Origin of the sequence: Synechococcus sp. WH 5701 (genome assembly GCF_000153045.1) — a bacterium.
Classification (GTDB): Bacteria; Cyanobacteriota; Cyanobacteriia; order PCC-6307; family Cyanobiaceae; genus Regnicoccus_A; species Regnicoccus_A antarcticus.
Genome location: NZ_CH724159.1, coordinates 1,227,556 through 1,334,477, shown reverse-complemented (window position 1 = coordinate 1,334,477; position 106,922 = coordinate 1,227,556). Strand labels below are relative to the sequence as shown.

Below are 106,922 nucleotides of genomic sequence, written 5' to 3'. Positions count from 1 at the left end.
ACCAACGGGGCCAGGGATCTCCTGTTCATCGGCTCCGAGCCCAGTCGTCACTGGGTGATGGGCATCTGGCTGGGCAACGACGACAACAGCCCCACCCGCAGCAGCAGCGCCCTGGCCGCCGGTCTCTGGGGCGACATCATGCGTCAGGCCACCCCGAGCCGTGGCGCCCCCGCGGCGAAGCCCTGATGCCTCGCCTGCGGCTCTGGATCTGGGCGGCGGCGGCGGTGGCTGTGATCGTGGCGCTGTCGCTGCTGCTGCAGGCCTTCAACAACCTGGTGTGGCAGCTCAGCTACCTGCTGCCACCGGCCCTGGTGGGCCCGCTGCTGCTGCTGGTGCTGGGCGGCGGCGCTGTGCTTCTCCTGCGCCTGGCCTGGCCCTGGCTGCGGGCCTGGCGCAATCCCAGGAATGTCCCTGGCCCCGGCACCCAACCCCTCCCCGCCCCCAGCAGCCGCCAGGAGGCGGCCGGTCAGCAGCTGCGTGCCATTGATCCGGTGCTGGAGCGGGTACGCGATGCGGTGGCCCGCGAAGCCCTGCGCCAGGAGCGCGACCGGGTGGAGGCGGAACTCTCCCGCGGCGATCTGGTGCTGGTGGTGTTCGGCAGTGGCTCCGCCGGCAAGACCTCTCTGATCCGCGCCCTGCTCCAGCAGGTGGTGGGGGAGGTGGGGGCCGCGATGGGCTCCACCACCACCTGCCACACCTACCGGTTACGCCTGAAGGGCTTGCAGCGGGGGCTGCAACTGGTGGATACACCGGGCATTCTCGAATCGGGTCGCGACGGCCAGGAGCGGGAGCGGGAGGCCCGCGCGCAGGCGGCCCGGGCCGATCTGCTGGTGCTCGTGGTGGATGGCGATCTGCGCGCCGCGGAGTTCCAGGTGTTCGAGGCCTTAGCCAGTCTGGGCAAGCGCCTGGTGCTGGTGCTGAACAAGTGCGACCTGCGTGGCGAGGAGGAGGAGCGGCGGCTTCTGGCCCTGCTGCGCCAGCGCTGTGCCGGCAGAATCGCCACCGAGGACGTGATCCCCGCCGCAGCGGCGCCCCAGTCGATCCCCAGGCCTGGTGGTCGACCGCTTCAGCCTGGTCCGGAAGTTGAGGCCCTGCTGCGCCGTCTCTCGGAGGTGCTCCACCAGGACGGCGAAGAGCTGATCGCGGACAACATCCTGCTGCAGAGCCAGCGCCTCAGTGACGCCAGCCGTGCCCTGCTCTCGCGCCAGCGGCGCCAGGACGGGGAGGTCATTGTGGATCGCTACATGTGGATCGGTGCCGGGGTGCTGGTGGTGAACCCCCTGCCGGTGGTGGATCTGCTCGGTACGGCGGCGGTGAACGCCCAGATGGTGGTGGAGCTGGGCCGTGTCTACGGGGTGATGCTGACGCGGGAGGCGGGACAGGACCTGGCGCTCTCCGTGGGCCGCACCCTGGCGGGCCTTGGGGTGATCAAGGGGGGGCTGGGGCTGATCACGGCGGCCCTGAGCCTGAACGTGCCGGCGCTGCTGGTCAGCAAGGCGGTGCAGGGGGTGAGTGCCGCGTGGTTGACGCGGATTGCCGGCCTCAGCTTCCTCACCTACTTCGAGCAGGGCCAGGACTGGGGCGATGGCGGACTGCAGGAGGTGGTGCGCCGTCAGTACGACCTCAACCGGCGGGAGGGGGCGTTGAGCGGTTTTCTGGAGGTGGCCCTGCGCCGGGTGGTGGAGCCGCTGCAGCGCCGGCGGGACCGGCAGCTGCCACCACGCCCAGGGCCTCGGGGGGAGGGGGCTGGAGGGGGCCCCGGGCGTCGAGCACCGTGATCAGGCCGAGATAGAGAACCCCGATCAAAATCGAAAGGGCGCCGGTGATGATCGCCACCCAGCGTCCGCGGAGGTTGCTCTTGGGCTGCTCCTGGCTCATGGCCGCAGATCGCTCATGGCTGTTGTGGGTTCACGATGGCTTGTCACCCCTGAAGGCTGCTTACTCCGGCTGGCATCCTGCCGGTTGGCCGCGGCTCGCGTTTCAGATCAGCTCCCCGGGCCGCAGCGACTGGAGGACCACCGCGGCGAGCCGCTGCAGATGCTCCCCCTGGGTGTGGGGATTGCCCAGCACCGCCTTGAGGTGATGTTTCCCCTGGTAACGGGGCCGGGAGAGCATCAGGTCGTGCTCCAGCAGCCGCTGGCGGCAGTGCTGTGACCACTGCTCGCAGCCAGCCGCATCCAGCTGACTGGGACGGAAGGCCAGCAGGTGCAGGGGGCCGCTGAGCAGGGTGAGCTCGCAGGCGTCTTGGGCCCCATGCAACAGGTGCTGCAGGCTCCGCCGCCGCTGAATCGCCTTTTCGATCACGGCCTCGATGCCATTGAGGCCCAGCTGGCGCAAGCCAAGCCACAGCTTCAGAATCTCGGCGCTGCGGCTGCCCTGCAGGCCACACTCGCCTCCATGGCCCCCTTCGCGGCTGAGCTCCATGTAGGGCAGACCCGTGGCGAAGCTTCGCTCGAGGGCGGAGGGATCAGCCAGCAGCAGGAGTGAGGAGGTCTTGGTGATCCCCAGCAGTTTCTGGGGGTTGATCGTGATCGAATCCGCCTGCCCCAGGCCGTCGACCCGCTGGCGGTGGCGCTCAGACAGGCCGAGCACCCCACCGATCGCCGCATCGATGTGCAGCCAGACCCCGTGGCGGCGGCAGAGGGACGCGAGTTCCACCAGGGGATCCACGGCCCCGCGCACGGTGGTGCCGGCGGTGGCCACCAGGGCGATCACCGGGACGCCAGCGGCGCTGAGGGACTCCAGGTACTCAGCCACCAGCGCCGGCTCGAGGCGGCCGTCGCCATCGAGGGGCAGGCGGTGCAGGGCTGCGGCCGGAAGACCCATCACCATCGCGGCCTTCTCCAGCGAGGTGTGGCTGTCGAGGCCGCAGAGCACCACGGCCTCGGGGACGCCGCGCAGCCCGCGACTCTCCCGGGCCGCGACCAGGGCCATCAGATTGCTGAGGCTGCCGCCGCTGGCGGGCACCCCGCCGGAGCGCTCCCCAAGGCCCAGCCGCCGGGCCAGCCAGCCGCACAGGCTCCGCTCCAGTCGGCTGAGCGAGGGGGAGAGCTCCTCGGCCAGCAGGTTGTTGTTCAACCCCGCACAGATCAGGTCCCCCACCAGCGAGGCGCTCAGGGGCGGGGGATCGAGGTGGGCCAGGGCGCCTGGATGGTTCGGGTTGTAGGCCCCCTCCATCACCAGGTGCAGATCCGCGAGCAGCCTCTCGGCGCCCAGCCCAGAGGTTTCCGGCTCCACGGCTGGCAGCAGGCTCAGGCCCGGCAGGGGGGGACGGCTCACGGCCGAGCCCAGCCATCGGCAGAGCTGATGGCTGGCGTCCGCAAGAAAGGCCTCCAGATCCGCGTCGAAGACGCCCGGTGAGGCGAAGGGCAGGGGATCGAGCGCCCGCTCCTGGTGTGGCGTGACGGCCAAGGGCAAGGCGGTCGGGGCAACCATTGTCCCTTGTAACGGGAGCAGTCCGGGCTGTCAGTCTCGGGTTCTGAGCGCCGCTGCCCTCACTGCCAACGCCAACGCCTACGCCCATGCGCCCTCCTGCCCCTCTGCCGCTCAGCAGCCAGCAGTTCTGGATGGAGCGGTTGCTGCGGATGGCCCAGCGGGCGGGCGAGGCCGGAGAGATCCCTGTGGCGGCCATCGTTCTCGATGGAGCTGGCCGTGCCCTGGGCTGGGGAACGAACCGTCGTCAGACTCATCAGGATCCCCTGGGCCATGCCGAACTGGTGGCGCTCAGCCAGGCCGCACGCCTCATTCACGACTGGCGCTTCAACGCCTGCAGCCTGCTGGTGACCCTGGAGCCCTGTCCGATGTGTGCTGGTGCCCTGATCCAGGCCCGCATGGGCCGGGTGGTGTTCGCCGCCGGAGATGCCAAGCGTGGTGCCCTGGGCGGCTGCCTCAACCTGGCGGCGGACCCCAGCTCCCACCACCACATGGAGGTGATGGGCGGTGTGCGGGAGCTGGAGGCCAGAGAGCTGCTGGAGAGCTGGTTCAGACGCCGGCGCAGAGCTCAGGCGACCGCGGCAACGGGCGGCGACTGACGGAAGGCGGGAAGTTCCGTCTCCAGCAGGTTGAGCAGCAGATCGACGTTCTCCGGCTGGCTGTTGTAGCCCATCAGGCCGATCCGCCAGACCTTGCCGGCGAGGGCGCCGAGGCCACCGCCCACTTCGATGCCGTGGGTGTTGAGCAGGTGAAGCGAGAAGGCTTTGCCATCGATGCCCTCGGGAATGCGCACCGTGGTGAGGGTGGGCAGGCGCAGATGCTCCGGCACGTGCAGCTCGAGGCCAAGGCGCTCCAGGCCCGTCCAGAGGCGCTCGGCATTGCTGCGGTGTCGGCTCCAGGCGTTCTCCAGGCCCTCTTCGGCAAGCAGCCGCAGGGCTTCGCGCATGCCGAAGTTCATGTTCACCGGGGCAGTGTGGTGATAAACACGGTTGCTGCCCCAGTACTGGTTGAGCAGTGAGACATCCAGATACCAGTTGGGTACCTTGCTGCTGCGGGCTGCCAACTTGGCCTCAGCCCGCTCCCCCATGGTGAAGGGGCCGAGGCCCGGAGGACAGCTCAAGCCTTTCTGGCTGCAGCTGTAGGCCAGGTCGACACCCCAGGCGTCGAGGTGCAGGGGCACGGCCCCGAGGGACGTGACCGTGTCGAGCAGCAGCAGGCAGTCGTAGCGGCGGCAAAGCTCGCCGATTCCTTCCATCGGCTGGCAGACACCGGTGGAGGTTTCCGCGTGAACCATCGCCAGGATCGCTGGACGGTGACTGGCCAGGGCCTGCTCGATCTCTTCGAGGGTGAAGGCCTCTCCCCAGGGCCGCTCGATCGTGGCCACCTCAGCCCGGTAGCGCCCGGCCATGTCGACGAGGCGCAGGCCGAAGTAGCCCTTCACCGCCACCAGCACCTTGTCGCCAGGCTCGACGGTGTTGGCCAGGGTCGCCTCCATGGCGGCACTGCCGGTGCCGCTCATGGGAATGGTGAGACGGTTCTCGGTCTGCCAGGCGTAGCGCAGCAGATCCTGCACCTCTCCCATCAGCTCGATGTAGAGCGGATCGAGGTGGCCGATCGGGGTGCGGCTGAGGGCCTTCAGGACCGTGGGGTGGGCGTTCGACGGGCCTGGACCGAGCAGCAGCCGGTCCGGGGTGGCGATCGGCCCCAGCCGGAGGCGATGACGATCGCTCACGGTGCCCGCCGCGGCGGTGGAGGGGGAGGAAGACAGGGTGACCAAGGCCTGCAGCGCAACTAAGGATCGATGAACGTCAGCCTAAGCAGTGAGCCAAAAGGCCTCAGCGTGCCCTGACATTGGTGTCGCCCAGACCGCGGGCCATGTGCTCGAACGGAGCGCTGATCAGAGTCCCAGGCTCCAGCCCCGCTTCCGAAAGCCGCTCCGCCAGCACTTCTCCCAACAGCACGATGCTGCGCACTGTGGGACCGGTGGGGACCCCCAGGCTCTTGTAGGTGTCGTCGAGGCCGTTGAGAACGCGCTCGTTGAGGATGGTGGGGTCGTCCGCCACCAGCGCATAACTGGCGTAGCGCAGGAAATAATCCATGTCCCGCAGGCAGGCGGCCAGCCGTCGGGTGGTGTAGGCATTACCGCCGGGGAGGAGAAGTTCCGGATCCTGCTCGAACAGCCGACGGCTGGCATCCCGGACGATCTCTGCCGCTTCCCGGTTGATCAGTTCCACCGCTGCCAGCCGTACTTCAGTCTGGGAGTGGTAGGTGGCGATCCGATCGATCGCGTCCCGATCGAGATAGCGCCCCAGCTGGTCATACCGGCCGATCAGACCGGTGATGGCATCGCGCATGACGTTGAGATCGTCTCACCTGGTGCGGAAGCTAGCACCCAAGATTGGCAAGATCCCTGTCCAGCCATGGGATCTGGCCATTCTGACAGAAACGGTTACGCAGGCCTGGCCAGCGGCACCCCCATGGCCCGGCCCTGGGCGAGGGTTACAACGGGCACCAAAGGCCAGCGGGACCTCTCCAAGCATCGATCCCGCGGCTGCCTGCGGCTGCCACCGGCCTTCCTTCCTCCCTTCCGCCTTTCTCTTCCCCCATGGCCAACCCAGCCCAGGACCTTCTTCGTCGGATCAGGGACGAGGGCATTGAGCTGATTGACCTCAAATTCGCCGATCTCCATGGCCAATGGCAGCACCTCACCGTCTGCACGGACCTGCTGAATGAGGAGTCGTTTCAGAGCGGCCTGGCCTTTGATGGCTCCTCGATCAGGGGCTGGAAGGCGATCAATGAATCGGACATGGTGATGGTGCCCGATCCGGCCACCGCCTGGATTGATCCCTTTCTTCGCCACAAGACCCTCAGCCTGATCTGCTCGATTCAGGAGCCCCGCAGCGGCGAGGCCTATGGGCGTTGCCCCCGGTCGCTGGCCCAGCGGGCCCTGGCTCATCTGGCCGGCACGGGCCTGGCCGACACGGCCTACTTCGGACCTGAGCTGGAGTTCTTCCTGTTCGAAGACGTGCGCTACGGCTCCAGCGAGGGAGGCAGTTTCTACAGCGTCGATTCGATAGAAGCCCCCTGGAACAGCGGCCGACTGGAGGAGGGCGGCAATCTGGCCTACAAGATGAACGCGAAGGAGGGCTATTCCCCCGTCCCCCCAAGCGACACCTTCCAGGACATCCGCAGCGAGATGTTGCTGACCATGGGTCAGCTGGGGGTGCCGATCGAGAAGCATCACCACGAAGTGGCGGCCTCTGGCCAGCAGGAGCTGGGCATCAGGTTCGCCGAGCTGATCAGCGCGGCCGACAACGTGATGATCTACAAGTACGTGGTGCGCAATGTGGCCCGCAAGTACGGGCGCTCAGCCACCTTCATGCCCAAGCCGGTGTTCGCCGACAACGGCAGCGGCATGCACGTGCACCAGAGCCTCTGGAGGGACGGTCAACCGCTGTTCTTCGGACTGGGCACCTACGCGGATCTCTCCCAGACGGCCCGCTGGTACATCGGGGGACTGCTGCGGCATGCCCCCAGCTTCCTGGCCTTCACCAATCCCACCACCAACAGCTACAAACGCCTGGTGCCGGGCTTCGAGGCACCAGTGAATCTGGTCTATTCCCAGGGCAACCGCTCCGCTGCCGTGCGCATTCCCCTCAGCGGTGAAAACCCCCGTGCCAAGCGCCTGGAGTTCCGCAGCGGCGATGCCATGGCCAATCCCTATCTGGCGTTCTCCGCCATGCTCCTGGCTGGGCTGGATGGCATCCGTCAGCAGATCGACCCGGGCGACGGGATGGACCTTGACCTGTTCGAGTTGCCCCCTGAAGATCTGGAGCAGATCGCCACGTTGCCCTCCTCCCTCGAGGGCGTGCTGGCCGCCCTCGAGGCCGACCACGAGTATCTGCTGGCCGGGGAGGTGTTCAGCGAAGACTTCATCAGCAACTGGATCGCCCTTAAATCCGAGGAGTTGCAGCAGCTGCGGCAACGGCCCCATCCCTACGAGTTCAGCCTCTATTACGACGGCTGAGCCTCGCGGCTGCCAGGCGGATCAGCTGAAATGGAGGGCCTTGCGCGCCGCCTCTCCACCGGCACCCCATGCCCGACACCGTCAGCAAGTTCGCCTACCAGGCCCTGCAGCAGGGCAAGACGATCATGGGTCTGGCCCACAAGGAGCTGGGCGGACGGCTGATGCGCCTGGTCGATCCCCAGGGCGCTCCCCAGACGGTGCCGGTGCCCGCGCAGATGAGCCTGGCCCTCAAGGCCTCCATGGACCGGTTGCTGGAGACCGACTGGCAGGACGCTGAGAGCGGCCTTTATCCCCCCTCCCTCCTTTTCGATGCCCCCTGGCTCGACTGGGCGGCCCGCTATCCCCTGGTCTGGCTGGACACCCCCCGTCAGTGGAACCGCCGCACCCAGCGCAAGGTGAGGGATCTGCCCCGGGATGTGCGCCCCGAGGACTACCCCTCCTATTACCTGCAGAATTTCCATCACCAGACCGATGGCTATCTGAGCGACCATTCCGCGGCGCTCTACGACCTTCAGGTCGAAATCCTCTTCAACGGCAGCGCCGATGCGATGCGCCGTCGCCTGATCGCCCCCCTCAGGCGGGGGCTGCGGGCCTTCGCCCAGCGCTCCCCCGGCCAGCTGCGCCTTCTGGATGTGGCCACCGGTACCGGCCGCACTCTGCGTCAACTGCGCGGTGGCCTTGGGGAGATCCAGCTGGTGGGCCTTGACCTCTCGGCGTCGTACCTGCGTGAAGCCAACCGTTGCCTCAGCCAGTTGCCGGGGGAGCTGCCCCAGCTGGTGCAGGGAAATGCCGAGTCGCTGCCCTTCGCTGATGCCACCTTCCAGGCGGTGAGCTGTGTGTTCCTCTTCCATGAGCTCCCCGCCGAAGCCCGCCAGAACGTTCTGCAGGAGTGCTTCCGGGTGATCGAGCCAGGCGGTGTGCTGGTGCTGGCCGATTCAATCCAGCTGGCTGATTCCCCCGAGTTCTCCGCGGTACTGGAGAACTTCCGCCGGGCCTTCCACGAGCCCTATTACCGCGATTACATCGCCGATGACATCGAAGCGCGCCTGGTTCAGGCCGGCTTCGCTGGGATCAGCGCCCAGTCCCATTTCATGACCCGGGTCTGGTCCGCCACCAAGCCTTTGGCCTGAGGGCGTCAGCGCAGCAGCACATCGATCGCCAGATCCCAGCAGGTTTTGCCGAATGTGAATAGGTTTTCGTTGTTCTTGGGTGTTTCGCCTGATGTCCAATCCCTTTCATCTGCGCTGGTTACAAGGCTGGTCCTTTCAGACGGTTCTGATGGAAGGACATGTCCAGATCGAAGCCCACGGTTTTGGCATTCGCCTGCGCACCCCCCTGCTGGCGGGTGAGAGTCCGCGTTCGGGTGCCGACAGGCTCGTGCTCCAGGAAGACCGCCGCCGCCGCTCGTTGTACCACTCCTGGCGGAGCAGCCAGTTGCAGCACCCGCTGCCGGCTCCCACCAAGGAAGTCCTCTTCGCCAGTGGTGGCCTTTTCGCCGAGGGCAGTCCCTATCTGGTCGACGTGATCGAGGAGGTCTCCGAGCTGGTGCTGGCCGCCTAGCGCAGCAGCCACCAGGCCAGGATCAGCCCGGCCCCGCCCCAGCGCAGGGCCTGCCAGAGCACCTGGTCCTGCCAACGGCCGCCCCGCAAGGGAGCCGGCAGGGGATCCAGCAGTCGCTGACCCAGCTCGAGTCGCTGGCTCAACCGCCTCCCTGAGCTGGAGAGTTCCGCAGGGCTGGAGCGCTCCTGGGCCGCCAGCCTCTCTCCCTGGCTCGCCACGGTGAGCAGGGTTGATAGTCCATGCAGCCAACCGGAGCCCCGGCTGGGCGGCCGGTTGAGCGAACGGGAGGATCGGCGCCGCGGTCGACGCCGCGAAGGGTTGGCCATCGCGTCAGGATGGATCCCCACGATGTCTCCCGTCCAGTGCCGCTTTCCTCAGCGCCCGCTGCCGCCACGCGGAGTGGATCTCCCCAGACCTGGCCGGCCACCAGCCGTGAGCTGGCGGAGGAGCTGCAGCGGCTCCTGGCCATCGATGGACGCGACTGGCATGCCCAGAAAGGTCACAAACCCAGGCGCGCGGCCGAGCAGGTGGCGGCGGCCCTGGTCCATCTGCTTGCGGAGGACAGCCCCCCCCAGCGCCTCGAGGGTGACGCCCAGGAGCGGGCGATCGAACTGCTGGAGCACGGTCTGGCCTGGTTGAAAGGCGATCTGCGCGATCCCGGCTGCCCCAGCCACGGCCACTGAACCAGTCTTCAATCCTCGGAGGCCAGGCCAGCCGGCTCAGGCCCGGTGCCGTTGGGCCGCCAGCTGAAGGCGGTTGCCCCGCTCGCTCCAGCGCACGTCATCGAAGCAGTGGTGAATCAGGAAGAAGCCCCGGCCGCAGCAGGCATCGCTGCGCTCGGGCAGGACGCTGGAGCGAGCACAGACCGGTACCCCGCAGCCCTCGTCCTGGATCTGCCAGATCACCCAGTTGGGGGTGAGGATGCGGCGGATGCGCAGGCATTTGCGTGGGTCGCCGCCGTTGCCGTGCCGCACCGCATTCACCAAGGCCTCCTGCAGGCCGAGCTGCAACTCCGCCAGGTTGGCCGCCGTGGCCATCGGCTCCAGCAGCAGTTCCAGCAGGGGGGCTAACTGAAGCGTGGAGGGAGTGATGAAGTCGGTCCACCTCAGCGGACTGATCAGGCGCCGAAGCATCCACACCATTCACGGCTCAATTTGACCCTAACGCTCCGGGCCTCCCCAGGCTCAGCCGGTGCTGATTCGTTGTTGCACAGCCGGGTGATTGAGCAAGGCATCCATCAGGCGCACCCCGCGCAACTGGTTGATCAGCGGCATGTGTCCCTCCGGTGCCTCCAGGTTCCACTGGAACGCACTGGGGTAACGGGTCCAGGTGCCCTCGCTCTTCCAGCCCAACCTGGGCCAGAGCTGGTCCCAGCGGCCGTTGCAGGCTCTCAGCAGCCGCCCCTGGACGGAAAACCCGAAGCGGCCACGGGAGTAGGAGACCCAGAGCCGATCGAGGCTGGTGAGATCGAGGCTGGGCATGGGAGCCACCTCGCTGTAATAGACGTAGCCGCGCCGGACCGCTTCAGCTCCGGCCAGTTGTCGGAGCACCTCGCTGGTGATGCGATCCGCCAGCTCGAACGAGCCCTCGGCCAGGGCCTCCTGCAGGGGGGCGTAGGCGATGCCATCGGCACTGGCAACGTTCAGCCATCCTCCTGGATGGCCCTCGAGCAAGGCCTCCCTGAGGCTGTCGTTCTCGGCCAGAAGCATCTGAACCCAGAGGCCGGCGATCCAGTCGTCGCTGTCGGGATCGTGGCGGCTGAGGGCATCGAGCAACAAAGGACGCAGCTCCTGGGAGCGGGCCTCGATCTGGGGGAGCAGGCTCCGCCGCTGGCGCGGGGAGCTGGAGCTGAAACGCTCGAGCAGCTGTTCGGCGCTGGCCGTGGCGGAAGCGGGTGGACCGGAAAGCATGAAGTTCGGCGGGCCTGAGCCGGGCCGGCGTGGGCCCACTATGTCAGGCAAGGTCCGTGGAGGTGGGGCGCGATGGCGTCGTGGCTGGCGATCGACGCCTTCCTGGCGGGCGAAGGAGCACTGCTGGATGTGCGCAGCCCGGCGGAGTTCGCCCAGGGGCACATTCCCGGAGCTCTCAACCTGCCCCTGTTCAGCGACCTTGAGCGGGCCGAGGTGGGACTGACCTACAAGCAGCGGGGCTCCCAGCAGGCGGTTCAAACGGGGCTGGCGCTGGTGGGCCCGAAGCTGGCGGCCCTCGGCGATGGTCTGCTCGCGCACCATCAAACCGCCGGCGGTGGGCCCCTGCGCATCCATTGCTGGCGTGGCGGCATGCGCTCCGCCAGCATCGGCTGGCTGGCCGAAACCCTGGGGCTGCCGGTGCAGCTGCTGGAGGGGGGGTACAAGGCTTACCGCCGCTGGGTGCTGGCCAGCTTCGAGCGCCCCTGGCCCCTGAGGCTGCTGGGCGGGCGCACCGGCACCGGCAAGACCGACCTGCTGCTGGAGCTGGCCCGCCGCGGGGTGGCGGTGGTCGATCTCGAGGGACTGGCCCACCACCGCGGCAGCAGCTTCGGTGGCCTCGGGCTGCCGCCTCAGCCCAGCAACGAGCACTACGAGAACCGCCTGGCGGCGGCCCTTGCCGCCTGCGCTGGGGCCGGTGCGATCTGGCTTGAGGCTGAAAGTGCCCAGGTGGGGCGATGCCGCATCCCGGCAGGGCTCTGGCGGCAGATGCAGGGTGCTCCGGTGCTGGAGATCCGCAGGCCCCTGGGTGAACGGCTGCGCCGGCTGGTGGCGGTCTATGGGGTTCAGGAGCCCGATGACCTGGCGGAGGCCACCCGGAGGATCGCGCGGCGGCTGGGACCGGTCCGCACCCAGGAGGCACTGGCGGCGATCGAGCGACGCGACTGGAGCGAGGCCTGCCGCAGGATGCTCGACTACTACGACCGCTGTTACGACCACGAGCTGGAGCGTCAGCGCAAGCGACCGGAGCCCGGCTCCGCCCATCGCTCCCTCGACCTCCATGACTGGGACGAGGGGCGCTCCGCCACTTTGCTCCTGAGCCGTGGAGGATCAAGCTCATGTGAACTGTGAAGGCGCGATCAGAGGGTCTGCTTAGGATCGAACTTTGCCCCTCCCCGATGACGGCCATTCAGTTCTTCCGCGGGGTGGACGAGCCCGTGATTCCCGATATCCGTCTGACCCGCTCCCGCGATGGACGAACTGGCCAGGCCCTCTTTGTGTTCGAGCAACCCCAGGCGCTCGCTCCTGAAGCCATGGGCGACATCACCGGGATGTTCCTGCTCGACGAAGAGGGTGAATTGGTGACCCGGGAGGTGAAGGCCAGATTCGTGAACGGCAAACCCAGCGCCCTCGAGGCCACGTACACCTGGAAGACGGAAGCGGATTTCGACCGGTTCATGCGTTTCGCCGAGCGCTACGCCGCCGGCCATGGCCTCGGTTTCGCAGAAAAGGATGGGGACTCCGAGGCCGATGGAGCCAGCCCCGACCCGGCCGCTGAGGGCGAGCCCGAAGGCGCTTGAAATTCGGCCAATGGCTTGGCCTGGCGGCGATCATCGCCGCCGTTGCCCTTCTCTGGAGCCTGCGGGGATTACTGCTGCAGCTCTTCGCTGCCGTGGTGCTGGCCATGGCGATCTGCACCCTGGTGGGGGTGGTGCGCGGGCGGCTGGGCTGCTCCAGGCCCCTCGCCCTGACCATCAGCCTGGGGGCCGTGGCCCTGGTGGTGGTGGTGGGCGGTGTGGTTCTGATCCCTCCCTTCGTGGAGCAGTTCGCCGAGCTGCTGGCCAAGCTGCCCGATGCGGCGGATGTGCTGATCGCTCTGGCCCGCCGGGTGCTGGCCAACGTGAGCCGGGTGCTCTATGGCCGCCATGACGGATCGCTGGAGTGGCTTCAGCAGCTCTGGCCGGCCAGTGGTCCCAGCCCGGATGTGCTGGCCGGTGGCCTGGGGGGCGGCGCCCTGCGGCTGCTGGGTCTGGCGAGCAACCTGGGCAGCGGCACCCTGCAACTGGTGTTCGTCCTGGCGGTGAGTCTGATGCTGGCCGTGCAGCCCACCGCCTACCGCGATGTGCTGGTGCTGCTGGCCCCCTCCTTCTACCGCCGGCGCCTGCGCCAGGTGCTCGACCTCTGCGGAGCGGCCCTGAGCGACTGGATGGTGGGAGTGGCGATCAGCTCGGTGTGCGTGGCCCTGTTGGCGGGCGTGGGCCTGTCGTTGCTGGGGGTGAAGCTGGTGGTGGCCAACGCCCTGCTGGCAGGCCTGCTCAACGTGATTCCCAATGTGGGTCCCACCCTGAGCACCATCTTTCCGATGTCGGTGGCTCTGCTCGACGCCCCCTGGAAAGCCCTGGCTGTTCTGGGGCTCTACGTGGTGGTGCAGCATCTGGAGAGCTACGTGATCACCCCGTCGGTGATGCACGCCAAGCTTCGGCTGCTGCCCGGTCTCACCCTCACCGCCCAGTTCCTGTTCACCGTGATTTTCGGTCCGCTGGGCCTTTTGCTGGCCCTGCCGATGGCGGTTTGCGTCCAGGTGATCGTGCGTGAGGTGCTCATCCACGACATCCTTGATCCCTGGAAGCGCCAGCGATTGTCTCCATGAACGGCCGCGCCCTGCTGGGGACCCTCTCCCTTGTGCTGCTGGCCCTGCTGGTGTGGGAACTGCGCTGGGTGCTGCTGGTGCTCTTCGGGGCCGTGGTTCTGGCCGTGGCGCTGGATGTGCCGGTGAGTCTGCTGCGCCGACGGCTGCCCCTGAACCGGCCCAGCGCCGTGGCCCTGGTGATCGTGGCCCTGGTGCTGGTGGGCTGGAAGGTGTCGGTGCTGTTGCTGCCAGAGGTGTTGCAGCAGGCCAATCAATTCACCCAGCTGTTGCCGGTGCTGTTGCAACGGCTCGGCGATCTGGCCGGCGGCTCGATGGCTTTTCGCAGCTTCGAGGAGCGGTTGCTGGAGCTGGCCACCTGGGACAAGCTTCAGCCCCTGGGAACCCAGCTGCTGGGGGTGGCGGGGGGCGCCGCCAGTTCCACCATTCAGATCCTGCTGATGGTGCTGCTGGCGATCCTGCTGGCCCTGGATCCAAGGCCTCACCAGCGGCTGGTGCTGGCGGCCACCCCCCAGTTCTGGCGCCCGTCGATGCAGTCGCTGTTGCGGGAGGCACGCGAGGCTCTCGGCGGCTGGCTGGCGGGGATGACCATTTCGGCGGTGACGGTGTTCCTGCTCACCTGGGCGGGCCTGGCGCTGCTGAAGGTGCCTCTGGCCCTGCTGAGTGGACTGGTCTGCGGTCTGCTCACCTTCGTACCCACGATCGGCCCGACGGTGGCCACGGCCCTGCCTCTGGCGGTGGCCCTGCTGATCTCCCCGGCCAAGGTGGCGCAGGTGCTGGTGCTGCGCCTGATGCTGCAGAACGCCGAAGCTTTCGTGCTCACCCCGCTTCTGCTCAGCCGCACGGTCAACCTGCTGCCCACCGTGGCCCTGATGGCCCAGCTGAGCCTCGGTGCCCTGCTGGGGCTGCCGGGGGTGCTGCTCGCCCTGCCGCTGGTGGTGGTGTTGCAGGTGGTCTTCCAGCGGGTGCTGGTGGAACAGGTGATGGACCGTTGGACCTGACTCCTGATCAGCGGTAGTGCTTGATCAGGCTGGGGGTGAGCAGCAGCACCACCACGGCCAGGGGGTGCTGCTGGGTGGCCGAAACCAGTGACGACCAGGTGAAGTGGTCGGCCAGCAGCCGCAGTTCCGTCATCAGATCCCCCAGCGCCAACAGAGCCAGCAGTACCGGGATGAACGGCGGGAAGCGCCGCATCAAGCCACGCCGGCAGGGGCCGACCCATCCTCTTGAGGTGATTCCACGAAGCCCTTGCCGCTGAGCAGAGGCAGCAGGGTGGGGGCCACGCCGATGCTCGACCAGCTGCCGACACTGATGCCGGCGGTGAGCGCCACGGAGAACCAGAACAGACTGCTGCCGCCGAAGAACAGGATCCCCAGCAGGGGCAGCAGCGTGGTGAGTGAGGTGTAGAGAGAGCGGGTCAGGGTGGCATCGACGGCCACATCCACCTGATCACTGAAGGGGAAGGCCCCCAGGCTTGTTTTCTGTTCGCGGATCCGGTCGAACACCACCACGGTGTCGTTGACGGAATACCCGGCCACGGTGATGAGCGCCACGGCGAAGAGGGAATCCACTTCAATCCCCAGCAGCAGCCCGAGCCAGGCGAACAGCCCGGTGGTGATCAGCACGTCGTGGGCCAGACAGAGGATCGCCAGGAAGGCGAAGACCCTGTCGTAGCGAAGGGTGATGTAGAGGGCGATGGCTGCGAAGCTCACCAGCAGGGACAGGAGGCTGCTGCGCAGCAGCTGGGCGCCGAGGGTGGGGCCGATGGTGTCCACCGAGGTTCCGCCGTCCTTGAACGGCCCCAGGCTGCCGGCCAGCTGGCTGATCACAGCGTTGCCCTGCTCGGCGCTGAGGCTCGGCAGGCGCAGCTCGATCGAGCGCCCCTGATCCAGCACCTGCACCGGTGCGCCCCGCAGGCCTGGCGCAGCCGCACCACCCTCATCGGGCAGCTTCAGGCCGTCGAGTTGCTCGGCCACCTGGGGCACGGTGATCGCTGAGCAGTTGGGGTCGCAGGCCCGCTCCAACTGGATGCGGGTGCCACCGGTGAAGTCGAGGCCGGGCTTGAGCGGGGCGCCGATGGCGGGGTTGAGCCAGCACAGGGCGATGCCGATCAGGCTGATCAGACAGGCCACAGCCGAGCCCCACCAGGCGATATGCCTGTGGCGGGTGATGCGGAAGTACTGAATCGGCGGCAACGCTGCCGATTCAGATGGGGAGGGGGTCATGGGTTGCTCAGGCGGCTGGCGAGGGCAGCTGACGGCTGGGCAGGAAGTAACCGGGGCGCCGCAGGGTCGGGTAGCTCATCATCAGGCGCAGGAGTACGCGGGTGCAGGACAGGGCGGTGAACAGGCTGAGCAGCAGGCCGATGCCGAGGGTCACGGCAAAGCCCTTGACCAGGCCCGTTCCGAGGGCAAAAAGGGCGATGCAGCTGATCAGCCCGGTGACGTGGCCATCCAGGATCGAGGAGAAGGCCAGGGAAAAGCCACTGTCGATCGAGCGGATCAGGGTGTTGCCCGAGCGCAGCTCCTCCTTCACCCGCTCGAAGATCAGCACGTTGGCGTCCACCGCCATGCCGATCGAGAGGATGAAGCCGGCAATCCCCGGCAGGGTGAGGGTGACGGGAATCAGGGCATAGGTGGCCAGGTTGAAGAGGGCATACAGACTCAGAGCCACCACGGCCACCGCTCCGGGCAGCCGATAGATCACCACCATGAACACCGCCACCAGGGCCAGGCCCGCGAGGGCGGCCACCAGACTGGTGCGGATGTTCTCGGCTCCGAGCAGCGGGCCGACGGTGCGCACCTCAATGATCTTCACGGGCAGGGGCAGGGAGCCGCCCCTCAGCTGCACCTCAAGATCGCGGGCCTCTTCGGCGCTGAAGTTGCCGGTGATGCTGGCGGCGCCTCCGGTGATTCCGGCCGCGGCGAACTCCTGGCTCACGGAGGCTTCGCTGATCGAGCGGCCATCCAGCACGATGCCCAGCAGCCGGTTGCTGCCGGCGATCGACTGGGTGAGCTTGGCGAAGGCCTCACCTCCCTGGCGGTTGAAGTTGAGGGTCACATCCCAGCCGGTGCCGGTCTGTTGCTGCTGGCGGCCAGCCGTGACGAGGTCTTTGCCGGTGAGGGCCGCCGGTTCATAGAGGGCCACCACCCGCTTGTTCACTTCATCAAGCAGGGCCTCAATCTGTTCGGTTTCACCAGCTCCTGCCGGCACAGACACCCCGAGCTCGCGCAGGGCCTGGGCTAGGTCCTCGGCTGGAAAGCTCGGAGTCTGGGCAGGGGGTTCTCCTGGCGCTGAAGGCTGAGCCGGATCCGCAGGGGTACGCCGCCGGCTGAGGTCAAGAACCGACTGGGCCTGGCGCTTGAGCCGCAGAAGCCCCTGCATCTCCCGCTCGGTGCCGGGCTTCTGGGCACGGAATTCCAGCAGGGCGGTGGTGCCGAACACCTTGGCAGCCCGGGTGGGGTCCTGCTCGCCAGGCAGCTGCAGAACCAGTTGGTCGTCACCGATGGTCTGGAGGGTGGATTCGGCCACGCCCAGGCCGTTGACTCGGCGGTCGAGCACCTCTTTGACGGCTTCGAGCTGCTCCCGCTTCACTGTTTTGATGGCACCGGCCGGCAGCACCTGAAGGGTGAGCTGGCTGCCGCCCCGCAGATCGAGCCCTAGCTGCAGGGGGAAACTGAAGAGAACGGCTCCGGCGGCGATCGCCAGGGCCAGGATCAGGGCGAATAGCCCCTGCTGGCGTGCCATCTCAGATCGTGCCCGCCTTGAGCTGGCGGGCGGCCTCGACGATCTGCCGGGGCTGAATGATGGTCAGATTTTCAAGGGCGCCGTTGTAGGGGGTGGGGATGTCCTGGCTGGAGAGGCGAACGGGCCTGGCGTCGAGATCGTCGAAGCAGTGCTCGGTGATCAGGGCCAGAAGTTCGGCGCCGATGCCGCCGGTCTTCATGCATTCCTCCACCACCATCACTTTGTGGGTCTTGCGGATCGAGCGGGTGATGGTCTCCAGGTCGAAGGGCTTGAGGCTGATCAGATCAATCAGCTCGACACTCACCCCATCGGCTTCGAGCTGCTCCACCGCCTTGAGGCAGTGGTAGCGCATGCGCGAGTAAGTGAGGATTGTGATGTCCTTGCCCTCGCGCACCACTTCAGCCTGATCGAGGGAGCAGATGTAATCCCCCTCGGGAATCTCCTCGCTGAGGTTGTAAAGCAACACGTGCTCGAAAAACAGCACGGGGTTGTTGTCGCGGATGGCGGCCTTCATCAGACCCTTGGCATTGGTGGGAGTGCTCACCGCCACGATTTTGATGCCGGGCACGGCGTGGAAATAGGCCTCCAGGCGCTGGCTGTGCTCAGCCCCCAGCTGCCGCCCTACGCCTCCGGGGCCGCGCACCACCGTTGGAATGGTGTAGTTGCCGCCGCTGGTGTAGCGCAGCATCCCCATGTTGTTGGAGATCTGGTTGAAGGCCAGCAGCAGGAAGCCCATGTTCATGCCCTCCACGATCGGGCGCAGGCCAGTCATCGCGGCACCGACGGCCATGCCGGTGAAACTGTTCTCGGCGATCGGGGTGTCCAGCACCCGCAGTTCACCGTACTTCTCGTAAAGGTCTTTGGTGACTTTGTAGGACCCGCCGTACTGGCCGACGTCCTCCCCGAACACACACACGTAAGGATCGCGGGCCATCTCCTCGTCGATGGCGTCGCGCAGGGCGTTGAAGAGAAGGGTCTCGGCCACGGACGGTGTGCGAACCCGGCGAGTGCCGGTGGAGCGGCCAACTTATCTCAGCCGCCAGCGGCGAAGGTGGCCAGCAGCAGCACCGAGAGCAGCATGCCCGGGGAGAGCAGCAGGGCCAGCAGGCCGAGATCGTGGGGAGTCATGGCGTTGACGCGCGCACTTACAGCTTAGGAAGCCTCGCTCTCGCCGACTGGCAGCAGGCTGCGAATGAAGACAAGGAACAGCCCCAGAGCAACGAAGCCAAAGGTGAAGGTGGCCAGGAAGCTCATGCCCACCACCAGGGTCTTCATGGCGGTGCCGATGCTCTGGGCAAAGGCCTTGCTGTAGTGGGGCGGATGCAGGCTGTACCAACCCACCACCCGCTGGCTCAGCCCCAGACAGACCCAGGCCAGTAGTGCACTGGTGAGGGCGCCGGAGAGAAAACTGAGCGGACCCTTGCGCGGGGGGCTCGGTTGGGGTTCGGTGGGCTCCGGAGTGCTCATGGGGCCTGGCCTGGTTCGATGATCCTGGCCCCTCGGCTGCTGCAGCGGCAGCACCAGGCCTCGAAACCACCGTCGGCCAGGGCGTCCCGCAGCTGTTCCCGGGCCGCCTCGGCCCGCTCCAGCCCGGCGAAGAGGGCAAACAGGCTGGGCCCTGACCCGCTCATCGCCACCGCCAGGGGCTCGATCGTCTGGCGCAGCAGTCTCAGCCCCGCCCGCACGCTCTCCTGCTCCGGCTCCACCACCACCTGCAGGTCGTTGCGCAGGGGCGGCAGGGCTCGCTCTCCATGCAGAGCCGTCAGCAGCGCTCCCTCGCGCAGACTCTGCCGCCGTTGTTCGAAGTCGCTCTCGCGTTCGAGATAGAAATCGCCCCGCAGCTCACGGCAACGGCCATAGGCCCAGGGGGTGGAGACACTGGCGGCCGGGTCCTTGATCAGCAGCACCGCCAGCTCCTCGGGGCCCTGGGGCCCCAGGACGCGGGGACCTTCTTCGGGCAGTGGCACCGGCTCGAGGATCTCCCCGCGGCCGAAGCAGAGCTGGGTGCCGCCGCAGAGAGTGAACGGCACATCCGAGCCCAGCTCCGCCGCCAGTTGCTGCAGGCTGCCGTTGTCGAGCTGGAGCCCCCAGAGCTGGTTGAGGCCCAGCAGGGCCGCCGCCCCGTCGCTGGAGCCGCCGGCCAGGCCGGCGCCGATGGGAATGCGCTTCTCCAGCTGCATCGTGGCCCCCAGCTCCGGCCTGCCGGCGTGCTCCCTCAGGCGCTCGGCAGCCCGCACCACCAGGTTGCCGCCGTCGCTGGGGAGCGTGCTGCCTGGGCAGTGCAGCACGATCGCCCCATCGTCTCGGGGCTGGATCGCCAGGCGATCGGCCAGATCGACGCTTTGCATCACCATCGCCAGCTCATGGAAGCCATCGGCCCGCAGTCCGAGCACTTCCAGATGCAGGTTGATCTTGGCGGGGGCCTCAACCAGCAGGGGGGCCGAGCGGGTGTTCGCTGAGAACGGATCAACCATGGGCGGTTTTCTCGGGGATGGGTGAGCTCGACTCGCGCGGGAACTGTGGTCTGGGGCACAGCTGGCGGGTCAGCTCCACCCAGCGCTGGGGGGAGAGTTCCTGGGGCCGCTGCCTGAGGGAGACCCCCGCCCGCTCGGCCCGTTCGCTCAGCTCGTCCTCGGGCCAGAGCCCGGCCAGCGAATTGCGCAGCATCTTGCGGCGGGCCGCGAAGCAGCGCTTGAGCAGGCCCTCGAGCCGCCCGGCCAGCTCCGGCTCCAGCCTCTCCGATGGCGGCAGGGGATCGATCACGATCACCTCCGACATCACCTTCGGTGACGGCTGGAAGCAGCGCGGCGGCACGGCGCAGACCGAGCGGCAGTGCGCCAGCAGTTGCAGGCGCACGCTCAGGGCGCTGAAGGCGCTGCTGCCGGCCACCGCCCGGATGCGCTCGCCCACCTCCTGCTGCACGAGCAGCACCAGGCGCCGGTAGGGGCTGGCCAGGGGGCGGTCGAGCCGGCCCACCAGCCGCTCCAGCAGTGGGCCGGTGATGTTGTAGGGGATGTTGGCGACCACCTTGTCGGCCGGAGGAAGATTCAGGCGCAACACGTCGCCCTCCAGCAGCTGGAAGCGTTCATCGCCAGCGAAGTGCTGGCGCAGGCCGGCCACCAGGTCACGGTCGAGTTCGATGGCATGCAGCTCCCCCAGCGCTGTGGCCAGGAGCCGTTCCGTGAGGGCTCCGCGGCCCGGGCCCACTTCCAGCACCCGCTCCCCCGGCTGCAGCTCCGCCGCCGCCACGATCCGCTCCAGCACGGCGGCATCGGTCAGCCAGTGCTGGCCGAAGCGCTTGCGGGTGTGGTGGCCCCCGAATGACATGGGTGTGACTGGGCGGGCCTTCCAGATTGCCCGGCCGGGCGGCTGTTCCCTGGCTATCTCTGGTTCAGAGACCTGCCAGGTCGCAATGGCCCCCATCCTCATCAGCCCTTCGATCCGCACCCTTTCGATCCGATCCGTCCGCTGCCTGAGGCCTTCTCTGGCCCCGTGGCTGCTCTGCGTGGCAGTTGCTCTGCCTTGCCTGGCCTGGGTGGCGCCGGCCCGCTCGGGCAGCGTCAGCGCCGACTCCGTCTGGGACAGGGGCAATGCGCTGCAGCGGGCCCGGCAACTGGTGCCGCGTGGTGCCATCCCGGGCCGGCACCGCTGCCAGGAGATGACGGTGGGCATGGGCAACTACCGCTACCGCTGCACCGTGGAGTTCAGCCAGCCGGCGTCTCCGCTGCCGGGACCAGCGGGAGCTCAGTCGTCCCCCTGAGCCGCCGCGAGTGACTCAAGGCGAAGCCAGCGCACAGCACCGCCCGTCGGCGGCAGGGGCACCAGGGCACAGACCACCTCCAGGGGATGCTGGGCCTGCTCGGGATGCTCGGCCAGCCAGCAGTTCAGGGCCCTGGCCAGCCGCCGGCGCTTGACGACTCCCAGGGCGGCCACGCCCCAGCCATCGGCGCCGCAGCGACGGCGGCCCTTCACCTCCACCACCAGCAGCCGGCCCGGTTTGGCCACCACCAGGTCCAGCTCACCCCAGCGGCAACGCCAGCGGCTGGAGAGGAGCCGCCAGCCCCGCTGGTGCAGCAGCCGCCAGGCGCGCTGCTCGGCCCAGGCCCCGGGCAGGGCGCTACGGCTTCGGGCGCGTTGCGTTCTGCTCTGGGTCAAGGGTCTGATCACCGGCTTTTCCTAGGGTTCCCTTGCTGTCCCTTCCCTGCCATGGCTGCCCCGCTGCGTTCGCTGGTCTCGGGCCTGGTGGCCTGGCTGGGTTGTGGCCTGCTGGCGCTGCTGTTGTTGCTGCCTGCCGCTCCGGCCACAGCTGCGATGGACTACGCCAAACAGGTGCTGATCGGCGCTGATTTCCACGACGCCGACCTGCGCGGTGTCACGTTCAATCTCACCAACCTGCGCGACGCCAATCTCTCCGGCGCCGACATGCGCAACGCCAGCCTGTTCGGCGCCAAGCTCCAGGACGCCGACATGCACGGCGTCGACCTGCGCGAGGCAACCCTGGACTCGGCGGTGCTCGAGGGTACCGACCTGCGGGAGGCCGTGCTTGAAGATGCCTTCGCGTTCAACACCAAGTTCGTGGACGTGGCGATCGAGGGGGCTGACTTCACCAATGTGCCCCTGCGCGGGGATGTGCTCACTTCCCTGTGCGCCATCGCCAGCGGCACCAACCCCGTCACGGGCCGTGTCACCCGCGACACCCTCGGCTGTTCCTGACCCCAACGCTCCTGCTGCCATGAGCTTCGACGCCCACAGCCTCGAGCGCCTTCGCCAGCTCGGCCGTCAGCTGCCCCAGCCCCTGCCAGCACCGACGCCGCCCGTCAGCGCCAAGCCCAGGGCCAGCGAGCAACGTCACCAGGTGGAGCTGGAGCGTGACCCTGAGCAGCTCTTTCGCGAGCTGATGCAGGTGAGCCCCGACGGCACTGTTCCGCCCCACCTGATGGAGCGTCTGCGCGGCCTCGAGGCGAACCGCTCCGCCCAGGAGGCCAGCGAGCGCCGTGCTCCGGCCGGCCAGTCAGCAGCCCCAGCCACCCAGTCCCAGCCCGGCCGGCGATCAGGGCCTGGTCGCAGCACCCCACCCCGGGCCGACCCTCGCCTGGCGGCCGAGCACGCCGATCTCTACACAGCTTTCCATTCCCTTCTTCTGGAAGGCGAGGAAGACGATTGAGCGGCTGCGGAGGACCCCCCGTCGCTTCGGGGCAGGGGGCGGTCTGAGATGCCGATCATCCAGGCCCGCGGGCTCGGCAAGAGCTTCCGGGTGGCCGACAAGCAGCCTGGTCTGGGCGGAACCCTGCGCCATTTCTTCGCCCGCCGGCTCAAGGACATTCCGGCGGTGCGGGACGTCAGCTTCAGCATCGAGCCTGGCGAAGTGGTGGGCTTCCTGGGGGCCAATGGCGCCGGCAAGACCACCACACTCAAGATGCTCACCGGCCTGATCGAGCCCAGTGCCGGGGACGTGGAGGTGGCGGGCTTCAGGCCCTTTCGCCGCCAGGCGGCCTTCCTGCGCACGATCACCCTGGTGATGGGGCAGAAGCAGCAGCTGATCTGGGACCTGCCCCCGCTCGATTCCCTGCGGGTCAATGCGGCGGTCTACGGCATCGGCGAGGCCGAAGCCCGTCGCCGCATCGACGAGCTGGCCGAGATGCTGGAGCTGGGGGAGGAGCTGCGTCGGCCGGTGCGCAAGCTCTCCCTTGGCCAGCGCATGAAGGCCGAGTTGCTGGCGGCTCTGCTGCATCGCCCCTCCGTGCTCTTCCTCGATGAACCCACCCTCGGGCTGGATGTGAATGCCCAGGCGCGGGTGCGGGAGTTCCTCGCCGACTACAACCGACGCACCGGCGCCACCGTGCTGCTCACCAGCCACTACATGGGCGACATCACCGCCCTCTGCCAGCGGGTGCTGCTGATCCACCAGGGCCAGCTCTTCTACGACGGCAGCCTGCAGGAGCTGACCCAGCAGCTCGCCCCTTACCGGGAGGTCTGCTGCGACCTGGGGGAGATCTACCCGCCCGAGGCCTTCCGTGGCTACGGCGAGCTCGAGTATCTGGCCGGCCACCGGGTGCGCCTGCTGGTGTCACGGGATCAGCTCACGGCCACCGTCTCCCGGCTGCTTTCCACCTTTCCCGTGCTCGATCTGGAGGTGAACGATCCGCCGGTGGAGGAGATCATCGGCCGCCTCTTCCGTGAGGGCGCGGTGGGATGAAACGCACGCTGCGGCTGGCGCGGGTGCTGCTCTCGGTCCAGTACGCCTACATGCTCGAGTACCGCGCCGAGATCGCGCTCTGGGCCCTCTCCGGCCTCCTGCCGCTGATCATGCTGGCGCTCTGGAGCGGTGCCGGAGCAGCCGCTGATCTCAGCCTCAGCCCGGCGGCTCTGAACCGCTACTTCCTAGCGGCCTTCGTCGTGCGTCAGTTCACGGTGGTGTGGGTGATCCATGTCTTCGAGGAGGACTCTCTGCAGGGGCGCCTCTCCCCCTACCTGCTGCAACCGCTGCACCCCTTCTGGCGCTACCTGGCCGCCCACATCGCCGAGCAGGCCACGCGGGTGCCCTTCGTGCTGGCGATCGTGCTGGCGGTCTGGCTGCTGGGGGCGGGGGCAAGCGGCTGGCCGCCGCCCTCCACCTGGCTGCTGGGCCTGCTGGTGATCCACCTGGCCTTTCTGCTGCGCTTCCTGCTGCAGTCGGTGATCACCATGGCCTGCTTCTGGAGTGAGCGGGCGGCGGCCCTGGAGCGCCTGCTGCTGATCCCTTACCTGTTCCTCTCCGGGCTGGTGGCGCCTCTGGAGGCCTTTCCCCCCGGGCTGCGCCGCCTGGCGCAGGCCACCCCCTTCCCTTCGATGGTCGACTTTCCGGCCCGGCTGCTCTCCGGCGGCGACGTGGACCTGCTCGGAGGGCTGGCGACGATGGCCGCCTGGATGGCCCTGCTGTTGCCCCTCTTTCTGCTGCTCTGGCGCGCCGGACTGCGGCGTTATGCGGCGATGGGGGCCTGATGGGGCGCTATGCGCGCACCCTGAGAGCGTTCTGGGCGTCGGCTCTGGCGATGGAGCTGGAATATCCGGCCAACGCGTTGATCGAACTGCTCTCGGTGCTGGGCAACCTGGCCGGCAGCGTGGTGGTGCTGGCGTTGTTCTACGGCCGCGGCCATGGCCTAGGCGGCTGGAGCTGGGATGAGGCCCTGGTGGTGCTGGGGATCTACACCCTGCTCGACGGCTTCGCCAGCACCCTGCTTCAGCCCAACCTGGGGGCGATCGTGGACCATGTGCGCACCGGCAGCCTCGATTTCGTGCTGCTCAAGCCGATCGACAGTCAGTTCTGGCTCTCGGCCCGCAGCTTCTCCCCCTGGGGCCTGCCAGGCGTGCTGGCCGGACTGGTCCTGATCGTGCTGGCGGCGGGACGGGCGGGGGCCACTCCATCGCTTCTCACCCTGCTGGGCACCACCCTGCTGCTGCTCTGCAGCGGCCTGATTCTCTACAGCCTCTGGTTCGTGCTGGCAGCCGCCAGCATCTGGTTCGTGAAGGTCTGGAACGCCACCGAGGTGTTGCGCAGCACCCTGGTGGCCGGCCGCTTTCCTGTCAGCGCCTATCCCCCAGCTCTGCGCACCCTGTTCACCCTGGTGCTGCCCGTGGCCTTCCTCACCACCGTGCCGGCCGAAGCCATCCTGGGCCGCGCCACCCTGCCCTGGGTGCTGGCCAGCCTTGGGATGGCTGTGCTGTCCCTGGCCCTCAGCCGTGGCTTGTGGCGCCATGCCCTGCGCTACTACACCTCGGCGTCCAGTTGACAGCGATGGCACAGCAGCGAGACGGTTGGCACCACGGTCACTGGATGCGCCATCAGGAGCAGCACCGCACGTCCCGGGTGGGCTGGCTGCGGGCTGCGGTGCTGGGGGCCAATGACGGCATTGTCTCCACCGCCAGCCTGCTGGTGGGGGTGGCGGCGGCTGAGGCCGACCACGGCGCGATCATGTTGGCCGGAGCGGCCGGCCTGGTGGCCGGAGCGATGTCGATGGCGGCCGGTGAATACGTTTCGGTCAGCTCCCAGGCCGACACCGAGCAGGCCGACCTGGCCCGGGAGCGCCAGGAGCTTGCCGATGACGCGGCGGCGGAACTGGCCGAGCTCACCGGCATCTACGTGCATCGGGGCCTTGAGCCCGCCCTGGCCCATGAGGTGGCGCTGCAGCTCACCCGCCACGATGCCCTGGGCGCCCATGCCCGTGATGAGCTGGGCATCACCGATGCCCTGGCAGCTCGGCCGGTTCAGGCGGCCCTCACCTCGGCGGTGATGTTCTCGATCGGGGCAGCGCTTCCCCTGGGCACAGCCGCTCTCCTGCCCGCCTCCCGCATCACGGTGGTGGTCTCGCTCACCTCGCTGCTGTTCCTGGGGGTGCTGGGTGGAATCTCCGCCAGGGCCGGTGGCGCCAGGCTGAGCACCGGCATCCTGCGAGTCACCATCTGGGGGGCGCTGGCGATGGGGGCCACGGCCCTGATCGGCTCCCTGCTGGGGGTCTCCCCCTGAGCGACTCAGATCGGCGCGGACACCGATAACGTCCTGCCTGCGACCAGCCCCAGGATCCCTTCATGACAGCGTCCCACCGTCGTTGGTCTCTGCTCGCTCTGGTGGGTCTGCCGCTGCTGGTGATGAGCGCAGCAGCGGCCTTCGGACCGAGGCAGCCTGGTCTTCTCCTGTCGGCGGTGGAAGCACCGTCTCCGCCAGCTCCAACTCCAGCTCCAGAGCCGCCCACGGCTCCAGTCACGGTGCTGCTGCCCTCGGAGCCGAGCCTGCCCCTGGCGGCCGATGGCCGCCACTATCCGGTCGTTCCCAGCGATCCCCAGGCCGTGGCTGAGCTGCTGGTGTCTCTCGAGGAAGCCCTGCGCTCGCCCGATACCCCGGCGGAGTCGTTGCCGGCTCTGGGCCACCAGCACCAGGTGATCCTGCGGGTGCTGGCGGTTCGAGAGGGCCAGGCCCAGGAGGTGCGGCGCCGCCTTCCTGGCCGCTGGCAACCCGTGCTGGACCATCACCTGGGCGCCCGCCGTGCCTTCCTCTCCATGCGGCGCCGCGGCCCGGGCAGTGCCACCCTGCCGGCCTGGAGGATCGTGGCACCGGAGCCGGCGGAGAATCTGCTGCGCTACTACCGCAGCGCCGCGGCGGCCACCGGCATCGACTGGGAAGTGCTGGCAGCCGTCAACCTGGTGGAAACGGGAATGGGCCGCATCGATGGGGTTTCCGTTGCTGACGCCCGCGGGCCGATGCAGTTCCTGCCCACCACCTGGGCCCAGCCCGGTGTCGGCAAGGGGGATATCCGCGATCCCCACGATGCCATCCACGCCGCCGCTCGCTACCTGGTGCGCCGGGGCGGGTTGAAGGACATTCGCAAGGGGCTCTGGGGGTACAACAACAGCGACTACTACGGCAAGGCCGTCCTCCACTACGCCGCTCTGCTGCGCGAGGATCCTGCCGCTTACACGGGCCTCTATCACTGGGAAATCCACTTTGCCTCCAATGCCGGGGACCTCTGGCTGCCCGTGGGCTACGCCCAGACCAAACCCATCCCGGTGGCCCTTTACCTCCAGCGTTTCCCCGCCAGCGCCCCGCCGGCCGCCAACCGTGGCGGCTGAGGCAGCCATGATCCGAACGAGTGAAGGAGCTTGTCGACTTGATCCCCGGCCGGGGCTTCTCGATCAGGGTGGGCTTCGGGAGCGCAGGCATTCCAATGGCAGTGGTGGTGAAGTCCTCGGCGGCGAGCGAGGTCGAGTCCCTGGCGGTGTCGTTGAGCAGCCTCACGGCGTTGGTTGTCTGCTTCCTGGTGCTGGCCCTCGGGGTGGGTCAGATCAGCGCGGTGATGCCGAGCCTGGCGGGGGCATCCGCGTCCGCGCCCGATGCCGGCCGCCCTTGAAGATCGGCTCAAGCTGTAGCCGCCTTTGCTGTGGCGGGCTGGTCGGATGAGCGCTCGTTTGGTGCTCGGCCCCGTGCACGTCTGTCCACAGGTGCGGGAATGGCTGGATCTGGAAACGCTGCAGCGCCTGGTGGCCCGTCACCGCCGCGGCGACTGGGGCGAGGTCGATGCTCGTGATGCCAGGGCCAACACCCTGGCGGCCTACCACCAATGCGGCCGGCTGCGCAGCGTTTACAACCTGGGGCAGGGGCTGTGCATCTGGGTGATCACCGACCACCTCGGCACCGACAGCCTGCAGACCACCGTGCTGATTCCCGCCGATGAGTGATCCGGCGCATCCCATGATCGACGCCAGCGGCGCACTCACGGCGATCGCGGAGCGCTTCGACCTCGGCGGCCCGGTCAGCGGCATCGAACCCCTGGGACATGGCAATGTCAACGACACCTATCTGGTGCGGCTGGGGGAACTGGCCCGGCCAGCCGCTGTGCTGCAACGGGTGAACACCAAGGTGTTCACCAGCCCCGAACTGGTGATGGGCAACCTGGTGGCCTTCAGCAATCATGTGGCCAGACGGCTGCTCGAGCCCCCCAGGGAGCTGGCGGGGCGTCGCTGGGAGGTGCCTCGGGTGTACCAGGCCCGCGCCGATGGCTGCCCCTGGGTGTGGGAAGGCTCCAGCTTCTGGCGAGCTCTGGGCTATGTGGAGCGGGCTCAATCGCTGGAGCGGATCGGCCACAGCGGCCATGCCCGTGAAATCGGCTTCGGCCTGGGCATGTTCCACCGGCTGATCAGTGATCTGCCGGTGGAGAGCCTGGCCGACACCCTGGAGGGGTTCCACATCACCCCCAGCTATCTGCGTCAATTCGATCAGGTGCTCGCCAGGCTCGGATCCTCCACAGACCCAGAGCTCAGCGACTGCCTGGCCTTCGTGGAGCAGCGCCGCTCCCTGGTGCCGGTGCTCGAGCAGGCCAAGGCGGCCGGGATCCTGCACCAGCGACCGATCCACGGCGATCCGAAGATCAACAACGTCATGCTCGACCTGGAGGGCGATCATGCCGTCGCCCTCGTCGATCTCGACACCGTCAAACCAGGTCTGGTGCACTACGACATTGGCGACTGCCTGCGCTCGGCCTGCAATCCCCTGGGCGAGGACGCCGCCGACTGGAGGGCTGTTCACTTCGATGTGAGGCTCTGTGAGGCGTTGCTTGGGGGATACGGCAGCGTGGCCAGCTCCTTTCTCACCCCCGCCGACTACGACCACATCGTTGTGGCGATTCGCCTGATCAGCTTCGAGTTGGGGTTGCGCTTCCTCACGGATCATCTCGCCGGGGATGTCTACTTCAAGACCCGCTACAGAGGTCATAACCTGCTGCGGGCCAGGGTTCAGTTCCAGCTCACCGAGAGCATCGAGCGGCAGGAGGCCGCCATTGAGGCCGTTGTGGCGGCGATCCGGTGAAGGCACCCAGCTCAGAGCAGCCTGAGACGGCCTGGCAGTCGTTTGTCCTGCAACCCTTTCAATCCGCAGATGTGCCGCCTGGCCCGATCACTCCCGGTCCTGCCGTTCCCGGAACTGGCCTGGAGCTGACCGGGCAGATCCGCCGCAGGGGCGGGACCCTGGAGCTGCGCTTGCGCCTCGGCGGCGATCCTGAGTCGGTGGTGCTGGCTGAGCCCTCACCCTGGCCCGAGCGCCGCGATGATCTCTGGCTCAGCACCTGTTTCGAGCTCTTCCTGGCCGCGGAGGCGCAGCCGGTTTACTGGGAAGTGAACCTTTCACCGGCTGGCCACTGGAACGTTTACCGCTTCAGCAGCTACCGCCAGGGGATGGAGAACGAGCCCTCCCTGCAGGCGTTGCCCTTCGAGTTCAAGCCAGTGCCCGGCTCGATCGAGCTGGAGCTGGCCTGGGCGCTGCCGGATGACCTTCGCTCCGCCCCTTCAGCCCTTGAGGCTGGGGTCTGTGCGGTGATCGAGCAACGCCAGGGGCAGCTCAGCTACTGGGCCGTGGCCCACCCAGGCAATGAAGCCGACTTTCACCGGCGCGATGGGCTGGTGCTGCGCCTTTGAGTCGCCGGATTGTGTTGGTGGGTGGAAGAGCCCAGAGTGAACCACCACCCCAGGCTCCTGCCCGAAGGCATCGTCATCGTGACATGCCGATCCAGGGACATCTTCGCACATGGGTTGACCATAACATCTTGATTCAACATTCCATCTAGACTGATGATCAATTCCGATTCAATAATTTGTCAGAATTGATACCGTTTTAGTAATCAAAAGTGACCTTCAGTTGTATTCGCCGGGCATATCCTGCTTGGTGATCGTCACCTTGCCGATGCGTTTGCCGGAGGCCCGCAGCAGTTCGTCTCCGGAGACATCGAAGCCCAGGGATGTGGCGATCCTGGCCACGTCATCGGCGGTGGAGGACCCCAGCACCTGGCGCCTGAGCTCCCCATCGTCCTGAACCCTGGCGAGGAAGGCCCTGAGTTGCTCCTGGGACATGGCGGGCGGGCCGAGCGCGATGGCTCCCCAGCATGGCTCCCCCTGGGGAGCAGGGCTCACTCCCCCCACTGACGCAGCAGGTTGGTGTAGCTGCGGCTGATCAGATCGAAGACCTCGTCCTTGCCGTCGCGCTTGAAGATCGCCCGCCGGGCTGTGTCGAGCTCGAACAGCAGCTCCCGCTGATCGGCCCGGCGCACCCGGCTCTGGATCCATCCCACCGCCACCAGGCGCTGCCCATCCCGCACCGGCTCCACCCGGTGCAACTGGGTGCTGGGGTACACCAGGGCATGGCCTGCCGGGCAGCGCAGCGCTTCCTCGTCCGCCGGGCCCTCGAGCACCAGCTCGCCGCCGCTGTAGGTGTCTGGATCACTGAGGAACAGGGTGAAGGAGAGGTCGGAGCGGCCGCCGGCCATGTAGGCATTGTCGACATGGCTTCCGTAGCCCTCGCCCCTGGTGCTGCGGCTGAACAGCACGCCGTGAATACTCACCGGCAGCGCGGCGGCCAGCAGCAGGGGGTGGGCCAGCAGAGCGCTCTGCAGCTGCTCCGCCAGCTGGGCGTGCAACGGGCTGCCGCGCTCCAGCTGGTGGTTGCGCTTGACGGAGCGGGCATGCCAGCCCGCCGTTTCAGCCCCAGGGCGCCAGCTGGCGTGCTCGCTGCTCAGGGCCAAGCACCAGTCCTCCACCTGGTGGGGCTGGAGAAGAGGTTCGAGAACGAAGCGCATGGTGGATGGTGAACAATGGCCGGATTGCAACGTCACGGCCCATGAACCGCTCCAGCCTCGCTCTGTTCCTGGCCACGGCTGGTCTGGCCGCCGGTGTGGCCGGTTGCGGCCAGAGCCAGACCCCCAAGCCCAGCTCTCCGGCGATGGAGAAGCCGGCGATGGAAAAGCCGGCGATGAGCAGCCCCGGCGCTGAGTCCTCCAGCACGGAGGAGAAGTCGGGCTCCCACGACGGCATGAACCATGACGGCATGAAGCCCGAGGACGGTGGAGAGGGGGGCGAGGGTGGAGAAGGGGGCGAAGGCTGAAGCCGGGGCCCACCTGCTCAGCCCGGCTCGCCGCCACGTGTGCTGAGCAGCTCAAGGATCTGATCAGCCCCCACGTCGTTGCGGATCTGCACCTCGCCGATGGCGTTGGGCAGCACGAAGCGCACCAGGCCGCTCCTCACTTTTTTGTCGCTCTGAAGGGTGAGCAGCACCGCCTCTGGATCAAGGGGTGGCAGCTGCAATGGCAGGCCGGCCTTGGCGATCAGGGCGCACTGCCGTTGCTGCTCGGCCGGGCTCCAGAGGCCCATGGCCACCGCAAGCTCACCAGCTGCCACCATCCCCAGCGCCACTGCCTCTCCATGCAGGTAGGTGCCGTAGCCGCAGAGGGTCTCCACCACGTGGCCGAGGGTGTGGCCGTAGTTGAGGATGGCGCGCAAGCCCCCTTCCCGTTCATCGGCGGCCACCACGCGGGCCTTGGCCGCCGCGGAGCGCTCCAGCAGCCGTTGCAGCAGGCTGTCGCCCACCGCCTCCAGGCTGGAGAGGTCGGCGGCGGCCTCCAGCTCGCTGAACAACTCGGGATCACCGATCACGCCGTACTTGATCACCTCGGCCATCCCCGCCCGGAATTCCCGCTCCGGCAGCGTGACCAGGGTGCTTGGGTCGATCAGCACCAGCCTGGGCTGGTGGAAGGCCCCGATCAGGTTCTTGCCGCCGGGGTGGTTCACCCCGGTTTTGCCGCCGATGGAGGCATCCACCATCGCCAGCAGGGTGGTGGGCACCTGCACCACCGCGATCCCGCGCAACCAGGTGGCGGCGGCGAAGCCCGCCATGTCGCCCACCACCCCTCCGCCTAAGGCCACGATCAGAGAGCTCCGCTCCAGCCGCCGGGCCTGGGCCGCGTCATGGATCAGAGCCACGCTGGCGGGTGTTTTCTGATCCTCCCCCGCGTCCAGCACCAGCAGGCTGGGCTCCAGCTCCGCACAGCGCAGGCTCGCGAGGGCCCTGGGGCCATAGAAGCCCTCCACCACCGGGTTGGTCACCACCAGCACCTTGGTGGCGGCCGCCACTCCGCTGGAGCGGATCAGCGGGCCGAGCTGATCGAGGCTGCCCTTGCCGATCAGCACCGAGTACGGCTGGCTGCTGAGGGCCACCTCGATCGAAAGGGGCGGGATCATCTTCGGCCGGTGCGGCAGGCAGGCTGGTCAGGCTAGGTCTGGGCTTGCCAGCCCTCGATCACCGCCAGCACCGCCTCGCCGTAGCGGTCCAGCTTGGCGGCGCCGATGCCGCTCACCTGCCCCAGGTCGGCCAGGCGCACCGGACGCCGCGCCGCCAGCTCCGCCAGGGTGCGGTCGTGGAACACCACGTAGGGGGGCACCCCCTGCTCACGGGCCTGGGCCCGGCGCCAGTCCTTGAGCGCCGTCATCAGACTGGCATCGGCTTCAGGTTCAGCGGCGGCGGCGGCTGCTGCAGCCCGCCTGCGCTCCTGGCGAGGTGGGGCAGCGGGCAGCTCCAGCTTCAGGTCTCCCCGCAGCAGGCTCCTGACCCGCGCCTCCTCCCCCCAGCGCAACCCGCCGCGGCCCTCGGGCACCGGCTCCAGCCAGCCCTGGCTGGTGAGCTGACGCAGCAGGGTGCGCCACTGCTCGCGGTTCAGCTCCTTGCCGATGCCGTACACACTCAGGCTGTGGTGGCCGAGGGATCGCACCCGGGCGGTGTCAGCACCCAGCAGCACATCAGTGAGGTGGGCGGCGCCGAAGCGCTGGCCCGTGCGCCACACCGCCGAGAGTGCCTTCTGGGCCGCCACCGTCCGGTCCTCCAGAACCTGGGGCTCGAGGCAGCGGTCGCAGTTGCCGCAGGGCTCAGCCAGCGTTTCGCCCAGATGGGCCAGCAGCACCTGGCGGCGGCAGCCCGGTGCCTCGGTGAAGCCCACCAGGGCGTCGAGCTTGCCGTGCTCGATCCGCTTCTGGGCGGCGTCGGCCTCGGAGTCTTCGATGAAGCGCCGCAGCTGGGGCACATCCCCCGGCCCGTGCACCATCCAGGCAGTGGCCGGAAGGCCGTCGCGTCCCGCCCGGCCAGTTTCCTGGTAGTAGGCCTCCAGGCTCTTGGGCAGATCCAGATGGGCGACGAAACGCACATCCGGTTTGTCGATGCCCATGCCGAAGGCGATCGTGGCCACCACCACCACGCCACTGTCGTTGCGGAAGCGGCTGAGGGCGCTGGAGCGCTGGCTCGCGTCCATGCCAGCGTGATAGCCCACCGCCCCATGGCCGGCGGCCTGCAGCAGGGCGGCGAAGCTGTCCACCCGGCTGCGGGAGCGGGCGTAGACGATGCCGGCTTCGCCCCGGAACTCCTCCAGGAAGGCCAGCAGCTGCTCCTTGGCCTCCTGCTTGGGCCGCAGCAGGTAACGGATGTTGGGCCGATCGAAGCTGGCCAGAAACACCCGCCCCTGCTCGAGAGCCAGGCGTTCGATGATCTCGCCCCGGGTGCGTGGATCGGCTGTGGCGGTGAGGGCCAGCCGGGGAACCTGCGGGAAGCGCTGGGCCAGGGCCTCCAGCTGCAGATACTCGGGGCGGAAGTCGTGGCCCCACTGGGAGACGCAGTGGGCCTCATCGATCGCGAACAGGGCCAGGGGCCTCTCCTGCAGCCGCTCGAGCAGATCTCCGCCCAGCAGCCGCTCCGGTGAGACGTAGAGCAGATCCAGCTCGCCCCGCAGCAGGCTGCGCCAGAGGACGCTGACGGCTTCGCTCGAGAGGCCGGAGTGCAGGGCCGCCGCCCTCACCCCCGCCTGGCGCAGGGCCAGCACCTGATCGTCCATCAGAGCGATCAGGGGCGAGACCACCACCGCCAGGCCCTCCCGGCACAGGGCGGGCACCTGATAGCAGAGCGATTTGCCGCCACCGGTGGGCATCAGCACCAGACCGGAGCCGCCGGCGATCACGTGCCGCACGATCTCCTCCTGGGGACCACGGAACCGGTCGTAGCCGAACACCTCCCGCAGCACCCGCAGCGGGTCGCTGCCGCCAAAGCTGCTCTGCACGACCCTGGCTCTCGTCATGGTGCGTCCCACAATGGCCCCATGGATGGTTCCCCCGCTGCCTCACCGTCGCCCCGTCGCCGCTTGGCCTGGTGGGGGCGCAGCGCCACGGCCTGGGGCTTTCTGACGCCGGCGCTGCTGCTGCTGAGTGTTTCGGTGCTGGTTCCGGCCGCGATGGCCCTGGTGATCAGCTTCACCGCCACCGGTCTTGATGTGAGCGAACCGCTGCGCTTCATCGGCCTGGCCAACATCCGGCGGCTGCTGGCCGATCCGGTGTTCCTGCAGGTGCTGGGCACCACCTTCCTCTATCTGATCGGAGTGGTGCCGCCGATCGTCCTGGGATCCCTCGCCCTGGCCGTCCTGGTGAACCGCCAGCTGCCCGGCATCCACCTCTTCCGTGCCGCCTTCTACACCCCGGTGCTGGTCTCGATCGTGGTGGCGGCCATCGCCTTCCGTTGGCTGTATGCCGAAAATGGCCTGATCAACGGCTGGCTGGCGGCCTGGCTTGGAGAGGCCTTCACGCCGATCGGTTTCCTCACCACCCCCTGGCTGGCGCTGCCGGCGGTGATGCTCGTGACCCTCTGGAAGGGCCTGGGCTACTACATGGTGATCTTTCTCTCGGGCCTCCAGGGCATCTCGCCGGAGCTCTACGAAGCCGCCGCTCTCGATGGCAGCGAGGGCTGGCGGCGCCATCTCGACATCACCCTGCCGTTGCTTCGGCCCTACATCACCCTGGTGGGGGTGATCTCCGCCATCGCCGCCACCAAGGTGTTCGAGGAGGTGTATCTGATGACCCAGGGGGGGCCGGCCGATTCCACCCGCACCCTCGTCTATTACGTCTACGACCAGGCCTTCTCTGAGCTGGAGATCAGCTACGCCTGCACGGTGGGTCTGGCCCTGTTTCTGATCGTGCTGATCTTCAGCCTGCTGCGCTTCCTGGCGGTGGGCGAGAAGGGCTTCAGCTGAGGCGGCCCAAGGGGGGGGTGGGCGAGGGAATGGCAAGCTTCTGAATTGGCGCGTGGCCCTGGCGCCGCGTGGTCGGGGAGGTCAGCGATGGGCGGCAGTATCGGCGTGGTGGGGGGCGGCCAACTGGCCTGGATGCTTGCCGCGGCCGCCAGGAAGCAGGGTGTGGAGCTGCATGTTCAGACTCCGGAGCTCTCCGATCCCGCCGCACGGCTGGCCACCAGCGTGGTGCGGGCGCCGTTGGCCGATCTGGCGGCCTCCCGTCGTCTGGCCGAGAGGGCGTCGGCGATCAGTTTCGAGAACGAATGGCTTGACCTTGCGGCCCTTGCGGCGCTGGAGCAGGAGGGCGTGGTCTTCATCCCCCGGCTGGAGTCCCTGGCGGATCTGGTCTGCAAGCGCCGTCAGCGCCAGCTGCTGGAGCGGTTGCACCTCCCCTCGCCGCGCTGGTTCCCGTTGGAGCAGCTGCTGACTCCGCCGGCGGCGGCCGAGCTGGAGGATGCGCCGTTGGCCGGGGCCGAGGAGCCTGCCGGCGAAGCGGCTGAGCCAGAGCTGCCCCTGCCGCCCCAGCTTCCGCAGGGGTTTGACTTCCCGTTGATGGCCAAGGCGGTACGGGGGGGGTACGACGGCCGCGGCACCCGGGTGATCCGCAGCCAGGCGGAACTGGAGGCCCTGATCGAGGCGGTGGATCCCAGCCTGTGGCTGCTGGAGGAGTTCGTGGCTTTCGAGCAGGAGCTGGCGCTGGTGGCCTGCCGCGATCACCTCGGGGCGGTTCAGTGCTACCCCCTGGTGGAGACGCACCAGCATGATCAGGTCTGCGACTGGGTGCTTGCACCAGCTGCCGCCAGCCAGGCGGTGGAGGCCCGCGCCCGCAACGTGGCGGCCTCGCTGCTGGCAGCCCTCGATTACGTCGGTGTGCTCTCGATCGAGTTTTTCTACGGACGCACGGGCCTCCTGATCAACGAGCTCGCCCCGCGCACGCACAACTCCGGCCACTACACGATCGAAGCGTGTCGCACCAGCCAGTTCGCCCAGCAGGTGCGCATCGTCTCGGGACAGCCCCTCGGGGACAACTCCATGACGCTGAGCGGCGCGTTGATGGTGAACCTGCTGGGTTTCGAGACCTCCACGGCGGCCTACGCCAGGCAACGCCAGGCCCTGGAGACCCTTCCAGCCGCCCACCTGCACTGGTATGGCAAACGTCTGGCCCGGCCCGGGCGCAAGCTGGGTCACATCACCCTGGAGCTCAAGGCCTCAGGTGCGGCTGAGCGGGCCAGGGAGGCAGCCCTGAGGCTGGCTGAGGTCCGGGCAATCTGGCCACTGCCACCAGCCCGTACCCCTTAGAGTTTCCTCGGACTGCTGTGTTGGTGACTGCCTTTCACAGTTTCTGATCTGACTCCCTCTTCGACGTGGGTGGTCTGTCGCGACGGTGACGTACACCGGCCTCGTTGCCGGAAACGAAGCCCCGCTTTGACTGCTCCTCTGGTACTACCAGGTCGAACACTGGGGCAAGACGGCACAGCGGTTCACCCTCTTAACCCTCGAGACAGAGCAGCTCCAGGCGTTCCTGGAGCTGCTCCCTTGACCAGGTGGTCAGCACGAACACCTCCTGGGCCGAGCTGCCGCGACGGGCCAGCAGCTTGTAGCCCCCGTTGATCGGAACCGACACCCGCAGGCGCAGGCGTGGGCTGTGTCCCTTGACACGACTGATCACGGCCGGGGTGATCGTGTCGATGCCCTCGTCCCGGGCCAGGACCTTGAGCACCGGGATCAGGCCTTCCACGTAGGTGCTGTGGGTGATCACCACCCGGCCCATGGGTATTTCTCTCCGTTGGCCAACCCTAGGCAGGCCCGCTAGGACGATGAAGCCCTACGCCGACTCACGGTGGTCCTCACACGCGCATCGCTCAGTCTTGAGCTCAGCCGCCAGCTTGGCGAAGCCGTTGAGGTACTCACCCTGGCTCAGCCCCTGCGGCGCCAGGTGCGTGGCCTGGCGGTCTGCTCTGGACGGGTGTTCAGCTATGTGTTCGATGGGGGTGCCCTGACACTGCAGGTGCGCAACCTGCTCGAGCTCAGCGTCTGTCCTCAGGACAATGCCCTCATGGGCCTGGCCTGAACCCTCTTGTTAAGCGGCGCTTGTGTCTCCACTGTCCCGTGGGGATCACTCCCGCTCCAGAGGTGCCATCGTCAGGCCCTCCTGGCTGAGTTGCTGGTGGTAAAGCTCGGCCTGCTCCTGCGGCCCGCTCCAGACCACGGCAGAACCCTGGGAGTCGATCTGATGGGCCAGTTCCCAGGCCCGGTCGGGTCCCATGCCCGGCAAATAGCGCACCAGGCAATTCACCACGTGCTGGAAGGTGTTGACGTCGTCGTCGAGCACAACGACCCGGAGATGGGGATAGCGCTGGCGTTGCCGGATCCCCGCCGGGATCGTCTGGACTCCCGGAGCTGCCATCGATGGACTGCGTTTGAGGCCGCCTCATCTTAGGTAAAGTCAGGATCACCGTTGCTTGGGCGATCTCATGCTCATCACCTTCGCCTGGGCTTCCCTGGCTGCCCTGTTCAGCTTCTCGATTGCCATGGTGGTCTGGGGCCGCAACGGCGACGGCACGATCAATTTCTGATCGCCCCAGGGCCCACTCCACACCCGGATGCCTCACTTTTTCCTCTCCAGCACCAATGTCCTGGCACTGACCGCCTCGGTGTTGCTGGTTTTCGTCACGGTCGGGGTGATCTACCTTTCCGCGGTCGAATGGCGTGACCGACGCCGGGCCAAGCGGCCCTCACGGCTGCCCTCGGGTCGCCTGTCCTCCGGGCGACGGTGACCTCAGCACGTCCAGAACCCCTGGCCGCCTCGACCCAGGACTGGCCCCGACCGGGTCGTCCATCTGCTCACCCTGGTGGAGCCGCAACGGTCCTGGGACAGAAACCAGCTCGACCGCAGCGAGATGCTGGTGCTCACGGCTCAATCTCGGCTGGTTGAAACTGGGCCTCGATGGCGCCAGCAAAGCCCTGCGCTGGGAATGCAACGACCTGGGCGGCCCGGTAAGGCGACGCACCACGCTGTACGCCATGACCTCACCCCAACCATGACCCTCTCCCTGCCGCGCTGGAAGGGTCTGCCGCCTGCCCCCCGTCTGGGGCCCCTGCCGATCACCTCGACGGTGATCGCTCTGCTGGTGTTGGCTCCGGCCAGCCAGCTCCACCGCTTTCCCCGCTCCAACGCCGAGGGGCTGGAGCGGGTGGTGGGCGTGGCCACCCTGGTTCAGAGCTTCCAGTCGGGTGATGCCAGGCCGGTGCCGCTGCTCTGGCAGGAGCGTCTGGGCCCAGAGCCGGCTGCCCGGCTCTGGGCACGCCAGCGCGGGACCTGGTGGCAGTTCTGGGGGCGGGAAGGGTCGGCCCACCTGGTGGTGCCGGGCCGGCTGTTCGGCCCCCAGGCCAGCGCTGCTCTGCCGGCCCGTGCCGTGCGGGTGGACGATCTGGTGGTGATCGCTCCCGATCCCCTGTCTCACCAGACGCTGCAGCAGCAACTGCGCCGCACCTCCCGGCCGCCCCGGGGCCTGGAGCAACGCTGCGTCAACCTGTTGCGCAGCCGCCAGGCGGTGGTCTGGACCAAGCTCGCCCTGGCTCAGATCTCCGGTGATCTCGCCCCGCTGCTGCAGCGCTTCCAGCAGGGCTGTCTCACGGTGAGTGCGGAGGCCGACGGCCTCAGCTGGCAGGGGGAGGCCAGCGCCAAGCCCGATTCGGTGGCTCCTGCCCCATCGCTGCCGCCGGAGCCCGCCCCAAGCCGCGGCGAGCCCCTGCCTGCCGATCTGCTTCTGGAGGTCACCGGGGCCCGGCTGGATCAGCTCCTCGACGCTCTGCTCAGCAATGCTGTGATCCGGCAACCGCTGATGGACCGCTACGGCCTCGACCAGGCCGCCCTGGAGCGCCTGCAGAGCACCCCGTTCCTTCTGCGCCTCAGACCCCAGCCCAAGGGCCCATTCCTGGCGTCGCTGGAGTTGCAACTGGCGGTGGGTCAGGAGCGTTCCGGCTGGACCCGCTGGTTGTCGGCCCTGAGCCAGGCCCTGGAGCGCCAGGGCCTGAGCGACCAGCGCTCCCCTTCGAGCGCCGGGCCGGCAACGTCGGCCACCGCTGTACAGGTCAAATTGCCCAGCAGTCTCTGGCTGCGCGATGACGGAACCCCCCTGGGAGGCTGGCGCTGGGTGGTGCCGGCCTCCGGTGGCGCCCCGGAGTTGTTGTTCGTGCTTGGCGCAGCTCTGCCCGGCGCTGAGCGCTTCGCGGCGGCCACGCCTCCGGCGGGCGGTGGGCTCAGCCTGCGGGCCAGACCAGATGCCCTCGCCGCCCTTGGGCTGCTGCCCCCTGACCTGCCGGCGGTGGCCCGGCGCTCCACCCAGCTGGAAATCCTGTCGGCTCCTGCGGCAGCCCCCAAGCCAGGTGCCTCTCCTGGTGGCGATGCGGGGTTGTCGTGGCTGTGGGGCTCTCTGATGCTGGAGGCTCCCACTCCGCCACCTGCGGCCACGGCCCAACCTGCCCAAGCCCCTCAAGCAGCCTCAGAGGCCCACTCTGGATCTGACAAGCCTGTCGGGCGTTAACGACTGGCCGTTGACTGGTCAGCCCCCCTGGGGCGCGGCTGGAGGGTTCGGTTCCGGCGCCACGGTGGCTTCGGTTTCTCCAGCGTTGCTGGTGACAGTGCTGCTGTCAGGGGTGACCTTGCTCTCCCGGGCCTGCCGTTCGCGCCGGCGACGTTCGGCCGCCAGGGTCTCCTCCATCAGCTCGACGGCCTGGGCCATCTTCTCAAGGGTGCTGGCGTAAAGGGTCAGGTCCTTGTCGACCCGCTCCTTCATCAGACCCATGGATTCGCCGATCTCATGGGCGGCCTGCCGGAGAGCCTGGGGCTCCACGGCTTCGGCGCCGCGGGCATGCTGCAGCAAGCTGAGCAGCCCTACGGCGAACAGGCGCGAGTAGTGGAAGTCAGCCCTGTCGATGCCGGCAAGTACCCCGGCGATCGGTTCAGGCGCACCCTGGCCCCGCTGGGCCAGCCACTGCTTCACCTCATCGAGGCTGTGCTCCCCCACCGCCTTCACGGCGGCGGCGTGCTGCGCGCGAATCTGCTGGGCATCGAAGCCCGACGAGGCGCAGAGGGCGGCGAAGAGGGGCTCACTCTGCTGCTGGGGCCGGTAGCCCTTGGCAAAGCCATCAAAAACCTGGGTGAGGCCCACGGCAAACAGGCCGTCGCTGTGAAATCCGCTCTGCCGGCTGAGCAGATGCAACTCGACGAGCAGCTCATCGACCATGCGCCGGTACAGAGGACCGATCACGTAGGGAAAGGCTGCGTGGAAGGCACGCTTGCTGTCAGCAACGGTGAGGCAGGCGCTCACACTCATCCGCTCGAATGAATGGACCTTAGCGCTGCACCCCCCCGAGCCGATCGGGCGGCGGGCGCGCCGTCCTCGGTAGGATCGACCGAGTTGCTTTGCCGTTGCCGATGATCCCGATCGTGATTGAGGATTCGGGCCGGGGTGAGCGCGCCTTTGATATCTACTCCAGGCTGCTGCGCGAACGGATCATCTTTCTGGGCGAACCGGTGACCGCAGAATCCGCCAATCGGGTGGTGGCCCAGCTGCTTTTTCTGGAGGCGGAAGATCCTGAGAAAGATATTTTTCTCTACATCAACTCCCCCGGTGGATCCGTCTACGACGGCCTTGGCATCTTCGACACGATGCAGCACATCAAGCCCGACGTGCAGACCGTCTGTGTGGGGCTGGCCGCCAGCATGGGCGCCTTTCTGCTCACGGCAGGAGCCAAGGGCAAGCGCAGCAGCCTGCACCATTCACGCATCATGATTCACCAGCCCCTGGGTGGGGCCCGCGGGCAGGCCAGCGATATCCGCATTCAGGCGGACGAAATCCTCTACCTCAAGGACAAGCTGAACAGGGAGCTCTCCGATCGCACCGGCCAGCCCCTGGATCGAATCCAGATCGACACCGACCGCGACTTTTTCATGTCGCCGGCCGAAGCTGTGAGTTATGGACTGATCGACAAAGTGATCGAAAAGCGCCCCGTGCGGCCGGTCTGAGCTGAGCCCAGGCGAGTGGCCCCAGCCATGAAAGCTGAGGCCACGATAAAAAATAGAAATAATTACAGGTTTTTAGCGTCTCAGTGAAAAAGGCTTGAACTGAGTCCTTGAATGAGAATCATTGGTTGATCTTCATTCTCTGTCGGAGATCTCCAGGCCGTTCTTGCTGCCCTTGAGTTCTTTCCAGAGCATGCGTATCTCGTCGTATGCCTGATCCTGATTGAGCTTGCCATTGCTCTGAAGGCCAACGATCAGCCCGACGCGGTCGGCGAAACGCTCCAGATTCTGGTGAAAGGCCAGCCGCTGCGGACTCCAGTCGTCGCCGTGGTAGGCGCTGAACGACTCCATCGGAGAGCGGGTGCTGCTCAAGACCTGAACGCGTAATGATTCAGGCTAAACACTCGATCGAGCTGGGCGGGAGAAGGTTCGGTTAAGAACTCGGCCCCGCCTGTAGCCCCGCCCCCGCCAACAACCCTGTCCCGTCCGCTTGGTCAGGCGGCAGGCAGCAGGGGTGAGAAGCGGTCCTTCTCAGGGATGGTTGTGAACTCGGCCACCACCGCCCGGAACTCATCGCCATCGAGGGTTTCCTTCTCGATCAGCATCTCCACGAGGCGGTCCATGCAATCGCGGTGGCTGGCCACCAGGGCCTGGGTGTCGCGGTAGCAGAGGTCGACGATGCTGCGGATCTGCTCGTCGATCCGGCGGGAGATGGAATCGGAGACATCACTGCGGGTAATCAGGTCGCGCCCGAGGAAGACCTCCTGATTGCCGGCCTCCAGCGATACCGGCCCAAGATCGCTCATCCCGAAGCGGGTCACCATCTGGCGGGCCATGCTCGCCACCTGCTGAATGTCACCACCGGCTCCGGTGGTGACCTCGGCGTGGCCAAAGACCACGTCTTCCGCGACCCGTCCGCCGAGGGCTCCCATGATGCGGGCCTTGAGCTGGGCACGGCTCACGAGCATCTGCTCCTCATCCGGGGCGAACCAGGTGAGTCCTTGGGCCTGGCCGCGGGGGACGAGGGTGACCTTCTGGACAGGATCGTGGTCTTTGACCAGGGTGCCCACCAGGGCATGGCCCACTTCGTGGTAAGCAATCAGGCGCTTGCTGCGGCCGTCGGTGAGGGGTTTTCCTTCCATGCCGGCGATCACCCGATCGACAGCGTCATCAATCTCGGCCAGCGTGGTGGCTTCCTTGCGGCGGCGCGCTGTGAGGATGGCCGCCTCGTTGAGAAGATTGGCCAGGTCGGCGCCGGTGAACCCAGGGGTTCGGCGGGCGACGGCCTCGAGGGACACGTCCTCGGCAAGCTTCTTGTTGCGGGAGTGGACCTTGAGAATCGAGAGCCGTCCCTTGATGTCGGGAGCGTCGACGCTCACCTGACGATCGAAACGGCCCGGACGCATCAGCGCCGAATCGAGCACGTCTGGCCTGTTGGTGGCGGCGATGATGATAATGCCGCTGTTGCCCTCGAAGCCGTCCATCTCGGTCAGCAGCTGGTTGAGGGTCTGCTCCCGCTCGTCGTTACCGCCGCCGATGCCGGCTCCACGCTGACGTCCCACCGCATCGATCTCATCGATGAAGATCAGGCAGGGGCTGTTTTCCTTGGCCCGCTTGAACAGATCGCGCACGCGGCTGGCGCCGACACCCACGAACATCTCGACGAATTCAGAACCGGAGAGGGAGAAGAAGGGAACACCAGCTTCACCGGCGATGGCCTTGGCCAGCAGGGTCTTGCCGGTGCCGGGAGGTCCCACCAGCAGCACACCCTTGGGAATCTTGGCGCCCACGGACGTGAAGCGTTCGGGCTGCTTCAAGAAGGTGACCACTTCCTCGAGATCTTCTTTGGCCTCCTCCACGCCGGCCACGTCATCGAACATGACGCCGGTTTCAGCCTCCATGGCGAAACGGGCCTTGGTCTTGCCGAACTGCATGGCCTGGCCAGGTCCACCGGGCATCGACGAAGACCGACGGGCCAGGAAGATCAGCGAGCCGATCAGCAGCAGTGGGAAGAGCAGATTGCCGAGGATCCCCAGAGCCGGTGGGGTCGTGCGGGGAGGGTGGATGTCGAAGCTGATGCCCTGGGCCTTGAGGTTGTTGATCAGCTCGGGGGCAAGCCCTGGCAGATCGACCCGCAGGCGCTGCACACGGTTGTCAAGATCGGGATCCACCGCTTCGATCACGGCACTGCGGCCCCCATCGAAGATGTCGACTGCCGTGACCCGTCCGGCCTCGATGTAGTCGAGGAAACGGCCGTAGCTCATCCGCGCCACCGCCGCATTGCGCGGAGCCACCGTGTCGGTGCGTCCCTCAGGGGTGAACCGGCTGGCGCCGCCGTTCCCCAGCACCTGCCAGCCAAGGAAAAGGGCCACTCCGAGCGGGAGCAGCCAGAGAGCGAACAGACGCCAGCGCTGATTCATGGCTGAGGGGAATTTTTAACAAGTGTAAAGCGCGCAACCCGCGGCCGAGAGTCTCCGGCCGCTGTGCCACTGATTTCAGCTTGTCATGGTTGCCCCGAGCCGTGCGCTCTGGTGACAGAGCTTCAGCGGATCGTCAGCCAGGCTGGATCGTCGCTGGCCTCGACACCATCGGGATCGGGGGGTTCGATCAGCAGCTCGGCGCTTGGGAGAGTTTCCAGCAGTTCAGGCCCCCCCAGGCCATGGGTCCAGATTTCCAGCTCTGCCCCCTTGGGAGCCTGGAAACTGAGCAGCTCAAAGGGGAAAATGACCCTCTCCAAGTAGAACTCGCCAGGCCCGCACGAGCGCAGGATCACCATACGGTCGCTGGAATTGCGATAGCCGCAGGAGAGCAGGGCCAAAGGAGGAGTTTCATCGGGATTCAACCATCAAGCCACCATCCATCCTTGGCTTTGGTCACGGTCAGCACCGTTCGGCTTTCTTAAGGTTTTCTTGATATGTAGGAGGTGGGCGGTCTGGCGTTGCAGGACTCCTGGTCCCGGGTCTCAGAGGCTGCGCAGGGCCACGATCGGATCCAGCCGGGAGGCCCGGCGAGCCGGCACCACCCCGAAGAACAGGCCGATCGAACCCGAGAGGCCCACCGTGAAGAGCACACTGCCGCTGTCGATCGAGGCCGGTAGGGGGGTGAAGCGGCTCACCGCCGCCACCGTGCCCAGGCCCACGGCGCTGCCGATCAGGCCGCCGAGGCTGGCCAGCACCAGGGATTCCACCAGGAACTGCAGCAGCACATCGCCGCTGCGGGCCCCCACCGCCTTGCGCAACCCGATCTCCTGGGTGCGCTCACTCACCGACACCAGCATGATGTTCATGATGCCGATGCCGCCCACCAGCAGCGAGACGCCGCCGATCGCGCCCAGCATCAAGGTCAGTCCTCCGGTGATCGTGCCCACGATCGAAAGGGCGTCCTGCTGGGAGCGCACGGCGAAATCGTCTTCTCTGAGGATGCGGTGGCGCTGGCGTAGCAGGTTGGTGATCTGGAACTTGGCAGCACTGGTGCTGGCCTCGTCGCGGGCCTCAGCGCTGATGAAGGTGAGCACCACCCCGTAGGTGGGGTCACGGCCGCTCAGCTTGCTCACCATCGTCGAGAGCGGGATGTAGGCGGCTTCGTCCTGGTTGGTGCCGAAGGCGGCGCCCTTGGCAGCCGTCACGCCGATCACCTCGAAGGACTGATCGCGGATGCGCAGGGACTGGCCGATGGCTGAGCCCGAGGGGAGCAGCTTCTGCTTGAGATCCGGGCCGATCACGGCCACGTTGCGGGCCCCCTTGATGTCGTCGTCGCTGAAGAATCGCCCCTGGGCGATCTCAAAGCGCCGCACCGGCAGAAACTCCGGCGTGATGCCCGATACCGAGGCGTTGGAGCTGTTCCCGCCCGACTGAACCACCTCGTTGATCGTGATCTGGGGGGCGACCCGGCGCACACTCGGCACCTGCTCGGCGATCGCCTCGGCGTCCTCCAGTACCAGGGTGCGTGGATTTTCGATCCCCTGGCGGCGGGTGTCGTTGTTGCCGGGCACCACGAAGAGCACGTTGGCCCCAAGGGTGTTGAGCTGGCCTTCCGCCAGGTTCTGGGCCCCCTTGCCTACCCCCACCAGGGTGATCACCGAGGCATTGCCGATCACGATCCCCAGCATGGTCAGCAGGCTGCGCAGCCGGTTGGCCTTGAGGGTGTTGAGAGCCATCCCGACGGTTTCCGCCAGGGGCAGTTTCGAGGCCATGGCCGCCAGCAGCGTTCAGTGCCGCATCATGGCCAGCGGCTGCCGCCGCCGGCGCTTCACTCAGAGGATGGTTTCGCTGCGATCGGCCTGGGTGTGGTTGCGGGCGCCGCGGTGCACCACCCCCTCACGCACCTCCAGGGTCACGAATTCACCCAGGCGCAGATCCGAAGTGGCGTTGGCCACCCCCACGATCACCGGCACCCCCAGCCGCTGGGCAATCACGGCGGCATGGCTGTCGCAGCCGTGCTCCTCGGCGATCACCCCTCGGGCCTTGCGGATGGCATCGAGGTAACCGGCATTGGTATCGCGCACCACCAGGATCTCGCCGCTCTCCAGCCGCGCCGCCTCCTCGGCGGTGGTGGCCACCCGCACCCGGCCGCTGACCGAGCCGTTGCCGATGCCCAGGCCCCGGCCCAGCACGGCGGAGACAATGCCCACCTTGACCAGATCGGTGGAGCCGCTCACTCCCGAGAGGGTCCCGGCGGTCTGAACGACCAGATCGCCCTCCTTGAGCAGTCCCCTCTCCTGGGCCACGCCCATGGCCAGGGTGAAGGTGCTGGTGGTGGAGGCCTGATGGCCGATCAGCAGGGGGTTCACCCCCCAGACCAGCTGCAACTGGCGGGCCACCTTCACCTCGCTGGTGATGGCCAGGATCGTGGTGGAGGGGCGGAACTTGCTGACGTTGCGCGCCGTGGCCCCGCTCTTGGTGAGGGGAAGGATCGCCGCAGCCTGAAGCTGACGGGCAATCGTGCTGACCGCCTGGCTGATGGCGTTGGGGATGGTGGAGGCCATGTGGCTGTCCACGACCCGGCGGGGGTAGTCGCGCTCGATGCGGCGGGCGATGCGAGCCATCGTTTCGACCGCCTCCACCGGGTAGTCACCCACGGCGGTTTCGTTGGAGAGCATCACCGCGTCGGTGCCATCGAGGATGGCGTTGGCCACATCGCTCACCTCGGCCCGGGTGGGGCGCGGGCAGCTGGCCATGCTGTCGAGCATCTGGGTGGCCGTGATGATCGGGATGCCCAGGGTGTTGGCCTTGCGGATCAGCTCCTTCTGCAGCAGCGGTACCTCCTCGGCCGGCATCTCCACCCCCAGGTCGCCCCGGGCCACCATCACGCCATCGCAGAGGGGAAGGATGGCGTCGATCTGATCGATTGCCTCGAACTTCTCGATCTTGGCGATCACCGGGGTGCTGTACCCCTGGCTGCTGATCAGCTCGCGGATCTCCTGCATGTCGGAGGGGTTGCGCACAAAGCTCAGGGCCACCCAGTCGACCTCCTGCTGGAGGCCGAAGCTGAGGTCCTCGCGGTCCTTGGTGGTGAGCGCACGGATCGAGAGCTGCACGTCGGGGAAGTTCACCCCCTTGTTGTTGGAGAGCACCCCACCCACGACCACGGTGCAGTGCAGGGTCTGCTCGGGGATGTCCACCGACTTGACCACCATCTCGACCCGGCCGTCGTCGAGAAGAATGCGGCTGCCGGCGGTCACCTCATCGGCCAGACGGTCGTAGGTGATCGTGGCGATCGACTGGTTGCAGCTCACCGGCCGGGAGGTGAGGGCAAAGGGGTCGCCGTTGGCGAGGGTGATCGGACCGCCCTCGAAGCGGCCGAGACGGATCTTCGGACCCTGGAGATCCTGAAGGATGCCCACATGGATCCCCAGCTCGTGGGCCACCTGACGGATCGTGGCGATCCGGGCGGCATGTTCGGAGTGGTCCCCGTGGGAAAAATTGAGACGGAACGTGGTAGCCCCTGCCTGGATCAGGTCCCGCAGTCGCTGGGGGGACTCCGTGGCTGGACCGATCGTTGCCACGATTTTGGTGCGACGCGACAGATCGGGCTGCGCCATCGGAAAAGCCGAAGGTTCAGGCGGAAACTACCATCCGGTCCCGCCCCTGTCCTGCCGCCGTTGGTGCTGAACCCATGGATCTGAACGACTACCAGCACCAGGCCCGTACCACGGCCCGCTACCCGGACGTGGGTGCCAATCCCATCTATCCGACCCTCGGACTCTGTGGTGAAGCCGGTGAGGTGGCGGACAAGGTCAAGAAGGTGCTGCGCGACCGCGGCGGGGTGTTCGAGCCACAGCTGGTGGAGGATCTGGCCCTCGAACTCGGCGACGTGCTCTGGTACGTCTCGCAGCTGGCCAGTGAACTGGGGCTGAAGCTCGACGACGTTGCCCAGGCCAATCTGGCCAAACTGGCGGGACGGGCACGGCGACAGACGCTCGGGGGCAGCGGCGATCACCGCTAGGGGTGCTGCTGCTGCTGTTGAGACCCGCACGCGGCTCGCCAGACTGGGTCCAGAAGAGCCCACCCGAGCCAGCCCTCAGCAGCCCGAACCACCCGGAGAATCGTTTGAAGCCCAGATCCCCGTTCACCCAGGTTGCTCCCCCCTCGGGGGGCCTGCCTAAAGGCCTGGCCCTGCTGCTGGCCCTGCTGTTGCTGCTGGCCCCCGCAGCACCGGTCTGGGCCCTGGATCTGGCCGTGACGGACATCAGCCTGGAGCCCTGCCCGGCGGCTGATCCGGGCTCTCAGCCGGAGCTGAAGCGCCCGAGCGGGGCCAGTTGCTACGCCCTGCGCGGCACGGTGTCCAATCCCCGCTCCCAGCCGGTGATCGACACGGATCTGTTCGCTGTGATCAGTGACCGCAGCGGAGAGCCGGTGCTGCAGAACCGCACCCGGGTGGGCTCGATCGGTGACGTGCCCCCTGGAGAGTCGAGCTTTGCCCTGCGACTGGCGGTGCCGGTCGGCACGCCTGGGCCCCTGCGGGTCAGCCATGCCAAGGCCAGGGGGTTCAACGCCCCGGTGCGGGTGCGGGCCGGGATCGACGACGAGCTGCTGCCGCTGGAGCAAGCCCTGCTCGATCCCCTCTGAGCGGCCTCAGATCAGCCCTTCAATATCCGAAGCCTCCCATCAGGGATCCGCTGAGGTTGCCCAGCAGCCCCTGAACCAGGCTGAGGGTGATGAAGGCGATGATCGCCGAGAGGTCCAGACCACCCAGGGGGGGAATCAGACCGCGAAAGGCATTGAGGTAGGGATCGGTGATCGAGCTCACCGTGCTCAGGACAGGGTTGCTCCAGTCGAGGTTGGGGAACCAGCTCAGCAGCACCCGCACCAGCAGCACCAGGCTGTAGATGCTGAGGGTCTGCGCCAGCACAGCCAGGATCTGGCTCAGGATCGTCATGGGCAAAGCCTGAAGCAACTCAACTCCGACTCTATGCAGCTGTGTTGCCCTTCGCCCTGTCAGCTGAGGCGGGGGCAGCCTCCGTCACCTGGGTGACGGCGAAGGTTCGGTGGAACTTGTCGCTGAGGCTGATCCAGAAGGAGCGGCCGTCGCTCTGGCGGCGCCGCTCGATGAAGTCCTGGGCCAGCAGTTCTTTGATGTGGTCGTAGGCGCCCGATCCACGCAGCTCCACCAGATCCGACTGCAGGATCCGCCGCTTGAGGGCCACGGTGGCCAGGGTGCGCAGGGTGGCGGTGGAGAGGTCCACCGGCAGCAGGGTCTGCACCAGATCGGCGTGGCTGTCGCGCAGCTGCAGGCTGAAGCGCTGCCCGTCCTGGCGGATTTCCAGGGCCGTGTCCCGGTGGGCGTAATCGGCCATCAGGGTGATCAGGGCCAGCTCCACGGCGTCGCGCTCGATCGGCTCACTCAGGCCGATCGAGGCGATCTCGGCCAGCTCTCCCAGGCTGAGGGGGCGGCCCTTGAGGTAGAGGATGGCCTCAAGCCGGGCCGGCAAAGATAAAGAAGCGCTGGACATGCTCGCAGCCGGCCCATCGTTGGGCGCACCGTACCGCAGCTGATCGGGGCAGGCTCAGGCCAGCGCCGGCACAGGCTGGCTGGCCGGGCCGAGGAACAGCCGGTAGGCTGGGTTCTGGGTCTCGTCCCAGTGGCGGTAGCCGAGGCCTGAGAGAAAGAGCTCCCAGGCGCCGGAATCCTGCTCCTCCACCTGCACCCCCACCACGATGCGGCCGACGTCGGCCCCCTGGTTGCGGTAGTGAAAGATGCTGATCGACCAGTTGGGGTGCAGGGCGTTGACGAAAGCCATCAGCGCGCCCGGCCGCTCGGGGAACTCGAAGCGGTAGAGCAGTTCCCGCGGCGTCGCCGCACCGGCGTGGCAGGCCGCTTCGGGCAGTCGTCCACCCACCATGTGGCGCAGGTGCAGCTTGGCCAGCTCGTTGCTGCTGAGGTCGAGGCAGGGGAAGCCGCCGGCGCCCAGCTGGCTGATCAGCGCTTCGGTGTCTTGGTGCCCGTCGATCTGCACCCCCAGGAAAATGTGGGCCAGGCGGTGGTCCGCCATCCGATAGCTGAATTCGGTCAGGCTGCGGGAGCCCAGCAGCTCGCAGAGCTGGCGCAGGCTGCCCGGGCGCTCGGGGATCTCCACCGCCAGCATCGCTTCGCGCTCCTCCCCCAGCTCGGCCCGCTCGGCCACGAAGCGCAGGCGATCGAAATTCATGTTGGCGCCGCAGGCCACGGCCACCAGGGTGCGCTGTTTCAGCCCTCGGCGCTGCACGTCGGCCTTCATGCCGGCCACCGCCAGAGCACCGGCCGGCTCGAGGATCGAGCGGGTGTCCTCGAAGACGTCCTTGATCGCGGCGCAGATTTCATCGGTGTCCACGGTGACCATGGCATCCACGTAGCGCTGGGCCAGGGCGAAGGTGTGCACGCCCACCTCGTGCACGGCCACCCCATCGGCGAACAGACCCACCTGCTCGAGGCTCACCCGCCGACCTGCCGCCAGGGAGCGGGTCATGGCATCGGCATCCACCGGCTCGACACCGATCACCTCCACCTGGGGCCAGACGTTCTTGATGAAGGCGGCGATGCCGGCGATCAGCCCACCGCCACCCACCGCCACATAGATGGCATCGGGGGGAGCTGAGCACTGGCGCAGGATCTCGAGGCCCACGGTGCCCTGGCCGGCGATCACCTCCGGATCGTCGAAGGGATGGATGAAGGTGAGGCCCCGCTCCTGTTCCAGCACCCTTGCCTGCTGGCAGGCCTCGTCGTAGGTGTCTCCGTGCAGGATCACCTCGGCACCGCGGGCGGCCACGGCCCGCACCTTCATCGCGGGTGTGGTGAGCGGCATCACGATCACCGCGTGGCAGCCCAGCCTCTCGGCCGCCAGGGCCACCCCCTGGGCGTGGTTGCCGGCGCTGGCGGCGATCACCCCACGCTTCAGTTCAGCCGGCGTGAGCTGGGCCATGCGGTTGTAGGCCCCGCGGAGCTTGAAGGAGAACACCGGCTGGAGGTCTTCGCGCTTGAGCAGCACGGTGTTGCCGAGCCGCCGCGACAGGTTGGGGGCCTCTTCGAGCGGCGACTCGATCGCCACGTCGTAGACCCGCGCCCGCAGGATGCGCTGCAGTGTGTCGTCCATGGCTCCAGTGTGCCGGGCAGGCGAGCGGTCGGCTTCAGGAAAGGTGACCGTTGACCCCATTCCCCCGAAGGCAGGACCTAGATTGAATTCTCAGAACTGATCAGGGTATGCATCTCAGCGAGCTGAGCCATCCCAACCAGCTGCATGGCCTCAGCATCGGCGAGCTTGAAGCCATAGCTCGTCAGATTCGTGAGAAGCATCTGGAGGTGGTGTCCACCAGCGGAGGTCACCTCGGCCCTGGGTTGGGCGTGGTCGAACTCACCCTGGCCCTCTACCAGACCCTCGACCTGGAGACGGACCGAGTGGTCTGGGATGTGGGCCACCAGGCCTACCCCCACAAGTTGATCACGGGGCGTTACCACCAGTTCCACACCCTGCGTCAGCAGGGTGGGGTGGCCGGTTACCTCAAGCGGAGCGAGTGCCGCTTCGACCACTTCGGGGCGGGTCACGCCTCCACCAGCATTTCGGCGGCCCTGGGCATGGCCCTGGCCCGCGACCGTCGCGGCGAGGAGTTCAAGTGCGTGGCGGTGATCGGCGATGGCGCCCTCACCGGTGGCATGGCGCTCGAGGCGATCAACCACGCCGGGCACCTGCCCAGGACCCCGTTGCTGGTGGTGCTGAACGACAACGACATGTCGATCTCACCGCCGGTGGGAGCCCTCTCCACCTATCTCAACCGCATGCGGCTGAGCCCACCGCTGCAGTTCCTCTCCGGCAGCGCCGAGGAGGCCTTCAAGCACCTGCCCTTCATGCACGGGGAGCTGCCGCCCGAGCTGGAGCGGCTCAAGGAGAGCATGCGCCGGCTGGCCGTGCCCAAGGTGGGGGCCGTCTTCGAGGAGCTGGGCTTCACCTACATGGGTCCGATCGACGGCCACGACATCGCTGAAATGGTGCGCACGTTCAGCGCCGCCCACCGCTGCGAAGGTCCGGTGCTGGTGCATGTGGCCACCACCAAGGGCAAGGGCTATCCCTACGCCGAGGCCGATCAGGTCGCTTACCACGCCCAGTCGGCCTTTGACCTCAAGACCGGCAAGGCCTTCCCCTCCAGCAAGCCGAAACCCCCCAGCTACAGCAAGGTCTTCGGTCAGACCCTGGTCCGAATCTGTGAACACGACCCCACCGTGGTGGGAATCACGGCGGCCATGGCCACCGGCACCGGCCTCGATCTGCTCGAGAAGGCCCTGCCCAAGCAGTACTTCGATGTGGGCATCGCCGAGCAGCACGCCGTCACCATGGCCGCGGGCATGGCCACGGCTGGTCTCAAACCGGTGGTGGCGATCTACAGCACCTTCCTGCAGCGCGCCTTCGACCAGCTGATCCACGACGTGGGCATCCAGAAGCTGCCGGTGACCTTCGTGCTCGACCGCGCCGGGATCGTGGGCGCTGATGGTCCCACCCACCAGGGCCAGTACGACATCAGCTATCTGCGGGCCGTGCCCAATTTCACGGTGATGGCGCCCAAGGACGAGGCGGAGCTCCAGCGGATGCTGGTCACCTCGATCGGCCACAACGGGCCCTGCGCCATCCGTTTCCCCCGCGGCGAAGGCGAAGGGGTGCCCTTGATGGAGGAGGGTTGGGAGCCTCTGGAGATCGGCCACGGTGAGCAGCTGGCCGATGGCGATGATCTGCTGATCGTGGCCTATGGAGCCATGGTGGCGCCGGCCATGGCCACGGCTGGCCTGCTGCAGGAGCAGGGCATCAGGGCCGCGGTGGTGAATGCCCGCTTCCTGCGCCCCCTTGATGAAAGCCTGATCCTGCCCCTGGCACGCCGCATCGGCCGGGTGGTGACGATGGAGGAAGGTGCTCTGCCCGGTGGGTTCGGCGCGGCGGTGGTGGAATCGCTCAACGACCACGAGGTGATGGTGCCCGTGTTCCGCATCGGCATCCCCGATCAGCTGGTGGACCACGCCAGCCCGGATGAGAGCAAGAAAGCTCTCGGGCTCACTCCGCCCCAGATGGCCGACCGCATCCTGCAGCGCTTTGCCCTGCTGGGGATCCAACGCCAGCCTCTGGCGGTCTGATCCTCGGCACCGGCCGAAGCAGGCGCTCAGAGGCTCAGCAGAAAAGGCGGGTGTGCAGCCCGCCTTTTGTTGATGCCTGGTTGCTGGTTGATGGTCGGCTCAGGCCTGTGAATGTCAGGCCTGAGCCTCAGGCTTGGCTTCAGAGCACGCCGCGGGAGGCCAGACCCTGGATGGCACCGATACCGAAGATGTGACCCAGGCTGGTGGTGGCCAGCAGGGAAGCATGGCTCAGGCCACCGAAGAACTGGGAGTTAGGCAGCTGGGCACCCTCGGAGGGGTACTTGATGGTGGCCTTGCCGATGCCAATGGCGATCACGTTGCACACGATCATCACCAAAGCCACCTTCGGCGACCAGGTCAGCGAGGCGGGCGCCATGGCGAGAAGAGGAGCGATCATGGTCGATCAAAAACTGACGCCCCATCCTGCGGGGGAACAGCTGGCTGTTCACCGGCGCTTAAGACTTGTTCACTGCTCTGGCCGGGTGGGCTCTGGCCGCTGGTGCTGAAGCCCCAGAGCACCAGCAGGTTGGCCACGGTCAGGAAGGACTCCGCTCCCCCATGCAGGGGGTCCACATCGGCCAGTTTCCGGCCGAACCGCTGCTCCGCCAACACCGCGGCGGCGATGGTGACCGCCACGAACACCAGGGTGAACTGGAAACCCCGCAGGGCCAGGGGCGGGAAACGCTTGCTGGCTGAGGCCCAGCGCAGGAAGGCCAGATAGGGCAGCAGCGACAGCACGAACAGGGGGCCGGGATCAACCGCCGCCAGGGCTCCAAGGCCAACGACCGTCATGACCGGCTCCCTTTTGGCAGGAGCGTCCAGGCTGCCGCCGCCAGGGCCACGTTGCCGAGCAAGGTGGTGCCGGCCTGGAACACCACCAGACCCTGAAGGTCCAGGGCATTGTCGAACAAATGCCAGGTGCAGGCCGCCATGGCGCTCACCAGGGCCGGCAGCATGGCCAGGGCGAGCCAGCGCCACTCGGTTTCGCCGCGGCGCTCACCCCAGTGGATCACGGCCGCCATGGCCAGGATCCACTCCAGGACCGAGGCCACATGGATCCACCAGGTGGGCAGTGAAAGGGCATGCATGGCGCCCGGCACCCACGTGGACCAGCAATGTACGGAACCCAGGGCTCAGGTGGAGAGTCGGTGCCGCTTGGTGCCAGAGGGGGCATCATCGGATTCGATGGGCTTGAGCCATGGAGCCGAATCACCACTGCCTCAGGCTCAATCGTCTGCATGGCTTCTCAGCGGTGCTGGCGCTGGCCTCTGGGTTGATGCCTGTGTCAGCCGAAGCGGCTGTCGTCAGCACCTCCGCCCAGGCGGCTGCCCAAGAAACGATTGAGGCTGTCAGCCGTCGTCGGCGGACCCTCGTGGGCTCCAGCTATCTCCGTGTGCCTGCTGAGATCCAACGGGAGGTGGAGGCCTATGCCGTTGAGCAGCGCCGTGCCATGGAGGCGGCCGGTGGTTGTTCCCATGGGGGTGGGTCCGGCATCCCGTCGCCGTTTGAGCGCCTGCTGCTGCCTGCTGGCTGGCACTTGCTGGGGGAGGTGCTGGCCTGCCCTGCCTTCCCTGGCTACTGGACCTCGGAGCGGGTCGCCCTGGAGTGGTGGAGGTCGCCGCAGCACAGACGCATCGCCTACAGCAAACCATCGGCTTCGCATCTGGCCTGCAGCTGGGTTCGCCAGGGCGTGATGGGGGCGAGCCGTGAGTCGGTGCTTTGCCTGGTGTTCAAGGCCAGCGGTGGTGGCTCTGGTCAGCCATGAAAAAACCCCGTCCGGATCTCGGACGGGGTTGAGGTGATGCTGATCAATCGGGTTCAGCCGAGGCCGATCTGGCCGAGGATGCCCTGGCCGGTGAGCAGTTCGGTGGCCAGGCCGATCACGAAGCCGAGCATGGCCAGACGGCCATTCCAGGTTTCAGCGAAGGAGACGAAACCGAAGCGGGAGTCGGAGCTGGACATTGCATGTGAAGCAGTGTTGCGATGATTGTAACAGGAGGTAACCGCTCTGTCCATGGTCCTGGAGCTGGCCGCAGGGCCCTGGGATCTTTGGCGAGTCGTCTCTGCTCCCGTAGCCTCCCTGCAGATCGCATCGGTGTTCGGTGGGGCCAAGGCAGAAGGGTGTTCAACCGCTGCTGTGCGGCTACTACGGCGAGCACAACCTGGGCGACGATGCCCTGCTCAGCGCCCTGCTGGCCCAGTTGCCCGAGGGCTGTGATCCCGTGGTCACGGCCTTCGATCAGGGGGAAGTGCAGCAGCGCCTGGGGGTGCGCACCTGTCCGCGGCGCGATTTCAAGGCGGTGCGCCGTGCTCTCGACCGTTGTGATGCCCTTGTGCTGGGCGGCGGCAGTTTGCTCCAGGACGCCACCAGCTTCCGCAGCCTCCTTTATTACGCCGCGTTGATCATCTCGGCACGCCTGCAGGGCAAGCCTGTGCTGCTCTGGGGCCAGGGACTGGGACCCCTGCACCGTCGCCGCAGCCGCCTGCTGGTGCGGAGACTTCTGAACCTGGTGCAGGCCAGCAGCTGGCGCGATCCGGACTCGGCAGGGCTGGCGGCTGCCTGGGGACGGCCCGGCCAGCTCGGCAGTGATCCGGTCTGGTCGTTGGCGACCAGGCGCTGGCATGGGCCAGGAGGCCCCCTGGTGCTGTGTTGGCGGCCCACACCCCTGCTGGAGGGCGAGCGCTGGAGGCCCCTGCTGGAGGCCCTCGATGCCGTGGCGGCCGCGGCGAATCGAGAGGTGATCTGGCTGCCGTTTCACCGGGATCAGGACCGGGGTTTGCTCGCTTCGCTGGATCGCCAGGGCCTGGTCCCCCGGCGGCTGGCCCAGCGCAGCCACGAAGAGCTTGTGGCCACTCCCGAGGAGGCGATGGAGATCTTCAGCGGCGCCTCCCTGGTGCTCTCGATGCGGCTGCACGGGGTGATCGTGGCGGCCCTGGCCGGTGCCCCCCTGGTGGCCCTCAGCTACGACCCGAAGGTGAGAGCTGCCGCCCAGGCGCTGGCCTGCCCCTGCCGTGATCTGGAGCAGCTGCAAGACGCCCGCGCCCTCCAGCAGGAGTGGCTTGAGCAGTTGGAGAAGCCCCCCCAGCCGCTGGTGGTGGAGGGGCTGCGCCATGACAGCCGCGTTCATCGTGAGCTGCTGAGCCGCTGGCTGGGCCACTGAGCTCCCTCAGGCCTTATCAGCACTCACTCAGGCCTGCAGGCGCTTGAGCTCCTCGAGCACTTCGCGGCTGTGACCCAGGGGGCGCACCGCCACCCAGCGGGCCCGCAGCACCCCGTTGGGGTCGATCAGAAAGGTGTGCCGCTGGGAGAACGGAGCAATCCAGGATCCATAGCTCTGGCTCACCGCTCCGCCTGGATCGGAGAGCAGGGGAAACACCAGCCCCTCGCTGTCGCAGAAGGAGGCATGCTCGGCCACATCATCCGCGCTGATGCCCACCACCTCGGCGCCATATTGATGAAACTGCTCGAGGTCTTGCTGAAATCCCCTGGCCTCCAGGGTGCAGCCGCCGGTGAAATCTTTCGGATAGAAGTAGAGCGCCAGCCAACGGCCTTGGAAGTCGTTGAGCCCGAGGTTGCCGGAGGCATCAAGGCCGGGGCCGAACCCCGGCAGACGAAAGTCTGGGGCAGGTTGATCGAGAGCAGGCAAAACACCCCCCATGGCCTGAGCCTTACCGGGCCAGGCCAGGAGAGGTGCGGTCAATCCGGGAATCACCAGAGCGGCGGTGGCGTGAACGAGCGCTCCTTCCAGGAGTTGGCGGCGATTCACAACGACGGAGCTCTGAGACGACTCAGAGTTTGGCCAGATTGACGCCCAGTTCGCGAGCGTAGGCGTCGAGGCCTTTTTTCTGGATGGTGCGCAGGGTGCGGGTGGCGACGCGCAGCTTCACCCAGCGGTTGCCTTCAGCCCACCAGAGACGCCGTTCCTGCAGGTTCACCTGCTGGAGTTTCTTGGTGCGCACGTGGGAATGGCTGACCGCCATGCCGTTGTTGGCGCGCTTGCCGGTGAGCTGACAAACCCGGGACATGAAGGCAACCGATACTCAGTGGACGGGCAGCAACCAGGGACCTGGATGGCGCCAAGGAGCTACCTTAACAAAGGGGTGGACCTGCCAAAGCGGAATCAGCAAGGCTGGGCAGCAGCAGCAGCGCTCAGGGCTTGATCAGCTGGCCAGCGGGGTTGATGGCTGCTCGATCGATGGATTGGCCTTTGGAATCCCAGGCTTGGATCAGCAACTGCTTGTTGCTGGCCGTGAGCTCGGCGAAGCTGTGGGCGCTGATGGCTCGGGCGCTGTTGGGCCCGGGGGTCACCGGGCGCAGATAGGCGCCGCCACCGCCCACCACCAGGTAAGTGGTGCCATTGATCGGCTTGCTGCGCTCGTAGTTGTGCTCATGACCGTTGATGTAGAGCTGCACCCCGAATTGTCGAAACAATGGGGCCAATCGAGCCCTGGCTGCTTCGTTATTGCCGTAGTGCCCGGAGGACTGGATCGGATGGTGAGCCACTACCACCTTCCAGGGGGCTTGGCTGGCGGCGAGGGCCCGTTTCAGCCAGGGCAGCTGGCGACCCCAGTCGGCGTTGACGTTGGAGTCGAGCATGAAGAACTCCACCGGCCCCCTGGCCAGGGTGTACCAGCGTCCCTTCATCCCGAAGGGGCGATAGGCGATCTGGGGATCGCCATTGGCCGTGCGGATGTCGTGGTTGCCCAGCACGGCATGGAAGGGCACGCCGGCTGTGAGCAGCGCCTTGTAGGGGATGGTGAATTTCTCCTTCACCTGGCTGATGTCGCCCTTGGGATAGATGTTGTCGCCAGCGAGCACCACCAGATCCACCGGCCGGGCGCGATGGACGGCCGCCATGGCCCTGCCCACAGCCCGCTGGGGCTCGTTGCCGCCGCCGGTGTCGGCCACGGCCAGCCAGTGCAGGCGGGCTGCTTCAGGTTTCGCCGGCGTGGCGGCCTGGCCAGGGCTCTGACGCTCCAGCAGCAGCGTGCCCGCCAGAGCTCCGCCCAGCAGTAGTCCCAACAGCTCGCGGCGGCCGAGACGCCTGGTGTCCATGGGCTCAGATGGGGGAGAGGAGGCTCACGCTATCGGCCGAAACCACCCAAAACCTCACCGACCAGGGCCTTCCTGATTCAGCCGCGGATGGGGAGCGATGAAATGAAACCCGGGTGATGACTTGAACCTCTTGAGCCAACACTTCAGGGCACAGGTCCAGGGCGGTTTGCACCGGGGCCTCAGAGGCCCCGCTCCATCAGCCGGCCCATCAGGTCGGCGCTGCGCTGCTGGAAACCGGCCAGCTGGTTCGGCTCCAGGCCCCCCACCGCCAGGCGGGCCAGTTCATAGATGTGGCAACTGAGCTCCTGGGCCAGCTGCTGGCTGGGGGAGCTGGTGCCCACACCCGTGAGCACGGCGCCACTGGAGAGTTTCTGCAGGCCCGCCACCAAGGGGTGACGGCGGTTGACCACCAGCACATGGTGGTCGGGCAGTCCGGGCAGGCGTTGCTCCATCAGAGCGCCGATATCGTTGAGGCGGCGCATCTGCTCCGGCAGCAGGATCAGGGCCGCCGGGGTGGTCTCCCCCTTGAGCGCCTGGACCTGAATGGTCACCTTCTCGTTGGCCAGGGCGCCCTTGAACAGCTCCCGCAACTTCTCGGAGCTGTCGCTGCCGTCGGCATCACTCAGGCTGCTCTCCTGTTCCTGGATGCTGGCGTCGAGTTCCGCGTCCACCCGCTGGAATTTCAGCTCCCCGTGGCGGTCTTCAAGCCAGGGGATGAACTGGGCATCGATCAGGGTGTCGGCCAGGAGCACCTCAGCCCCCTGCCCCTGCCAGAGGGCCAGCGGCCCGGCCTGGGCGGCTTCATCGGTGCAATAGAGGATGCGCTGATTCTCCGAACTCTCGAGGCGACTGCGGTAGCCACTGAGGGTGGTGTAAGCCTTCTCACCAACGGCGACAGGGTCGGGCTCGGCCGCCGCTGCGGTGGTGCCGAACAGGATCAGCTCGGCCACCTGATCGGCGAACTTCTCGTCTTCCATCGCGCCGATCTTGATGAAGGGGGCAATGCCCTCCCAGATCTCGGCATAACGGGCGGGCTCATCGCGGTGCAGTTCCTTGAGCCGGTCTCCCACCTTCTTGGCCACGAAGCCGCCGATCGAGCGCACCCGCCGATCCGTCTGCAGGGCGCTGCGGCTCACGTTCAAGGGGATGTCGGGGGAGTCGATCACCCCACGCAGGGGCAGCAGGTAGCGGGGCACCACCTCCTTGATCGAGTCGGACACGAACACCTGGTTGCAGTAGAGGCGGATCTCGCCTTTCTCCCAGTCGGCCCGTCCGGTGATCCGGGGGAAGTAGAGGATCCCCTGCAGGGTGTAGGGGTAGTCGGTGTTGAGGTGCACCCAGAGCAGCGGGTCACCCTGGAAGGGGTAGAGGTAGCGGTAAAGGGCGATGTAATCGTCGTCGCTGAGATCCCGCGGGCTCTTGCGCCAGGGCGCCTCCCGCTTGTTCACGGTTTCTCCCTCCAGCTGCACCTCCACCGGCAGGAAGTCGCAGTAGGTGGTGATCAGGGAGCGGATGCGGGCCGGTTCGATGTATTCCAGCTCCTCCTCCTGCAGGTGCAGGATCACATCGGTGCCAGGCTCGGCGCGCTCGCCGGTTTCCAGGCTGAAGTTGGGGGAGCCATCGCAGCTCCAGCGCACCGCTTCAGCGCCGGGGCTGGCGCTGAGGCTGATCAGCTCCACCCGCTCGGCCACCATGAAACTTGAATAGAAGCCGAGGCCGAAATGGCCGATGATCGCGTCGTCTTCGCGCTTGTATTTCTCGAGGAAGTCCTCAGCACTGGAGAAGGCCACCTGGTTGATGTAGCGCTTTACCTCATCGGCGCTCATGCCGATGCCGTTGTCACTGATGGTGAGGGTTTTGGCCTCACGGTCGATCCTGATGCTCACCAGCCCTTCGGGTCCTTCGCTGCAGTCGCCCGCCATGGCGGCCATGCGGCGCTTGCTGATGGCATCCACCGCATTGCTGACGAGTTCCCTGAGGAACACTTCGTGGCCGGAATAGACGGCCTTCTTGATGATCGGGAAGATGTTTTCGGTGTGGATCTGAATCTGACCCTGTTCCAGCACCGTCATGATTCCGTCAGCTTGTAAGGACTTCAGCTGACCTTACGCTCGGCCCTTCACCGGCCTCAAGCTGCTGCGGGGAGGGGTCACCGAACCTCGCGGGGCGTCGTCCTGCTGGCCAGCCGACAGCTAGGCGGAGCGCTGCAGATCGGCCCGCTCCTCCGGCAGGATCGCGCCGCTCACGGGGCAGACCTGCAGGCAGATGCCGCAGTCGATGCAGGTGTCGAAATTGATCCAATAGAAGGATGTGCCCTTGCTGTTGGCTCCCTGGCCGGGATGGATGCAGGCCACCGGGCAGGCATCGACGCAATCGGCCACGCCCTCACAGATGTCGGTGACGATGCTGTGGGCCATGGCTGCGGAGTCCTGCGGTGCCTGATCTTAGAAATTCACCCCCCTGGCCGAGGTGCCTGATGGTGGTGGGACGGGCCTGGGTTCAGGGGAGCCACTCCAGGGCCGAGCAGCCCCGGCGCTGGGCTGCCGCTTCGGCCTCGTCGCGGCTGGGGCAGGCATCGGGGAGCAGTTCGGCGCTCTGGCCCTGGCCGTGCAGGCCAGAGAGGGCCTCCAGGGCGGCGGCCAGGCTGGAGCTCTGGCCGTAGGCCACCAGCACCGGCCGGCTGGCCGGGTCGCGGGCGCCTGGTCTGAGCAGCAGATCGCGGATGTCCTCGATCGAGAAGCCGAATCCAACCCCGGCCGCCTCCGTGGTCTCGGCACCGAAGCGGCCCACCAGGGCGTCGTAGCGACCGCCGCTGGCGATCTCCACCGGCGCCTCGGCCCCCAGGCAGACCAGCTTGAGCACGATCCCGTCGTAGAGATCGAAATGGGGCTGGAAACTGGGATCCAGCTGCAGGCCGATGCCCAGCCGGGCGGCTGTCGGCGCCACGATCTCCAGAGAACCCGCCAGTTCATCGATCAGGGGGCTCTCACCGAGATGACGGCGCAGCTCGGTGAGCACCGCCGCCGGTTCCCCGCGCAGGCGCATCAGCTCCTGCAGCCGATCGATCTGGACCTGGGACAAGGGCAGGCGGGCGATCGCCAAAGGATCGAAGCCCGAGAGAGCCTGGCGCGCGCTGGAGCGATGGGCGGCGGGCAGGTCGTCGAGCAGGGCGGAGAGCACGCCGTGGTGGCCCACCAGCAGCCTGGGTTTGATGGCTGGCCTGCAGGCCAAGGGTTTCGCTGCAGGCCAGCAGCAGGGCCATCAGCTCGGCGTCCGCCGCCGCGGAGCTCACCCCCAGCAGCTCAACGCCGCTCTGGAGCCGCTCGCTCAGGCGCTGGCCGCCGCTGTCCCCGGTGAAGGTGCGAAAAATGCTGCCCTCCGCCCACAGCCGCAGCGGACGGGGCCGATCGGCCAGGCGGGTGCAGGCGGCCCTCGCGATCGAGGCGGTCAGCTCGGGCCGCAGCCCCAGCGGTTCCTCAGCGGTGAGGCGCGCCACCTCCCGCTCGGCGATGCCGCCACCGGCCTCGAGGGTGTCGAGCCGCTCCACCATCGGCGGCGCCACCTCCTGGTAGCCCCACAGCCGGTAGACCGCGGCCAGCCGCTGGCAGAGCTGGCGGTTGCGGTCCACCTGGCGCGGGTGGAGATCCCTGGCGCCGGCGGCGGGTTGCAGGGCCATGGGGACGGAGGAGCTGGGGGACGGGAGACGCTGGATCCTATGGAGCGGTTGGGGCTAGGACTCGAGCTCCGGAGCCCCGAACAGGTGGCCGGGCAGGGGGCGGCAGTGGCCGAGACCATCGATCAGGGCCGCCTGCAGGCCCGGCGTGCAGGCGATCAGCCGGCCCTCGGCCAGGGCGGCTGGACTGCCGTCGTAGCGGCTGACCACACCGCCCGCCTGCTCAACCAGCACCACACCCGCGGCCAGATCCCAGGGGGAGAGGCCCCTCTCCCAGTAGCCATCAAGCCGGCCGGCGGCCACGAAGGCCAGATCCACCGCCGCCGCACCGCCGCGACGCACGCCGCGGCTGCGATGGGTGAACCAGCAGAACTCGCTGTAGTTGGTGTCGGGCTGGCTCTGGCGGTCGTAGGCGAAGCCCGTGACCAGGAGCGAAGCGGCCAGGTCGTTGCAGCCACTCACCCGCAGCGGCCGGTCGTTGCACCAGGCCCCCAGGCCCGGGGCCGCCCAGTAGAGCTCCTCGAGGGCCGGCACGCTGATGGCCCCCAGCAACGGTGCACCCTTCCAGGTGAGGCCGATCGAGGTGGCGAAGAAGGGATAGCCGTGGGCGTAGTTGGTGGTGCCATCGAGGGGATCCACGCACCATTCCAGCTGCGAGCCGGTGCTGCGGCGTCCGCTCTCCTCCGCCAGCACCCCCAGCTCCGGCGTGCGGGCTTCGAGCATGGCCAGCACCGCCTGCTCCGCCGCCAGATCGGCCTCGGTGACCAGATCCCCGGAGCGGCCCTTCTCGCGGATCGATTCCAGCTGGCCGAAGTGGTGGGCCAGCACCCGGCCGCCGGCGCCGGCGGCCTCCCGGGCCACTTCAGCCAGCCGTTCAAGCTCGGAGGGCTCCAGGGCTGAATTGAGCAGGGCCTGCTCGGAGAGGCTTGGCACGGGCTGGGGAGTGGTCGATGGGGCGGGCTTCATCATTCCTCCTCCAGGGGCAGGCCTGGCGTCACCCGCCCGCGGCCGAAATAGCGTCCGAACTGAAGCTCATAAACCTCGTCCTCGTCCTGGGTTTCCACCTCCAGGGGGCCTGTGGCCCTGGCCACGCAGAGCAGGCCGTAGCCCTGCCGGCGAAGATCCTGGGAGAGTCCCAGGGCCTCCTGCTGATCGATCTCACCGGAGATGACGCGCACGGCACAGGTGGTGCAACAGCCGTTGCGGCAGCTGAAGGGCAGTGGCTGCCCCTGGGCCTCGAAACTGCGCAGGATGTACTCCCCTTCGGGAACCTCCAGGCGGATCAGCCGTTGTTCCTGCCGCCAGTGCACCGTGATCGGGAAGCGTCGTGTCATCGGATGGAATTGGACCCTCTGGGCTGACTGCTACATTGCCATCTGCCCGATAACAGCCGCTGGAGAGGTGGCCGAGTGGTCGAAGGCGCAGCACTGGAAATGCTGTATAGGGGCAACTCTATCGAGGGTTCGAATCCCTCCCTCTCCGCTTCCAACCACCGAGCCGGCTCCCGCAGCCGGCTTTTTTGTGCCCTGATTCAGCTCTGATTCATCGCGATTGCGCTGAGGCCCGATAAGCATGGATCAGCAGGGTTTGCCTGAATTCATGTCCTCTCTTCCAAGCAGTTCCACTGGCAGGTGTGGCCAGAGGGTGTTCAGCCGAAGCGGCCGGTGACGTAATCCTGGGTGGCCTGCTGCACCGGGGCGTTGAAGATGCGCTCGGTGTCGTTGAACTCCACCAGGTAACCCACCTTGCCGCTGCCGCCTTCCACGGCTTCGGCATTGAAGAAGCCGGTGTAGTCCGACACCCGTACCGCCTGCTGCATGTTGTGGGTGACGATCACGATGGTGAAGCTCTTCTTGAGCTCATGCATCATCTCCTCGATCTTGAGGGTGGAGATCGGATCAAGTGCCGAGCAGGGCTCGTCCATCAGGATCACCTCCGGCTCCACGGCGATGGCTCGGGCGATGCACAGCCGCTGCTGCTGGCCGCCGGAGAGGGCATTGCCACTCTCCTTGAGCTTGTCCTTGGTTTCATCCCAGATCGCCGCCTTGCGCAGGGAGCGCTCCACCAGCTCATCCATGTCGCCCTTGTAGCCATTGATCCGAGCCCCAAAGGCGATGTTCTCGTAGATGCTCTTGGGGAAGGGGTTGGGCTTCTGGAACACCATGCCGATGCGGCGGCGTACCTCCACCGGATCCACCTCTCGGGCATACATGTCCTGACCATCGAACACCACGCGACCACGCAGGCTGCAGCCCTCGATCAGATCGTTCATGCGGTTGAGGGCCCGCAGGACGGTCGATTTGCCGCAGCCGGAGGGGCCGATGAAGGCGGTCACCCGATTGCGGGGGATGTCCATGTAGACATCACGCACGGCTTCGAAGCTGCCGTAGCTGATGGTGACGTTCTCCAGGCTGAGGCAGCTGGGCAGGGTGGAGCTGGTGCTGGGTGGATTCAGGGTGCTGGTCATGGCTGGGTCAGGTGCGGTGGTGGTGAAATCCGAGCTCAGGGGGCTAGCTGGAGGCGAACCGGCGAATCCAGCGGGCCAGGAGATTTGCGCCAAGAATCAGCATCACGAGCACAAACGACGCGGCCCAGGCCAGGGAGTTCTGTGCCTCGTAGGGCATGATGGCGAAGTTGAAGATCAACACCGACATCGACGCGATCGGGTTGAACAGACCCTCAGGCCAGAAGGGTGAGAACAAGGCCGTGAAGATCAGGGGAGCCGTTTCGCCGGCGGCCCGGGCGATGGCCAGGACCACCCCGGTGGCGATCGGAGTGAACGCGCTGGGCAGAGTGATGCGCGTGATCGTCACGAACTTCGAGGCACCGATCCCGATGGCTCCCCAGCTCAGTTCCTGGGGCACCAGTTTGAGGGCTTCATCGGTTGTTTTGATGACCGTGGGCAGCATCAATACAGCCAGGGCGATACCACCGGCAGCGGCGGAATAGGACTGACCGAAGAACAGACGGGTGGCCACGATCGCGCTGTACACGAACACCCCGCAGATGATTGATGGCACTCCGGCCAGGATGTCGTTGCCGACGCGGATGAACTGGGCGAACCAGCCACTGCTGGCGTATTCCGCCAGGTAAACCCCTCCTCCCACACCCACAGGAATGGCAATCAGGGAGGCCACCAGGGTGACCACGAAGGTGCCGATGATGGCGTTGGCGATGCCGCCTCCTTCAAGGCCAGGGGCCGGAGGAAGCTGGGTGAAGAGGTTGACGCTGATCAGCTTGCCCCCCTGGATCAGCACATAGATCAGCACCAGGATGAGAGGGAGCACCGCGATCAGACTGAACAGCCCGGCAATCAAGGTGAAGAGCTTGTCGGTGCGGTTGCGCCTCAGCCCCGGATTGAAGTGCAGCGAGCGGGCTGGACGGGCTGGTGTGGCAAGGGTCATGGCGGGCTGCTCAGTTGTAGCTCAGGCTGAACTTGCGAACGATCCATTGGGCGAGGATGTTCACGGCAAAGGTGAGCAGCATCAGAATGAAAGCTGCATAGAGAAGGGCCGACACCTGGATGCCATCGGCCTCGCCGAACTGGTTGGCAAGCATCGCCGAGATGGTGTTCCCCGGCGCCAGCAGTGACCAGCTGAAGTTCATCGAGTTGCCGATGATCATGGTCACGGCCATCGTTTCACCCATGGCACGGCCCAAAGCCAGCATCACGCCACCGATGATTGAGGAGATGGCCGCCGGCAGGATCACATTGAAGATGGCGATCCAACGGGTGCTGCCCACCCCGTAGGCTCCCTGGCGCAGCTCCTGGGGCACCTGGTTGAGAGCATCCCGGGAAATGGCGGTGATGATCGGCAGGATCATGACCACGAGAATCAGGACCGCTGGTGCCATCCCGGGTCCCTTGGGGGCCGTTGAGAACAGGGGAAACCAGCCCAGGCTCTGGTGCAGGAAACTGAGGAACGGCCTGAGCAGCGGCTCCATCACGAAGATGGCCCAAAGACCCAGGACCACCGAGGGGATTGCTGCCAGCAGTTCCACCATCACGCCGATCAGCTCACGCCAGATGCGCGGAATCAGATTTTCGGTGATGAAGATGGCGGTTCCCACCCCCAGCGGTACGGCAATGAACAGCGCCAGCAGCGATGACACGAGAGTGCCGTAGATCGCTGTGAAGGCGCCGTACTGGCTGTTGACCGGATCCCAGCCTGAGGTGACCAGGAACGAAAGGCCGAAGGTGGCCATCGCCTCCCTGGCCCCGTTGAACACCGTGAGGAAGATGCCGAGCAGCACCACGGCCACCAGGGACGCCAGCACGATCGTGAGCAGCTTGAAGCCGCTATCGATGCTGCGTTCCGCCCAGGGGCGTCTGCGCAAGGTGAACTGATCCTGGCCCGATTCAGATCGGATCACCATGGAGCTACAGAAGAGAAGACGAGTGGCCTGCAGTGGCTGCCCATGGTCAGAACCTAGGTTGCGATCCAGGCCCGCGACCACTAAGAACGCCTTAACACCGGCCGGGATTGAGCGGCTCAGGGCGCAGCCGCCCCGCAGGCTTCCGGCCAGGAAGCCGGTAGTTTGGGGCTTCGCTTTGGGGATGCATGGGCCGGATCGTTGGCATTGACCTGGGCACCACCAATTCGGTGGTGGCGGTGCTGGAGGGCGGTCGGCCCCAGGTGATCGCCAATGCCGAAGGGGGTCGCACCACACCGTCGGTGGTGGGCTTCAGCCGTGATCAGGAGTTGCTGGTGGGGCAGCTCGCCCGTCGCCAGCTGGTGCTCAACCCCCGCAACACCTTCGCCAACCTCAAGCGCTTCGTCGGCCGCAGCTGGGACGAACTCGACGACGGCAGCCTGGCCGTGCCCTACACCGTGCGGGCCAACGACCAGGGCAACGTCCGCATCGTCTGCCCTGTCACCGAGCGGGAGTATGCCCCCGAGGAGCTGCTCGCCAGCATTCTGCGCAAACTCGTCGACGACGCTGCCACCTACCTAGGCGAAGCGGTGGAAGCGGCAGTGATCACCGTTCCCGCTTATTTCAATGATGCCCAGCGCCAGGCCACCCGCGACGCCGGCCGCCTGGCGGGGCTCACGGTGGAGCGGATCCTGAATGAACCCACAGCCGCGGCCCTGGCTTATGGCTTCGACCGCAGTGCGGTCAAGCGTGTGCTGGTGTTCGACCTGGGTGGCGGCACCTTCGATGTGTCGGTGCTGCGCATCGCCAATGGCGTCTTCGATGTGAAGGCCACCAGCGGCGACACCCAGCTGGGCGGCAATGACTGGGACCTGCGGATCGTCGACTGGCTCTCGGAAGCCTTCGAGGCCCGTCATCAGATCGATCTGCGCCGGGACCGCCAGGCTCTGCAGCGGCTGAGCGAGGCGGCCGAAAAGGCCAAGCAGGAGCTCTCCGGCGTCACCACCACTCCGATCTCGCTGCCGTTCATCGCCACGGGCCCCGAAGGACCCCTGCACATCGAGACCAGCCTGGAGCGGCGCACCTTCGAGTCCCTCTGCCCCGATCTGCTCGATCGCCTGATGCGTCCCGTGCAGAGGGCCCTGCGTGATTCCGGTCTCACGGCCGATGACATCGACGACGTGGTGCTGGTGGGCGGCAGCACCCGCATGCCGATGGTTCAGGAGATGGTGCGCACCCTGATTCCGCGCGAACCCTGTCAGTCGGTCAATCCCGATGAGGTGGTGGCCATCGGTGCGGCGGTGCAGGCCGGCATCCTCACCGGCGATCTGCGTGATCTGATGCTCAACGACGTCACTCCCCTCTCGCTCGGCCTGGAGACGATCGGCGGGGTGATGAAGGTGCTGATCCCGCGCAACACCCCCATTCCCGTGCGCCGATCGGATGTGTTCAGCACCTCCGAGGCCAACCAGTCGGCAGTGGAGATCCATGTGCTCCAGGGGGAGCGCCAGATGGCGGTGGATAACAAATCGCTGGGCCGCTTCCGGCTTTCGGGCATTCAGCCCGCCCCCCGGGGTGTGCCCCAGGTGCAGGTGTCGCTCGACATCGACGCCAACGGCCTGCTGCAGGTGTCGGCCACCGACCGCACCACCGGCCGTCAGCAGAGCGTGAGCATTCAAGGGGGCTCCAACCTCAGTGAACAGGAGATTCAGGCACTGCTGGAGGAGGCTCAGCGCAAGTTCGCCGAAGACCGGCGCAAGCGGGTGGCGGTGGATCGGCTCAACCGGGCCCAGACCCTGGTGGCCCAGGCGGAGCGCCGTCTGCGGGATGCCGCCCTCGAGCTCGGTCCCTACGGCGCTGAGAGGCAGCAGCGCTCCGTGGAGATGGCTCTGCGCGAGGTGCAGGTCCTGCTCGACGATTCCGACCCGGCCGAACTCGATCTGGCTGTCAGTCAGTTGCAGGAAGCCCTCTATGGTCTCAATCGCCGTCTGATCAGCGAACGCAAGACGGAGTCGGGCCCCTTGCAGGGCCTCAAAAACACCCTGGGCTCGATCAAGGACGACCTCTTCTCCGACGAAGACGACTGGGACGAGTGGGACCGCTCTCGTCCCGGCCCCTCCGAGCGCTGGGGAGGGGATCCATGGGCTCCCCCGTCCCGCAACGGCGGCTACCGGGAGGAGGGCTACTCCTCCTACGAAAGTCCACGGTTGGAGCGCTCCAGGCCCGAGCCTCCCCGCCGGGAGCCTCCACGCCCCGATCGCTCTGATCGCTATGAACCGGCCGCCGAAGGGCGCCGGCGCCCCAGCCCCAGGGCCGACGATCCCTGGGCTGAGGACTGAAGACGGTGAGCCGCAGCCCCACCGCCACAGTCGGTGATGACCACTGGGCGGTCCTCGGGCTGAGCCCGGGGGCCGATGCCGCGGCCCTCAAGCGCGGCTTTCGTGCCCAGGCGCGCCGATGGCATCCGGATCTCAATGGCAACGATCCGGTGGCCGAGGAGCGTTTCAAGCGGGTCAACGAGGCCTATGCCGTGCTCTCGGATCCACGCCGTCGCCAGGCCTGGGAATCCGGGCGGGATCCCGGATCGCTGAGGGCCGAGCGCGCCGATCCCTTCGCTACGGGTTTCCCCGACTTCGACGACTATCTCGATGCCCTGTTCGGCCGACAGTCTCGTCCGGATGCACCCGTGGAGACAGAGGCCGATCTCGAGCAGGAGCGGCCGGAACCCTCTCGGCCTCGGGAGGAGCCAGGGGTCGAGGTGACCCACGCCCCGCCCCCACCACCGCCGGTTCAGGCCGCCAGCGATCTGGAGACGGTGGTGGATCTCAGCCCCGAGCAGGCCCTCGCCGGCACCCGGCTGGAGCTGGAGCTTCCAGGTGGCCTGGCGGTGGAGCTCTGGACACCTCCCCTGGCCGGAGATGGCTGGCGCCTGCGCCTGGCCGGTGTCGCCCCGGGCGGGGCCGACCATTTCCTGCAGCTGCGGGTGCGCCGCCCTGATGGTCTGCGCATCGACGGCCTGCGGGTTCACTACGACCTGGAGCTGTCGCCAGCCGAAGCGGCCCTGGGCTGCAAGGTGGTGGTCCCCACTCTCGAGGGGCGGGTGCAGCTCACGGTGCCACCCTGCTCCTCCAGTGGTCGGCTGCTGCGCCTGCGGGGTCTTGGCCTCAGCCAGGGAGAGCGGCGCGGCGATCAGCTGGTCGAGCTGCGCATCGTTCTGCCGGAGCAGATCAGCGACGCCGAAGTGGCGCTCTACAGACGGCTGGAGGAGTTGTCCCGCGATGGCTGAAAGGCCCTACAGCGCAGGCGACAATCAATGGGACACTGAGCGGCTGGGATTGGTTCGCTTCATGCCCGTCCATGTGCTGCTGTTCGAAGCAGGCACCGACAACGAAGGCATTCACTCCCTGGAGCTGAATGGCCGCACCGTGGTGCTGCTGTTCGAGGAACGGGACGATGCCGAGCGCTATGCGGGTCTGCTCGAGGCCCAGGATTTCCCCGTCCCGAGCGTGGAGGCGATCGAGCGGGAGGAGATGGAGCTGTTCTGCGGCCAGGCGGGCTATGAGGCCCGTTTCGTGCCTTCCGGCTTCCTGCCCAGCTCTCCGGAAGAGCGCCTGCTGATTGCCCCGCCGGAGCGGAACATGGATCTGACCCACTGGAAGGACGAGCCCAGCCGCTCTGCCGCTCCCCAGGACAGCGGCGAGGAGAGCAGCCCCGAAAATGCCGAGCTCGAAGCCTTCCGCCGCCGCCTGGAGGGCCTGCTGTGATTCCCCCTGAACCGGGCGCCGCCCTGGCTGGATCCGCCGCTCCCGACCGTGGCCATCTGCTCACCGAGCAGGCCAACCCAGCCAGTGCCAGCCTCGATCAGCTCAGCTCCAGCGAACTCGTCGATCTGTTCTGCAGGGAAGACGAGAAGGCGCTGCTGGCCATGGAGGCGGCGGCACCGGCCCTGGCTGAGGCGGTGGAGGCCATCAGCGCTCGCCTGCGCTCAGGCGGCCGGCTGTTCTACCTCGGTGCCGGCACTTCCGGGCGCCTCGGCGTCCTCGATGCGGCCGAGTGTCCTCCCACCTTCTGCACCCCCCCGGAGCTTGTTCAGGGTGTGCTTGCCGGCGGTGCACCGGCTCTGCTGCGCAGTTCCGAAGGCCTTGAGGACCTGCGCGAAGCCGGCCGTGATGATCTGATCGAGCGGGGCTTCACTCCCGCTGACGCCCTGGTGGGCATCGCTGCTGGCGGCACCACCCCCTACGTGCTCGGCGGCCTGGAGCATGCCCGCTCCCTCGGCGCCCTGGCGATCGCCATGGCCTGCGTCCCGCAAGAGCAGGCGCCGATGCCCTGCACCATCGACATCCGGCTGGTCACCGGGGCGGAGCTGCTCACCGGCTCCACGCGCCTCAAGGCGGGCACGGCCACCAAGATGGCCCTGAACATCATCTCCACCGGGGTGATGGTGCGGCTGGGCAAGGTGTACGGCAACCGCATGGTGGATGTGGCCGTCACCAACAGCAAGCTGGAAGACCGTGCCCTGCGCATCCTCAGGGACCTGGCCGGGGTGGAGCGTGAGCGGGGATCCGAGCTGCTCGCCGCCGCGGGCGGTTCAGTCAAGCGGGCCCTGGTGATGGCCGCCGCCGGTCTGAGCGCCGAGCAGGCCGATGCAGCTCTAAGCGCTCACGACGGCCAGGTGAGGCAGGCCCTGGAGCAGCTCGGTGCTCAGCTGGCCTGAGCTGCAGCGGCCGTTTCGAAAGCCCCCCAGTAGGGGGCGGTGAACAGATCGAGTTTGCGGCGGGTGTCAGCCGGCACCTGCTCTTTCGGGGTCATCAGGGCATCCCGCAGGGCACTGTGGGAGTTGCTGAGCGGCCTCTGGGCATCGATCCTCTCAGCCGCCACCGCCACGATCTGCTGGGCCAGGGCCGCGTTGGCGTGCAGGTTCTCGATCACCAGATCCACGGTCACCGAGGCGTGGTCCCCGTGCCAGCAGTCGTAGTCGGTGACCATGGCCAGGGTGGCATAGGCCATCTCGGCTTCCCGGGCCAGGCGGGCCTCGCTGTGGTTGGTCATGCCGATCACCGAGCAGCCCCAGCTGCGGTAGAGGTTCGATTCGGCACGGGTGGAGAAGGCCGGCCCCTCCATGCAGAGGTAGGTGCCGCGGCGGTGCAGCTGGCGGCCCGCCGGCATCAGGCTTTCAGCCACATCGGCCAGCAGCCTGCTGAGGCTCGGGCAGAACGGATCAGCGATGCCCACATGGGCCACGGCGCCGCCGCCGAAGAAGCTCACGGGCCTGGAGTGGGTGCGGTCGATGAACTGATCCGGCACCACCATGTCGAGGGGCCGCAGGGGATCCTGCAGAGATCCCACGGCGGAGCAGGAGAGGATCCAGCGCACGCCCAGCGAGCGCAGGGCCCAGAGGTTGGCCCGGTAGGGCACCTCTGTGGGCAGGTGGTTGTGGTGGCGTCCGTGGCGCGCGAGGAACACCACCTCCAGCCCCCCGATCCTTCCCAGGCGCAGGTTGTCCGATGGTGGTCCGAAGGGCGTGTCCACCGTCAGTTCACGGATGTCCTCAAGCCCTTCGATGGCATAGAGCCCGCTGCCACCGAGGACCCCCAGGCGTGCGCGGCTCAGGTCGAGGCCCTGGCTCGAAGCAGCGACGTTGGGGCTCATGGGCTTGACCGACTGAAGGGGAAAGCCCCGTGCAGGACTGGGGACCGTTCTACCCGAGACTCGATACAGTCCGCTTTTGCTCCGAGCCCCATGACCAAAGCTTTGATGGAGACCGATGCAGGCACGGTGGAACTCGAATTGTTCGACACCGATGCCCCCGGCAGTGTCGCGAACTTCGTCAAGCTGGCCGAATCGGGCTTCTATGACGGCCTGGCGTTTCACCGCGTCATCGATGGCTTCATGGCCCAGGGCGGTTGCCCCAACACCCGCGCCGGCGCCAATGGCATGCCCGGCACCGGCGGCCCCGGCTACAAGATTCCTTGTGAGATCAACAGCCGCAAGCACCAGGCGGGCACCCTCTCGATGGCCCATGCCGGCAAGAACACCGGCGGCAGCCAGTTCTTCCTCTGCCATGACGCCCAGCCCCACCTCGATGGGGTCCACACCGTGTTTGGTCAGGCCAGCAATGTGGATGTGGTGCTGGCGATCCGCAAGGGCACCCGCATCAACAAAGTGACGATCCTGCCCTGAGGTTGCGTGCTCCGGCTGGGTGCTCAGCCCCAGCGCACGAAGGCACCGGGAGTGGTCACCAGCTGGGGGCTGACCTGAGTGAGCTCCTGCAATGGCCGGCGCTCGGGCTCCAGGGTGGAGCTGGGGTGGGCGCTGCGCTGGGCATCGGGACTCAGCAGCAGACTCACGGCCCTGGTGCCGGCCCAGCCGGCCATCAAGGTCAGGGCTGAGAGCAGATCAGCCTCGGCCAGGCGCTGGTCCCCTCCGGCCTGCTGGGCGAGCAACAGCGCAAGCTGCGGTTGCCCCAGCAGGGCCAGCAGGCGGGGATGCTCCTCCCGCAGCAGCTCCAGCCCCCTCTGGCTGGCCCACTGCCGCAGCTGGGGCCAGTGCTCGGCTTCCGCCTGCTCCGGCGCCATGGTCGTGGCGCTCCAGGAGATCACCGCTGTGGGCCCGCCCGCCCCGGTGTGCTCCCGGGCCGGGCCGGAGTGCATCAGATGGCCGAGTTTGGTCTGTTTGGTGAGCAGGTAGGCGGCGTTGTGCTGGCCCGGATCCATCACCAGCGGCACCCGGTCTTCCACCCGCAGCCCGTAGCCGCCGAGGCCGGCGATCTTGCGTGGGTTGTTGGTGATCAGGCGCAGGTGATGAACCCCCAGATCGCTGAGAATCTGGGCACCGACGCCATAGTTGCGCAGGTCGGCGGGAAAGCCGAGGCGCTCATTGGCCTCGACGGTGTCAAGGCCGCCATCCTGAAGGCTGTAGGCCTTGAGCTTGTTGATCAGGCCAATGCCCCGACCCTCCTGGCGCAGATACACCACCACCCCCTCGCCGGCGGCTTCGATCATGCGCAGGGCCGCCTCCAGCTGGGGCCGGCAATCGCAGCGCAGGGAGCCGAAAGCGTCGCCGGTGAGGCATTCCGAGTGCACTCGCACCAGCACCGGTCCGCTGGCCAGCTCGGGGTGCCCTTTGACGATCGCCACATGCTCGCTGTCGTCGAGCTCGTTGCGGTATCCGATCGCCCGGAACTGACCGAAGGCACTCGGCATTTCGGCTTCGGCCTGACGGCGCACGAAGCGCTCCGTTTCCAGCCGGTAGCTGATCAGGTCGGCGATATTGATCAGGCGCAGGCCATGGCGCCGGGCGTAGCTCGCCAGTTGGGGCAGCCGGGCCATCGAGCCATCAGGGTTCTGGATCTCGCAGATCACCCCTGCGGGGTACAGGCCGGAGAGACGGGCGAGATCGACGGCCGCCTCGGTGTGACCCGCCCGCTTGAGCACGCCGCCCTGGCGGGCCCGCAGGGGAAAGATGTGGCCCGGCCGGCGCAGGTCCGCCGGGCGGCTGGCCGGATGGATCGCCACCTGGATCGTGCGGGCGCGGTCGTCGGCGCTGATGCCCGTGCTCACGCCGTTTTCGGGCCCGGCATCGACGCTGACGGTGAAGGCGGTCTGGTTACTGTCCGTGTTGCGGTCGACCATCAGCGGCAGCTCGAGGGCGTCGAGGCGCTCCCCTTCCATCGCCAGGCAGATCAGGCCACGGGCTTCGGTGGCCATGAAGTTGATCTGCTCGGGAGTGGCGAACTGGGCCGCGCAGATCAGATCACCTTCGTTTTCGCGATTTTCATCATCGACGACGACGATCATTTCGCCGTTACGGATGCCGGCGAGGGCATCGCCGATCGAATCGAAACGGATCGGGTCGTGGCCCGGATCAGCGAGTGGGGGGGCGTCAGAGACGCCGGCGAGGGGAGCGGAACGCTCGGAGCGAACAGTCAGAACAGCTGAACCGGGTATCAGGCATTCTCTATCACTTGCTGGCTCAACGTGAGCGGGGGCCCGGTACGATCAGCGCCCCAGATCCTCCGGCATGGTCAGCCCCACAGCAGCCCGGCGCGTCGCGGTGATCGGCGCCAGCGGCTATGGCGGCCTTCAGACCCTGCGCCTGCTCCATCACCACCCCGAATTCGTGGTCAGTTATCTGGGGGGTGAGCGCAGTGCCGGCCACGCCTGGAGCGAGCTGGTTCCCTTCCTGCCCCTGGAGGGCAACCCGGTGGTGCGGGCCCCCGACCCCGAGGCAATCGCCGCTGAGGCCGACTTCGCGGTGCTCAGCCTTCCCAGTGGGCTGGCCTCCCAGCTGGTGCCCGCCCTGCTGGAGAGGGGGGTGAAGGTGGTGGATCTCTCCGCCGACTACCGCTATCGCTCCCTGGCCCAGTGGAAGGAGGTGTACTCCAGCGAGGCCGAACGGTTTGAGCGTCACGATGGCGTTCTCTGCGCCGAGGCGGTCTATGGCCTGGTGGAGTGGGAGGAGAAGCGTGTCAGCGCGGCGCGGCTGGTGGCGGCCCCTGGTTGTTTCCCCACCGCCAGCCTCTTGCCGCTGCTGCCCTTCCTCAAGCAGGGTCTGATCGATCGCAGCGGCATCATCATCGATGCCAAGACCGGCACCTCCGGCGGTGGCCGAGCCGCCAAGGAGAATCTGCTCCTGGCGGAAGCGGGCGAGGCCGTGGCTCCCTACGGCGTGGTGGGGCACCGCCACACCAGCGAGATCGAGCAGACCGCCAGCCAGGTGGCGGGGCAGCCGATCCAGCTGCAGTTCACTCCGCACCTGATGCCGATGGTGCGGGGTCTGCTGGCCACGGTCTACGGGCGGCTGCGGGATCCGGGCCTGACCGCCGAAGACTGCACCACCGTGCTTCAGGCCGCCTACCGCCACAGCCCCTGCGTGGAGGTGCTGCCAGTGGGCACCTACCCCTCCACCAAATGGACCCGCCAGACCAACCGGGCCCTGCTCTCGGTTCAGGTCGACAGTCGCACGGGCCAGCTGATCCTGATGAGCGCCGTCGACAACCTGGTCAAGGGCCAGGCGGGACAGGGGGTGCAGTGCCTCAATCTGATGGCCGGCCTGCCGGCGTCGATGGGTTTGCCGCTGCTCCCGTTCTATCCCTGAGCCGAGCCGCGGCGAGGGCCACGGCCAGGGGCAGCAGGCGGTGTTCCTGCTGGTGAATCCGGGCTGCCAGGGTGTCGCGGTCGTCGCCGGGGAGCACCGGAACAGTGGCCTGGGCCAGGATCGGGCCTCCGTCGAGGTCCTCGGTTACGAGGTGAGCGGTGCAGCCGCTGAGGGTGACTCCTGCAGCGAGGGCCTGGCCCACGGCATCGAGGCCCCGGAAGCTGGGCAGCAACGATGGATGGATGTTGATCAGGCGCGAGGGGAAGGCGCCGATCAGGAGCGGCGTGACGATCCGCATCCAGCCGGCCATCACCACCAGATCCACACCGGTGGCCGCGAAGGTTTCGATCAGGGCGCCATCCAGCTCCTCACGGCTTCGGTGTCGGCGGTGATCCACCAAGGCACAGGGGATCCCCAGCCGACGGGCCCGCTCCTGGGCGCCGCAGCCGGGATTGTTCACCACCAGCTGGAGCACCCGGCCCCGCAGGGGGCCTTCACGGCAGGCCGCCACCAGCGCTTCGAAGTTGGAGCCCTCCCCGGAGGCCATCACCCCAAGCCGCAGCTCGTTGGCTTGCGGGGGCCAGGGCTGTGCCAACGGCCACTGGACACAACCGGGCGGATCGCTAGGGTCTGGCGAAGCGGGCATTGGCGTCTTGTCCCATCTCTCCATCCTGCCAACGGTGATCCGCGATCTGGATCTGCTGGCAGCCTCTCTGGCCGACCTCGGTTGTGACCCGATCCGTGCCGGTGTGCTCGAAGGCTTTGCCGGGGAGCCCACCCCGGTTGATCTCAAGGTTCGCTTCGCCGGGGAGCAGTGGATCGGTTGGTGCCGCCAGGCCGACGGCAGTTTCGCCCTTCTCGGCGATCTGCAGCGACTGAGCCGTTCCCGTCCCCTCCAGACTTTCCTGGGCCGCCTCACCCGGCGCTATGCCGCCCGGCTCGCCCTGCAGGACGCTGCCCTTGAGCTGCCGATGGCCTCGATCGAACTGGTGTCCTGAAGGCCGGGTGGTTGATCTTTTTCTGGACCTGAGCGAGCCCCAACGCCACCTGGTCCATGTCAGCCTCCGCTTCACGCCGGCCACCAAGGTGCTGCGCCTGCGTCTGCCCGCCTGGACACCGGGCTCCTACCTGATCCGCGATTACGTCCGTCACCTGGAAGCCCTGGAGATTCGCCAGGGAACAGAACGCCTGCTGCCGAGCCGTAGTGATCCCGCCGGCTGGCGGCTTGAGCTGCCATCACTGCAGCCGCTGGAGATCCACTACGACGTGTTGGCCTCCGACCTGACCGTGCGCACCTGCCACCTCGATGGCGACCACGGCTTTCTGGCCCTTGCGGCCCTGGCGCTGCAGGTCGAGGGGGAACGCTGGACCCCCCACCGTCTGAGCCTGCGCTTGCCGGCGGGCTGGCAGCCCTTCGTGCCCTTGCCGCTTCAGGCCGATGGGACCTGGCTGGCGGCCGACTTCGATCAGCTGGTGGACACCCCGGTGGAAACGGGACCCCACCGTGAGCACCGGTTCAGCGTGGCCGGAGTGCCCCATCGCTGGGTCTGCTGGGAGGCCACCGCGCCGGACAGCCTGCTCAAGGCCCACCCCACGCTGCTGCAGGACGTGGCGGCGGTGTGTGAGGCCTGTTGCCGGTTGATGGGCGAGTCCGCACCTGCCGCTCCCGAGTACCTGTTCGTGCTGCATCTGCTCGATCAGGGCTACGGAGGTCTGGAACACGACACCTCCACGGTGCTGCAGTTCGGCCGCCAGACCCTGCTCAAGCCCGAGGGCTATCGCCAGCTGCTGCAGCTGGTGGCCCACGAGTATCTCCACCAGTGGAATGTGCGCCGGCTCAGGCCCGCCGCCCTCTGCCCGATCGACTACGACAGGCCCGTGATCGTGCCCGGTCTGTGGTTCGCCGAAGGGGTCACCAGCTATTTCGACCAGCTCCTGCCCCACTTGGCTGGTTTATCGAGCGAAGATGATGTCGTGCACGATTTAGGTACCGATCTCAGCCGTTACCTGCTCATCCCAGGTCGTCTTGGTGGGCAGAGTCTGCGCCAGAGCTCCGAGGAGGCCTGGGTGAAGCTCTACCGGCGTGAGGCCAACAGCGACGACAATCAGATCAGTTACTACCTCAAGGGAGCCATCCTCTCACTGGTCCTTGATCTGGAGTTGCGCCGCTCGGGATCGTGTCTGGCCCAGGTGTTGCGGGATCTCTGGGCCCGTCTGGGCCGCTGGGGCCGGGGCTACCGGGAGCACGACCTGCTGGAGGCCTTCAGAGCCCGCTCGCCTGGTCTGGCCGCTCGCCTGCCGGCCTGGTTGGATGGCTTTGAGGATCCCGATCTGCCCGCCTACCTCCAGGATGTGGGTCTGATGCTGGAGCCCCAGCGGGCCTCGGCGGCCAATCTCGGTCTGAGGTCTTCGCTGCAGGGAGGAGCCCTGGAGGTGGTTCGAGTGGTGCGCGGTGGGCCCGCCCAGGAGGCCGGCCTGGTGCTGGGTGATGAGCTGATTGCCCTGGATGGTCTTCGCCTGCGCAAGCCAGAAGATCTGGCTCCGCTGCTGCAGGAACAGCAGTGCCAGGCGATCACCATCAGCAGGCGTGGGCGTCTGCGCACCCTGGCCATCACCGCAGCGGCGCCGGCGATCGAGAGTTGGCGGCTGCTGGTGGATCCTGCTGCCGGACCCGAGGCGGAGCAGCGCCGCCGCCAGTGGCTGGGAGTGGTGCCATGTTGAACACCCTTCTGCAGCGTCTGCGCGGTAAGCCCCTGGCCATGGGTCTTCTGGGCGGAGCGGTGATCCTGGGCCTTGGCTGCCTGGGCTGGCTGGGCCGTGATCTCACCGCCAGCTCCGAGGCCGCCAGCCGCCCTTCGCTGCTGCAACTGCTCGAGCAGGTCACCCAGCCGCAACCCTCACGAGACTCTCCGCCCCGGCGGCCCTCGCCCCTGCCGCCACCACGGCCGGCCTGGGTCAGCCCCCTGGCCCGTCAGTGTGTCGACCTCGACCCGCGGCTGCGCCAGCGGCTGGAGGGGGAGCTCGCGGCGTTGCCCGAGCGTCGACGGCGCTTGCCGATCGACCCCAGCAATTACGGGGTGCGCTTCGAGCGCGATGCCTTCGGCCATCCGACCGATCCCACTCCCCAGGTGGTGGTCCTGCATGAAACTGTGTATGGGATCGGCTCAGCCCTGCGCACCTTCCAGACCCCCCATCCCAGGGATGACGATCAGGTGAGCTATCACACCCTGATCGGCCTTGATGGTCAGGTGATCGACGTGCTCGATCCCGGCCAACGGGCTTTCGGGGCCGGCAATTCCGCCTTCAACGGCCGATGGGTGGTCACCAACCCCCGGGTGGGTGGCTCGATCAACAACTTCGCCCTGCACATCAGCCTGGAAACCCCCCTGGATGGGGAAGACAACGACACCGCCCACAGCGGCTACAGCAGCAAGCAGTACGACGCCCTGGCCCTGGTGCTCACCGACTGGATGCGCCGCTTCCCCATCCCCGCCTCTCACATCACCACCCACCGTCAGGTGGATCTGGGCGGAGAACGCGCAGACCCCCGCAGCTTCAACTGGGGGGCGCTCCAGAGCAGGCTGGGTGCCCTCGGTCAGCTCTGCTGAAGACCTCGCTTCAGATCAGCGGTGAGAGCTGGGGCTTGCGCTCGGAATAAATCAGAGCATGCAGTTCAGGATCCTGCATGTAGCTCAGGATGCGGGCGGGGTAATCGAGCTTGCCGTTGTGGAGATAGGCGAGGGTGGCGAGCGCCTTGGCATCGCGGGGGCTGCGGCTGGCCTCCAGTTGGCGGTCGCTGGGCAGTCCCAGTTCGCGGCTCAGACGGGCGAACTTGCCCACCAGCAGGGTCACGTTGCGGCTCGGATCGAGCAGCTCGAGCCGGGCGGTCTGGATCTGTTCGGCCGTTGGCTCGGCGGGGAGCAGGCCCTGATGGATCAGTTCGCCGATGCCGAGCTGGGCGGGTCCATGGGTGCTGAACAGGCCCGACTGGGCCGCCAGCGGCAGGTCCTCACCGGGTTTGGCGTGCTGAATCTCATCGAAAAGGACGGCCGCCACCAGCATCGGGTTGATCCGGTGCCGTCGGCTCTCCTGAAGGATCGTGGGCCGCAGCTCCTCGAGCCGTTCCACGGTGCGGGCCCTCAGCGGGGTGAGTTGATCGAGGCCATGGGTGAACAGTTGGGCGAGAGGGGCCTGGGGTCCGTGCACCCCGAAGCGGCGTTGCAGCTCCTTCAGTTCTTCCGGGGTGAAATCAATGGGATCGGGACGCTGCCCTTCACTGGTGAAGGATTCCGGGTCACTGCTGTCGGTGCTGAGGCTGGCCGTCAGGCCTGGCTCGGTGAGCAGTGAGGAGCTGGAGAGGTGGCGCTGAGGAGAGCCTGAGGCAAGGCTCAGCAGCGAAAGGGCGGCAGCCAGGGAAACAGCCCAGTGTTTCGGCCTGCCCCAGGGGGGGAACGAGACCGTCGCAGGGCGTGTCGTCAAGAAATTCCGCAGGTCAAAATATTTCTTGAACATTAACGGCTCAATCTGGACATCCCTGCTCCTGGGGTCGTTTGTGTTTCCGTCCATACCAATCACCCTGATCTGGCCGGCTTCGGTGTGGCATGGCACCCCTGCGCTTCCTTGGGGGCCCTTCCACGGATAAGTTCAGCCTCGGCAGCCGATTCGTGAAACCCGCCCGCATGACGACGCTTCCGGATTACAGCTTCCATGAGCCCCAGGTGCAGTGGCAGCGCTTCTGCGACCTGCTCTGGCATCACGACGACCTGGGCATCTGGGTCGATGTCAGCCGGATGGAGCTCAACCAGGCCCACTTGGAAGCCTTGGAACCTGCCTTCGATCGCGCCTTTACGGCGATGCAGGCCCTGGAGGCCGGCGCGATCGCCAATCCCGATGAGGGTCGTCAGGTGGGCCATTACTGGCTGCGCACCCCCGATCTCGCGCCTGATCCGGAGGCGGCGGCCCACATCAAGGCGGAGGTGGAGCGGATCGATGCCTTCGGCCAGCAGGTGATCGGGGGGGCCTGCCCGGCGCCGTCGGGCACGCCCTTCACCGATGTGCTCTGGATCGGCATTGGCGGATCGGGTCTCGGTCCATTGCTGATCCTTCGCGCTCTCAAAGAGGAGGGGCTGGGGCTGCCGTTCCACTTCTTCGACAACGTCGATCCCCAGGGGATGAGCCGCACCCTCTCGGCCCTCGGAGAGCGGCTGCTCACCACCCTGGTTGTGGTGGTGAGCAAGTCGGGTGGCACGCCCGAGCCTCGCCTCGGCATGGAGCAGGCCCGTGCCCGCCTGGAGGCTCTCGGCGGCTCGTGGGCCCAGCAGGCTGTTGCCGTCACCATGGTGGGCTCCCAGCTGGATCAGCGGGCCGAGGCTGAGGGCTGGCTGGCCCGCTTCGACATGTTCGATTGGGTGGGGGGGCGAACCAGCATCACCAGCGCCGTGGGCCTGCTTCCTGCGGCCCTGATCGGTGCCGATCTCCACGGCTTCCTTGAAGGGGCGGCGCGCATGGATGCGGCCACCCGGGCGGCCAACCTGCGCGAGAACCCCGCGGCCCTGATGGCCGCCGCCTGGCATGTGGCCGGCGGCGGAGCCGGAGGGCGCGACATGGTGGTGCTGCCCTACCGCGACCGGCTGGAGGTGTTCAGCCGTTACCTGCAGCAGCTGGTGATGGAGTCGCTGGGCAAGCGGCTCGATCGCGATGGCCGCGAGGTGCATCAGGGGATTGCCGTGTACGGCAACAAGGGCTCCACCGATCAGCACGCCTATGTGCAGCAGCTGCGTGATGGGGTCGATAACTTCTTCGTCACCTTCATCGAAGCCCTCGATGATCCGGCTGATGTGGCCCCCGTTGACGGGGACTACCCCGGCGACTTCCTCGATGGATTTCTGCAGGGCACCCGCTCCGCCCTCACCGAGGGTGGACGCCAGAGCCTTTCGATCAGCCTTCGTCGCTTCGACGCCCGCAGCCTCGGGGCGCTGGTGGCCCTGTTCGAGCGGGCCGTGGGGCTCTACGGCGAGCTGGTGAACGTGAATGCCTACGACCAGCCCGGGGTGGAGGCGGGCAAGAAGGCCGCCGCCACGATCCTGGACCTCCAGGGCCGGGTGGAGGCCTTGCTCGCCGATGGACAAGCCCGCTCGGTGGCGGCGATCGGGGAGGAGCTGCAGCTCCCCAGCCCCGAGGCAGCCTTCTGGATCCTGCGCCACCTCTGCGGCAATGACCGCGGCTTCAGCGCCGAGGGCGACTGGGGCGATCCGGCCGGCCTGGTGTTCCGGAAGGTGTGAGCCCCTTCAGCTGGCCCGGCCACCGTTGCTAGGTTCCGCTCCTTTGCGGCCATGATCCGTTCCCGCGCTGCGGTGGCCTGGGCCGCAGGCCAGCCCCTTGAGATCACCGAGATCGAGGTGGCCCCCCCGGCGGCCGGTGAAGTGCTCTTGCGGGTGGTGGCCAGCGGGGTGTGCCACACCGATGCCTTCACCCTCTCAGGACAGGACCCGGAGGGACTCTTCCCCGCCGTGCTCGGCCATGAGGGGGGGGCGATCGTGGAGGAGGTGGGGGCCGATGTGACCTCCGTGGCGGTGGGGGATCACGTGATTCCTCTCTACACGCCGGAATGCCGTGCCTGCAGCTTCTGCCTCTCCGGCAAGACCAACCTCTGCCAGGCGATCCGTGGCACCCAGGGCCGGGGCCTGATGCCCGACGGCACCAGCCGCTTCTCCAGCGCCGGCCGCCTGATCCACCACTACATGGGCACCTCCACCTTTTCGGAGTACACCGTGGTGCCCGAGATCGCCGTGGCCAGGATCAGCAAGGAGGCGCCGCTGGAGAAGGTCTGTCTGCTGGGCTGCGGAGTCACCACCGGCATCGGCGCTGTGCTCAACACCGCCAAAGTGGAACCCGGCAGCACGGTGGCCGTCTTCGGGTTGGGCGGTATCGGCCTGGCGGTGATCATCGGTGCCGTGATGGCCGGCGCCAGCCGCATCATCGGCATCGACACCAACCCGGAGAAATTCGCCATCGCCCGCCAGCTCGGCGCCAGCGATTGCCTCGACCCCGGTGCCTTTGACGCTCCGATCCAGGAGGTGGTGATCGATCTCACCGATGGTGGCGTGGATTATTCCTTCGAGTGCATCGGCAACGTACAGGTGATGCGGGCAGCCCTGGAGTGCTGCCACAAAGGCTGGGGTGAATCCACGATCATCGGCGTGGCCGGTGCCGGCCAGGAGATCGCCACCCGCCCCTTCCAGCTCGTGACGGGCCGGGTGTGGCGTGGTTCGGCCTTTGGTGGAGTGCGCGGTCGCACGGAACTGCCGGGCTACGTGGAGCGCTTCCAGAGCGGTGAGATCCCGCTCGACACGTTCATCACCCACACCATGCCCCTGGAGGAGATCAACAGGGCCTTTGAGCTGATGCATGCAGGCCAGAGCATCCGCTCGGTGATCCACTTCAACCGCTGATGAACGCTCTCCCCGTGCTCAGCCAGCTCAGCGAAAACCGCAGCTTCGATGGACTGCATCGCCGCTACCGGCACCACTCCGCCGTGCTCAGCTGTGAGATGAACCTGGCGGTGTACCTCCCTCCCCAGGCCCTCGCCGGAGCCGCTGTGCCGGCGTTGTACTGGCTTTCAGGGCTCACCTGCACCGACGAGAACTTCATGCAGAAGGCCGGGGCCCAGCGGCTGGCCGCCAGCCTCGGCCTTGCCTTGATTACACCCGATACCAGCCCCCGAGGCCCCGAGGTGCCGGGCGATCCGGAGGGGGCCTGGGATTTCGGCCACGGGGCCGGCTTCTACCTCAATGCCAGCGAAGCCCCCTGGGCGCGTCATTACCGCATGCACGACTACGTGGTGGAGGAGTTGCCGGCGCTGCTGGAGAAGGAGCTGCCCATCGACGGCCGCCGCGGCATCAGTGGTCATTCGATGGGGGGTCACGGCGCCCTGGTCTGCGCCCTGCGCCATCCCGGTTTCTATCGTTCCGTCTCGGCTTTCGCGCCGATCAGCCACCCCAGCCGCTGCCCATGGGGGGAGAAGGCCTTCAGCCGCTATCTCGGCCCCGATCGCTCCTGCTGGAGTGCCTGGGATGCCTGCGAGCTGATCGCTTCAGCGCCGGAGCGGCTGCCGCTGCTGATCGACCAGGGAGTCGACGACCCCTTCCTGGAGAGCCAGCTGCGGCCGGATGATCTGGAGGAGGCTGCCCGAGCCGCCAGCCACCCGCTGGAGCTGAGGCGCCAGCCGGGCTATGACCACAGCTACTTCTTCATCGCCAGCTTCATCGATGACCACCTGCGCCACCACGCCGCGGCCCTGCTGAACCAGGGTTAGGGCACCAGGTTCACGAGTTTGCCGGGCACCACGATCACGCGGCGAGGGGCCTGGCCTTCGAGCCACTTGAGGGCGATGTCGCTCTCGAGGGCCAGCCGCTCGAGGGTGGCGGCATCGGCATCGGCGGGCACCTCAAGCTGGCCCCGCACCTTGCCCTTCACCTGGATCACCAGGGGCACGGTGTCCTGGATCAGGGCGGTGGGATCGGCCATGGGCCAGCGCTGGCGGTGCACGCTGCCGTCTCCACCGAGCCGCTGCCAGAGCTCCTCGGCGAGGTGGGGAGCGAAGGGGGCCAGCAGGATCACCAGGGCGCTCAGGGCCTCGCTGGCCACGGGCTCGCCCGCCGCCTCCAGCTGGGCCGCCATGACGTTGCTGAGCTTCATCAGCTCAGAGACGGCGGTGTTGAACTGGTAGTGGCCGGGGGCGAGGTCGTCGTCGATGGCGGCGATGGCGCCGTGGACGGCCCGGCGCAGCTCCTGCTCAGCCTGGGTGCTGGCCTCGGCGGGTGCGCCCGGGGGGGTCGGCAGGCGTAGACCGCGGGCCACCGCCCCGTCCACCAGCCGCCACAGCCGCTGCAGGAAGCGGAACTGCCCCTCCACATCGGCGTCGTCCCACTCCAGGTCCTTCTCCGGCGGTGCCTTGAAGAGGATGAACATGCGGGCGGTGTCAGCCCCGTAGCGGTCGATCACCACGGCTGGATCGACGCCGTTGTACTTCGACTTGGACATCTTCTCGTAGAAGGTGTCGAGCCGCTCGCCATCAATCGGATCGCGGGGATCGGCGGGATCGGCCACATCGGCCGGGGCCACGTACTTGCCGGTCTGAGGGTTCTTGTAGGTGATGGCCTGCACCATTCCCTGGGTGAGCAGGCGCTGGAAGGGTTCATCGAAGCTGAGCAGGCCGCGGTCGCGAAGCACCTTCGTGAAGAAGCGGGAATAGAGCAGGTGCAGGATGGCGTGCTCGATACCGCCCACGTACTGGTCCACAGGTAACCAGCGGTCCGCCGCACTCCGCTCGAAGGGCAGCTGGGTGTTGTGGGGATCGCTGTAGCGCAGGTAGTACCACGACGAGCAGATGAACGTATCCATCGTGTCGGTCTCCCGCCGGGCGGCCTCGCCGCAGCAGGGACAGGGCACGTTCACCCAGCTCTCCAGCTGGCTCAGGGGTGAGCCGCCCTTGCCGCTGAAGGCCAGATCCCTGGGCAGTTCCACGGGCAGCTGCTCCGCCGGCACCGGCACCACACCGCAACGCTCGCAGTGGATCATCGGGATGGGGCAGCCCCAGTAGCGCTGGCGGGAGATCAGCCAGTCGCGCAGGCGATAGCTCACCTTGCCCTCACCCCAGCCTTTCGCCTCGGCCAGGGCCACGATTCCGGCGCGGGCTTCGGCGGCCTCGAGGCCATCGAAGGGCCCGGAGTGCACCAGCCGTCCACCTGACGTCCAGGCTCCGCCGTCGTAGGCCTCCTCGCGGGCACCCTCGGGCACGATCACCCGCTTCACGGGCAGCTCGTACTGGCGGGCGAAGACGAAATCGCGCTGGTCATGGGCCGGTACCCCCATCACGGCGCCGGTGCCGTACTCGGCCAGGACGTAATCGGCGATCCAGATGGGGATGGTCTCGCCGTTGAAGGGGTTGCGCGCGCTCGAGCCCAGGGGCACCCCGCGCTTGGGCTGGTCCTCGGCAGTGCGTTCCTGTTCGCTCTGGGCGCTCACCAGATCACAAAAGGCTTCCACCGCCAAGCGCTGCTCAGGGGCGGTGAGGCTGGCCACCAGGGGATGCTCCGGGGCCAGCACCAGGTAGCTCACCCCATAAATCGTGTCGGGACGGGTGGTGAAGACCGTGATCGATTTCTCGTTGCCGGCCTCGTTGCCGTTGGCTGCTGTCGGCGCCATGATCGGGAAGTGCAGCTGGGCACCCGCCGAGCGTCCGATCCAGTTGGATTGCATCGTGCGCACCCGCTCCGGCCAGCCATCGAGCTGATCGAGGTCGTCGAGCAGGGCTTCGGCGTAGTCGGTGATGCGCAGGAACCACTGGCGCAGCTGCCGCTTCTCCACCCTCGCGCCGGAGCGCCAGGATCGGCCCTCGCCATCCACCTGCTCATTGGCCAGCACGGTCTGATCGATCGGATCCCAGTTGACCGTGGCCTCTTTGCGGTAGGCCAGGCCCGCCTCGTGGAACTGGAGGAACAGCCACTGGGTCCAGCGGTAATAGTCGGCGTGGCAGGTGGCCACTTCCCGGTCCCAGTCGATCGAGAGGCCGAGGCGCTGCAGCTGGGCCCGCATCTGGGCGATGTTGGCATCGGTCCAGTCGCCGGGATCCACGCCCCGCTCGATCGCGGCATTCTCCGCCGGAAGACCGAAGGCGTCCCAGCCCATCGGGTGCAGCACCTGGCGGCCGCGCAGCCGCTGCACCCGGGCGATCACATCGGTGATCACGTAGTTGCGCACATGGCCCATGTGCAGGTTCCCTGAGGGATAGGGGAACATCGAGAGGGCATAAAAGGTGTCGCCGCCGTCTCCGGGTTCGGGTGTCCGGTGGAGCCCCTGCTCCAGCCAGTGCCGCTGCCAGCCGGCTTCGATCGCGTCGGGGCGGTAGCGGCTGCTGTCCGGGCTGATGCCAGTGCTGGATCGGGTGTCGGACTCGGCCATGTTCCGGTGTCGGCCGGTTCGCATCAGCCGTTGAGTGCGTGGCTGTGATCGTGCCACACCCCCCCAGGGTTCTCAGTGCAGGCTCAGTCCAGGGGCTGGATGGTCTCGAGGGCGGAGCGGCGGATCAGCACCGGCTGCTGGGCGTTGGCGGGCCGCAGGGCCAGAAACTCGGGGTCCTGCCAGTCGAGGCAACCTTCGATCTGCTCGCCGCCGGGGAACCGAACCCGCAAGGGCGTGCGCTGGCGGACCCAGTTCTGGAGGAGGCGCACTCCGGGCAGGCTCGAATCCAGGTTTGAAGTCTCCATAGGATTCAGGCTATGTGGATCGGGAATGGGGCCGTGCTGGCATTCAGCAAGTACCAGGGGCTGGGCAACGACTTTCTTTTGCTCGACGGGCGCGAGGCCGCCGATCCCCAGGAGCTGTTCGGTCTCGACCCGGAGCGGGTGCGCTGGATCTGCGACCGGCGCTTCGGGGTGGGCGCTGATGGGGTGATCCTGGCTCTGCCCCCAGAGGGGGATGGGGAGCTGCGCATGCGCATCTTCAATGCCGACGGCAGCGAAGCGGAGATGTGCGGCAACGGCATCCGCTGCCTGGCCCGTTTCCTGGCCGACAGCGACGGCGATCCTGCGGGGAGGACCTGGCAGGTGGAGACCATGGCCGGCCGGATGGTGCCCGAACTGCTCGCCGATGGCATGGTCCGCGTCGACATGGGTGAGCCGTTCCTGCTGCCGGAGCAGGTGCCCACCACCCTGGCGACCGGCCCGGCGGGGCTGCCCCAGGGCGAGCTGGAGGTGGAGGGGGCCCGCTTCGCGGCGGCGGCGGCTGGCATGGGCAATCCCCACCTGGTGATCCCGGTGGAGGAGGTGGAGGTGGTCGACCTGGAACGGTTCGGCCCCCTGCTGGAACGGCATCCCGCCTTCCCGGCCCGCACCAACGTGCATTTCGTCCAAGCACTCAGGCCCGACCACCTGGTGATGCGCGTCTGGGAGCGGGGCGCTGGCCCCACCCTGGCCTGCGGCACCGGTGCCTGCGCCACCCTCGTGGCCTGCCATCGCCTCGGCCTCAGTGCCCGTTCGGCCCGGCTGGATCTCCCCGGCGGCTCGCTCTGGATCGACTGGGACTCGCGCTCGAACCATCTGTTCATGACAGGGCCTGCCGAACCGGTGTTCGACGGGGTGCTCGCGCCGCTTGCTGAGAAGGCCGTTGAGCCGGCCATCACGGTTGAAACAGGACTTGATCCAGCCACCGCGCCGGAGTCGTCGCGACCAGCGGAGCCAGAAGAAATAAGTTGTGCCACCGCCTGCGTGGAGGGCTGCCAGCGGCCTGACGACTGCCCCAGCGCTGAGGCCCGTCGCCGGGTTGAGGTCCTGCTGGAGAGCCGCTCTCTCGATGATCTGGTTTCTTTGGCGGCTCAGACCCTGGAGGCCCGCACCCTGGCCCGCTTCAGCCGCGACACCGCTGGCTCTGATCGTCCGGCCGAGTGACTTCAGCCGGGCCAGCCGGCAGTGCAGCGCAGCCGCTCTATCTCGATGCTTCAGCCGGTGCCCCTCCGGCCGAGGCGGTGCTGCAAGCCATGGCCGCCGCCACGCGAACCGCCTGGGCCAATCCCTCGAGCCTGCACGGCTATGGGCTGGCGGCGGCCGACTCCCTTGAGCGCAGCCGCCAGGCGATCGCCGCCTTGCTCGGTGCTGAGGCCCAGCAGCTCACCTTCTGCTCGGGCGGTACCGAGGCCGCCCACCTGGCCCTGCTGGGAGCCGCCGCCGCCCTGCCTCCCGGTCGGCTGCTGATCTCGTCGGTGGAGCATCCGGCGGTGGAGGCCGCCGCCGAACGCTTGATCGGCTCGGGCTGGACGTTGGAGCGCCTTCCGGTGGATCACCTGGGCCGGCTGCGGCTGGATCGGCTCGAGGCCCTGTTGGAGCCTCCCACCCGGCTGGTGTCGCTGATCTGGGGCCAGAGCGAGGTGGGCACGCTTCAGCCCCTGCAGGCGGTCGCTGAGCGCTGCCGCCGGGCCGGCGTGATCCTTCACAGCGACGCCGTGCAGGTGGTGGGCCATCGCCCCATCGATTTCGCTTCGATGCAGGTGGATCTGCTCAGTTTCACCGCCCACAAGTTGCAGGGACCCCGGGGGATCGGTGCCCTGCTGGCCCGCCCCGGCCTGGAGCTGCGGCCGATGATCGAGGGCGGCGGCCAGGAGGGGGGGCTGCGCTCCGGCACCGAGCCGGTGGTCCTGGTGGCGGGTTTCGCCGAGGCCCTCCGGCTGGCCCAGCGGCGCCTGGAGCTGAACGCCGGCCAGGATCCCCTGGAGCCATGGCGTGACGGCCTGCTGCAGTCCCTGATCAGCCTGGGTGGTGTGGAGCTGACTGGCTGCCCATCCCAGCGCCTGCCCCACCATCTCAGTCTGCTGGTGCGGGATGCGGGCGGGCGCCCCCTGCCAGGTCGCCGCCTGGTGCAGGCCCTCTGGCGGCAGGGCCTGGCCGTCAGCAGCGGCAGTGCCTGCCAGAGGGGGCGCGCTGGCGGCAGCCCTGTGCTGCAGGCCATGGGCTACTCCCCTGATCTGGCCGCCAGTGGCCTGCGCCTGAGCCTGGGCCCCTGGCTCAGCCAGGAGCAGCTCGACTCGGTGCCGGCCCGCTTCGAGCGGGCACGCCAGGCCGTGGTGGCGGAACAGCTTGGGTAGGGTCGCTGGGCTTCGCTGAGGTTTCGCGTGCTCCCTGCTGATCTGCGCAGCGCCGAAGGGGAGGCCCTTGTGGCCCTGAAGGAGGCCCTGGCGGACAGCCCCAACGGTCGCTGGACCATGGAGCTGCGCTTCGAGGGGCTCAAGCTGCTGCCCCTGGCTCTGAGGCTGCTGGCGGCCCTGAAGCTTGCAGAGCGTCCGGTGCGGCTCCTATTCCCCGATGCCGGGGCCGCGGCCCTGGCCCGCCGCGATGCACCGGGCCTGGCCCCCCAGCTGGGCTCCCTGGGCGATCAGCTGCGGCGTCAGGAGCAGGACAATGATCCCTCCGCCGGCGACCTGCTGGTGCTGGTGGAGCCCGTCCAGGCCGAGTACGAGGAGGTGGAGCGTCTCTGCCAGGCCCACCGCGGCGGTGTGGTGCTGTTGAACGGACGCCTCGAGGATGCCGCCGTGGGCATCGGCAGCGTGGCCCGCGAGCGGCGGCGAGGGTTCCTGGCCACCTGGCGGCCGGCTTATGCCCTGCTGCCTCTTGAGAACGGTGCCCTTCGCTTCGCTTGCCCTGGCCCCTGGGAGCTCTACCGTCTGGATCCTGATGGCTATCGCGGGGCCGCCAGCTTCGATCTGAAGCCCGATGCCGAGCAGCAGGCGGAGGCCCTCAGCCCTGAGCAGGGCCCCGATGTGGTGGCAGGCCTGCAGGCCCTCGACCGCTTCATCGGCAGCCTGCGCAACTGAAGCCCCCTGGCCGGAGCGGGAAAGCCTCCTTAAAGTTGCGCGTCTGCCCCTGCCCTGCCCATGCCCCCTGAGTCCACCCCTGCAGCGCCGAGCGGTTCATCCCGCTGGAGCCTGGTCGACATCGGCGCCGGAGTCGCCGTGCTGCTGGCCATCGGTGGTGTCATCTGGAGCCCGAAACTGAGTGGTGCGGTGGCCACCGCCACCGGGGCGATGCAGCCGGTCACCGTGATCGTCGATGTGCGCGGCATTCCCTCTGCCGATCCCGAAGGACTGATCGCCGCGGCCCGGGAGGAGGGGAAAGTGAGCATCGTGATCCGCAACCAACCGCACGGAACCGTGAAGCTCAAGGACCTGCAACGGCTGCAGCGCAAGTTGGTGGCCCTGCAACCTGACGGAAGCGTCGTCACCGCAGAGGATCCGAACCAGGCCCTGGTGGGCTCCCTGGATGCCCGCTTCGTTCTTGAGGGGCAGGGACGGAAGACGGATGGCGGAGTGGTCTTCGGTAACCAGAACCTCAAGATCGGCGCCCCGATCGAGCTGGAGGGTCGCAACTACCGCCTCAATGGGTCCGTCAGTGGTCTTGTCCTTGGTGAGTCCTGAAATGGTGATGATGTCCCAACCGCAAACCCCCCGCGCCCAGCGCCCTCTGGTCAGGGTCCTTGCCCTCGGCCTTGCCCTGGTGCCTGGCCTGCCAGTGCTCGCGGCCGATCCCCTGGCCCGCCTGCCCGGTTCCCCCGCAGCGGCGGGTCTTCCACGGCTGCAGAGCCAGGTGAGCTGCCCGGCCCTGCAGCAGCGGGTCCAGTCGAGCCTGGGGTCTGAAGCCAGGGTCTGGAGCGTGTCGGTGGCCGATGGCAGCGGCCGCCTGCTGGCCGACGTCAACGGCCTGCAACCACGGGTTCCGGCCTCCAACCAGAAGCTGCTGAGCACGGCCTTCGCCCTCGATCGCCTCGGCCCCGACTACCGCCTCACCACCCGTCTCTGGCGCCTCTCCGATGGCACCTTGCGGCTGACCGGGGAGGGTGACCCCGATCTGGCCATGCCCCAGTTACAGCGCTTCGCCAAGCTGGCCCTGGGATCCGGTGGTGCCGATGGAACACCACCCAGCCTGGTGCGGCTGCAACTGGCGGAGGAACCGCCCCAGGCCTGGTGGCCCCAGGGCTGGCACCCTGGTGATCGTGCCTATGCCTATGGCGCTCCGATCACCCGCCTGGCCCTCACCAGCAATGCCATCGACATGGCGGTGTCCAACCCCACCTCCCGCCTGCGCACCCTGCTGAACCGGGAACTGGTGCGCCAGGGCGGTAAAGCTGTCGAGCTGAGCGTGGTCTCCCCCCAGACCCCCATCGCCAGGGATGCCGTGCTGATCCACGAGGAGCCCTCGGCTCCGATGCACAACCTGCTCAGCCTGGCCAACACCGAAAGCCACAACTTCACTGCTGAAGTGTTGTTGCGGCAGGCCAGTGGCAGCTGGGATCTGGCCGTCAGTCGCCAGGCCGAGATGCAGTGGCTGGCTGAGCAGGGCTTGCCCCTCCAGGGTGTGCGGGTGGCCGATGGCAGCGGCCTCGACCGGGCCAACCGGCTCACCAGCCGTTTCCTCGCCTCCCTGCTGCTCACCATGGGGCAACACCCCTATGCCGGCTACTACCTGGCCTCGATGGCGGTGGCCGGCCAGCGGGGCACCCTGCGCAACCTCTACAAGGGCACCAGTCTGGAGGGCCGCTTCCGCGGCAAGACCGGCACCCTCACAGGCGTGCGATCCATCAGTGGCGTGCTCAGCACCAGTGATGGCCCCCGTTACGTGAGCCTGATCTCCAATGGGGCCGGAGCACCCAACACCACGATTGGTGCGGTGCTCCGCCAGGTGCAGAACGTCAGCCTCTGCCAGCCACCTGCCTGAGGCGTGAGGCGGCACGCCGGGCGCGACTGATCGGCACCGCCGCCTGCTCACCGGCAGGCGGTTGTGCCGCGGGACTCCTCTCGGCCGATGCCGACACCTCGGTGCTCTGGATACGGCCCAATTCGCGCCGGCCTGCCAGCACCACTTTGCTCAGCTCGCCCAGCCGTCCTTCCAGTTCGGTGAGCACCTGCTCGGCATAGCGGTTGGCTCCGTCCTGCACGGTGGTGGCCTCCTGACGGGTGCGGCTGATCAGCGCCTCGCACTGCTGCTGGGTCTGTTGGCGGAACTGCAGGGCGTCGTTGTGCAGGCGCTCGGCTTCGCTCTGGCTTTCACGCTGGATGCGCAGCCCCTCCTGGCGGATCTTCTCAAGTTCCTGCAGGCTCTGCTGGCGGGAGCGCTCGTGCTGTTCGCTCAGCTGTCGCTTCATCTCCACGAAATCCTGGTCGAGCTGCTGGCGCCTCTGCATCGCCTCCTGCTCCAGCTGCTGGCGGCGGCTGCTGAACTGCTGCTCGGTCTGGGCCAGGCGGGTCTGGTGCTCCTGCTCGGTCTGGGCCACCTGCTGCCGGGCCGAGAGCAGCAGTTGCTCGCACTGCTGGCGGGCCTGCTCACGCAGCTCAGTGACCTGTCGCTCGGCCTCCTGGCGTACGGCCGCTGAATTGATCAGTTGCTCCCGCTCCTGACGGGCGCGGCTGATGATCTCCTCGGCCTGCTGGCGGGCCTGGGCGATGAAGCTCTCCCGCTGACGCAGCAGCTCCTCGGCCTGGTCGAGCTGGGCGGGCATGGCCTCCCGCACCGCGTCCATCAGCTCGATGGCGTCCTGCTCATTGACGAGGCGGCCACCACTGAACGGAATGCGGCTGCCCTCCAGCACGATTTCTTCGAGCTGATCGATCTGATCCAGCACGCTGATCCGAGTGTCGGCCATCTCAACGGGGCAGGGGATTACCGATTAAAGAGCCTGGCGAGGTCATCCGCCACTCCCGCCGGCACCATATGGCGCACATCCCCACCGAAACGGGCCACTTCCTTGACCACGCTGCTGCTGAGAAAGCTGTGGTGGGCTGCGGTAACGAGGAACAGGGTTTCCACCTCCGCAGCCAGGCTGCGGTTGGTGTGGGCGATCTGAAGCTCGAATTCGAAATCGCTCATCGCCCGCAGGCCGCGCAGGATCACGGCGGAGCCGCAGCGGCGGGCGAAGTCCACGGTGAGGCCGTCGAAGCTGCTCACCTCCACCCGCTCCAGGTGGGAGGTGGCCTGGCGGATCTGGCTGAGCCGCTGCTCCAGGGGGAAACTGGCCTGCTTGCTCGGGTTCTGCAGCACCGCCACCACCAGACCACCGAACAGCCGCTCGGCCCGTTCGATCAGGTCGAGGTGGCCCAGGGTGAGCGGATCGAAACTGCCGGGATAGACGGCCTTCATCGGGGCTGGGTGGTGGGCCCCCCCGCGGGGAAGCGATGGCGCGGATCCTATGGATGGCGACGCCGCCGTGGATCTCGCTGCCTAAAGTCGTCGTATCGATCGCGACATGTTGATGGCCAGCGAAGCACCCACCAGCGCAGCCAGTGGCGGCCTCGATGCCGCTGCCAAGAAGACGCTGCTGCGGAAGATCCCCCACGGGTTGTTCATCTGCGGGGTGGCCGAAGGCGACACCATCAACGGCTTCACCGCCAGCTGGGTCACCCAGGGCTCCTTCGAGCCGCCCCTGGTGGTGATGGCCGTGCGGGCCGATTCAACCAGCAACGGCATCATTCAGCGCACCCGGCGCTTTTCCCTCAATGTGCTCGCGGCTGATCAGAAGGACCTGGCAGCGGTCTTCTTCAAGCCCCAGAACGGCATCGGCGGCCGCTTCGACGCCGCCCCCTACAGCCTGGGCGCCATGGGCCTGCCGATCCTCGATGCGGCCCTCGGCGCCGTCGAATGCGAGTTGGTGGGTGAGGTGACCCATGGCGATCACACCGTGTTCGTGGCCGAAGTGAAGACCGCCGTGCTGCACCGTGACGGAGCTGCCCTGGAACTGGGACCCACCGGCTGGCAGTACGGAGGCTGAGCCAGGACCAGCTGCCATGGGCCGCATCGCCCAGCCCCTCCTCAGCGATCCCGATCGCCTCAGCCAGCGCCTGAAGGAGCTGCCCGCCGAGCCCGGCTGCTATCTGATGCGCGACGTGGAGGACCGCATCCTCTACATCGGCAAGTCGAAAAGCCTGCGCAGCCGCGTGCGCAGCTACTTCCGCGAGTCCCACGATCTGAGCCCGCGCATCAGCCTGATGGTGCGGCAGGTCTGTGAGATCGAGTTCATCGTCACCGACAGCGATGCGGAGGCGCTGGCGCTCGAATCCAACCTGATCAAGGCCCACCAGCCGCACTTCAACGTTCTGCTCAAGGACGACAAGAAATATCCCTACCTCTGCATCACCTGGAGCGAGCCCTACCCGCGCATCTTCATCACCCGGCGGCGGCGCCTGCGCAGCCCGCTTGATCGCTTCTACGGCCCTTACGTGGACGTGGGCCTGCTGCGGCGCACCTTCTTTCTGGTGAAGCGGGTGTTTCCCTTGCGCCAGAGGCCCCAGCCGCTCTATCGCGACCGCACCTGCCTCAACTTCGACATCGGCCGCTGCCCCGGGGTGTGCCAGGAGAAGATCAGCCCGGAGGCCTACCAGCAGATCCTGCGCAAGGTGGCGATGGTGTTCCAGGGTCGCAGCGACGAGCTCCTCGACCTGCTGCGTGCCCAGATGGCGCGCTATGCCGATCGCGAGGATTTTGAGGCGGCCGCCCGGGTCCGTGATCAGCTGCAGGGCCTCGAGCAACTCACCGCCGAGCAGAAGATGACCCTGCCGGACGCCTCGGTATCCAGGGATGTGCTGGCCCTGGCCTGTGATCAGCGGCTGGCGGCGGTGCAGCTGTTCCAGATGCGGGCGGGCAAGCTGGTGGGGCGTCTGGGCTACACCGCCGACGCCAGCATCGCCGCACCGGGCGAGATCCTGCAGCGGGTGCTGGAGGAGCACTACGGCCAGGTGGAGCCTGTGGAGATCCCTCCCGAGGTGCTGGTGCAACACCCCCTGCCCCGTCAGGAGCTGGTGCAGGAGTGGCTGAGTGAGCGACGGGGCCGCAAGGTTCGGCTGGCGCACCCGCAGCGGCAGCAGAAAGCAGAACTGATCGAGCTGGTGGAGCGCAATGCTGCCTTCGAGCTCAGCCGAGCCCAGCGCAGCGCCGAGCAGCACCAGCTGGCAACCGAAGACCTCGCCCAGCTGCTCGATCTCTCCCAGCCGCCGCGTCGCATCGAGGGGTACGACATCAGCCACATCCAGGGCAGTGATGCAGTGGCTTCCCAGGTGGTGTTCGTCGATGGGCTGCCCGCCAAGCAGCACTACCGCAAGTACCGGATCCAGAGCAGCAGCATCAGCGCCGGCCATTCCGACGACTTCATGGCGATGGCGGAGATCATGCGGCGGCGCTTTCGCCGCTGGTCGCAGGCCAAGGCGGAGGGGGCCGACCTGACGGAGCTGCGCAGGGCGGCCAGCACGGCCCTGCACACCGGGGGTCTCAACGACTGGCCCGACCTGGTGATGATCGATGGCGGCAAGGGCCAGCTCTCAGCGGTGATGGAAGCCCTGCGCGAACTCGACCTGCACGAGGAGCTGGTGGTGTGTTCCCTGGCCAAGCAGCGGGAAGAGGTGTTTCTGCCTGGCGCCATCCAGCCGCTGGAGAGCGAGCCCGACCAGCTGGGGGTGTTGCTGCTGCGGCGGTTGCGCGATGAGGCCCACCGCTTTGCAGTCAGCTTCCACCGTCAGCAGCGGGGCGAGCGGATGAAGCGGTCCCGCCTCTCGGAGATTCCCGGGCTCGGTCCCAAGCGAGTCAGGGATCTGCTGGCCCACTTCCGCTCGATCGACGCCATCCAGCTGGCCAGTCCTGAGCAGATCGCTGCCGCGCCCGGGGTGGGTCCGGCCCTGGCCCAGCAGGTTTGGGGCTACTTCCATCCCGGCGATCCCGAGCAGGCGCTCGAAGGCGAGTCGTCGGGCGAACCTCTGGCGGTGGGAAGAGAAGCAACTCCCCTAGTTTGAGAAACCCCTCTCGCCTGCCCCGATGACGCTCCCGGCCCTGCCCCCGGAGGCCTATCTCTGGTTCAAGACCCTGCACATCGTCGGGGTCGTGGTGTGGTTCGCCGGGCTGTTCTACCTGGTGCGCCTGTTCATCTATCACGTGGAGGCCGAGGCGTTGGAGGAGCCCCTGCGCGGCGCGTTTCAGCAGCAATACACGCTGATGGAGCGGCGCCTGGCCAACATCATCACCACCCCGGGCATGGTGGTGGCCGTGGCCATGGCGGTGGGGTTGCTGGTCGCCCAGCCCGTCTGGCTGAAGCAGGGCTGGATGCACGCCAAGTTGGCCGTGGTGCTGGCCCTGCTGGCCTACCACTGGTTCTGCTATCGCCTGATGGGCCAGTTGCGAGAGGGCAGCTGCCGCTGGAGCGGGCGGCAACTGCGGGCCCTCAACGAGCTCCCAACCCTGATGCTGGTGCTGGTGGTGATGCTGGTGGTGTTCAAGGGACAGTTCCCAACCGGTGCGGCCACCTGGTTCCTGGTGGCCCTGGTGGTGGCGATGGCCGGCTCGATTCAGTTCTATGCCCGCTGGCGCCGCCTTCGCGTGGAACAGGAGGCCCTCGCCGGTGGCGCCTGAGCATCCTCTGGCGCCGGTGTTGCAGGGGGTGAAGCCTTCCTGTTGCCCCGGGCGGCTCAATTTCCATTGCCACACCACCTGCAGCGACGGCAGCCTCCAGCCGGAGTGGCTGGCTGACCAGGCGGTGGACCGGGGCCTTGAGCACCTCGCCGTGACCGATCACCACAGCACAGCTGCCCTCGTGCCGCTGCAACGACGGCTGGCACAGCATCGGGAGCGAGGTTGGCAGGTTCCCACCCTCTGGAGTGGTGTGGAGATCAGCTGCCTGCTCGAGGGTTGTCTGGTTCATGTGCTCGGCCTTGGCTTCGAGCCGGGCCATGACGCCCTGGCCCCTTATCTCGAAGGCAGTGCTGTGGTGGGCCCGGCGCTACGGGCCGGGGCCGTGCGCCGGGCGATCCATGCCGCCGGCGGGCTGGCCCTGCTGGCCCATCCTGCCCGTTACCGCCTCCCGTACCACGTGCTGATCGCGGCGGCGGCGGACCTGGGATTCGATGGCGCCGAGGCCTACTACGACTACGAGCAAGGGGATTCCTGGCGCCCCTCACCGCTGGTGTGCGACGCGATCGCGGCCCAGCTGAATCGGCTGGGATTGCTGACGAGTTGCGGTACAGATACCCATGGGTTGGGGCTTGGCGGCCGCTAGGCTCAACTACAGGTTTCCGTTCCCTGACCATGGGTCTGCTTGATCGTCTCCTCGGCAACCGCTCCGAAGGAGCATTCTCCTCCAAAGCTGCCAAGGCCAAACCGGCGAAGGCCAAGCAGGACGAGAGCTTTTACCTCGATGCAGACACCTCCAGCAGCCTGGGCGATGTGAACTTCATGCGGCGCTCGAACACGATCCGCCACACCTTCCCTGGTAATGCCGACAATCCCGGCAACAAGGAAATGATCCAGGAAGTGGATTCGATGGCGGCCCGGCTCGAGAAGGCCAGCACTGGCATGCCCGGCACTGAGGTCAAGACCACCAGCACCAGCCTCAGTGGCGGAGTGCCCAAGCCGGTCAAGAAGACATTTGTCGAGAAGATGAGCTCCGCTGAGCTGAGCAAGCGGCTCAGGGGCGCTGCCGTGGGCGGTGTCAACGCCGCTGGCGGTTCAGCCGGCGGCAGTAAAACCGGCGGCAGCGCAGCCGAGGGGCAGCCGAGCATCAGTCTCCAGCAGGCCAAGCCCGGCACGATCGATGCCTTCAAGGACATGGCGAAGGAGATCAATTCCTGAACGGCGCGGCACACTCTTCCCTTGCAACTCAGCCCTCCACCAGACTCTCACTGCTGAGCACCAGTTGCCTGAGATGCTCCAGCTGCTCAGGACTGGCCCCCTCCCACAGCCGGCGGTTGTGGGCTTCCAGCAGCCGCTCGGCCATGTCGCGCAGGGCCCAGGGATTGGCCTGGCGCAGAAAGTCCAGCAGGGTTTCATCGCCCAGCCAGGTGTCGCAGATGGCGCCGTAGCTCCAGTCCGGTACACGTCCGGTGCTGGCGTCGTAGGCGAAGAGGTAGTCGAGGCTGGCGGCCAGCTCAAAGCCCCCCTTGTAGCCATGGGCCCGCATGCCGTTGATCCAGCGGGGATTGAGCACCCGTGAGCGCAGCACCTTGTCGAGCTCCCGCTCCAGGCGATGCAGGCGGGGCCGCTGGCGCCGGGAGTGATCGCCGAACCAGAGGGCCGGAGCCGACCCCCGCACCCGCTCCGTGGCGGCGCTCAGGCCCCCCTGGAACTGGTAGTAATCGTCGGAATCGAGCAGGTCATGTTCACGGTTGTCCTGGTTGTGCAGCACCACCTGAACCTGGCGCAGCCGCTGCTCCAGGCCGTCGCCATCGGCGATCGCCTCACCGCTGCCCTCGTAACGCCAGCCGCTCCAGTTGAGGTAGGCCTCGCCCAGATCGCTGCGCTCCTCCCACTGGCCGCTGTCGATCAAGCCCTGCAATCCAGCCCCGTAGGCCCCCGGCGCTGAGCCATACACCCGGGCGCAGTGACCTTCGCGGATCAGCGCCGCCGCCAGGGGATTGTCGGCTTCCGCCTCCTGCAGGCCCGCCACCAGGGCCGTGGCCCGGTTGACCCAGCCCACCAGCTGGGGGAAGGCATCGCGGAACAGACCGGAGATGCGCAGGGTCACATCCACCCGGGGGCGCCCCAGCAGCGCAAGCGGGATCACCTCCAGGTCCACCATCCGCCGGGTGGGCCCGTCCCAGACCGGCCGCACCCCCATCAGGGCCAGGGCCTGGGCGATGTCTTCACCGCCGTTGCGCATCGTTGCCGTCCCCCAGACCGAGAGGGCCAGGTGGCGCAGGTCGTCGCCCTCCTCCTGGAGGTGCAGCTCCAGCAGCAACTCGGCGCTGCGCCGCCCCAGGTCCCAGGCCGCTTCGCTGGGCAGTCCGCGCAGATCGACGCTGTAGAAGTTGCGGCCGGTGGGCAGCAGGTCGGGCCGACCACGCGTGGGGGCCCCGGAGGGACCGGCGGCAATGCGCTCCCCCGCCACCCCCGCCAGAAAGGACTCCCGCTCCGCCTCACCGCAGCGCAACAGTCGCGGGATCAGATCGCCGCGCACCCGCTCCAGCACCGAGCGGGTGATGGGCCCGCAGGGGGGGATCTCGGCCAGTGGCTCCAGCACGGAACGCAGCAGCTCCAGGGCCCATCCCTCCAGCAGGGCCACGCCATCCCCGACCCGGCGACAGGCCTGGGCCGCCGCCGGTGCTGCCGCCAGCAACCGCTGCCGGTCAGCGGCATCCAGGGGGTCTTCCTCCGGATCGGCCCAGGGGTCGAGCGCCAGGCCCAGATCCTTGGCCAGGGCCTGGGTCAGGCCCGGCCCCTCGGCCAGGGGTGGCCGGGCCAGGCAGAGCAGCAGCTCCAGCAGGGGCTCCGGGGCGGGCAGGTGGCCGAAGGTGTGCAGGCCCGTGCGGATCTGGGCCTCCTTGAGCTCACAGAGGTAGCCGTCGGCGCGATCGATGCGGCTCTCCAGGTCGCTGGCCTCCAGCGGCAGCTCAAGGGCCTCGAGGGTCTCGGCCAGGCGCTGGCGCAGAGGTTCCACCCGCCCGCTACCCAGTTGGCACGCTTCCCAGTACTCATCCAGCAGGGCCTCCAGGGTCTGCAGGGGCCCATGCAGCCCCGCCCGCCCCAGGGGCGGGGTGAGGTGGTCGAGGATCACGGCCTGGGAACGGCGCTTGGCCTGGGACCCTTCGCCGGGATCGTTGACGATGAAGGGGTAGAGGTGGGGCATCGGCCCCAGGGCCCATTCGGGAAAACACTGGTTGGAGAGCCCCAGCCCCTTGCCCGGCAGCCACTCCAGATTGCCGTGCTTGCCCACGTGCACCACCAGCTGGGATTCCTCCACCTGCCGCAGCCAGAGGTACTGGGCCAGGTAGGCGTGGGTGGGGGGCAGATCGGGGCTGTGGTAGTTGAGGCTGGGGTCGCGGTCGTAGCCCCGCTCCGGCTGGATCAGCACATGGATGCGGCCGAAGCGCAGACCCCGGATCGGGAAACCGGCGCCAGCGGCGCTGCGCTCCAGTCCGCTGTCCTGATCCGGTGAGCCCCAGCGCCGCTCGATCAGCTGCCGACCCTCCCGGGGCAGGGCGTCATACCAGCGCTGGTAGGTGGCCAGGGGGAGGTGATCGAGGGGCGGCCGGTGGCTGCTCTCGGCGTCGTTGCTGCGGCCCGCCAGCAATCGTTCGATCAGCTCCTGACCGCTGTGGGGAAGGGTCCCATCCGGCGGCTGCCCCTGCGCCCCCCCGAGGTCGTAGCCGGCGGCGGCCAGCCAGTGCAGCATCGCCGCCGCACTGGCGGGGGTGTCGAGACCCACGCCATTGGCCAGGCGGCTGTTGCGGGTTGGGTAGTTGGCGAGCACCAGCGACAGGCGCCGCTGGGCCGGGGGAGTGCCGCGCAAGCTCACCCAGGCCCCCACCAGCTGGGCGATCCAGTCGAGGCGCTCCTGATCCGGCACGTAGCGGTGCAGAGCGGTGGTGAGCCGGGTATCGGCCCGCTCGGCCGCCTCCTTGAATGCACCCACCCGGGTGGTGAGGCGGCCATCGAGCTCCGGCAGCGCCACCTGCAGGCTCAGATCGAGGGGACCCAGGCCGATGCTGCTGCTGCGCCAGCGCTCCCGACTGCAACTGCTGCACAGCAGTTGCAGCACCGGCACGTTCAGGGTTTCCCAGAGAGGGGCGCCAAGACCCGCCTCCTCGAACTGCACTGAGGCAAATGACGTGGTGCAGAGCACCGCCTGTACCCCTTCCCGCCCCAGCAGGTCGGCCACGCCGCGCTGCACTCCCGCATCGCGCAGGCCGCTCACCCACAGGGCCCTGGGGCACAGGCCCCGTTGGCGCAGGGCCGCCAGGATGGCCTCCGCCAGGGCGGTGTCGCCTGCCTGCAGCAAGGCGCGGTAGAGCACCAGGCCGACCCGGGGTCCGGAATCCGCCCGCCAGTCGTGGGGGGCGGGATCGGGCAGCGGTTCCGCCTGGGGTGGCTCGGGTTGCTCCCCTGCCAGCAGGGCCACGAGGCTGAGCAGCACCCGGCGCAGGTTGGCGCGCCCCCCTTCGCGCAGGCAGCGGCCGATCGCCAGGGCCAGGGCCGGAGCCACAGTGCCCAGACTCGCCAGGTCGCGCTCTTCATCGCTGGTGCCGGCCACCACCACCAGCTGGCGGCCAGGGCCCGCAGCCCAGTGGCGCAGACGCTCCAGGCCATAGCTCCAGTGGCCACGGCCCCCCAGCAGGCGCACCAGCACCAGCCGGGTTTCAGCCAGGCTGGTGGCCAGGTAGTGGTCGATCACGGCCGGGTGATCAAGGGCCGCGAGGTTGAGACCGCGCACCTCCTGGCTGAGCAGCGCCGGTTCGTCGCGCAGCAGGCCCGCGAGGCAGCTGAGGTCGGTGTCGGCGCTGCTCAGCAGCAACAGGGGCGCCGAAGGCTGCTCCACATAAAGGGGACCATCCGTGTCGCCGGTGGCGCCGGGAACTGCCGCAAGCCGATGCATCGAGCCATCCTCGGTCCTGACGGTGAGAAGATCGAGGCCCGATCACGGTGCGGTGACCCCCGCTCCACGCCCTTCCCAAGCGACCCTGCATGCAGAAGTTTCTCCCCTACGCCTGGTTCCAGGGCGGTTGCGTTCCTTTCGCGGAGGCCACCCTGTCGATCGCCACCCACGCCTTGCACTACGGCACCGGAGCCTTTGGGGGGATGCGGGCTCTGCCTAATCCCAGTGATCCAGGCGAAATCCTGCTGTTTCGTGCCGACCGCCATGCCCGCCGCCTCAGCCAGAGCGCCCGGCTGCTGCTGGCGGAGCTGGAGGAGAGCACCATTCTTGGCGCCATCGACGCCTTTCTGCAGGCCAACAGGCCTACCACGCCGATTTACCTGCGGCCTTTCGTTTACACCAGCGACCTCGGCATCGCGCCTCGGTTGCACGACATCGAGACCGACTTTCTGATCTACGGCATCGAGCTGGGCGATTACCTCTCCCCCGACGGGGTCAGCTGCCGTGTCAGCAGCTGGACCCGCCAGGAGGACCGATCCCTGCCCCTGCGCGGCAAGATCAGCGGCGCTTACATCACCAGCTCCCTGGCCAAGACCGAGGCGGTGAAGAGCGGTTTCGATGAGGCTCTGCTGCTCAACAGCCGCGGCAAGGTGAGCGAGGCCAGCGGCATGAACCTGTTCATCGTGCGCGATGGCGTACTGATCACCCCCGGCGTAGATCAGGACATCCTCGAGGGCATCACCCGCGCCAGCATCCTCGAATTGGCCAGGGATCTCGACATCCCGGTGATTGAGCGGGCGGTCGACAAGACCGAGCTGTTCGTGGCCGACGAGGTGTTCCTCAGCGGCACCGCGGCGCGGGTGACCCCTGTGCGGCGGGTGGAGTCCACCGATCTGCCCACGCAGCGCCCCGTGATGGAGCAGCTGCGGGAGCGGCTCACCCAGATCACCATCGGCAACGACCCCAACTACGACCACTGGGTCACCCGCATCCGCCTGCGCGACTGATTTCTAGAGTGATCGCTGGCACGATCACGCGATGACGGCACTGGTGGGCTCGGCGGCGGCGGCAAGGACAGGAACCGGCAGGATCGGCTTCCTGGAGCACCTGCATGGCCCCGGCCGCCCAGTGGTGGTGTTCGACGGTGCCACGGGCACCTCGCTGCAGCAGATGGATCTCAGCGCCGAGGATTTCGGCGGCGCGGCCCTCGAGGGCTGCAACGAGAACCTGGTTTTCACCCGCCCCGACGCCGTGCAGGCCGTGCACGCCCAGTTTCTTGAGGCGGGCTGCGATGTGATCGAAACCGACACCTTCGGGGCGGCCTCGATCGTGCTGGCGGAATACGGGCTGGAGGACCAGGCCTTTGCCCTCAACCAGCGGGCCGCTGAGCTGGCCCGGGAGATGGCTGATCGCTACAGCACCCCCACCAAGCCCCGCTTCGTGGCGGGCTCCATGGGCCCCACCACGAAGTTGCCGACCCTCGGCCACATCGACTTCGACACGATGAAGGCCTCCTTCCGCGAGCAGGCGGCGGGGCTGCTGGCGGGGGATGTCGATCTGTTCATCGTCGAGACCTGCCAGGACGTGCTGCAGATCAAGGCGGCGCTCCAGGGTCTGGAGGAAGCCTTCGAAGCCGCCGGTGAGCGCCGGCCGTTGATGGTCTCAGTCACGATGGAAACCACCGGCACGATGCTGGTGGGCTCCGATATCGCCGCTGTGGTCTCGATCCTGGAGCCTTTCGCGATCGATGTGCTCGGCCTCAACTGCGCCACCGGTCCGGAGCAGATGAAGGAGCACATCCGCTACCTGAGCGAGCACAGTCCGTTCGTGATCAGCTGCATCCCCAACGCCGGACTTCCGGAGAATGTGGGCGGTGTGGCCCACTACCGGCTCACGCCCCTCGAGCTGCGCCTGCAGCTGCTCCACTTCGTTGAAGATCTCGGTGTTCAGGTGATCGGTGGCTGCTGTGGCACCACCCCGAGCCACATCGCTGCTCTGGCCGAGCTGGCTGTGGATCTTCACCCCAGTCCCCGGCCCGTGCGGCTGCCGCAGCATCGGCTGAAGCGGCCAGCCTTGCAGTGGGAACCGGCGGCGGCCTCGATCTATGGCGTCACCCCCTACCACCAGGACAACTCCTTCCTGATCATCGGCGAGCGGCTCAATGCCAGCGGCTCCAGGAAGGTGCGCGATCTGCTCAACGCCGAAGACTGGGATGGGCTGGTGGCCCTGGCCCGCGGCCAGATCAAGGAGAATGCCCATGTGCTCGATGTCAACGTCGACTATGTCGGCCGCGACGGCGAGAAAGACATGCATGACCTGGTCAGTCGCCTGGTCACCAACGTGAATCTGCCGCTGATGCTGGATTCAACGGAGTGGCAGAAGATGGAGGCTGGCCTGAAAGTGGCCGGTGGGAAGTGCATCCTCAACTCCACCAACTATGAAGACGGCGATGAGCGTTTCTTCAAGGTGCTGGAGCTGGCCCGCCGCTACGGTGCCGGTGTGGTGGTGGGCACCATCGATGAGGAGGGCATGGCCCGCACGGCGGAGCGCAAGTTCGCCATTGCCCAGCGGGCCTACCGCGACGCCTTGGAGTATGGAATCCCGGCCCATGAGATCTTCTACGACCCCCTAGCCCTGCCCATCTCCACGGGCATCGAGGAGGACCGCCGCAATGCCGCCGCGACGATCGAGGCCATCCGCCTGATTCGTGAGAATCTCCCGGGCGTTCATGTAGTGCTGGGAGTGAGCAATGTGAGCTTCGGGCTCTCTCCGGCGGCTCGGATCGTGCTCAATTCCGTCTTCCTGCACGAGTGCTGCGAGGCGGGCCTCGATGCCGCCATTGTCAGTCCCGCCAAGATTCTTCCCCTCGCGAAGATCACCGAGGAGCATCAGCAGGTCTGCCGTGATCTGATCGAAGACCGCCGCCGTTTCGAATCGGAGGCTGAGGCCGCGATCTGCACCTACGACCCCCTCACCGTGCTGACCAGCCTGTTCGAGGGGGTGAGCGCGAAGGAGGCGAGGGCATCGGGTCCGAGCCTGGCCGATCTTCCCGTGGAGCAACGGCTGCGCCAGCACATCATCGATGGAGAGCGTATCGGTCTGGAGCCGGCCCTTCAGGAGGCCCTGGCCAGCTACCCGCCGCTGCAGATCATCAACACCTTTCTGCTCGATGGCATGAAGGTGGTTGGGGAGTTGTTCGGCTCCGGTCAGATGCAACTCCCCTTTGTGCTCCAGAGCGCAGAAACGATGAAGGCGGCAGTGGCTTTTCTCGAACCTCACATGGAGAAAGTCGACGGGGTGAGCAGTGCCAAGGCCAAGTTCCTGATCGCCACCGTCAAGGGCGATGTGCATGACATCGGCAAGAACCTGGTTGATATCATCCTGACTAACAATGGCTATGAGGTGATCAACCTCGGCATCAAGCAGGGGGTCGAGGCAATCATCGAGGCTCAGCACCTTCACCAGGCGGATTGCATCGCCATGAGCGGGCTGCTGGTGAAATCCACCGCCTTCATGAAGGACAACCTGCAGGCTTTCAATGAGGCGGGCATCACCGCTCCGGTGATTCTTGGCGGGGCGGCCCTCACCCCCCGCTTTGTGCAGAAGGATTGCCGCTCCGTCTACAACGGCCAGGTGATCTATGGCCGCGATGCTTTTGCCGATCTGCGCTTCATGGATGCGCTCTCGGAAGCCCGCAAGGCAGGCCAGTGGGATGACCGGCTCGGATTCCTGGCCGGTGCCCCCGCGGGTCTGGGCCTGGAGGCCGAACCCGAGCCAGCGGCTGAGCCCAGAGCTGCTGGCGCTGAAGCGGCGAGCCCAGACGATCAGGCCACACCAGCAACCGCTAGCGCACCCGAAGTCACCAGCCATCGCTCAGCGGTGGTGCCCGAGGAGCCCGCCGTGGAGCCTCCCTTTCTGGGCAGTTGCCTGATCCAGGAGGGAGAGATTCCCCTCGATGAGGTGTTTGCCTATCTCGATCGCAACGCCCTCTTCGCCGGCCAGTGGCAGCTGCGCAAGAGCCAGGACCAGAGCCGTCAGGCCTACGAGGCGATGTTGGCGGAGAAGGCCGAGCCGGTGCTGCAGAGCTGGATCGAGCGCTGCCGGCAGGAGGTCCTGCTCACGCCCCGGGTCGCCTACGGCTACTTCCCCTGCGGCCGCGATGGCAATGCCCTGGTGGTGTTTGATCCCGAGGGTAGTGAGCGGGAGCTCGGGCGCTTCGAGCTGCCGCGCCAGCGGGGCGGCAACCGCTACTGCATCGCCGATTTCTTCCGAGATCTCAGCGATGGCAGGCCCAGTGATGTGCTGCCGATGCAGGCCGTGACCATGGGAGAGCGGGCCAGTGCCTATGCCAGGGAGCTCTTCGCCGCCGATCGCTACACCGACTATCTCTACTTCCATGGCCTCGGCGTGCAGATGGCCGAGGCGCTTGCTGAGTGGACCCATGCGCGCATCCGCAGGGAACTGGGCTTCGCGGCGGAGGAACCGGCGGCTCTGCGCGATGTGCTGGCCCAGCGCTACCGCGGCAGCCGCTACTCCTTCGGCTATCCGGCCTGCCCCAATGTGGCCGATTCCCGCCAGCAGCTGGCCTGGCTCGATACCGGTCGCATCGGCCTGACCATGGATGAGAGCGATCAGCTCGATCCCGAGCAGAGCACCACCGCCCTGGTGGCGCTTCACAGCCTTGCCCGCTATTTCAGTGCCTGAGGCCCTTGGCACCACGGCCGCAGGGGCCTGGTCAGCGGGGGCAGTGGCAGGCTGAGGCTGTTTCTGTCTGTTCTGTCATGGCGATTGCCGGTCCTGATGGTGTTGATGCGGCGATCGCCGCCGGCGTTGATCTCGATGGAAGCCCCATCCCTGCCGAGATGCTCAGCCTCTACAACGAAGTGATGGCACTGGAGGCGGCCCGGGCCCGCAGCGGCGTGCGCAAATCGATGCGCAACCGGGTGGTCAAGACCGGCTCCAAGCATCTCGATCAGGCCACTCTCGATGCCCGTCTCAGGGCCGCCGGCTGGGATGGCCTCAAGGCCAAGGAGATCGACTTCTTCTACGGCTGAGGCTCAGAGCGATTCGAGGCTGTCGATCACTTCCTGCTGGAAGGCCTCGAGGTCGGTGGAGTCGCTCAGATCGAAGCCCTCTCCAGCGGCGTTCTGGGTGAGCTCCTGAAAGTGGAAGGCACCCTCCCCATGGGCGAGAAATTCCATGGCGGAGGTTTCACCGCTTTCCTTGAAGGCGTCGTACAGGGCCATGAAGGCAGCGTCTTCGGCGAAATCCCAGCTCATGAAGGTGTTGAAGGCAAGGCGGAAGGGCGGCAGAAGGAGGCCTTCCAGCACCACGGCTCAATGACCTTTAACGCCTGCCCCCCCGAATCCGTCAACCTCCCAGCTGGATTTCGTTCCCGCAGATGGTCAGACTCGACGCTCGTTCCAGGGATTTCGCGTGGATCAATCGTCGACACCCCCCAGCCCTTCGGCGCTGAATGTGCTGGGTCAGCCTCTGGTCGTCTGTGGTTGTGAGCCGATGACCGGCTGGTTCCGCGACGGCCACTGCCGCACCGATCCCTCCGACCATGGCCGCCACACGGTCTGTTGCGTCGTCACCGATCTGTTTCTGCGCTACTCCCTGTCCCAGGGCAACGACCTGAGCACCCCCAGGCCTGCCTATGGCTTTGCCGGACTCAAAGCGGGCGACCACTGGTGTGTCTGTGCCCCCCGCTGGCTGGAGGCCCACGACGACGGCGTGGCTCCGCCGGTGCGGCTGGAGGCCAGCGAAGCCTCCTGTCTGGAGCTGATCCCCCTGGAGCTGCTTCAGGCCTTCGCCCATTCCGCCTCCCCCCAGGCCTGAGTTCTCCCCAGGGACGGCTCACCAGGGAATCGTTGTCCCGTCCCAGGCCAGAAAGCGGCCGGTGTGGGCAGGCTCCTGGGCGGCGATCACATCGAGCAGCTGGTTGGCGGCCCGCTCAGGGGTGAACAGCCGCTCAGCCGGCACCGAGCGGCGGAAGGGTTGAGAGAGAGCCGTGGCGGTGGTGCCGGGATGCAGCAGGCTCACGCAGGCCAGGGGCAGTCGGCGCTCCCATTCCAGGGCCAGGCAGCGCAGCAACTGGTTCTGGGCCGCCTTGGCGGCCCTGTAGCTGTACCAGCCCCCCAGCTGGTTGTCGCCGATGCTGCCCACCCGGGCCGAGAGGCTGGCGAAGTGCACCGGCTCCTGGCGGGGCAGCAGGGGCTCCAGGGCCTTGGCCAGCAGCACCGGGCCATAGGCATTGACGCTGAACAGGCGCTCCAGCGAGCCTCGCCTCAGCTGCTGCAGCCGCTTCTCCGGCTGCAGGTCACCGTCGTGGAGCAGGCCGGAGCTGTTGATCACCAGTCGCAGCCGCACCGCCTCCTGCTGCAGCCGCCTGGCGAAGGCGTCGAGGCTGGCATCGTCGCCGAGATCAAGGGCCAGCGCCCGCTCGGGTGGCACCACGCTACTGCTTGGGCCACGGCCTGCGGCTGCTGCCCCACAGCCGCAGG

At 67.4% G+C, this 106,922-nt stretch carries 116 protein-coding genes, 1 tRNA gene, 1 other RNA gene and 1 pseudogene (1 of these 119 running past the window's edge); 64 read left to right on the top strand and 55 right to left on the bottom strand.

Translation table 11 applies throughout. The features are described from left to right. Together WH5701_RS07720 and WH5701_RS07715 are read left to right on the top strand one after the other, a co-directional pair. Positions 1 to 186 carry the end of a transglycosylase domain-containing protein gene (locus WH5701_RS07720; protein ID WP_156776692.1) on the top strand. 1,914 nt of this gene lie to the left of the window's left edge, so the window shows 186 of its 2,100 coding nt (coding positions 1,915-2,100); its start codon lies off the left edge, out of view; its stop codon occupies positions 184 to 186. Then, the gene (locus tag WH5701_RS07715; RefSeq protein WP_006171614.1) at positions 186 to 1,778 is read left to right on the top strand and encodes a GTP-binding protein; all 1,593 of its coding nucleotides are present in this window, start codon (positions 186 to 188) and stop codon (positions 1,776 to 1,778) included. Before WH5701_RS07720 ends, WH5701_RS07715 begins: the two co-directional genes overlap by 1 nt. 202 nt (positions 1,779 to 1,980) lie before the next feature. Here the strand turns inward: WH5701_RS07715 and WH5701_RS07710 are convergent, their stop codons facing one another. After that, on the bottom strand, positions 1,981 to 3,435 hold the full coding sequence (locus WH5701_RS07710; protein WP_006171613.1) for an aminotransferase class V-fold PLP-dependent enzyme: 1,455 nt from the start codon (positions 3,433 to 3,435) through the stop codon (positions 1,981 to 1,983). A gap of 86 nt (positions 3,436 to 3,521) precedes the next feature. Between WH5701_RS07710 and WH5701_RS07705 the strand changes: the two genes are divergently transcribed. Further along, positions 3,522 to 4,031, top strand: a complete 510-nt coding sequence (locus WH5701_RS07705; RefSeq protein WP_006171612.1) for a nucleoside deaminase — start codon at positions 3,522 to 3,524, stop codon at positions 4,029 to 4,031. On the opposite strand, the gene WH5701_RS07700 is transcribed toward WH5701_RS07705, so the two are convergent. Together WH5701_RS07700 and WH5701_RS07695 are read right to left on the bottom strand one after the other, a co-directional pair. Further along, positions 4,001 to 5,164: an alanine--glyoxylate aminotransferase family protein gene (locus WH5701_RS07700; protein ID WP_198005183.1), complete on the bottom strand. Its 1,164-nt coding sequence runs from the start codon at positions 5,162 to 5,164 to the stop codon at positions 4,001 to 4,003. The two genes, WH5701_RS07705 and WH5701_RS07700, sit on opposite strands and share 31 nt — an antisense overlap. Positions 5,165 to 5,267: 103 nt before the next feature. Further along, positions 5,268 to 5,786 carry an allophycocyanin subunit beta gene (locus WH5701_RS07695; RefSeq protein WP_006171610.1) on the bottom strand — a complete coding sequence of 173 codons (519 nt, stop codon included), beginning with the start codon at positions 5,784 to 5,786 and terminating at the stop codon, positions 5,268 to 5,270. 251 nt (positions 5,787 to 6,037) lie between these two features. Between WH5701_RS07695 and glnA the strand changes: the two genes are divergently transcribed. From glnA to WH5701_RS16785, 3 genes are all read left to right on the top strand, one after another. After that, on the top strand, positions 6,038 to 7,459 hold the full coding sequence (gene glnA / locus WH5701_RS07690) for a type I glutamate--ammonia ligase (RefSeq protein ID WP_006171609.1): 1,422 nt from the start codon (positions 6,038 to 6,040) through the stop codon (positions 7,457 to 7,459). Positions 7,460 to 7,527: 68 nt separating this feature from the next. Next, positions 7,528 to 8,589, top strand: a complete 1,062-nt coding sequence (locus WH5701_RS07685) for a class I SAM-dependent methyltransferase (protein WP_006171608.1) — start codon at positions 7,528 to 7,530, stop codon at positions 8,587 to 8,589. Positions 8,590 to 8,680: 91 nt separating this feature from the next. Next, the gene (locus WH5701_RS16785) at positions 8,681 to 9,019 is read left to right on the top strand and encodes a copper-binding protein (protein WP_071934232.1); all 339 of its coding nucleotides are present in this window, start codon (positions 8,681 to 8,683) and stop codon (positions 9,017 to 9,019) included. Here WH5701_RS16785 and WH5701_RS07675 read toward each other — a convergent pair. Continuing rightward, positions 9,016 to 9,366 (bottom strand): hypothetical protein, encoded by a 351-nt coding sequence (locus tag WH5701_RS07675; protein ID WP_232201805.1) that lies wholly within the window; start codon positions 9,364 to 9,366, stop codon positions 9,016 to 9,018. The genes WH5701_RS16785 and WH5701_RS07675 overlap by 4 nt on opposite strands. Positions 9,367 to 9,381: 15 nt before the next feature. Between WH5701_RS07675 and WH5701_RS07670 the strand changes: the two genes are divergently transcribed. Continuing rightward, complete coding sequence (locus tag WH5701_RS07670; protein ID WP_037979782.1) at positions 9,382 to 9,702, top strand: DUF6439 family protein; 321 nt, start codon at positions 9,382 to 9,384, stop codon at positions 9,700 to 9,702. 36 nt (positions 9,703 to 9,738) lie between these two features. On the opposite strand, the gene WH5701_RS07665 is transcribed toward WH5701_RS07670, so the two are convergent. After that, on the bottom strand, positions 9,739 to 10,161 hold the full coding sequence (locus WH5701_RS07665) for an ATP-binding protein (RefSeq protein WP_006171604.1): 423 nt from the start codon (positions 10,159 to 10,161) through the stop codon (positions 9,739 to 9,741). A 42-nt stretch (positions 10,162 to 10,203) separates the two neighbouring features. Next, a complete protein-coding gene (locus tag WH5701_RS07660; protein ID WP_006171603.1) occupies positions 10,204 to 10,929 on the bottom strand; it encodes a GUN4 domain-containing protein in 726 nt (241 codons plus the stop codon). A gap of 72 nt (positions 10,930 to 11,001) precedes the next feature. Here WH5701_RS07660 and mnmH point away from each other — a divergent pair, with 72 nt between their 5' ends. From mnmH to WH5701_RS07640, 4 genes are read left to right on the top strand one after another with little or no spacing between them, the layout of a single operon-like run. Continuing rightward, positions 11,002 to 12,057 (top strand): tRNA 2-selenouridine(34) synthase MnmH, encoded by a 1,056-nt coding sequence (gene mnmH, locus WH5701_RS07655; RefSeq protein ID WP_006171602.1) that lies wholly within the window; start codon positions 11,002 to 11,004, stop codon positions 12,055 to 12,057. 47 nt (positions 12,058 to 12,104) lie between these two features. Further along, a complete protein-coding gene (gene psb28 / locus WH5701_RS07650; RefSeq protein WP_006171601.1) occupies positions 12,105 to 12,506 on the top strand; it encodes a photosystem II reaction center protein Psb28 in 402 nt (133 codons plus the stop codon). Continuing rightward, the gene (locus WH5701_RS07645) at positions 12,503 to 13,576 is read left to right on the top strand and encodes an AI-2E family transporter (RefSeq protein WP_006171600.1); all 1,074 of its coding nucleotides are present in this window, start codon (positions 12,503 to 12,505) and stop codon (positions 13,574 to 13,576) included. Before psb28 ends, WH5701_RS07645 begins: the two co-directional genes overlap by 4 nt. Continuing rightward, positions 13,573 to 14,574, top strand: a complete 1,002-nt coding sequence (locus WH5701_RS07640; RefSeq protein WP_006171599.1) for an AI-2E family transporter — start codon at positions 13,573 to 13,575, stop codon at positions 14,572 to 14,574. The genes WH5701_RS07645 and WH5701_RS07640 overlap by 4 nt, the downstream gene beginning before the upstream one ends. A 7-nt stretch (positions 14,575 to 14,581) precedes the next feature. On the opposite strand, the gene WH5701_RS07635 is transcribed toward WH5701_RS07640, so the two are convergent. The 7 genes from WH5701_RS07635 to rsmA all read right to left on the bottom strand — a co-directional run bounded on the left by WH5701_RS07635 (position 14,582) and on the right by rsmA (position 20,647). Then, positions 14,582 to 14,767 (bottom strand): hypothetical protein, encoded by a 186-nt coding sequence (locus WH5701_RS07635; protein ID WP_006171598.1) that lies wholly within the window; start codon positions 14,765 to 14,767, stop codon positions 14,582 to 14,584. Then, a complete protein-coding gene (gene secF / locus WH5701_RS07630) occupies positions 14,767 to 15,798 on the bottom strand; it encodes a protein translocase subunit SecF (RefSeq protein ID WP_050751400.1) in 1,032 nt (343 codons plus the stop codon). The genes WH5701_RS07635 and secF overlap by 1 nt, the downstream gene beginning before the upstream one ends. A 7-nt stretch (positions 15,799 to 15,805) precedes the next feature. Continuing rightward, a complete protein-coding gene (gene secD, locus WH5701_RS07625) occupies positions 15,806 to 17,320 on the bottom strand; it encodes a protein translocase subunit SecD (protein ID WP_006171596.1) in 1,515 nt (504 codons plus the stop codon). 1 nt (position 17,321) lies between these two features. After that, positions 17,322 to 18,305 carry a pyruvate dehydrogenase complex E1 component subunit beta gene (locus WH5701_RS07620; protein WP_006171595.1) on the bottom strand — a complete coding sequence of 328 codons (984 nt, stop codon included), beginning with the start codon at positions 18,303 to 18,305 and terminating at the stop codon, positions 17,322 to 17,324. Between the two features lie 167 nt (positions 18,306 to 18,472). Then, a complete protein-coding gene (locus tag WH5701_RS07615; protein WP_006171593.1) occupies positions 18,473 to 18,787 on the bottom strand; it encodes a DUF3082 domain-containing protein in 315 nt (104 codons plus the stop codon). Beyond that, on the bottom strand, positions 18,784 to 19,794 hold the full coding sequence (gene ispE / locus WH5701_RS07610) for a 4-(cytidine 5'-diphospho)-2-C-methyl-D-erythritol kinase (protein ID WP_006171592.1): 1,011 nt from the start codon (positions 19,792 to 19,794) through the stop codon (positions 18,784 to 18,786). The genes WH5701_RS07615 and ispE overlap by 4 nt, the downstream gene beginning before the upstream one ends. After that, on the bottom strand, positions 19,787 to 20,647 hold the full coding sequence (rsmA, locus tag WH5701_RS07605) for a 16S rRNA (adenine(1518)-N(6)/adenine(1519)-N(6))-dimethyltransferase RsmA (protein ID WP_006171591.1): 861 nt from the start codon (positions 20,645 to 20,647) through the stop codon (positions 19,787 to 19,789). Before rsmA ends, ispE begins: the two co-directional genes overlap by 8 nt. 85 nt (positions 20,648 to 20,732) lie before the next feature. Between rsmA and WH5701_RS07600 the strand changes: the two genes are divergently transcribed. Further along, complete coding sequence (locus tag WH5701_RS07600; RefSeq protein WP_006171590.1) at positions 20,733 to 21,080, top strand: hypothetical protein; 348 nt, start codon at positions 20,733 to 20,735, stop codon at positions 21,078 to 21,080. Here the strand turns inward: WH5701_RS07600 and WH5701_RS07595 are convergent. Beyond that, complete coding sequence (locus WH5701_RS07595; protein WP_006171589.1) at positions 21,065 to 21,475, bottom strand: YraN family protein; 411 nt, start codon at positions 21,473 to 21,475, stop codon at positions 21,065 to 21,067. The genes WH5701_RS07600 and WH5701_RS07595 overlap by 16 nt on opposite strands. 51 nt (positions 21,476 to 21,526) lie before the next feature. On the opposite strand from WH5701_RS07595, the gene WH5701_RS07590 reads away from it, so the two are divergent. The 11 genes from WH5701_RS07590 to WH5701_RS07540 all read left to right on the top strand — a co-directional run bounded on the left by WH5701_RS07590 (position 21,527) and on the right by WH5701_RS07540 (position 29,260). Beyond that, complete coding sequence (locus WH5701_RS07590; protein ID WP_006171587.1) at positions 21,527 to 22,033, top strand: pentapeptide repeat-containing protein; 507 nt, start codon at positions 21,527 to 21,529, stop codon at positions 22,031 to 22,033. Positions 22,034 to 22,052: 19 nt separating this feature from the next. Beyond that, complete coding sequence (locus WH5701_RS07585; RefSeq protein ID WP_006171585.1) at positions 22,053 to 22,484, top strand: hypothetical protein; 432 nt, start codon at positions 22,053 to 22,055, stop codon at positions 22,482 to 22,484. Positions 22,485 to 22,538: 54 nt separating this feature from the next. After that, complete coding sequence (locus WH5701_RS07580) at positions 22,539 to 23,516, top strand: ATP-binding cassette domain-containing protein (RefSeq protein WP_037980704.1); 978 nt, start codon at positions 22,539 to 22,541, stop codon at positions 23,514 to 23,516. Beyond that, positions 23,513 to 24,301 carry an ABC-2 family transporter protein gene (locus WH5701_RS07575; RefSeq protein WP_006171574.1) on the top strand — a complete coding sequence of 263 codons (789 nt, stop codon included), beginning with the start codon at positions 23,513 to 23,515 and terminating at the stop codon, positions 24,299 to 24,301. The genes WH5701_RS07580 and WH5701_RS07575 overlap by 4 nt, the downstream gene beginning before the upstream one ends. Continuing rightward, positions 24,301 to 25,089 carry an ABC transporter permease gene (locus tag WH5701_RS07570; RefSeq protein WP_006171573.1) on the top strand — a complete coding sequence of 263 codons (789 nt, stop codon included), beginning with the start codon at positions 24,301 to 24,303 and terminating at the stop codon, positions 25,087 to 25,089. Before WH5701_RS07575 ends, WH5701_RS07570 begins: the two co-directional genes overlap by 1 nt. Before the next feature lie 44 nt (positions 25,090 to 25,133). Then, the gene (locus WH5701_RS07565; RefSeq protein ID WP_006171571.1) at positions 25,134 to 25,823 is read left to right on the top strand and encodes a VIT family protein; all 690 of its coding nucleotides are present in this window, start codon (positions 25,134 to 25,136) and stop codon (positions 25,821 to 25,823) included. Positions 25,824 to 25,885: 62 nt separating this feature from the next. After that, positions 25,886 to 26,923 carry a lytic transglycosylase domain-containing protein gene (locus WH5701_RS07560; protein WP_071934230.1) on the top strand — a complete coding sequence of 346 codons (1,038 nt, stop codon included), beginning with the start codon at positions 25,886 to 25,888 and terminating at the stop codon, positions 26,921 to 26,923. A 20-nt stretch (positions 26,924 to 26,943) separates the two neighbouring features. Continuing rightward, positions 26,944 to 27,201: a hypothetical protein gene (locus WH5701_RS07555; protein WP_006171566.1), complete on the top strand. Its 258-nt coding sequence runs from the start codon at positions 26,944 to 26,946 to the stop codon at positions 27,199 to 27,201. 46 nt (positions 27,202 to 27,247) lie between these two features. Next, complete coding sequence (locus WH5701_RS07550; protein ID WP_006171565.1) at positions 27,248 to 27,529, top strand: hypothetical protein; 282 nt, start codon at positions 27,248 to 27,250, stop codon at positions 27,527 to 27,529. Then, positions 27,522 to 28,655: a phosphotransferase enzyme family protein gene (locus WH5701_RS07545; protein WP_037979776.1), complete on the top strand. Its 1,134-nt coding sequence runs from the start codon at positions 27,522 to 27,524 to the stop codon at positions 28,653 to 28,655. The genes WH5701_RS07550 and WH5701_RS07545 overlap by 8 nt, the downstream gene beginning before the upstream one ends. Beyond that, positions 28,652 to 29,260 carry a DOMON-like domain-containing protein gene (locus WH5701_RS07540; RefSeq protein WP_006171561.1) on the top strand — a complete coding sequence of 203 codons (609 nt, stop codon included), beginning with the start codon at positions 28,652 to 28,654 and terminating at the stop codon, positions 29,258 to 29,260. The genes WH5701_RS07545 and WH5701_RS07540 overlap by 4 nt, the downstream gene beginning before the upstream one ends. 216 nt (positions 29,261 to 29,476) lie before the next feature. Here the strand turns inward: WH5701_RS07540 and WH5701_RS07535 are convergent, their stop codons facing one another. Then, the gene (locus tag WH5701_RS07535; RefSeq protein ID WP_006171559.1) at positions 29,477 to 29,692 is read right to left on the bottom strand and encodes a Nif11-like leader peptide family natural product precursor; all 216 of its coding nucleotides are present in this window, start codon (positions 29,690 to 29,692) and stop codon (positions 29,477 to 29,479) included. 56 nt (positions 29,693 to 29,748) lie between these two features. Continuing rightward, a complete protein-coding gene (locus WH5701_RS07530; RefSeq protein ID WP_006171558.1) occupies positions 29,749 to 30,414 on the bottom strand; it encodes a Fe2+-dependent dioxygenase in 666 nt (221 codons plus the stop codon). A 41-nt stretch (positions 30,415 to 30,455) separates the two neighbouring features. Here WH5701_RS07530 and WH5701_RS07525 point away from each other — a divergent pair, with 41 nt between their 5' ends. Further along, on the top strand, positions 30,456 to 30,719 hold the full coding sequence (locus WH5701_RS07525; protein WP_006171556.1) for a hypothetical protein: 264 nt from the start codon (positions 30,456 to 30,458) through the stop codon (positions 30,717 to 30,719). A 17-nt stretch (positions 30,720 to 30,736) separates the two neighbouring features. Here the strand turns inward: WH5701_RS07525 and aroB are convergent, their stop codons facing one another. Further along, positions 30,737 to 31,852, bottom strand: coding sequence for a 3-dehydroquinate synthase (gene aroB / locus WH5701_RS07520; RefSeq protein WP_006171555.1), 1,116 nt, complete (start codon positions 31,850 to 31,852; stop codon positions 30,737 to 30,739). Between the two features lie 32 nt (positions 31,853 to 31,884). Beyond that, positions 31,885 to 33,729: a DNA helicase RecQ gene (gene recQ / locus WH5701_RS07515; RefSeq protein ID WP_050751399.1), complete on the bottom strand. Its 1,845-nt coding sequence runs from the start codon at positions 33,727 to 33,729 to the stop codon at positions 31,885 to 31,887. Between the two features lie 21 nt (positions 33,730 to 33,750). On the opposite strand from recQ, the gene WH5701_RS07510 reads away from it, so the two are divergent. From WH5701_RS07510 to ssrS, 3 genes are all read left to right on the top strand, one after another. Then, positions 33,751 to 34,674, top strand: a complete 924-nt coding sequence (locus WH5701_RS07510; protein ID WP_050751398.1) for a carbohydrate ABC transporter permease — start codon at positions 33,751 to 33,753, stop codon at positions 34,672 to 34,674. 87 nt (positions 34,675 to 34,761) lie between these two features. Continuing rightward, positions 34,762 to 36,012 carry a 5-(carboxyamino)imidazole ribonucleotide synthase gene (locus WH5701_RS07505; protein WP_006171551.1) on the top strand — a complete coding sequence of 417 codons (1,251 nt, stop codon included), beginning with the start codon at positions 34,762 to 34,764 and terminating at the stop codon, positions 36,010 to 36,012. Positions 36,013 to 36,018: 6 nt separating this feature from the next. Beyond that, a non-coding RNA gene (gene ssrS / locus WH5701_RS16780) (6S RNA) lies at positions 36,019 to 36,200 on the top strand. A 2-nt stretch (positions 36,201 to 36,202) separates the two neighbouring features. Here the strand turns inward: ssrS and WH5701_RS07500 are convergent. Then, positions 36,203 to 36,484, bottom strand: a complete 282-nt coding sequence (locus tag WH5701_RS07500; protein WP_006171550.1) for a DUF2103 domain-containing protein — start codon at positions 36,482 to 36,484, stop codon at positions 36,203 to 36,205. A 69-nt stretch (positions 36,485 to 36,553) separates the two neighbouring features. Here WH5701_RS07500 and WH5701_RS07495 point away from each other — a divergent pair, with 69 nt between their 5' ends. Next, positions 36,554 to 36,784: a hypothetical protein gene (locus WH5701_RS07495; protein ID WP_006171548.1), complete on the top strand. Its 231-nt coding sequence runs from the start codon at positions 36,554 to 36,556 to the stop codon at positions 36,782 to 36,784. 45 nt (positions 36,785 to 36,829) lie between these two features. Here WH5701_RS07495 and clpS read toward each other — a convergent pair whose 3' ends face one another. Then, entirely contained in the window at positions 36,830 to 37,120 is a 291-nt protein-coding gene (clpS, locus tag WH5701_RS07490) for an ATP-dependent Clp protease adapter ClpS (protein WP_006171546.1), read from the bottom strand. Between the two features lie 67 nt (positions 37,121 to 37,187). On the opposite strand from clpS, the gene petN reads away from it, so the two are divergent. The 3 genes from petN (at position 37,188) to WH5701_RS07480 (ending at position 39,260) form a co-directional block, all read left to right on the top strand. After that, a complete protein-coding gene (petN, locus tag WH5701_RS07485) occupies positions 37,188 to 37,289 on the top strand; it encodes a cytochrome b6-f complex subunit PetN (protein ID WP_037980694.1) in 102 nt (33 codons plus the stop codon). Positions 37,290 to 37,316: 27 nt separating this feature from the next. Beyond that, positions 37,317 to 37,490: a hypothetical protein gene (locus WH5701_RS18020; protein WP_006171544.1), complete on the top strand. Its 174-nt coding sequence runs from the start codon at positions 37,317 to 37,319 to the stop codon at positions 37,488 to 37,490. Between the two features lie 264 nt (positions 37,491 to 37,754). Then, entirely contained in the window at positions 37,755 to 39,260 is a 1,506-nt protein-coding gene (locus tag WH5701_RS07480; protein WP_006171542.1) for a hypothetical protein, read from the top strand. Between the two features lie 18 nt (positions 39,261 to 39,278). On the opposite strand, the gene psb29 is transcribed toward WH5701_RS07480, so the two are convergent. Next, positions 39,279 to 40,046 carry a photosystem II biogenesis protein Psp29 gene (gene psb29 / locus WH5701_RS07475; RefSeq protein ID WP_255346395.1) on the bottom strand — a complete coding sequence of 256 codons (768 nt, stop codon included), beginning with the start codon at positions 40,044 to 40,046 and terminating at the stop codon, positions 39,279 to 39,281. A 107-nt stretch (positions 40,047 to 40,153) separates the two neighbouring features. On the opposite strand from psb29, the gene clpP reads away from it, so the two are divergent. Next, a complete protein-coding gene (clpP, locus tag WH5701_RS07470) occupies positions 40,154 to 40,744 on the top strand; it encodes an ATP-dependent Clp endopeptidase proteolytic subunit ClpP (RefSeq protein WP_006171539.1) in 591 nt (196 codons plus the stop codon). 132 nt (positions 40,745 to 40,876) lie between these two features. Here the strand turns inward: clpP and WH5701_RS07465 are convergent, their stop codons facing one another. From WH5701_RS07465 to pyk, 5 genes are all read right to left on the bottom strand, one after another. Next, the gene (locus WH5701_RS07465) at positions 40,877 to 41,113 is read right to left on the bottom strand and encodes a hypothetical protein (RefSeq protein WP_006171537.1); all 237 of its coding nucleotides are present in this window, start codon (positions 41,111 to 41,113) and stop codon (positions 40,877 to 40,879) included. 122 nt (positions 41,114 to 41,235) lie between these two features. Further along, on the bottom strand, positions 41,236 to 43,161 hold the full coding sequence (gene ftsH, locus WH5701_RS07460; RefSeq protein ID WP_006171535.1) for an ATP-dependent zinc metalloprotease FtsH: 1,926 nt from the start codon (positions 43,159 to 43,161) through the stop codon (positions 41,236 to 41,238). A 122-nt stretch (positions 43,162 to 43,283) separates the two neighbouring features. Further along, entirely contained in the window at positions 43,284 to 43,583 is a 300-nt protein-coding gene (locus tag WH5701_RS07455) for a DUF1830 domain-containing protein (RefSeq protein WP_232201804.1), read from the bottom strand. A 120-nt stretch (positions 43,584 to 43,703) separates the two neighbouring features. Then, positions 43,704 to 44,933 carry an ABC transporter permease gene (locus WH5701_RS07450; RefSeq protein ID WP_006171532.1) on the bottom strand — a complete coding sequence of 410 codons (1,230 nt, stop codon included), beginning with the start codon at positions 44,931 to 44,933 and terminating at the stop codon, positions 43,704 to 43,706. Positions 44,934 to 44,993: 60 nt separating this feature from the next. Continuing rightward, positions 44,994 to 46,781: a pyruvate kinase gene (gene pyk, locus WH5701_RS07445; protein WP_006171530.1), complete on the bottom strand. Its 1,788-nt coding sequence runs from the start codon at positions 46,779 to 46,781 to the stop codon at positions 44,994 to 44,996. A gap of 74 nt (positions 46,782 to 46,855) precedes the next feature. Here pyk and WH5701_RS07440 point away from each other — a divergent pair, with 74 nt between their 5' ends. Then, positions 46,856 to 47,185, top strand: coding sequence for a nucleoside triphosphate pyrophosphohydrolase family protein (locus WH5701_RS07440; RefSeq protein WP_006171528.1), 330 nt, complete (start codon positions 46,856 to 46,858; stop codon positions 47,183 to 47,185). Positions 47,186 to 47,337: 152 nt separating this feature from the next. Then, positions 47,338 to 47,808, top strand: a complete 471-nt coding sequence (locus WH5701_RS07435; protein ID WP_037980687.1) for a hypothetical protein — start codon at positions 47,338 to 47,340, stop codon at positions 47,806 to 47,808. Positions 47,809 to 47,827: 19 nt separating this feature from the next. Here the strand turns inward: WH5701_RS07435 and WH5701_RS07430 are convergent, their stop codons facing one another. The 3 genes from WH5701_RS07430 to ilvA are packed head-to-tail and all read right to left on the bottom strand — an operon-like array spanning position 47,828 to position 50,309. Next, on the bottom strand, positions 47,828 to 48,118 hold the full coding sequence (locus WH5701_RS07430; protein ID WP_006171526.1) for a YggT family protein: 291 nt from the start codon (positions 48,116 to 48,118) through the stop codon (positions 47,828 to 47,830). A gap of 31 nt (positions 48,119 to 48,149) precedes the next feature. After that, the gene (scpB, locus tag WH5701_RS07425) at positions 48,150 to 48,692 is read right to left on the bottom strand and encodes an SMC-Scp complex subunit ScpB (protein ID WP_037979772.1); all 543 of its coding nucleotides are present in this window, start codon (positions 48,690 to 48,692) and stop codon (positions 48,150 to 48,152) included. 54 nt (positions 48,693 to 48,746) lie between these two features. Further along, positions 48,747 to 50,309 (bottom strand): threonine ammonia-lyase, biosynthetic, encoded by a 1,563-nt coding sequence (gene ilvA, locus WH5701_RS07420; protein ID WP_037979769.1) that lies wholly within the window; start codon positions 50,307 to 50,309, stop codon positions 48,747 to 48,749. 107 nt (positions 50,310 to 50,416) lie between these two features. On the opposite strand from ilvA, the gene dxs reads away from it, so the two are divergent. Continuing rightward, entirely contained in the window at positions 50,417 to 52,330 is a 1,914-nt protein-coding gene (gene dxs, locus WH5701_RS07415; RefSeq protein WP_006171523.1) for a 1-deoxy-D-xylulose-5-phosphate synthase, read from the top strand. 139 nt (positions 52,331 to 52,469) lie between these two features. Here dxs and psaK read toward each other — a convergent pair whose 3' ends face one another. Genes psaK through WH5701_RS07400 form a run of 3 tightly spaced genes read right to left on the bottom strand, consistent with a single transcriptional unit; the run spans position 52,470 to position 53,418 of the window. Next, on the bottom strand, positions 52,470 to 52,727 hold the full coding sequence (psaK, locus tag WH5701_RS07410) for a photosystem I reaction center subunit PsaK (RefSeq protein ID WP_006171522.1): 258 nt from the start codon (positions 52,725 to 52,727) through the stop codon (positions 52,470 to 52,472). Then, entirely contained in the window at positions 52,724 to 53,122 is a 399-nt protein-coding gene (locus tag WH5701_RS07405) for a DUF3593 domain-containing protein (protein ID WP_006171521.1), read from the bottom strand. Before WH5701_RS07405 ends, psaK begins: the two co-directional genes overlap by 4 nt. Then, complete coding sequence (locus tag WH5701_RS07400) at positions 53,119 to 53,418, bottom strand: DUF2499 domain-containing protein (protein WP_006171520.1); 300 nt, start codon at positions 53,416 to 53,418, stop codon at positions 53,119 to 53,121. Before WH5701_RS07400 ends, WH5701_RS07405 begins: the two co-directional genes overlap by 4 nt. Before the next feature lie 110 nt (positions 53,419 to 53,528). Between WH5701_RS07400 and WH5701_RS07395 the strand changes: the two genes are divergently transcribed. After that, positions 53,529 to 54,095 (top strand): hypothetical protein, encoded by a 567-nt coding sequence (locus WH5701_RS07395; RefSeq protein ID WP_006171519.1) that lies wholly within the window; start codon positions 53,529 to 53,531, stop codon positions 54,093 to 54,095. Positions 54,096 to 54,148: 53 nt separating this feature from the next. Here the strand turns inward: WH5701_RS07395 and WH5701_RS07390 are convergent, their stop codons facing one another. Further along, positions 54,149 to 54,292, bottom strand: coding sequence for a chlorophyll a/b-binding protein (locus WH5701_RS07390; protein ID WP_006171518.1), 144 nt, complete (start codon positions 54,290 to 54,292; stop codon positions 54,149 to 54,151). Between the two features lie 140 nt (positions 54,293 to 54,432). On the opposite strand from WH5701_RS07390, the gene csaB reads away from it, so the two are divergent. Further along, complete coding sequence (csaB, locus tag WH5701_RS07385; RefSeq protein ID WP_006171517.1) at positions 54,433 to 55,491, top strand: polysaccharide pyruvyl transferase CsaB; 1,059 nt, start codon at positions 54,433 to 54,435, stop codon at positions 55,489 to 55,491. 27 nt (positions 55,492 to 55,518) lie between these two features. Here csaB and WH5701_RS07380 read toward each other — a convergent pair whose 3' ends face one another. From WH5701_RS07380 to WH5701_RS07345, 8 genes and pseudogenes are all read right to left on the bottom strand, one after another. Next, on the bottom strand, positions 55,519 to 56,097 hold the full coding sequence (locus tag WH5701_RS07380; RefSeq protein ID WP_006171516.1) for a peroxiredoxin: 579 nt from the start codon (positions 56,095 to 56,097) through the stop codon (positions 55,519 to 55,521). Between the two features lie 22 nt (positions 56,098 to 56,119). After that, positions 56,120 to 56,356, bottom strand: a complete 237-nt coding sequence (gene rpmB, locus WH5701_RS07375) for a 50S ribosomal protein L28 (protein WP_006171515.1) — start codon at positions 56,354 to 56,356, stop codon at positions 56,120 to 56,122. Positions 56,357 to 56,480: 124 nt separating this feature from the next. After that, positions 56,481 to 57,386, bottom strand: a complete 906-nt coding sequence (locus WH5701_RS07370; protein WP_006171514.1) for a metallophosphoesterase — start codon at positions 57,384 to 57,386, stop codon at positions 56,481 to 56,483. Positions 57,387 to 57,565: 179 nt separating this feature from the next. Next, positions 57,566 to 59,458 carry a molecular chaperone HtpG gene (gene htpG / locus WH5701_RS07365; protein ID WP_006171513.1) on the bottom strand — a complete coding sequence of 631 codons (1,893 nt, stop codon included), beginning with the start codon at positions 59,456 to 59,458 and terminating at the stop codon, positions 57,566 to 57,568. Positions 59,459 to 59,578: 120 nt separating this feature from the next. Continuing rightward, the gene (locus WH5701_RS07360) at positions 59,579 to 59,803 is read right to left on the bottom strand and encodes a ferredoxin family protein (protein WP_006171512.1); all 225 of its coding nucleotides are present in this window, start codon (positions 59,801 to 59,803) and stop codon (positions 59,579 to 59,581) included. 82 nt (positions 59,804 to 59,885) lie between these two features. Beyond that, positions 59,886 to 61,062 (bottom strand): annotated as a pseudogene (locus WH5701_RS07355) (ATP phosphoribosyltransferase regulatory subunit). Positions 61,063 to 61,116: 54 nt separating this feature from the next. After that, positions 61,117 to 61,992, bottom strand: coding sequence for an inositol monophosphatase family protein (locus WH5701_RS07350; protein ID WP_006171509.1), 876 nt, complete (start codon positions 61,990 to 61,992; stop codon positions 61,117 to 61,119). 32 nt (positions 61,993 to 62,024) lie between these two features. Continuing rightward, on the bottom strand, positions 62,025 to 62,393 hold the full coding sequence (locus tag WH5701_RS07345) for a 2Fe-2S iron-sulfur cluster-binding protein (RefSeq protein ID WP_006171508.1): 369 nt from the start codon (positions 62,391 to 62,393) through the stop codon (positions 62,025 to 62,027). A 61-nt stretch (positions 62,394 to 62,454) separates the two neighbouring features. Here WH5701_RS07345 and WH5701_RS07340 point away from each other — a divergent pair. Further along, a tRNA-Ser gene (locus WH5701_RS07340) sits at positions 62,455 to 62,541 on the top strand. A 166-nt stretch (positions 62,542 to 62,707) separates the two neighbouring features. On the opposite strand, the gene pstB is transcribed toward WH5701_RS07340, so the two are convergent. The 3 genes from pstB to pstC are packed head-to-tail and all read right to left on the bottom strand — an operon-like array spanning position 62,708 to position 65,436. After that, positions 62,708 to 63,526: a phosphate ABC transporter ATP-binding protein PstB gene (pstB, locus tag WH5701_RS07335; protein WP_006171507.1), complete on the bottom strand. Its 819-nt coding sequence runs from the start codon at positions 63,524 to 63,526 to the stop codon at positions 62,708 to 62,710. A 43-nt stretch (positions 63,527 to 63,569) separates the two neighbouring features. Continuing rightward, the gene (gene pstA / locus WH5701_RS07330) at positions 63,570 to 64,463 is read right to left on the bottom strand and encodes a phosphate ABC transporter permease PstA (protein ID WP_006171506.1); all 894 of its coding nucleotides are present in this window, start codon (positions 64,461 to 64,463) and stop codon (positions 63,570 to 63,572) included. Between the two features lie 10 nt (positions 64,464 to 64,473). Then, positions 64,474 to 65,436: a phosphate ABC transporter permease subunit PstC gene (pstC, locus tag WH5701_RS07325; RefSeq protein WP_006171505.1), complete on the bottom strand. Its 963-nt coding sequence runs from the start codon at positions 65,434 to 65,436 to the stop codon at positions 64,474 to 64,476. 185 nt (positions 65,437 to 65,621) lie between these two features. On the opposite strand from pstC, the gene dnaK reads away from it, so the two are divergent. The 4 genes from dnaK to murQ all read left to right on the top strand — a co-directional run bounded on the left by dnaK (position 65,622) and on the right by murQ (position 70,150). Beyond that, a complete protein-coding gene (gene dnaK / locus WH5701_RS07320) occupies positions 65,622 to 67,772 on the top strand; it encodes a molecular chaperone DnaK (protein WP_006171504.1) in 2,151 nt (716 codons plus the stop codon). 5 nt (positions 67,773 to 67,777) lie between these two features. Next, complete coding sequence (locus tag WH5701_RS07315) at positions 67,778 to 68,719, top strand: DnaJ C-terminal domain-containing protein (protein WP_006171503.1); 942 nt, start codon at positions 67,778 to 67,780, stop codon at positions 68,717 to 68,719. 61 nt (positions 68,720 to 68,780) lie between these two features. Next, positions 68,781 to 69,197 (top strand): DUF3110 domain-containing protein, encoded by a 417-nt coding sequence (locus WH5701_RS07310; RefSeq protein WP_006171502.1) that lies wholly within the window; start codon positions 68,781 to 68,783, stop codon positions 69,195 to 69,197. Continuing rightward, positions 69,194 to 70,150, top strand: coding sequence for an N-acetylmuramic acid 6-phosphate etherase (gene murQ / locus WH5701_RS07305; RefSeq protein WP_006171501.1), 957 nt, complete (start codon positions 69,194 to 69,196; stop codon positions 70,148 to 70,150). The genes WH5701_RS07310 and murQ overlap by 4 nt, the downstream gene beginning before the upstream one ends. Here the strand turns inward: murQ and mtnP are convergent. Beyond that, complete coding sequence (gene mtnP / locus WH5701_RS07300) at positions 70,138 to 71,085, bottom strand: S-methyl-5'-thioadenosine phosphorylase (RefSeq protein ID WP_006171500.1); 948 nt, start codon at positions 71,083 to 71,085, stop codon at positions 70,138 to 70,140. The genes murQ and mtnP overlap by 13 nt on opposite strands. A 90-nt stretch (positions 71,086 to 71,175) precedes the next feature. On the opposite strand from mtnP, the gene WH5701_RS07295 reads away from it, so the two are divergent. Continuing rightward, complete coding sequence (locus tag WH5701_RS07295; RefSeq protein ID WP_037979766.1) at positions 71,176 to 71,616, top strand: peptidylprolyl isomerase; 441 nt, start codon at positions 71,176 to 71,178, stop codon at positions 71,614 to 71,616. A gap of 23 nt (positions 71,617 to 71,639) precedes the next feature. On the opposite strand, the gene ribBA is transcribed toward WH5701_RS07295, so the two are convergent. Then, a complete protein-coding gene (ribBA, locus tag WH5701_RS07290) occupies positions 71,640 to 73,232 on the bottom strand; it encodes a bifunctional 3,4-dihydroxy-2-butanone-4-phosphate synthase/GTP cyclohydrolase II (RefSeq protein ID WP_006171498.1) in 1,593 nt (530 codons plus the stop codon). A 223-nt stretch (positions 73,233 to 73,455) separates the two neighbouring features. On the opposite strand from ribBA, the gene argC reads away from it, so the two are divergent. Continuing rightward, positions 73,456 to 74,532 carry an N-acetyl-gamma-glutamyl-phosphate reductase gene (argC, locus tag WH5701_RS07285; protein ID WP_006171497.1) on the top strand — a complete coding sequence of 359 codons (1,077 nt, stop codon included), beginning with the start codon at positions 73,456 to 73,458 and terminating at the stop codon, positions 74,530 to 74,532. On the opposite strand, the gene purN is transcribed toward argC, so the two are convergent. After that, positions 74,471 to 75,178 (bottom strand): phosphoribosylglycinamide formyltransferase, encoded by a 708-nt coding sequence (purN, locus tag WH5701_RS07280; RefSeq protein ID WP_071934226.1) that lies wholly within the window; start codon positions 75,176 to 75,178, stop codon positions 74,471 to 74,473. The two genes, argC and purN, sit on opposite strands and share 62 nt — an antisense overlap. 7 nt (positions 75,179 to 75,185) lie before the next feature. On the opposite strand from purN, the gene WH5701_RS07275 reads away from it, so the two are divergent. Genes WH5701_RS07275 through WH5701_RS07265 form a run of 3 tightly spaced genes read left to right on the top strand, consistent with a single transcriptional unit; the run spans position 75,186 to position 78,140 of the window. Further along, on the top strand, positions 75,186 to 75,530 hold the full coding sequence (locus tag WH5701_RS07275) for a DUF1257 domain-containing protein (RefSeq protein ID WP_037979764.1): 345 nt from the start codon (positions 75,186 to 75,188) through the stop codon (positions 75,528 to 75,530). Positions 75,531 to 75,537: 7 nt separating this feature from the next. Next, entirely contained in the window at positions 75,538 to 77,253 is a 1,716-nt protein-coding gene (locus WH5701_RS07270) for a M61 family metallopeptidase (protein WP_006171493.1), read from the top strand. Continuing rightward, on the top strand, positions 77,247 to 78,140 hold the full coding sequence (locus WH5701_RS07265; RefSeq protein ID WP_006171492.1) for a peptidoglycan recognition family protein: 894 nt from the start codon (positions 77,247 to 77,249) through the stop codon (positions 78,138 to 78,140). The genes WH5701_RS07270 and WH5701_RS07265 overlap by 7 nt, the downstream gene beginning before the upstream one ends. Before the next feature lie 10 nt (positions 78,141 to 78,150). Here the strand turns inward: WH5701_RS07265 and WH5701_RS07260 are convergent, their stop codons facing one another. Next, a complete protein-coding gene (locus WH5701_RS07260; protein ID WP_006171491.1) occupies positions 78,151 to 79,044 on the bottom strand; it encodes a hypothetical protein in 894 nt (297 codons plus the stop codon). Positions 79,045 to 79,211: 167 nt separating this feature from the next. On the opposite strand from WH5701_RS07260, the gene WH5701_RS07255 reads away from it, so the two are divergent. From WH5701_RS07255 to fghA, 3 genes are read left to right on the top strand one after another with little or no spacing between them, the layout of a single operon-like run. Further along, the gene (locus WH5701_RS07255) at positions 79,212 to 80,813 is read left to right on the top strand and encodes a glucose-6-phosphate isomerase (RefSeq protein WP_037980669.1); all 1,602 of its coding nucleotides are present in this window, start codon (positions 79,212 to 79,214) and stop codon (positions 80,811 to 80,813) included. Between the two features lie 51 nt (positions 80,814 to 80,864). Then, a complete protein-coding gene (locus tag WH5701_RS07250; RefSeq protein ID WP_006171489.1) occupies positions 80,865 to 81,983 on the top strand; it encodes an S-(hydroxymethyl)glutathione dehydrogenase/class III alcohol dehydrogenase in 1,119 nt (372 codons plus the stop codon). Then, positions 81,983 to 82,846: an S-formylglutathione hydrolase gene (fghA, locus tag WH5701_RS07245; protein ID WP_006171488.1), complete on the top strand. Its 864-nt coding sequence runs from the start codon at positions 81,983 to 81,985 to the stop codon at positions 82,844 to 82,846. Before WH5701_RS07250 ends, fghA begins: the two co-directional genes overlap by 1 nt. Here fghA and leuS read toward each other — a convergent pair. Further along, positions 82,843 to 85,494 carry a leucine--tRNA ligase gene (leuS, locus tag WH5701_RS07240; RefSeq protein WP_006171487.1) on the bottom strand — a complete coding sequence of 884 codons (2,652 nt, stop codon included), beginning with the start codon at positions 85,492 to 85,494 and terminating at the stop codon, positions 82,843 to 82,845. The genes fghA and leuS overlap by 4 nt on opposite strands. A gap of 83 nt (positions 85,495 to 85,577) precedes the next feature. Beyond that, a complete protein-coding gene (locus WH5701_RS07235) occupies positions 85,578 to 85,799 on the bottom strand; it encodes a hypothetical protein (protein ID WP_006171486.1) in 222 nt (73 codons plus the stop codon). A 33-nt stretch (positions 85,800 to 85,832) separates the two neighbouring features. On the opposite strand from WH5701_RS07235, the gene dapF reads away from it, so the two are divergent. From dapF to dacB, 5 genes are read left to right on the top strand one after another with little or no spacing between them, the layout of a single operon-like run. Next, on the top strand, positions 85,833 to 86,978 hold the full coding sequence (gene dapF / locus WH5701_RS07230; protein WP_156776593.1) for a diaminopimelate epimerase: 1,146 nt from the start codon (positions 85,833 to 85,835) through the stop codon (positions 86,976 to 86,978). Next, a complete protein-coding gene (locus WH5701_RS07225) occupies positions 86,975 to 88,168 on the top strand; it encodes a cysteine desulfurase family protein (RefSeq protein ID WP_006171484.1) in 1,194 nt (397 codons plus the stop codon). The genes dapF and WH5701_RS07225 overlap by 4 nt, the downstream gene beginning before the upstream one ends. Before the next feature lie 27 nt (positions 88,169 to 88,195). Next, positions 88,196 to 88,894: a DUF1995 family protein gene (locus WH5701_RS07220; protein ID WP_006171483.1), complete on the top strand. Its 699-nt coding sequence runs from the start codon at positions 88,196 to 88,198 to the stop codon at positions 88,892 to 88,894. A gap of 60 nt (positions 88,895 to 88,954) precedes the next feature. Continuing rightward, positions 88,955 to 89,494 carry a DUF4330 domain-containing protein gene (locus WH5701_RS07215; RefSeq protein ID WP_006171482.1) on the top strand — a complete coding sequence of 180 codons (540 nt, stop codon included), beginning with the start codon at positions 88,955 to 88,957 and terminating at the stop codon, positions 89,492 to 89,494. Between the two features lies 1 nt (position 89,495). Then, positions 89,496 to 90,791, top strand: a complete 1,296-nt coding sequence (gene dacB / locus WH5701_RS07210; protein WP_006171481.1) for a D-alanyl-D-alanine carboxypeptidase/D-alanyl-D-alanine-endopeptidase — start codon at positions 89,496 to 89,498, stop codon at positions 90,789 to 90,791. Here the strand turns inward: dacB and WH5701_RS07205 are convergent. Together WH5701_RS07205 and coaD are read right to left on the bottom strand one after the other, a co-directional pair. Continuing rightward, positions 90,766 to 91,716, bottom strand: coding sequence for a hypothetical protein (locus WH5701_RS07205; protein ID WP_006171480.1), 951 nt, complete (start codon positions 91,714 to 91,716; stop codon positions 90,766 to 90,768). The two genes, dacB and WH5701_RS07205, sit on opposite strands and share 26 nt — an antisense overlap. A 17-nt stretch (positions 91,717 to 91,733) precedes the next feature. Then, the gene (coaD, locus tag WH5701_RS07200; RefSeq protein ID WP_006171479.1) at positions 91,734 to 92,210 is read right to left on the bottom strand and encodes a pantetheine-phosphate adenylyltransferase; all 477 of its coding nucleotides are present in this window, start codon (positions 92,208 to 92,210) and stop codon (positions 91,734 to 91,736) included. A gap of 106 nt (positions 92,211 to 92,316) precedes the next feature. On the opposite strand from coaD, the gene WH5701_RS07195 reads away from it, so the two are divergent. The 5 genes from WH5701_RS07195 to WH5701_RS07175 are packed head-to-tail and all read left to right on the top strand — an operon-like array spanning position 92,317 to position 96,677. Next, positions 92,317 to 92,838, top strand: a complete 522-nt coding sequence (locus WH5701_RS07195; protein WP_006171478.1) for a flavin reductase family protein — start codon at positions 92,317 to 92,319, stop codon at positions 92,836 to 92,838. Positions 92,839 to 92,854: 16 nt separating this feature from the next. Further along, on the top strand, positions 92,855 to 94,849 hold the full coding sequence (gene uvrC, locus WH5701_RS07190) for an excinuclease ABC subunit UvrC (RefSeq protein ID WP_037979757.1): 1,995 nt from the start codon (positions 92,855 to 92,857) through the stop codon (positions 94,847 to 94,849). Positions 94,850 to 94,871: 22 nt separating this feature from the next. Beyond that, on the top strand, positions 94,872 to 95,462 hold the full coding sequence (gene hemJ, locus WH5701_RS07185; protein ID WP_006171476.1) for a protoporphyrinogen oxidase HemJ: 591 nt from the start codon (positions 94,872 to 94,874) through the stop codon (positions 95,460 to 95,462). Then, entirely contained in the window at positions 95,407 to 96,105 is a 699-nt protein-coding gene (locus WH5701_RS07180; RefSeq protein ID WP_050751397.1) for a PHP domain-containing protein, read from the top strand. The genes hemJ and WH5701_RS07180 overlap by 56 nt, the downstream gene beginning before the upstream one ends. Positions 96,106 to 96,134: 29 nt before the next feature. Then, positions 96,135 to 96,677, top strand: coding sequence for a hypothetical protein (locus WH5701_RS07175; protein WP_006171474.1), 543 nt, complete (start codon positions 96,135 to 96,137; stop codon positions 96,675 to 96,677). Positions 96,678 to 96,705: 28 nt separating this feature from the next. On the opposite strand, the gene cobN is transcribed toward WH5701_RS07175, so the two are convergent. Beyond that, complete coding sequence (cobN, locus tag WH5701_RS07170; protein ID WP_006171473.1) at positions 96,706 to 100,416, bottom strand: cobaltochelatase subunit CobN; 3,711 nt, start codon at positions 100,414 to 100,416, stop codon at positions 96,706 to 96,708. An 89-nt stretch (positions 100,417 to 100,505) separates the two neighbouring features. Between cobN and WH5701_RS07165 the strand changes: the two genes are divergently transcribed. The 3 genes from WH5701_RS07165 (at position 100,506) to WH5701_RS07155 (ending at position 105,470) form a co-directional block, all read left to right on the top strand. Then, the gene (locus WH5701_RS07165; RefSeq protein WP_006171472.1) at positions 100,506 to 101,423 is read left to right on the top strand and encodes a branched-chain amino acid transaminase; all 918 of its coding nucleotides are present in this window, start codon (positions 100,506 to 100,508) and stop codon (positions 101,421 to 101,423) included. A gap of 31 nt (positions 101,424 to 101,454) precedes the next feature. Then, positions 101,455 to 105,120, top strand: coding sequence for a methionine synthase (gene metH / locus WH5701_RS07160; protein ID WP_006171470.1), 3,666 nt, complete (start codon positions 101,455 to 101,457; stop codon positions 105,118 to 105,120). Positions 105,121 to 105,197: 77 nt separating this feature from the next. Continuing rightward, positions 105,198 to 105,470: a DUF4090 family protein gene (locus WH5701_RS07155; protein ID WP_006171468.1), complete on the top strand. Its 273-nt coding sequence runs from the start codon at positions 105,198 to 105,200 to the stop codon at positions 105,468 to 105,470. 3 nt (positions 105,471 to 105,473) lie between these two features. Here WH5701_RS07155 and WH5701_RS07150 read toward each other — a convergent pair whose 3' ends face one another. Continuing rightward, on the bottom strand, positions 105,474 to 105,695 hold the full coding sequence (locus WH5701_RS07150) for a hypothetical protein (protein WP_037980663.1): 222 nt from the start codon (positions 105,693 to 105,695) through the stop codon (positions 105,474 to 105,476). Positions 105,696 to 105,852: 157 nt separating this feature from the next. Between WH5701_RS07150 and WH5701_RS07145 the strand changes: the two genes are divergently transcribed. Next, positions 105,853 to 106,257, top strand: coding sequence for a DUF2237 family protein (locus WH5701_RS07145; RefSeq protein WP_050751396.1), 405 nt, complete (start codon positions 105,853 to 105,855; stop codon positions 106,255 to 106,257). Between the two features lie 18 nt (positions 106,258 to 106,275). Here WH5701_RS07145 and WH5701_RS07140 read toward each other — a convergent pair whose 3' ends face one another. Next, positions 106,276 to 106,872, bottom strand: a complete 597-nt coding sequence (locus tag WH5701_RS07140) for an SDR family oxidoreductase (RefSeq protein WP_369791635.1) — start codon at positions 106,870 to 106,872, stop codon at positions 106,276 to 106,278. Positions 106,873 to 106,922 lie beyond the last annotated feature (50 nt).

What these genes read in the sequence shown, in the direction of transcription:
- WH5701_RS07165 (WP_006171472.1), top strand. Translation starts at nt 100,506, where the DNA reads ATGCAGAAGTTTCTCCCCTACGCCTGGTTCCAGGGCGGTTGCGTTCCT.
- WH5701_RS07640 (WP_006171599.1), top strand. Translation starts at nt 13,573, where the DNA reads ATGAACGGCCGCGCCCTGCTGGGGACCCTCTCCCTTGTGCTGCTGGCC.
- WH5701_RS07150 (WP_037980663.1), bottom strand. Translation starts at nt 105,695, where the DNA reads ATGAGCTGGGATTTCGCCGAAGACGCTGCCTTCATGGCCCTGTACGAC.
- WH5701_RS07615 (WP_006171593.1), bottom strand. Translation starts at nt 18,787, where the DNA reads ATGAGCACTCCGGAGCCCACCGAACCCCAACCGAGCCCCCCGCGCAAG.
- WH5701_RS07450 (WP_006171532.1), bottom strand. Translation starts at nt 44,933, where the DNA reads ATGGCCTCGAAACTGCCCCTGGCGGAAACCGTCGGGATGGCTCTCAAC.
- WH5701_RS07570 (WP_006171573.1), top strand. Translation starts at nt 24,301, where the DNA reads ATGGGGCGCTATGCGCGCACCCTGAGAGCGTTCTGGGCGTCGGCTCTG.
- pstB (WP_006171507.1), bottom strand. Translation starts at nt 63,526, where the DNA reads ATGACCAGCACCCTGAATCCACCCAGCACCAGCTCCACCCTGCCCAGC.
- WH5701_RS07195 (WP_006171478.1), top strand. Translation starts at nt 92,317, where the DNA reads ATGTTGATGGCCAGCGAAGCACCCACCAGCGCAGCCAGTGGCGGCCTC.
- WH5701_RS07505 (WP_006171551.1), top strand. Translation starts at nt 34,762, where the DNA reads ATGGGCGGCAGTATCGGCGTGGTGGGGGGCGGCCAACTGGCCTGGATG.
- WH5701_RS07390 (WP_006171518.1), bottom strand. Translation starts at nt 54,292, where the DNA reads ATGTCCAGCTCCGACTCCCGCTTCGGTTTCGTCTCCTTCGCTGAAACC.
- dnaK (WP_006171504.1), top strand. Translation starts at nt 65,622, where the DNA reads ATGGGCCGGATCGTTGGCATTGACCTGGGCACCACCAATTCGGTGGTG.
- uvrC (WP_037979757.1), top strand. Translation starts at nt 92,855, where the DNA reads ATGGGCCGCATCGCCCAGCCCCTCCTCAGCGATCCCGATCGCCTCAGC.
- scpB (WP_037979772.1), bottom strand. Translation starts at nt 48,692, where the DNA reads ATGTCCAGCGCTTCTTTATCTTTGCCGGCCCGGCTTGAGGCCATCCTC.
- WH5701_RS07500 (WP_006171550.1), bottom strand. Translation starts at nt 36,484, where the DNA reads ATGGGCCGGGTGGTGATCACCCACAGCACCTACGTGGAAGGCCTGATC.
- mnmH (WP_006171602.1), top strand. Translation starts at nt 11,002, where the DNA reads ATGGCGTCGTGGCTGGCGATCGACGCCTTCCTGGCGGGCGAAGGAGCA.
- cobN (WP_006171473.1), bottom strand. Translation starts at nt 100,416, where the DNA reads ATGCATCGGCTTGCGGCAGTTCCCGGCGCCACCGGCGACACGGATGGT.
- mtnP (WP_006171500.1), bottom strand. Translation starts at nt 71,085, where the DNA reads ATGAGCCCCAACGTCGCTGCTTCGAGCCAGGGCCTCGACCTGAGCCGC.
- ilvA (WP_037979769.1), bottom strand. Translation starts at nt 50,309, where the DNA reads ATGGACGACACACTGCAGCGCATCCTGCGGGCGCGGGTCTACGACGTG.
- WH5701_RS07705 (WP_006171612.1), top strand. Translation starts at nt 3,522, where the DNA reads ATGCGCCCTCCTGCCCCTCTGCCGCTCAGCAGCCAGCAGTTCTGGATG.
- WH5701_RS07440 (WP_006171528.1), top strand. Translation starts at nt 46,856, where the DNA reads ATGGATCTGAACGACTACCAGCACCAGGCCCGTACCACGGCCCGCTAC.
- leuS (WP_006171487.1), bottom strand. Translation starts at nt 85,494, where the DNA reads ATGGCCGAGTCCGACACCCGATCCAGCACTGGCATCAGCCCGGACAGC.
- psb28 (WP_006171601.1), top strand. Translation starts at nt 12,105, where the DNA reads ATGACGGCCATTCAGTTCTTCCGCGGGGTGGACGAGCCCGTGATTCCC.
- rpmB (WP_006171515.1), bottom strand. Translation starts at nt 56,356, where the DNA reads ATGTCCCGGGTTTGTCAGCTCACCGGCAAGCGCGCCAACAACGGCATG.
- WH5701_RS16785 (WP_071934232.1), top strand. Translation starts at nt 8,681, where the DNA reads ATGTCCAATCCCTTTCATCTGCGCTGGTTACAAGGCTGGTCCTTTCAG.
- WH5701_RS07530 (WP_006171558.1), bottom strand. Translation starts at nt 30,414, where the DNA reads ATGCGCTTCGTTCTCGAACCTCTTCTCCAGCCCCACCAGGTGGAGGAC.
- pstC (WP_006171505.1), bottom strand. Translation starts at nt 65,436, where the DNA reads ATGGTGATCCGATCTGAATCGGGCCAGGATCAGTTCACCTTGCGCAGA.
- clpS (WP_006171546.1), bottom strand. Translation starts at nt 37,120, where the DNA reads ATGGCAGCTCCGGGAGTCCAGACGATCCCGGCGGGGATCCGGCAACGC.
- clpP (WP_006171539.1), top strand. Translation starts at nt 40,154, where the DNA reads ATGATCCCGATCGTGATTGAGGATTCGGGCCGGGGTGAGCGCGCCTTT.
- WH5701_RS07480 (WP_006171542.1), top strand. Translation starts at nt 37,755, where the DNA reads ATGACCCTCTCCCTGCCGCGCTGGAAGGGTCTGCCGCCTGCCCCCCGT.
- WH5701_RS07585 (WP_006171585.1), top strand. Translation starts at nt 22,053, where the DNA reads ATGAGCTTCGACGCCCACAGCCTCGAGCGCCTTCGCCAGCTCGGCCGT.
- WH5701_RS07545 (WP_037979776.1), top strand. Translation starts at nt 27,522, where the DNA reads ATGAGTGATCCGGCGCATCCCATGATCGACGCCAGCGGCGCACTCACG.
- WH5701_RS07635 (WP_006171598.1), bottom strand. Translation starts at nt 14,767, where the DNA reads ATGCGGCGCTTCCCGCCGTTCATCCCGGTACTGCTGGCTCTGTTGGCG.
- WH5701_RS07205 (WP_006171480.1), bottom strand. Translation starts at nt 91,716, where the DNA reads ATGGCCGACACTCGGATCAGCGTGCTGGATCAGATCGATCAGCTCGAA.
- dxs (WP_006171523.1), top strand. Translation starts at nt 50,417, where the DNA reads ATGCATCTCAGCGAGCTGAGCCATCCCAACCAGCTGCATGGCCTCAGC.
- ispE (WP_006171592.1), bottom strand. Translation starts at nt 19,794, where the DNA reads ATGGTTGATCCGTTCTCAGCGAACACCCGCTCGGCCCCCCTGCTGGTT.
- WH5701_RS07345 (WP_006171508.1), bottom strand. Translation starts at nt 62,393, where the DNA reads ATGACACGACGCTTCCCGATCACGGTGCACTGGCGGCAGGAACAACGG.
- WH5701_RS07510 (WP_050751398.1), top strand. Translation starts at nt 33,751, where the DNA reads ATGGATGGTTCCCCCGCTGCCTCACCGTCGCCCCGTCGCCGCTTGGCC.
- pyk (WP_006171530.1), bottom strand. Translation starts at nt 46,781, where the DNA reads ATGGCGCAGCCCGATCTGTCGCGTCGCACCAAAATCGTGGCAACGATC.
- argC (WP_006171497.1), top strand. Translation starts at nt 73,456, where the DNA reads ATGGTCAGCCCCACAGCAGCCCGGCGCGTCGCGGTGATCGGCGCCAGC.
- psaK (WP_006171522.1), bottom strand. Translation starts at nt 52,727, where the DNA reads ATGATCGCTCCTCTTCTCGCCATGGCGCCCGCCTCGCTGACCTGGTCG.
- WH5701_RS07250 (WP_006171489.1), top strand. Translation starts at nt 80,865, where the DNA reads ATGATCCGTTCCCGCGCTGCGGTGGCCTGGGCCGCAGGCCAGCCCCTT.
- WH5701_RS07525 (WP_006171556.1), top strand. Translation starts at nt 30,456, where the DNA reads ATGAACCGCTCCAGCCTCGCTCTGTTCCTGGCCACGGCTGGTCTGGCC.
- WH5701_RS07155 (WP_006171468.1), top strand. Translation starts at nt 105,198, where the DNA reads ATGGCGATTGCCGGTCCTGATGGTGTTGATGCGGCGATCGCCGCCGGC.
- metH (WP_006171470.1), top strand. Translation starts at nt 101,455, where the DNA reads ATGACGGCACTGGTGGGCTCGGCGGCGGCGGCAAGGACAGGAACCGGC.
- WH5701_RS07235 (WP_006171486.1), bottom strand. Translation starts at nt 85,799, where the DNA reads ATGGAGACTTCAAACCTGGATTCGAGCCTGCCCGGAGTGCGCCTCCTC.
- WH5701_RS07255 (WP_037980669.1), top strand. Translation starts at nt 79,212, where the DNA reads ATGACGACGCTTCCGGATTACAGCTTCCATGAGCCCCAGGTGCAGTGG.
- WH5701_RS07575 (WP_006171574.1), top strand. Translation starts at nt 23,513, where the DNA reads ATGAAACGCACGCTGCGGCTGGCGCGGGTGCTGCTCTCGGTCCAGTAC.
- WH5701_RS07400 (WP_006171520.1), bottom strand. Translation starts at nt 53,418, where the DNA reads ATGCATGCCCTTTCACTGCCCACCTGGTGGATCCATGTGGCCTCGGTC.
- secF (WP_050751400.1), bottom strand. Translation starts at nt 15,798, where the DNA reads ATGACCCCCTCCCCATCTGAATCGGCAGCGTTGCCGCCGATTCAGTAC.
- coaD (WP_006171479.1), bottom strand. Translation starts at nt 92,210, where the DNA reads ATGAAGGCCGTCTATCCCGGCAGTTTCGATCCGCTCACCCTGGGCCAC.
- hemJ (WP_006171476.1), top strand. Translation starts at nt 94,872, where the DNA reads ATGACGCTCCCGGCCCTGCCCCCGGAGGCCTATCTCTGGTTCAAGACC.
- WH5701_RS07665 (WP_006171604.1), bottom strand. Translation starts at nt 10,161, where the DNA reads ATGGTGTGGATGCTTCGGCGCCTGATCAGTCCGCTGAGGTGGACCGAC.
- WH5701_RS07600 (WP_006171590.1), top strand. Translation starts at nt 20,733, where the DNA reads ATGGCCCCCATCCTCATCAGCCCTTCGATCCGCACCCTTTCGATCCGA.
- WH5701_RS07265 (WP_006171492.1), top strand. Translation starts at nt 77,247, where the DNA reads ATGTTGAACACCCTTCTGCAGCGTCTGCGCGGTAAGCCCCTGGCCATG.
- WH5701_RS07310 (WP_006171502.1), top strand. Translation starts at nt 68,781, where the DNA reads ATGCCCGTCCATGTGCTGCTGTTCGAAGCAGGCACCGACAACGAAGGC.
- WH5701_RS07370 (WP_006171514.1), bottom strand. Translation starts at nt 57,386, where the DNA reads ATGGACACCAGGCGTCTCGGCCGCCGCGAGCTGTTGGGACTACTGCTG.
- WH5701_RS07395 (WP_006171519.1), top strand. Translation starts at nt 53,529, where the DNA reads ATGGAGCCGAATCACCACTGCCTCAGGCTCAATCGTCTGCATGGCTTC.
- ftsH (WP_006171535.1), bottom strand. Translation starts at nt 43,161, where the DNA reads ATGAATCAGCGCTGGCGTCTGTTCGCTCTCTGGCTGCTCCCGCTCGGA.
- WH5701_RS07535 (WP_006171559.1), bottom strand. Translation starts at nt 29,692, where the DNA reads ATGTCCCAGGAGCAACTCAGGGCCTTCCTCGCCAGGGTTCAGGACGAT.
- ribBA (WP_006171498.1), bottom strand. Translation starts at nt 73,232, where the DNA reads ATGATCGTCGTCGTCGATGATGAAAATCGCGAAAACGAAGGTGATCTG.
- WH5701_RS07175 (WP_006171474.1), top strand. Translation starts at nt 96,135, where the DNA reads ATGGGTCTGCTTGATCGTCTCCTCGGCAACCGCTCCGAAGGAGCATTC.
- WH5701_RS07715 (WP_006171614.1), top strand. Translation starts at nt 186, where the DNA reads ATGCCTCGCCTGCGGCTCTGGATCTGGGCGGCGGCGGCGGTGGCTGTG.
- WH5701_RS07180 (WP_050751397.1), top strand. Translation starts at nt 95,407, where the DNA reads ATGCCCGCTGGCGCCGCCTTCGCGTGGAACAGGAGGCCCTCGCCGGTG.
- WH5701_RS07550 (WP_006171565.1), top strand. Translation starts at nt 27,248, where the DNA reads ATGAGCGCTCGTTTGGTGCTCGGCCCCGTGCACGTCTGTCCACAGGTG.
- WH5701_RS07260 (WP_006171491.1), bottom strand. Translation starts at nt 79,044, where the DNA reads ATGTTCAAGAAATATTTTGACCTGCGGAATTTCTTGACGACACGCCCT.
- WH5701_RS07560 (WP_071934230.1), top strand. Translation starts at nt 25,886, where the DNA reads ATGACAGCGTCCCACCGTCGTTGGTCTCTGCTCGCTCTGGTGGGTCTG.
- WH5701_RS07710 (WP_006171613.1), bottom strand. Translation starts at nt 3,435, where the DNA reads ATGGTTGCCCCGACCGCCTTGCCCTTGGCCGTCACGCCACACCAGGAG.
- purN (WP_071934226.1), bottom strand. Translation starts at nt 75,178, where the DNA reads ATGCCCGCTTCGCCAGACCCTAGCGATCCGCCCGGTTGTGTCCAGTGG.
- WH5701_RS07295 (WP_037979766.1), top strand. Translation starts at nt 71,176, where the DNA reads ATGACCAAAGCTTTGATGGAGACCGATGCAGGCACGGTGGAACTCGAA.
- WH5701_RS07215 (WP_006171482.1), top strand. Translation starts at nt 88,955, where the DNA reads ATGCCCCCTGAGTCCACCCCTGCAGCGCCGAGCGGTTCATCCCGCTGG.
- WH5701_RS07405 (WP_006171521.1), bottom strand. Translation starts at nt 53,122, where the DNA reads ATGACGGTCGTTGGCCTTGGAGCCCTGGCGGCGGTTGATCCCGGCCCC.
- WH5701_RS07695 (WP_006171610.1), bottom strand. Translation starts at nt 5,786, where the DNA reads ATGCGCGATGCCATCACCGGTCTGATCGGCCGGTATGACCAGCTGGGG.
- WH5701_RS18020 (WP_006171544.1), top strand. Translation starts at nt 37,317, where the DNA reads ATGCCTCACTTTTTCCTCTCCAGCACCAATGTCCTGGCACTGACCGCC.
- WH5701_RS07590 (WP_006171587.1), top strand. Translation starts at nt 21,527, where the DNA reads ATGGCTGCCCCGCTGCGTTCGCTGGTCTCGGGCCTGGTGGCCTGGCTG.
- recQ (WP_050751399.1), bottom strand. Translation starts at nt 33,729, where the DNA reads ATGACGAGAGCCAGGGTCGTGCAGAGCAGCTTTGGCGGCAGCGACCCG.
- WH5701_RS07660 (WP_006171603.1), bottom strand. Translation starts at nt 10,929, where the DNA reads ATGCTTTCCGGTCCACCCGCTTCCGCCACGGCCAGCGCCGAACAGCTG.
- petN (WP_037980694.1), top strand. Translation starts at nt 37,188, where the DNA reads ATGCTCATCACCTTCGCCTGGGCTTCCCTGGCTGCCCTGTTCAGCTTC.
- dacB (WP_006171481.1), top strand. Translation starts at nt 89,496, where the DNA reads ATGGTGATGATGTCCCAACCGCAAACCCCCCGCGCCCAGCGCCCTCTG.
- WH5701_RS07430 (WP_006171526.1), bottom strand. Translation starts at nt 48,118, where the DNA reads ATGACGATCCTGAGCCAGATCCTGGCTGTGCTGGCGCAGACCCTCAGC.
- WH5701_RS07685 (WP_006171608.1), top strand. Translation starts at nt 7,528, where the DNA reads ATGCCCGACACCGTCAGCAAGTTCGCCTACCAGGCCCTGCAGCAGGGC.
- pstA (WP_006171506.1), bottom strand. Translation starts at nt 64,463, where the DNA reads ATGACCCTTGCCACACCAGCCCGTCCAGCCCGCTCGCTGCACTTCAAT.
- htpG (WP_006171513.1), bottom strand. Translation starts at nt 59,458, where the DNA reads ATGACGGTGCTGGAACAGGGTCAGATTCAGATCCACACCGAAAACATC.
- secD (WP_006171596.1), bottom strand. Translation starts at nt 17,320, where the DNA reads ATGGCACGCCAGCAGGGGCTATTCGCCCTGATCCTGGCCCTGGCGATC.
- rsmA (WP_006171591.1), bottom strand. Translation starts at nt 20,647, where the DNA reads ATGTCATTCGGGGGCCACCACACCCGCAAGCGCTTCGGCCAGCACTGG.
- WH5701_RS07565 (WP_006171571.1), top strand. Translation starts at nt 25,134, where the DNA reads ATGCGCCATCAGGAGCAGCACCGCACGTCCCGGGTGGGCTGGCTGCGG.
- glnA (WP_006171609.1), top strand. Translation starts at nt 6,038, where the DNA reads ATGGCCAACCCAGCCCAGGACCTTCTTCGTCGGATCAGGGACGAGGGC.
- fghA (WP_006171488.1), top strand. Translation starts at nt 81,983, where the DNA reads ATGAACGCTCTCCCCGTGCTCAGCCAGCTCAGCGAAAACCGCAGCTTC.
- WH5701_RS07360 (WP_006171512.1), bottom strand. Translation starts at nt 59,803, where the DNA reads ATGGCCCACAGCATCGTCACCGACATCTGTGAGGGCGTGGCCGATTGC.
- aroB (WP_006171555.1), bottom strand. Translation starts at nt 31,852, where the DNA reads ATGATCCCGCCCCTTTCGATCGAGGTGGCCCTCAGCAGCCAGCCGTAC.